85 protein-coding genes, 2 tRNA genes and 1 pseudogene are annotated in these 98,844 nt (G+C 37.1%); 37 read left to right on the forward strand and 51 right to left on the reverse strand.

The window, feature by feature from the left end:
• Positions 1-243: 243 nt before the first annotated feature.
• From CLW00_RS02350 to CLW00_RS02360, 3 genes are all read right to left on the reverse strand, one after another.
• A tRNA-Thr gene (locus CLW00_RS02350) sits at positions 244-316 on the reverse strand.
• Positions 317-442: 126 nt separating this feature from the next.
• On the reverse strand, positions 443-2,479 hold the full coding sequence (locus CLW00_RS02355) for a DUF349 domain-containing protein (RefSeq protein ID WP_106132012.1): 2,037 nt from the start codon (positions 2,477-2,479) through the stop codon (positions 443-445).
• Between the two features lie 53 nt (positions 2,480-2,532).
• Positions 2,533-3,102: a YqgE/AlgH family protein gene (locus tag CLW00_RS02360; RefSeq protein ID WP_106132013.1), complete on the reverse strand. Its 570-nt coding sequence runs from the start codon at positions 3,100-3,102 to the stop codon at positions 2,533-2,535.
• An 89-nt stretch (positions 3,103-3,191) separates the two neighbouring features.
• Between CLW00_RS02360 and pdxH the strand changes: the two genes are divergently transcribed.
• The gene (gene pdxH, locus CLW00_RS02365; protein WP_106132014.1) at positions 3,192-3,827 is read left to right on the forward strand and encodes a pyridoxamine 5'-phosphate oxidase; all 636 of its coding nucleotides are present in this window, start codon (positions 3,192-3,194) and stop codon (positions 3,825-3,827) included.
• An 11-nt stretch (positions 3,828-3,838) separates the two neighbouring features.
• On the opposite strand, the gene bshB1 is transcribed toward pdxH, so the two are convergent.
• From bshB1 to CLW00_RS02405, 8 genes are all read right to left on the reverse strand, one after another.
• Positions 3,839-4,555 carry a bacillithiol biosynthesis deacetylase BshB1 gene (gene bshB1 / locus CLW00_RS02370; protein ID WP_106132015.1) on the reverse strand — a complete coding sequence of 239 codons (717 nt, stop codon included), beginning with the start codon at positions 4,553-4,555 and terminating at the stop codon, positions 3,839-3,841.
• Positions 4,556-4,573: 18 nt separating this feature from the next.
• Entirely contained in the window at positions 4,574-5,614 is a 1,041-nt protein-coding gene (locus CLW00_RS02375) for a peptidoglycan DD-metalloendopeptidase family protein (protein WP_106132016.1), read from the reverse strand.
• Positions 5,615-5,629: 15 nt separating this feature from the next.
• A complete protein-coding gene (gene trxB, locus CLW00_RS02380) occupies positions 5,630-6,568 on the reverse strand; it encodes a thioredoxin-disulfide reductase (RefSeq protein WP_106132017.1) in 939 nt (312 codons plus the stop codon).
• Positions 6,569-6,772: 204 nt separating this feature from the next.
• The gene (locus CLW00_RS02385) at positions 6,773-7,636 is read right to left on the reverse strand and encodes a sigma-70 family RNA polymerase sigma factor (RefSeq protein ID WP_106132018.1); all 864 of its coding nucleotides are present in this window, start codon (positions 7,634-7,636) and stop codon (positions 6,773-6,775) included.
• 85 nt (positions 7,637-7,721) lie between these two features.
• Positions 7,722-9,863, reverse strand: a complete 2,142-nt coding sequence (pnp, locus tag CLW00_RS02390; RefSeq protein WP_106132019.1) for a polyribonucleotide nucleotidyltransferase — start codon at positions 9,861-9,863, stop codon at positions 7,722-7,724.
• A 107-nt stretch (positions 9,864-9,970) separates the two neighbouring features.
• On the reverse strand, positions 9,971-10,246 hold the full coding sequence (gene rpsO, locus CLW00_RS02395; protein ID WP_106132020.1) for a 30S ribosomal protein S15: 276 nt from the start codon (positions 10,244-10,246) through the stop codon (positions 9,971-9,973).
• A gap of 78 nt (positions 10,247-10,324) precedes the next feature.
• On the reverse strand, positions 10,325-12,148 hold the full coding sequence (locus tag CLW00_RS02400; protein ID WP_106132021.1) for an LptF/LptG family permease: 1,824 nt from the start codon (positions 12,146-12,148) through the stop codon (positions 10,325-10,327).
• Positions 12,149-12,223: 75 nt separating this feature from the next.
• A complete protein-coding gene (locus CLW00_RS02405) occupies positions 12,224-12,619 on the reverse strand; it encodes an START-like domain-containing protein (RefSeq protein WP_106132022.1) in 396 nt (131 codons plus the stop codon).
• 207 nt (positions 12,620-12,826) lie between these two features.
• Between CLW00_RS02405 and CLW00_RS02410 the strand changes: the two genes are divergently transcribed.
• A tRNA-Met gene (locus CLW00_RS02410) sits at positions 12,827-12,900 on the forward strand.
• A 355-nt stretch (positions 12,901-13,255) separates the two neighbouring features.
• Here the strand turns inward: CLW00_RS02410 and rplT are convergent.
• From rplT to CLW00_RS02435, 5 genes are all read right to left on the reverse strand, one after another.
• Entirely contained in the window at positions 13,256-13,600 is a 345-nt protein-coding gene (gene rplT, locus CLW00_RS02415) for a 50S ribosomal protein L20 (protein ID WP_106132023.1), read from the reverse strand.
• A 97-nt stretch (positions 13,601-13,697) separates the two neighbouring features.
• Positions 13,698-13,898, reverse strand: a complete 201-nt coding sequence (gene rpmI / locus CLW00_RS02420) for a 50S ribosomal protein L35 (RefSeq protein ID WP_106132024.1) — start codon at positions 13,896-13,898, stop codon at positions 13,698-13,700.
• A gap of 21 nt (positions 13,899-13,919) precedes the next feature.
• Positions 13,920-14,471, reverse strand: a complete 552-nt coding sequence (infC, locus tag CLW00_RS02425; RefSeq protein ID WP_106132025.1) for a translation initiation factor IF-3 — start codon at positions 14,469-14,471, stop codon at positions 13,920-13,922.
• Positions 14,472-14,555: 84 nt separating this feature from the next.
• Positions 14,556-16,508, reverse strand: a complete 1,953-nt coding sequence (gene thrS, locus CLW00_RS02430; protein WP_106132026.1) for a threonine--tRNA ligase — start codon at positions 16,506-16,508, stop codon at positions 14,556-14,558.
• A gap of 235 nt (positions 16,509-16,743) precedes the next feature.
• A complete protein-coding gene (locus CLW00_RS02435) occupies positions 16,744-17,943 on the reverse strand; it encodes a 6-bladed beta-propeller (RefSeq protein ID WP_106132027.1) in 1,200 nt (399 codons plus the stop codon).
• Between the two features lie 95 nt (positions 17,944-18,038).
• On the opposite strand from CLW00_RS02435, the gene lhgO (CLW00_RS02440) reads away from it, so the two are divergent.
• The gene (gene lhgO / locus CLW00_RS02440) at positions 18,039-19,238 is read left to right on the forward strand and encodes an L-2-hydroxyglutarate oxidase (protein ID WP_106132028.1); all 1,200 of its coding nucleotides are present in this window, start codon (positions 18,039-18,041) and stop codon (positions 19,236-19,238) included.
• A 236-nt stretch (positions 19,239-19,474) separates the two neighbouring features.
• Here lhgO (CLW00_RS02440) and CLW00_RS02450 read toward each other — a convergent pair whose 3' ends face one another.
• Together CLW00_RS02450 and CLW00_RS02455 are read right to left on the reverse strand one after the other, a co-directional pair.
• Complete coding sequence (locus tag CLW00_RS02450; RefSeq protein ID WP_106132030.1) at positions 19,475-20,038, reverse strand: hypothetical protein; 564 nt, start codon at positions 20,036-20,038, stop codon at positions 19,475-19,477.
• A gap of 44 nt (positions 20,039-20,082) precedes the next feature.
• Entirely contained in the window at positions 20,083-21,405 is a 1,323-nt protein-coding gene (locus CLW00_RS02455; RefSeq protein WP_106132031.1) for a T9SS type A sorting domain-containing protein, read from the reverse strand.
• Positions 21,406-21,594: 189 nt separating this feature from the next.
• On the opposite strand from CLW00_RS02455, the pseudogene lhgO (CLW00_RS02460) reads away from it, so the two are divergent.
• Positions 21,595-22,407, forward strand: a pseudogene (gene lhgO, locus CLW00_RS02460) (L-2-hydroxyglutarate oxidase); the annotation flags it as partial.
• Positions 22,408-22,573: 166 nt separating this feature from the next.
• On the opposite strand, the gene CLW00_RS02465 reads toward lhgO (CLW00_RS02460), so the two are convergent.
• Positions 22,574-23,536, reverse strand: a complete 963-nt coding sequence (locus CLW00_RS02465) for a YheT family hydrolase (RefSeq protein WP_106132032.1) — start codon at positions 23,534-23,536, stop codon at positions 22,574-22,576.
• A 94-nt stretch (positions 23,537-23,630) separates the two neighbouring features.
• On the opposite strand from CLW00_RS02465, the gene CLW00_RS02470 reads away from it, so the two are divergent.
• On the forward strand, positions 23,631-24,968 hold the full coding sequence (locus CLW00_RS02470; RefSeq protein WP_106132033.1) for an amidohydrolase: 1,338 nt from the start codon (positions 23,631-23,633) through the stop codon (positions 24,966-24,968).
• Positions 24,969-25,523: 555 nt separating this feature from the next.
• On the opposite strand, the gene CLW00_RS02475 is transcribed toward CLW00_RS02470, so the two are convergent.
• Positions 25,524-26,132, reverse strand: a complete 609-nt coding sequence (locus CLW00_RS02475) for a DUF6134 family protein (RefSeq protein ID WP_106132034.1) — start codon at positions 26,130-26,132, stop codon at positions 25,524-25,526.
• Between the two features lie 122 nt (positions 26,133-26,254).
• On the opposite strand from CLW00_RS02475, the gene CLW00_RS02480 reads away from it, so the two are divergent.
• A complete protein-coding gene (locus CLW00_RS02480; protein WP_106132035.1) occupies positions 26,255-27,652 on the forward strand; it encodes a glycoside hydrolase family 30 protein in 1,398 nt (465 codons plus the stop codon).
• Positions 27,653-27,686: 34 nt separating this feature from the next.
• Here the strand turns inward: CLW00_RS02480 and CLW00_RS02485 are convergent, their stop codons facing one another.
• Positions 27,687-29,051, reverse strand: a complete 1,365-nt coding sequence (locus tag CLW00_RS02485) for an exonuclease domain-containing protein (protein WP_106132036.1) — start codon at positions 29,049-29,051, stop codon at positions 27,687-27,689.
• Positions 29,052-29,237: 186 nt separating this feature from the next.
• Here CLW00_RS02485 and CLW00_RS02490 point away from each other — a divergent pair, with 186 nt between their 5' ends.
• Complete coding sequence (locus CLW00_RS02490; RefSeq protein ID WP_106132037.1) at positions 29,238-30,446, forward strand: Gfo/Idh/MocA family protein; 1,209 nt, start codon at positions 29,238-29,240, stop codon at positions 30,444-30,446.
• Between the two features lie 3 nt (positions 30,447-30,449).
• Here the strand turns inward: CLW00_RS02490 and CLW00_RS02495 are convergent, their stop codons facing one another.
• Together CLW00_RS02495 and CLW00_RS02500 are read right to left on the reverse strand one after the other, a co-directional pair.
• Positions 30,450-32,030: an NAD(P)/FAD-dependent oxidoreductase gene (locus CLW00_RS02495; protein WP_106132038.1), complete on the reverse strand. Its 1,581-nt coding sequence runs from the start codon at positions 32,028-32,030 to the stop codon at positions 30,450-30,452.
• Positions 32,031-32,831: 801 nt separating this feature from the next.
• Complete coding sequence (locus tag CLW00_RS02500; RefSeq protein WP_106132039.1) at positions 32,832-33,800, reverse strand: tryptophan 2,3-dioxygenase family protein; 969 nt, start codon at positions 33,798-33,800, stop codon at positions 32,832-32,834.
• A 119-nt stretch (positions 33,801-33,919) separates the two neighbouring features.
• Here CLW00_RS02500 and CLW00_RS02505 point away from each other — a divergent pair, with 119 nt between their 5' ends.
• Positions 33,920-35,128, forward strand: a complete 1,209-nt coding sequence (locus tag CLW00_RS02505; RefSeq protein ID WP_106132040.1) for an acyl-CoA dehydrogenase family protein — start codon at positions 33,920-33,922, stop codon at positions 35,126-35,128.
• Positions 35,129-35,253: 125 nt separating this feature from the next.
• On the opposite strand, the gene CLW00_RS02510 is transcribed toward CLW00_RS02505, so the two are convergent.
• The 10 genes from CLW00_RS02510 to CLW00_RS02550 form a co-directional block, all read right to left on the reverse strand.
• Positions 35,254-36,486 (reverse strand): Ig-like domain-containing protein, encoded by a 1,233-nt coding sequence (locus CLW00_RS02510; protein WP_106132041.1) that lies wholly within the window; start codon positions 36,484-36,486, stop codon positions 35,254-35,256.
• 468 nt (positions 36,487-36,954) lie between these two features.
• Positions 36,955-38,106: a S8 family serine peptidase gene (locus CLW00_RS02515; protein ID WP_245917144.1), complete on the reverse strand. Its 1,152-nt coding sequence runs from the start codon at positions 38,104-38,106 to the stop codon at positions 36,955-36,957.
• A 21-nt stretch (positions 38,107-38,127) separates the two neighbouring features.
• On the reverse strand, positions 38,128-38,616 hold the full coding sequence (locus CLW00_RS21585; protein ID WP_245917145.1) for a protease inhibitor I9 family protein: 489 nt from the start codon (positions 38,614-38,616) through the stop codon (positions 38,128-38,130).
• Between the two features lie 422 nt (positions 38,617-39,038).
• A complete protein-coding gene (locus CLW00_RS02520; protein WP_106132042.1) occupies positions 39,039-40,046 on the reverse strand; it encodes an FISUMP domain-containing protein in 1,008 nt (335 codons plus the stop codon).
• Between the two features lie 116 nt (positions 40,047-40,162).
• Positions 40,163-41,770 (reverse strand): S8 family serine peptidase, encoded by a 1,608-nt coding sequence (locus tag CLW00_RS02525; RefSeq protein WP_245917146.1) that lies wholly within the window; start codon positions 41,768-41,770, stop codon positions 40,163-40,165.
• A 262-nt stretch (positions 41,771-42,032) separates the two neighbouring features.
• The gene (locus CLW00_RS02530) at positions 42,033-42,686 is read right to left on the reverse strand and encodes a response regulator (protein WP_106132044.1); all 654 of its coding nucleotides are present in this window, start codon (positions 42,684-42,686) and stop codon (positions 42,033-42,035) included.
• Positions 42,687-43,150: 464 nt separating this feature from the next.
• Positions 43,151-43,999, reverse strand: coding sequence for a helix-turn-helix domain-containing protein (locus tag CLW00_RS02535; protein ID WP_106132045.1), 849 nt, complete (start codon positions 43,997-43,999; stop codon positions 43,151-43,153).
• A 41-nt stretch (positions 44,000-44,040) separates the two neighbouring features.
• The gene (locus CLW00_RS02540; RefSeq protein WP_106132046.1) at positions 44,041-44,571 is read right to left on the reverse strand and encodes a hypothetical protein; all 531 of its coding nucleotides are present in this window, start codon (positions 44,569-44,571) and stop codon (positions 44,041-44,043) included.
• Between the two features lie 599 nt (positions 44,572-45,170).
• Positions 45,171-45,428 carry a YtxH domain-containing protein gene (locus CLW00_RS02545; RefSeq protein ID WP_106132047.1) on the reverse strand — a complete coding sequence of 86 codons (258 nt, stop codon included), beginning with the start codon at positions 45,426-45,428 and terminating at the stop codon, positions 45,171-45,173.
• Between the two features lie 115 nt (positions 45,429-45,543).
• A complete protein-coding gene (locus CLW00_RS02550; RefSeq protein ID WP_106132048.1) occupies positions 45,544-46,635 on the reverse strand; it encodes a DUF1573 domain-containing protein in 1,092 nt (363 codons plus the stop codon).
• A 71-nt stretch (positions 46,636-46,706) separates the two neighbouring features.
• Here CLW00_RS02550 and trpS point away from each other — a divergent pair, with 71 nt between their 5' ends.
• Positions 46,707-47,678, forward strand: coding sequence for a tryptophan--tRNA ligase (gene trpS / locus CLW00_RS02555; protein WP_106132049.1), 972 nt, complete (start codon positions 46,707-46,709; stop codon positions 47,676-47,678).
• Between the two features lie 324 nt (positions 47,679-48,002).
• On the opposite strand, the gene CLW00_RS02560 is transcribed toward trpS, so the two are convergent.
• Together CLW00_RS02560 and CLW00_RS02565 are read right to left on the reverse strand one after the other, a co-directional pair.
• Positions 48,003-48,425: a hypothetical protein gene (locus CLW00_RS02560; protein ID WP_106132227.1), complete on the reverse strand. Its 423-nt coding sequence runs from the start codon at positions 48,423-48,425 to the stop codon at positions 48,003-48,005.
• Positions 48,426-48,487: 62 nt separating this feature from the next.
• Entirely contained in the window at positions 48,488-49,777 is a 1,290-nt protein-coding gene (locus CLW00_RS02565) for a polysaccharide deacetylase family protein (RefSeq protein WP_106132050.1), read from the reverse strand.
• Positions 49,778-49,887: 110 nt separating this feature from the next.
• On the opposite strand from CLW00_RS02565, the gene CLW00_RS02570 reads away from it, so the two are divergent.
• From CLW00_RS02570 to alr, 17 genes are all read left to right on the forward strand, one after another.
• Positions 49,888-50,322 carry a DUF6526 family protein gene (locus CLW00_RS02570; protein ID WP_106132051.1) on the forward strand — a complete coding sequence of 145 codons (435 nt, stop codon included), beginning with the start codon at positions 49,888-49,890 and terminating at the stop codon, positions 50,320-50,322.
• 16 nt (positions 50,323-50,338) lie between these two features.
• A complete protein-coding gene (locus CLW00_RS02575) occupies positions 50,339-50,728 on the forward strand; it encodes a nuclear transport factor 2 family protein (RefSeq protein WP_211300135.1) in 390 nt (129 codons plus the stop codon).
• Between the two features lie 134 nt (positions 50,729-50,862).
• Positions 50,863-51,414: a porin family protein gene (locus tag CLW00_RS02580; RefSeq protein ID WP_106132053.1), complete on the forward strand. Its 552-nt coding sequence runs from the start codon at positions 50,863-50,865 to the stop codon at positions 51,412-51,414.
• Between the two features lie 79 nt (positions 51,415-51,493).
• A complete protein-coding gene (locus CLW00_RS02585) occupies positions 51,494-51,943 on the forward strand; it encodes a thioredoxin family protein (protein WP_106132054.1) in 450 nt (149 codons plus the stop codon).
• A gap of 1 nt (position 51,944) precedes the next feature.
• Positions 51,945-53,327 carry a tRNA uridine-5-carboxymethylaminomethyl(34) synthesis GTPase MnmE gene (mnmE, locus tag CLW00_RS02590; RefSeq protein ID WP_106132055.1) on the forward strand — a complete coding sequence of 461 codons (1,383 nt, stop codon included), beginning with the start codon at positions 51,945-51,947 and terminating at the stop codon, positions 53,325-53,327.
• Between the two features lie 266 nt (positions 53,328-53,593).
• Positions 53,594-54,178 carry a helix-turn-helix domain-containing protein gene (locus CLW00_RS02595; RefSeq protein ID WP_106132056.1) on the forward strand — a complete coding sequence of 195 codons (585 nt, stop codon included), beginning with the start codon at positions 53,594-53,596 and terminating at the stop codon, positions 54,176-54,178.
• A gap of 61 nt (positions 54,179-54,239) precedes the next feature.
• Positions 54,240-55,376 (forward strand): tyrosine-type recombinase/integrase, encoded by a 1,137-nt coding sequence (locus CLW00_RS02600; protein ID WP_106132057.1) that lies wholly within the window; start codon positions 54,240-54,242, stop codon positions 55,374-55,376.
• Positions 55,377-55,398: 22 nt separating this feature from the next.
• Entirely contained in the window at positions 55,399-56,214 is an 816-nt protein-coding gene (locus tag CLW00_RS02605; protein ID WP_106132058.1) for a hypothetical protein, read from the forward strand.
• Positions 56,215-56,293: 79 nt separating this feature from the next.
• Positions 56,294-56,638: a helix-turn-helix domain-containing protein gene (locus CLW00_RS02610; protein WP_106132059.1), complete on the forward strand. Its 345-nt coding sequence runs from the start codon at positions 56,294-56,296 to the stop codon at positions 56,636-56,638.
• A complete protein-coding gene (locus tag CLW00_RS02615) occupies positions 56,628-56,945 on the forward strand; it encodes a hypothetical protein (RefSeq protein WP_106132060.1) in 318 nt (105 codons plus the stop codon). The genes CLW00_RS02610 and CLW00_RS02615 overlap by 11 nt, the downstream gene beginning before the upstream one ends.
• On the forward strand, positions 56,942-58,534 hold the full coding sequence (locus tag CLW00_RS02620; RefSeq protein ID WP_106132061.1) for a DNA primase family protein: 1,593 nt from the start codon (positions 56,942-56,944) through the stop codon (positions 58,532-58,534). Before CLW00_RS02615 ends, CLW00_RS02620 begins: the two co-directional genes overlap by 4 nt.
• Before the next feature lie 21 nt (positions 58,535-58,555).
• Positions 58,556-60,001 carry a DUF6965 family protein gene (locus CLW00_RS02625; protein WP_211300136.1) on the forward strand — a complete coding sequence of 482 codons (1,446 nt, stop codon included), beginning with the start codon at positions 58,556-58,558 and terminating at the stop codon, positions 59,999-60,001.
• A 7-nt stretch (positions 60,002-60,008) separates the two neighbouring features.
• On the forward strand, positions 60,009-60,605 hold the full coding sequence (locus tag CLW00_RS21590) for a hypothetical protein (protein WP_245917147.1): 597 nt from the start codon (positions 60,009-60,011) through the stop codon (positions 60,603-60,605).
• 54 nt (positions 60,606-60,659) lie between these two features.
• Positions 60,660-61,247, forward strand: a complete 588-nt coding sequence (locus tag CLW00_RS02635; protein ID WP_106132062.1) for a hypothetical protein — start codon at positions 60,660-60,662, stop codon at positions 61,245-61,247.
• Positions 61,248-61,721: 474 nt separating this feature from the next.
• Positions 61,722-62,942, forward strand: coding sequence for an ATP-grasp domain-containing protein (locus CLW00_RS02640; RefSeq protein ID WP_106132063.1), 1,221 nt, complete (start codon positions 61,722-61,724; stop codon positions 62,940-62,942).
• Between the two features lie 108 nt (positions 62,943-63,050).
• Positions 63,051-65,045 (forward strand): hypothetical protein, encoded by a 1,995-nt coding sequence (locus tag CLW00_RS02645; RefSeq protein WP_106132064.1) that lies wholly within the window; start codon positions 63,051-63,053, stop codon positions 65,043-65,045.
• Complete coding sequence (gene alr, locus CLW00_RS02650; protein ID WP_106132229.1) at positions 65,039-66,196, forward strand: alanine racemase; 1,158 nt, start codon at positions 65,039-65,041, stop codon at positions 66,194-66,196. Before CLW00_RS02645 ends, alr begins: the two co-directional genes overlap by 7 nt.
• Positions 66,197-66,461: 265 nt before the next feature.
• Here the strand turns inward: alr and CLW00_RS02655 are convergent, their stop codons facing one another.
• A complete protein-coding gene (locus tag CLW00_RS02655; protein ID WP_106132065.1) occupies positions 66,462-67,409 on the reverse strand; it encodes a LysR family transcriptional regulator in 948 nt (315 codons plus the stop codon).
• A 128-nt stretch (positions 67,410-67,537) separates the two neighbouring features.
• On the opposite strand from CLW00_RS02655, the gene CLW00_RS02660 reads away from it, so the two are divergent.
• From CLW00_RS02660 to CLW00_RS02675, 4 genes are all read left to right on the forward strand, one after another.
• Positions 67,538-67,834 carry a hypothetical protein gene (locus CLW00_RS02660; protein ID WP_106132066.1) on the forward strand — a complete coding sequence of 99 codons (297 nt, stop codon included), beginning with the start codon at positions 67,538-67,540 and terminating at the stop codon, positions 67,832-67,834.
• Positions 67,835-67,871: 37 nt separating this feature from the next.
• Complete coding sequence (locus tag CLW00_RS02665; protein WP_106132067.1) at positions 67,872-68,840, forward strand: sodium-dependent bicarbonate transport family permease; 969 nt, start codon at positions 67,872-67,874, stop codon at positions 68,838-68,840.
• 254 nt (positions 68,841-69,094) lie between these two features.
• Positions 69,095-69,700: a CAP domain-containing protein gene (locus tag CLW00_RS02670; RefSeq protein WP_170073160.1), complete on the forward strand. Its 606-nt coding sequence runs from the start codon at positions 69,095-69,097 to the stop codon at positions 69,698-69,700.
• Between the two features lie 148 nt (positions 69,701-69,848).
• On the forward strand, positions 69,849-70,493 hold the full coding sequence (locus tag CLW00_RS02675; RefSeq protein WP_106132069.1) for an ROK family protein: 645 nt from the start codon (positions 69,849-69,851) through the stop codon (positions 70,491-70,493).
• A gap of 64 nt (positions 70,494-70,557) precedes the next feature.
• Here the strand turns inward: CLW00_RS02675 and CLW00_RS02680 are convergent, their stop codons facing one another.
• Positions 70,558-71,247 carry a sugar transferase gene (locus tag CLW00_RS02680; RefSeq protein WP_106132070.1) on the reverse strand — a complete coding sequence of 230 codons (690 nt, stop codon included), beginning with the start codon at positions 71,245-71,247 and terminating at the stop codon, positions 70,558-70,560.
• Positions 71,248-71,845: 598 nt separating this feature from the next.
• Here CLW00_RS02680 and CLW00_RS02685 point away from each other — a divergent pair.
• The 6 genes from CLW00_RS02685 to rfbF all read left to right on the forward strand — a co-directional run bounded on the left by CLW00_RS02685 (position 71,846) and on the right by rfbF (position 78,977).
• Positions 71,846-72,859: a Gfo/Idh/MocA family protein gene (locus CLW00_RS02685; RefSeq protein WP_106132071.1), complete on the forward strand. Its 1,014-nt coding sequence runs from the start codon at positions 71,846-71,848 to the stop codon at positions 72,857-72,859.
• A gap of 11 nt (positions 72,860-72,870) precedes the next feature.
• On the forward strand, positions 72,871-73,752 hold the full coding sequence (locus tag CLW00_RS02690) for a hypothetical protein (RefSeq protein WP_106132230.1): 882 nt from the start codon (positions 72,871-72,873) through the stop codon (positions 73,750-73,752).
• A 204-nt stretch (positions 73,753-73,956) separates the two neighbouring features.
• Positions 73,957-74,748, forward strand: coding sequence for a polysaccharide biosynthesis/export family protein (locus CLW00_RS02695; protein WP_106132072.1), 792 nt, complete (start codon positions 73,957-73,959; stop codon positions 74,746-74,748).
• 12 nt (positions 74,749-74,760) lie between these two features.
• Positions 74,761-77,118, forward strand: a complete 2,358-nt coding sequence (locus tag CLW00_RS02700) for a GumC family protein (protein WP_106132073.1) — start codon at positions 74,761-74,763, stop codon at positions 77,116-77,118.
• 24 nt (positions 77,119-77,142) lie between these two features.
• Positions 77,143-78,159 (forward strand): DUF354 domain-containing protein, encoded by a 1,017-nt coding sequence (locus CLW00_RS02705; protein ID WP_106132074.1) that lies wholly within the window; start codon positions 77,143-77,145, stop codon positions 78,157-78,159.
• 35 nt (positions 78,160-78,194) lie between these two features.
• On the forward strand, positions 78,195-78,977 hold the full coding sequence (gene rfbF / locus CLW00_RS02710; RefSeq protein ID WP_106132075.1) for a glucose-1-phosphate cytidylyltransferase: 783 nt from the start codon (positions 78,195-78,197) through the stop codon (positions 78,975-78,977).
• A 9-nt stretch (positions 78,978-78,986) separates the two neighbouring features.
• On the opposite strand, the gene CLW00_RS02715 is transcribed toward rfbF, so the two are convergent.
• The 13 genes from CLW00_RS02715 to CLW00_RS02775 form a co-directional block, all read right to left on the reverse strand.
• The gene (locus CLW00_RS02715; RefSeq protein WP_106132076.1) at positions 78,987-79,919 is read right to left on the reverse strand and encodes a polysaccharide deacetylase family protein; all 933 of its coding nucleotides are present in this window, start codon (positions 79,917-79,919) and stop codon (positions 78,987-78,989) included.
• Between the two features lie 37 nt (positions 79,920-79,956).
• Complete coding sequence (locus tag CLW00_RS02720) at positions 79,957-81,237, reverse strand: NAD(P)H-dependent oxidoreductase (RefSeq protein ID WP_106132077.1); 1,281 nt, start codon at positions 81,235-81,237, stop codon at positions 79,957-79,959.
• A gap of 33 nt (positions 81,238-81,270) precedes the next feature.
• On the reverse strand, positions 81,271-81,807 hold the full coding sequence (gene rfbC, locus CLW00_RS02725; protein ID WP_106132078.1) for a dTDP-4-dehydrorhamnose 3,5-epimerase: 537 nt from the start codon (positions 81,805-81,807) through the stop codon (positions 81,271-81,273).
• Positions 81,807-83,063: a UDP-glucose dehydrogenase family protein gene (locus CLW00_RS02730; protein ID WP_106132079.1), complete on the reverse strand. Its 1,257-nt coding sequence runs from the start codon at positions 83,061-83,063 to the stop codon at positions 81,807-81,809. Before CLW00_RS02730 ends, rfbC begins: the two co-directional genes overlap by 1 nt.
• Complete coding sequence (locus tag CLW00_RS02735; RefSeq protein WP_106132080.1) at positions 83,060-84,163, reverse strand: NAD-dependent epimerase/dehydratase family protein; 1,104 nt, start codon at positions 84,161-84,163, stop codon at positions 83,060-83,062. Before CLW00_RS02735 ends, CLW00_RS02730 begins: the two co-directional genes overlap by 4 nt.
• 13 nt (positions 84,164-84,176) lie before the next feature.
• On the reverse strand, positions 84,177-86,030 hold the full coding sequence (gene asnB / locus CLW00_RS02740) for an asparagine synthase (glutamine-hydrolyzing) (protein WP_106132081.1): 1,854 nt from the start codon (positions 86,028-86,030) through the stop codon (positions 84,177-84,179).
• A gap of 21 nt (positions 86,031-86,051) precedes the next feature.
• Entirely contained in the window at positions 86,052-87,011 is a 960-nt protein-coding gene (locus tag CLW00_RS02745; RefSeq protein ID WP_106132082.1) for a glycosyltransferase family 4 protein, read from the reverse strand.
• Positions 87,012-87,024: 13 nt separating this feature from the next.
• Positions 87,025-88,092: a glycosyltransferase family 4 protein gene (locus tag CLW00_RS02750; RefSeq protein ID WP_106132083.1), complete on the reverse strand. Its 1,068-nt coding sequence runs from the start codon at positions 88,090-88,092 to the stop codon at positions 87,025-87,027.
• Entirely contained in the window at positions 88,092-89,114 is a 1,023-nt protein-coding gene (locus tag CLW00_RS02755; protein WP_211300137.1) for a glycosyltransferase family 2 protein, read from the reverse strand. The genes CLW00_RS02750 and CLW00_RS02755 overlap by 1 nt, the downstream gene beginning before the upstream one ends.
• Position 89,115: 1 nt before the next feature.
• Positions 89,116-89,646 (reverse strand): hypothetical protein, encoded by a 531-nt coding sequence (locus CLW00_RS21595; protein ID WP_245917148.1) that lies wholly within the window; start codon positions 89,644-89,646, stop codon positions 89,116-89,118.
• Positions 89,647-90,371: 725 nt separating this feature from the next.
• On the reverse strand, positions 90,372-91,778 hold the full coding sequence (locus tag CLW00_RS02765; protein WP_106132085.1) for an oligosaccharide flippase family protein: 1,407 nt from the start codon (positions 91,776-91,778) through the stop codon (positions 90,372-90,374).
• Positions 91,771-92,673: a beta-1,6-N-acetylglucosaminyltransferase gene (locus tag CLW00_RS02770; RefSeq protein ID WP_106132086.1), complete on the reverse strand. Its 903-nt coding sequence runs from the start codon at positions 92,671-92,673 to the stop codon at positions 91,771-91,773. The genes CLW00_RS02765 and CLW00_RS02770 overlap by 8 nt, the downstream gene beginning before the upstream one ends.
• 65 nt (positions 92,674-92,738) lie before the next feature.
• Entirely contained in the window at positions 92,739-93,899 is a 1,161-nt protein-coding gene (locus CLW00_RS02775; RefSeq protein ID WP_170073161.1) for an Ig-like domain-containing protein, read from the reverse strand.
• Positions 93,900-94,660: 761 nt separating this feature from the next.
• Between CLW00_RS02775 and CLW00_RS02780 the strand changes: the two genes are divergently transcribed.
• Positions 94,661-95,761: a hypothetical protein gene (locus CLW00_RS02780; protein WP_106132088.1), complete on the forward strand. Its 1,101-nt coding sequence runs from the start codon at positions 94,661-94,663 to the stop codon at positions 95,759-95,761.
• A 57-nt stretch (positions 95,762-95,818) separates the two neighbouring features.
• Here CLW00_RS02780 and CLW00_RS02785 read toward each other — a convergent pair.
• Positions 95,819-98,844: Ig-like domain-containing protein (locus CLW00_RS02785; RefSeq protein WP_106132089.1), on the reverse strand; the 3,026-nt coding region annotated here is incomplete at its 5' end.

Consider the following 98,844-nt stretch of genomic DNA (forward strand, 5'->3'; position numbering starts at 1 on the left):
TCTAACCAGCTGAACTACCACTCCTGATTATCTTTTTTTAATTTGATGATAAACAAATTTGCGGAATCGACGAGACTCAAGCCAGAGACCTTCCCGATTAATCGGGACATGCAGTCTAACCAGCTGAACTAACATTCCGTTTCCCCTATGATAAAATCAGTTGACATTTTCTTTTGAATCTGATCTAGCTCCTGCAAATTTTCAGGAAAACTACTGAATTATCATTTTTGAATTTCAAAAAAGAGCCCCCTGCCGGGATCGAACCAGCGACCTACTGATTACAAGTCAGTTGCTCTACCAGCTGAGCTAAGGAGGCTTTTTTGTTTTTCTATCAGCCCTTTGACTGAAATCGTGGTGCAAATATAGAGGTATAGATTAATGGTGCAAAGGTATTTTAAAAAAAAATAAGGGGACAAACCGCATCCCCTTATTTATGAGACAATTAAAATTCTCTAATGATGGAAAGTTTTTTCTTGAGCTTCTCAATTTCATTTTCTGCTTTGATGATTTTTTCATCAAATTGATCTTTTAACTTATCTGCAGTTTTAGAAGCAGCAAAAAACTCAAGGTTATTTTTCCATAAAGTGATGTTGTTTTCAAGATCCGAAATCTGCTTGCGGATGCCATGCTCTTTTTTATTCAACACACGGTTGGCATTTGGATCAGCCTGAAGCTTGTTTAAATTTAACCTAAACAAAAATTCTTCTTTGCTTCCACCTTCTACCCCTAACTTATTCACATACGCGTCCACGGCTTCGTTGAACTTTGAAGTAATTTCCTTCATATTTTTCCTTGGAACGAAACCTATCGCGTTGAAATCGGCTATAAACTTTTCCAAAGCTTCTTCAGTCAAGGCTTCTCCACTATCAGCAGCTTCACGAATTTTACCAATTAATACTTCTTTGGTTTTCAAGTTTTCCTCAAACTCCTTATTGACTTGTTTGTTTGCATTTCTTCTATTTTCAAAGAAGGTATCACAAGCATTTTTGAATTTGCGGTATAACTCATCCCTGACCTTTTCTGGTGTTGGTCCTATCTTCTTCCATTCCTGTTGAAGTCCAATCAACTTAGAGGAGGTTTCTTGCCAATCCGTACTCTCCATCAACCCCTCTGCCTGTCCAATCAACTCCTCGGCTCGTTTCTTATTGGTCAGCCTTATTTCATCTAACTCTTTGAAGAATTGATTTTTATTATGGAAAAACTGCTTGAAAAAGCCCCAAAACTTCCTGTTTACTTCTTTCCCAGCTTCTCTAGGCACAGGTCCTGTACTTTCCCACTCTTTTTGAATAGCTAATACTTCTTTGGTTTTCACATTCCAATCCTTAATCTTACTTGCTGTAAAATCTTTAAAGGCTGAAAGGTTTTCTATCAAACTTTCTTTTTTGACTAGGTTTTCCTTGAATACTTCTTTTTGGCTATCATAGTATTCCTTTCTTCTCTCATAAACTGCATCAGAGGCTGCTTTAAATCTTTGCCAAAGCTGTTCCTGCTCTTCCCTTGGCACAGGTCCTATATGCTTAAACTCCTCATGAAGATCATTTAGAGCTTTGATGGCATCTTTCAACTCCTCTACCTGGATTAAAGCTTCTGCTTTTTCACAAATCTCAAGTTTATGTTCAAGATTCTTCTTCCTATCTAATTCCTTCAGTTCAAAATAAATACTTCTATTGTCATAAAATCTGTCCATTAAGGCATTATAAGATGCCCAGAGACTCCTGTTTTGTGCACTAGGTACTGGACCTATTTTCTTCCATTCTTCTTGGATATTTTTTATAGTTGTAATACTATGGGTAGTTTCCTCACCATCTACAAGATCTCTTAGCTTGTCAAGAATTTCATTTTTAGACAGTAGATTTTGTTCTTTCTTTTTTTCCTGATCCTTTAGAAAATTAGTTTTCTTTTCTCTGAAATCATGATATGAAGCAAAAAATAATTTATCCTCATCATCTGATCTAAATTGAAAGTCATCTTCCAATCCTCCATTGTCTAAAAAATCTTTTAAGGCTGCTTCTTTTTCTTTGTTATAAATGGCATCAAAGTACCCTTTTATTTCATTGATGACAGGATCGATTTTTAGATATTTCTCTGTTGCAATCAAAGTCTTAATTGCAGCAAGAAGTTCAGACTTGGAGCTCTCAGAATAATCATTTTCTTCAATTTCTTCGTCATCATTATCATCTTCATCAGACTCTTCGTGAGGCTGATTTTCATTGATGCTTTGAGTATCATCAGTCTGCTTTTCAGAGCTTACTTGCTCTGTTTCATTCTCAGAAGTTATAACCTCCGAACTTTCAGCTTTTGGGGGAACTTCTGTTTCCTCAGTACTGATATTAGATTCCTCTACCTGTGAATCTTTAGTGTTCGATTGAGTCTCTTCAGCAGTTTTTGAAGTCTCTTGGTCTACTTTACCACCACCAACTGTATCTAAATTGGTTTTGGTCACCTTGTCATTTTCAGACATTTCCTTGTCATTATCCATAATGTAATCGGTACTTATTTGATATCCGTAAGAAGCAAAAGTAATAAAATGATTTAATTTAATCTTGGGTCTATAGGATAATTTGCCAACATCTGATATTCCCCACCCATATTTTTCAAAATTATTTTCCACAATTCTTCCGGAGAAGCGGTAAAAATATTTTCCGAATCAACAGTTTCACTGACGATCCATGTATTTTCATCTATTTCTGTATCTAGCTGACCTATAGACCAACCGGAATATCCTATAAAAAAACGGATAAGATCTGTTTTTAAAATCCCTAGGTTTATTTTGTTCAAAACATCTTCAAAATTACCGCCCCACCATAAATCTTTTGCAAGCTCTATGCTGTTTTCAGTCAGCTTCTCACCATAATAGATAAAGTGTAGCGTGTTTTGTTCAACTGGCCCTCCTACATAAACTTCACAGCCTGATAATGGGACATCGTCCATCAATTCATTCAGTTTTAATATAGAAAGCTTGTTTAAGACCAGTCCGAATGAACCATTTTCATTATGTTCACAAACCAACACAACAGACCTTACAAAATTTTCATCTTGTAAAAATGGTTCTGAAATCAAGAGACTTCCTGCCTTTGGTTCTATTTTCCTCTTCTCACTCATGAAGTATATAAAAGTTATTTCGGGTAATTTATGGTTTAATTTTTTAAATGCAATAAGTATGATAATTTTATAACCAAAAGATAATCATTATGGAAATCGCAGATATCCGAAAGGAATATTCTCTTAAAACACTGGAAATTTCAGAAGTAAACCCAAATCCAATAGAACAATTTAAAGCATGGTTTGAAGAAGCACTCAATTCAGAAGTACTTGAAGCCAATGCAATGAACCTCGCTACCATCAGCAAAGACGGTAGGCCAAATTCAAGGATTGTGCTTTTAAAAGGTGTAGATACAGGATTTGTTTTTTTCACAAACTACAAGAGTACCAAAGGAACCGAAATTGAATCCAATCCATATGTCTCTGTAACCTTTCACTGGGCAGAACTTGAAAGACAGGTAAGAATTATGGGTAAAGTGGAGAAGGTTTCAGCCGAAGAATCTGATGAGTATTTTTTCTCAAGACCCTTCGCAAGTCAGATAGGTGCTTGGGTATCTCCGCAAAGTTCGGAAATTGATAGTAGAGAATTCTTGGAGAGTAGGGAAAAGGACTTACATGCTAAATTCACCCCTGAAAGCATTAAAAGACCCGAACACTGGGGAGGGTATAGGATCGCACCAGAAGAAATCGAATTTTGGCAAGGAAGACCTAGCCGACTACATGATAGAATCACTTATAGGCAAGATCAAAAAAGTATCTGGAAAATTAGCAGGCTGGCACCTTAATATGCCAGCTTTTATTTTAAATTGAACAAATCGGATATTCCTATCATTCTCTCTACCGTAAACCCTTCTCCATAAATAGTGTTGATGCTGTGGCCAAACTCTTTGCCTCTGGCATCAATAAAATCCAAAAAGCCTGAAGAAGAAATAAAACTTTCCGGTTCTTTGCTATTTGGGTCATAAAATTGAGATTTAAAGGCTTTGATACTCTCCATTTTTTTATCCCAAAATTCAGTAACATCTACCACAAAGTCCGGCTGAATATAATTATTTTGGATATAGTGATAAATGTATTGTGGCCTCCAAACGTCTTGAGGCTGTCCATCCCATTCCGTTTCAATTTTGCGTAAACCACTCATAAAACAGGCTTTAGATGCCAAAACACCACCTTTACCGTGGTCTGGGTGTCTGTCTGTGACCGCATTTGCGAGTACTATTTCAGGTTTGTATTTCCTAAGGTATCTGACAATTTGTACTTGATGCTCAAAGTCATCTTTGAAAAACACATCCTTGAACTTAAGATTCTCACGCATCGATAGACCTAGTTTTTCGGCAGCCTCTTTGGATTCTTCCAGCCTAATTTCAGGCGTGCCACGAGTACCCATTTCACCTTGAGTAAGGTCCAAAACTCCAACTTTATATCCTTTATCAATATGCGATGCTATAGTGCCTGAGCAAGCCAGTTCAGAATCATCAGGATGTGCTGCAATTACAAGAATATCAAGTTTCATAAAATTATCATCGTTTTATCAACGTATCCTAAGTCGTTGACCTACCCTTAAAATACTATTGGTTGAAATATTGTTTAACCTCGTCAGAGTACTTACCCTTACACCATACCTACGCGCTATAGTACTTAGATTTTCTCCGCTCCTGACTCTGTGGTACACGGCTTCTTGTGTTTGTATCACATGATCAAAACTAGATGCTGTGATCATGTAAACATCAGACCTTAACCTCCCGAGATTAAAGTCAAACATTTCCGTTGGATTGATAGACAAGCCTTGATAGCGGACTTCAAAATGCAAATGTGGCCCTGTACTTCTGCCAGTACTCCCCCCCAATCCAAGGATATCTCCTGCCTTCACTTCCTGTCCTACTTCTGCAATCAATTTAGACATATGGCCGTAGAGTGTCTCTAGTCCATTCTTATGCCTTACGACTATATAGTAGCCATAACCATTTCTATCGAATGACCTTACCCTTACTATACCGTCAAAAACAGAATAAATGGGATCCCCAGTCCTCAACCTCAAATCTGTCCCATGATGCCATCTAAATCTTCTAAAGCCGAACTCAGATGTTATCTGTGTCGTCTCAAGTGGCATTTTATAGTCAGTTCCAAAAAAAGGATCATGTAGCTTTACGTAAACTGTATCTTTAAATTCTTTGGGGTTAAAATCATAAATGTTGATTTTTCTGCTATCCCAAGAAGAATAATATTCAAAAGCAGTAACCCAAATACTATCAATTAGAATTTTTTCAGAAACCTGTACTAGCTGATTGGTAGGTGCCCAAATTAGAGAAAGGGTATCCTCTGAAACAATACTCAGCCTTCTCTTTAAATTCACAAAATCTCTGAAAAGTAAAGAATCTGTTTCTTTGGTCAGGTTCTGAAGGTAAGTCTTTGAATCAAAAAGCCGAAGATCTCTCTGTACAGGGTTGAGAGGTGCTGGAGTTGTTTCAGACTTTGGCTTTTTAATAATCTTTGGAAAAGTTTGCGCATGGGCTCCTAATGAACCCATGCACAAAATTATTATTGAAACTAATAGTTGTTTTTTAATTGTCATTAGAAAGCATTCAAACTATTCTTGAGCAGCCAAATATCTTTCAGCGTCAAGTGCAGCCATACATCCTGTACCCGCTGCAGTTACCGCCTGACGATATACATGATCCTGCGCATCTCCGCAAGCAAATACTCCTTCAATATTTGTTTTGGTGCTGCCTGGCTTTGTTAAGATATATCCATTTTCATCCATTGTAATAGAATCTTTGAAAATGGAAGTATTGGGTTCATGCCCAATAGCAACAAAAAAGCCAGAAATTTTAATTTCTCGTTTTTCACCGGATTTATTATTAAAAACCCTTACACCTTCTACTTCATCCTGACCCAAAATCTCTTCTGTTTCAGTATTCCACATTACTTCAATCTTAGGATTTTTCAGCACCCTGTTTTGCATGATTTGAGAAGCTCTCATTTCATCTTTCCTTACCAGCATATAAACTTTGTTACAAATATTGGCAAGATAAGAGGCTTCTTCACAAGCTGTATCACCAGCTCCTACTATGGCTACATCCTGACCTCTAAAAAAGAACCCATCGCAAACGGCACAAGCTGAAACACCTTTACCATTAAGTCTCTCTTCACTTTCAATACCCAGCCATTTGGCTGAAGCTCCTGTCGAGATGATGATTGTATCAGCATGTATTTCTTTTTGATCATCTACAATAACCTTGTGCGGTTTAGATGAAAAATCAACTTTGGTCACCATACCATACTTCACTTGTGTCCCAAATCTTTCAGCTTGTTTTCTGAAATCTTCCATCATTTCAGGCCCCATGATTCCTTCTGGATATCCAGGGTAATTTTCTACATCAGTTGTGATGGTCAATTGACCCCCGGGCTGAGCACCGGTAAATAGTAATGGATTCAAACCAGCTCTTGAAGCATAAATCGCAGCAGTATATCCCGCCGGGCCAGATCCGATTATTAGAACTTTTACTTTTTCTATTTCAGAAGACATTATGTTTAATTTTTGGGTTAGCAAATTTTGATAAAATACCCTACACAACAAAGTTAATACCTGTTAAAATTCCCTGCACTTTGATGAATAGATGATCGTCAGAAAGTTAAAATTTAAAACTTAGCTTTTGTTAGTAAATTTGGATTTAGAGAAACAAAAAAAGGGGAAGCTCCCCTTTTTAATATAAATGCTAATATAGTCGATTTAGCCCAGATAAGGCTTAAGGGTTTTACTTCTTGAAGTATGTCTTAACCTTCTAATAGCTTTTTCTTTAATCTGTCTCACACGTTCTCTGGTAAGGTTAAACTTCTCACCAATCTCTTCCAGAGTCATCGCATGCTCTCCATTCAATCCAAAATAAAGTGTAATCACATCAGCTTCTCTTGAAGTCAGGGTAGAAAGAGCTCTTTGAACTTCTTTTCGAAGTGAATCAGTCATCAAACCATCATCTGGCTTTTCATCACCGTCATTTTCCAAAACGTCCAAAAGACTGTTTTCTTCGCCTTGTACAAATGGAGCATCCATAGACACATGTCTACCTGAGATTTTCATCGTATCTACAACTTCACCAGCTGTGACCTCCAAGACCTCCGCTAATTCCTCCGGAGATGGCTCTCTTTCAAATTTTTGCTCAAGTTCTGAAAAGGTTTTACTGATTTTATTGAGTGACCCTACCCTGTTGAGAGGTAACCTTACGATTCTGGATTGCTTTGCAAGTGCTTGAAGAATGGATTGTCTAATCCACCAAACTGCATAAGAAATGAATTTAAAACCTCTTGTTTCATCAAATCTCTGTGCTGCTTTGATAAGCCCTAGATTTCCTTCGTTTATAAGGTCTCCCAAAGAAAGCCCTTGGTTTTGGTATTGCTTGGCAACAGATACTACGAATCTTAGGTTTGCTTTGGTCAATTTTTCCAATGCTAGTTGATCCCCTTCTCTGATGCGTTTGGCTAGCACCACTTCTTCATCTGCCGTCAGTAGATCAACTTTACCAATCTCCTGAAGATATTTATCAAGTGATTGTGATTCTCTATTGGTAATCTGTTTGCTAATTTTTAGCTGCCTCATTCAAGAATATTTTTGCGGTTAAGAACAAATACTATAACAGAAATGCTTCCAAATAAAGTTCATTGTATATTATACACGATTGAACTTAATCTTTTTTCTCGGATTTTTCTGGTTTTGGTAACAATACTTTTCTAGATAGTTTGAACTTTCCTGTTTTTTTGTCAACATCAATAAGTTTAACAACTATCTCTTCTCCTGGTTCAAAGACACCTTCCATATTTTCAAGTCTTTCCCACTTGATTTCTGAAATATGCAATAAGCCATCTTTTCCAGGCATGAATTCAACAAACGCACCGAAAGGCATAATGTTCTTAACCTTGCCAGTATAAGTTTCTCCAATCTCAGGCTGTGCTACTATTCCTTTAATTCTAGAAACAGCTGCGTCCATTGACTCTTGGTTATTTGAGAAGATGTTGATTTTACCAGCGTTATCCTTTTCCTCAATGATAATTGTAGCTCCAGTGTCCTTTTGGATTTCCTGAATAACTTTACCGCCAGGCCCTATCACAGCACCGATCAATTCTTTAGGAATTGACATGATAAATGATCTTGGGGTATGTGGTTTCAAGTCAGCTTTAGGTGCTGCCAAGGTCTTCGTGATCTCATCTAAAATATGAAGTCTACCAGCTTTAGCTTGATAAAGTGCTTCTTTAAGAACACTGTAATCAAGACCTTCCACTTTCAAATCCATTTGACAAGCAGTGATTCCTTTGGCCGTCCCTGTCACTTTGAAATCCATGTCTCCAAGATGATCTTCATCACCTAAAATATCAGATAGGATAGAATACTTCCCTGTTTTTGCATCTGAAATCATTCCCATTGCAATACCGGTAACTGCAGATTTGATCGGGATACCAGCATCCATCAAGGCCAATGAACCTGCGCAAACAGTTGCCATTGATGAAGAACCATTTGATTCAAGAATATCAGAAACTATACGGATTGTATATGGATTCTCGTCGTCTTTTGGCAATACTTTCTTCAAAGCCCTCATGGCTAGGTTGCCATGTCCAACTTCTCTCCTACCCGGACCTCTGTTGATTTTTACCTCACCAGTAGAAAATCCAGGGAAATTGTAGTGTAAGAAGAATTTATTATAACCGGATATTACAGCTCCATCCACCATCTGCTCATCCATTTTGGTACCAAGGGTACATGTGGTGATAGATTGTGTTTCTCCCCTTGTAAATACAGCCGAACCATGTGCTGACGGAAGGTAGTCTACTACTGACCAAATAGGTCTCACTTCGTCAAGTTTCCTGCCATCAAGTCTCTTTTTCTCATTGAGCGTAAGATTTCTTGCAGCTTCTTTATGTATTTTAGAAAAGTATGGGCCAATCAAACTGGCTTCATATTCATGTTCTTCTCCTAAACTTTCGATAAACTCTTCTTTGATAGCTTTGATTAATTCTGATCTCTCAGATTTGTTGGCTATCAATTTACCTACTACATCATAGCACTTTTGGTAAAGTTCATTATGCATTTTTTCAAACAAAGCCGGATCAGATTTTTCGTGGTTGTACTCACGCTTAACCTCCTTACCTACAGCGATTGTTAATTCTTTTTGTATTTGGCAATGCCTTTTGATTTCTTCATGGGCAAGTTGCATGGCTTCTACCATTTCATCTTCCGAAATCTCATTGGCTTCACCTTCTACCATCAAAATGTACTCTTCAGAACCTGCTACAATAAATTCCAAGGAAGCTTGTTCCAATTGAGTTGGAGTAGGATTGATGATCAGCTGTCCATCTATTTTTGCAACGCGAACTTCGGAAATTGGCCCGTTGAAAGGGATATCCGAAACAGCTAGTGCAGCAGATGCGGCAAGGCCTGCTAAGCAATCCGGTAATACATCAGAATCAGATGACATCAAGGTGATTGCTATTTGGGTGTCTGCGTGATAATCATCTGGAAAAATAGGTCTGATTGCTCTGTCGACTATCCTGCTGATCAATATTTCATAATCAGAAAGTCGGCCTTCTCGTTTTAAAAATCCTCCGGGAATTTTTCCAGAGGCAGCAAATTTTTCTTGGTAATCTACGGACATCGGAAGAAAATCAACTCCTTCTCCTGCCTCTTTTTTGGACATGGCGGTTGCTAAAAGCATCGCATTGCCCATTTTTACTACAACAGCACCATCAGCCTGTTTGGCCAATGCTCCCGTTTCAATAATGATTTCTCTACCGTCCTCTAGGGTGATAGTTTTCGAAATTACGTTAGGTAACATACAATTTTGTTAAAATAATTAAGCTAAGATTTAAAAGTAAGGTTTAATATCGTGGGGAGTTAAAAAAGTAAGGTTCTCTACAGGAGAACCTTACAATCAATCTGGTATTATTTTCTTATTCCAAGTTCAGCAATAATTGCTCTATATCTCTCGATATCGTTTTTGATCAAATAGTTAAGTAAACTTCTTCTTTTACCTACTAATTTCAAAAGACTCAATCTTGAAGAGTGATCTTTTTTGTTGATTTTCAAATGTTCTGTCAGGTGCTGAATTCTGTAAGTGAACAACGCAATCTGAGATTCCGGTGATCCTGTGTCAGTTTCAGTCTTCAACCTGCCATGATTCTTGAAAAGCTCTGCTTTTTTCTCTGCGGATAAATACATGTCTAGTTAAATTATTTTTTTAGAATTTTAAACAGCGCAAAGGTAAAACTATTATTCCTAATTTAAAAATGCTCTCATTTATTTGGAGAACAATCTTTTAATAGGTTTGAAGGCCTTTTTGAAAAACTCTACATAGGCATCAGCTTCAAACAACCTAGCATCCTTCCTGGCCTGTTTTAAGAAGAACAGCCCAAAGGGCAAGAGTACAAGATTTGAAAACCAAGTACCGAAAATAGGATCCGTAATTGCTTCTTTAGCCCACTTTTCACCTGTAATGGTGAGCATATAGTAAACAATGAAAAAGATGATTGAAAGGAGCACAGGCATCCCCAAACCTCCTTTTTTGATGATGGCTCCTAAAGGTGCTCCTATCATAAACATCACTATACAGGCAAAAGCTGATGTGTACTTTTGATACCATGCTATCTGAAATCTCCTGTATTCTCTTTCAAGGTTATCAATTTGAGTGATTTTGGTATTGAAATTATTCTTGACCGTACGAGCATTATTCAAAGCTACTGTAGCGGCCCTGTTTCTGTAATTTCCTGCAGACACTATAGAATCAAACTTTACTTTTTGAGCTTCGGTAAATTCCTTAGGACTTTCCTTTATTTTTAATTCAACGGAATCTGGTTTTCGGTCTTCTTCTAATTTTTCTCGCCAATCTGAAGGCCTCTGAAACTCTCCTTTAGTCAATTTTTTTGAATTTTGACTTGAATCTACTGAACTCTCATTCTCTTTAGTATTCTCGATAGAGTTTGGTAAAGTGTCCAATTGATTGGGTAAATCCACTATTCCAAGAGAATCTTCCATCAGTTTCAACTCTTCACGCTCAAGTGAATCAATGGCTATCAAGCTTGAATCAATTTTGGAAGCTTCTACCCCTACACTGATTAAGCTATCTTCCTTTCTTTCCTTCCTAAATTGAAGCCTTGCTTCCCTTAGAGAGTCATAAATAGCCTTTCCTCTAACAACATCTTCAGGAGGTCTTATCTTTCTATTCCTTGTGAAATAGGAATAAGATGATTCAGTCGTTAGGTAATTATAATAAATGATCTGATTGATTTCACTAGCCATCGAATCCAATCCGTCTCTAAGTTGTGCGATATTCTTGATAGACCTGTTTGTAGACCAAAGATCTTCTGGAGTTCGGTTCATCTGAAAAGATTCAAGGTTGAATACCATTTGATTCTCGGAGAAATTAGTTCGACTAAAATCCACAGGCTTTTCTGTAATGCCTCTCTGGGCTCTTGATTCTTTATAGCTGACGCCATTGTACAGCGTCAATCTCATATACCTGTCATTATAGAAAGATTCCATCCTACCTGAATCTGCAAGAATCACATTGATATTACCTTGCCCCTGTGAATGGTCATAGATGATGACATCTTTTAACCTTACATCATCCATTTTTCTATTCACTTTTATGCTATAGTTGGGTATCCCTGCATAAAACACTCCTTCTTTGATATCCAAAGCAGGGGATTTCATCCTGATATCATAGAGCAAACTGAATGTCTTCAGATTGACTTTGGGAACCAAGTAATTATTGGATAAATATGCAAAAATGGTCAAGACTACCACAAAGACACCAATTGGTCTCAACGCTCTTAAAAGTGAGATACCGCTACTTTTGATAGCTGTCAATTCAAAATGCTCCCCAAGGTTCCCAAATGTCATCAAAGAAGACAAAAGAACTGCCAGAGGTAGAGCCATAGGGGAAATGCTGATCACAAAATAAGAAATCAGTTCCATGTAAATCATAAAATCCAAGCCTTTGCCAAAAATCTCATCAAAGTACTTGAGCATATTTACCGTGAGCAGAATAAAATCCACCACAATAAATGTCAAAAAGAACGGACCTATAAAGGATCCCAGAATAAGCTTATCAAGTTTTTTCATTAGGTAATTATCGCCACTTGCAAAAGTTCAACGGCAAAGTTGGCAATAATATTCAAAAATTTATGAAAATTGAATTTATCCTCCAATGATCTCCTTAAGGTTTGCTACCAAATTTTCCCAAATAGACTCAAGTTCATCATCTTCATACGAATCACTGTAGTCAATCACCTTAAGAAATAGTGTTTGGGTAAGTTCATTCTCTTCAAGTTTAAATTCTATATAGGCTTTGTCTTCTTCTTCCAAGTTATTTGGATCGAAGAATTCAAATTTTACATGGAAATTAGTCCTAAGGGCAACCACTTTTGCATAATGATCTTCTCCATCATATTCAAATTTAAACGTTTTGTCTTCATTGATAGACACGTCATCGGCATACCACTCGGACAAACCGCTAGCTGAACTTAAATAAGGAAATAATATTTTCCTTGAAGTATTGATTTGATAATCAGCGACAAATTTATTTTTTACCATTTTCTTTAAATTTAAGTTGACAAAAAAACAGTTTTTTTGCTTCGATAAGTTGGAATTAAAGGGTCAAGACCTCATATTTGCATTCCGATTTGGGAAGGTAGTTCATCCAGATAGTTATTTTGAAGTTGAACTTTTAGATTTATTACTTCCTATTTTAAATAAAAATCGAAAGTCAGGGATCCAACACCCGATTTAATTACAATACTTGGCGAGGTAGCTCAGTTGGTTAGAGCGCAGGATTCATAACCCTGAGGTCACGGGTTCAACTCCCGTCCTCGCTACACAAGCCCCACTTTAGGGGCTTTTTTTTATTCCATCATATGGGGAATTCTATATAAAAGGCATCAGCTCAGTGTTCATATTAGTCTATACACCTGATGTTGAAAGTCCTGCTAAACCATGGAGAAATATTTATCAATTTTACAAACATCAACTTGTAAATGACAATTAAGTCTTTTTAGCAAAAAACCAATCCCAGAATCATGCGAAAGCAATTGATTAGGTATTGGCTTGTCAAGATTTTGTACACTTGTAATATAGTGAATTTTAATTAAACAGCTTCTTAAACACAAAATATATAGCACAAAAAAAAGCCCCATAAAATGGGGCTTAATTATCAAGTAATTGAGTGCGCTCTTACTTAATTTTTTCAACAACAGCTTTGAATGCCTCTGGATGGTTCATTGCAAGGTCAGCTAGAACTTTTCTGTTCAATTCAACACCTGCTTTTTTCAACAATCCCATAAATTGTGAATAAGAAATGCCATATTCTCTTGCTCCAGCGTTGATACGCTGAATCCAAAGAGCACGGAATTCTCTTTTCTTAACTCTTCTATCCCTGTAAGCGTACTGTAGACCTTTCTCATATTTGTTCTTGGCTACAGTCCAAACGTTTTTACCTCTTCCGAAGTAACCTTTTGTTGCTTTGAGGACTTTTTTTCTTCTTGCTCTAGAAGCAACTGCATTTACTGATCTTGGCATAGTAATTTAATTTTTTGACCCTAGGTGCCTTTCGGACTTTTTTACCTCAGCGTCTGGTGAATAATATAACCTTTAATTTAATTTTGAAGATTGAGAATTATTTACCAATTCTCAACATTGCTTTTACTCTTCCTTCATCTGTCTCATGAACTTCTCCCATTTTGGTAAGATTTCTCTTCCTCTTGGTAGACTTCTTAGTCAGAATGTGGCTTTTGTAAGCATGTTTTCTTCTGATTTTCCCGGTTGCTGAAAGCTTGAACCGTTTTTTCGCACCTGATTTGGTCTTTACTTTAGGCATAACTGTATTTATTTGTTGAATTTATTTTTTATTTGTTTTTGGAGATAAGAAAAGAAACATCCTTTTTCCTTCGAGTTTTGGCAATTGCTCAACCTGTGCATACTCTTCGAGTTCTTGCGCAAATCTCAACAATAGCATTTCCCCTCTTTCTTTAAAGACGATCGATCTTCCTACAAAATGAACATAGGCCTTGACCTTAGCTCCTTCTTTCAGAAATCCGATGGCGTGCTTCAATTTAAAATTAAAATCATGATCGTCCGTATTAGGACCAAATCTGATTTCTTTCAAAACAGTCTTAGAAGCATTGGCTTTGATCTCCTTTTGCTTCTTTTTTTGTTCGTATTTAAACTTAGCGTAGTCGATCACCTTACAAACTGGTGGACTCGCATTAGGGGAGATTTCTACGAGATCGAGATCATTTTCCTGAGCAATCTTGATCGCTTGGGCTGTCTGTAATACGGCATTACCTCCTTCTACGAAATCGCCGACTACCCTCACTTCCCTGGCTCTAATTTTCTCATTAACCTTATAAGGTTCTTCTTGTCTCTGTCTGAACGGTGTTCTTCCTCTCAAAATTTTTTGGTTGTTTTAATGAAATTGCCTGCAAATATCTTAATTATTTCGAGATTTAAAAAATCTCTATCTTTTTTAGTACTATTATTTCTGCTTTAAAGATTCTTCTATTATGCCTTTGAAATATTGAGCAAACTCATGGACTGAAAAACTACCTATATCTCCTTCTCCATGTTTACGTACTGAAATTTTTTCTTCAGCTTGTTCTTTTTCGCCCACTATCAGCATAAAAGGAATCTTTTTCACTTCAGCATCTCTGATTTTTCGTCCGATTTTCTCATCCCTGTTATCAATAATCCCCACTATATCTTGTTCGTCAAGCATGGAGTTGATCTCCTGGGCATAATCTGTGTATTTTTCAGAAATTGGTAATATACAGATTTGTTCTGGTGACAGCCAAAGTGGGAAATTACCTGCACAATGCTCTATCAACACAGCTACAAATCGCTCAAGAGAACCAAATGGTGCTCTGTGAATCATCACTGGTCTGTGTTTTTGATTGTCAGAACCAATATACTCTAACTGGAATCTTTCCGGAAGGTTATAGTCTACCTGAATAGTACCAAGCTGCCACTTTCTTCCAAGTGCGTCTTTGACCATAAAGTCAAGTTTTGGACCATAAAATGCAGCTTCTCCCAACTCGGTTACGGTATCAAGGCCTTTTTCTGCAGCTGCTTCGATAATCGCAGACTCAGCTTTTTGCCAAGCATCATCAGATCCTATATATTTTTCTCTATTGTCAGGATCCCTGAGTGAAATTTGGGCGGTATATTCCTCAAATCCCAATGCCTGAAATACATAAAGAACCAAATCGATGACTTTTATAAATTCTTCTTTTACTTGATCTGGTCTACAAAATATATGGGCATCATCCTGTGTAAAACCTCTTACCCTTGTCAATCCATGTAACTCACCGCTTTGTTCATATCGATAAACCGTGCCAAATTCAGCATATCTTACTGGAAGGTCTTTGTAAGATCTTGGTTTATGTTTATAGATTTCACAGTGATGTGGGCAATTCATAGGTTTCAAAAGAAACTCCTCTCCTTCGTTTGGTGTGGCTATCGGTTGAAAAGAATCCTTTCCGTACTTTTCATAGTGACCAGAAGTCTCGTACAAAGCTTTATGGCCAATATGAGGCGTAACTACCTGCTGATAACCGGATTTATCCTGTGCCTTTTTCATAAAGTTGACCAATCGTTCCCTCAGAAGGGTGCCTTTTGGCAACCACAATGGTAGACCCATACCCACTTTTTCGGAGAAAGTGAATAATTCCAGTTCTCTTCCTAACTTCCTATGGTCTCTTTTCTTCGCTTCTTCCAGCATATGAAGGTATTCCTGCAATTCCTTGGCTTTAGGAAAAGTGATACCATATATCCTGGTGAGCATTTTATTCTTCTCATCCCCTCTCCAATACGCACCGGCAATATTCAAAAGCTTGGTGGCTTTGATAAATCCTGTGTTTGGAATATGGGGACCACGGCAAAGGTCTACAAAATTACCTTGCTCATAAAAAGTAATGGTACCGTCATCCAATCCTTCCAACAAGTCCAGCTTGTACTCATCACCTTTATCAGTAAAGTATGCTACGGCATCTTTTTTGGATATTTCTTTTCGGACATACTCATTTTTCTGACGGGCAAGATCGAGCATTTTAGCTTCAATCTTTTCAAGCTCTGCACCATCCAGTGATTTGTCTCCAAAATCTACGTCATAATAAAACCCATTCTCGATCGGCGGGCCTATGCCCAACTTCACTCCAGGATATAATGCTTCCAAAGCCTCAGCCATCAAGTGGGCAGAGGAGTGCCAAAAAGTATTTTTACCTTCCGCATCATTCCATGTCAACAATTGAACTTTGGAATCGGCATGGATAGGCCTTGTGGCATCCCATACTTCCCCGTTTACTTTTGCTGCAAGTACATTTCTGGCCAAACCCTCGCTGATACTAAGTGCAATCTGTAGCCCCGAAACTCCTTTTTCGTACTCCCTTACCGATCCATCCGGCAGGGTAATTTTGATATGTTGGTTAGACATTTATAAAATTTTAAATAATGAAACATGTCATCTACACAAACAGATGATTTTTAGACTTGCAAATATGGTCAAGTCCAAGCTATTCAAAAAATAAAGCGGCAGGGAATGTGAAAAAAGAATTTTTTGGGAGATGGTTGTGAAATGTTTCTTTTAAATGCATTTGCGAAAGCCATCAATGAAATAAAAGTACCGAACTGCCTTGATTTGGATCATGGACAGTAAGATCTTGATCCTATTAATTTTTTGTTTTGAGAATCATCAAGACATAATTCTCTGTTTCTTTTCCGTAAAAAGCAGCTTCGATAAAATCCTTCCCTTTTCCTTCTTGGTAAGTTTTCCAATCTTCCTCTGACATACTTTGCTTCTTTTCTACTGCTTTGTTGTAAAGAGAAACTCCACGATATGCAACAGCTACTTCGTTGTCTTCTAACTGATATATGGGTGGATAAAAATTGAATGATTCATCGATATCATTGATTAAGTCAAAATTAACCAAATCGTGGGTTTTATTCTGCTTATCAAAAATTGAAACTGCGCTTTTTTCACCTATTCTAATTCTGCTTAGAATATATTTTGTGTTCGAAAATCCATAAGGAGAATAAGAATTCCCTGAATTTTCTTTAAAGTATTTACGAAAAGCATCATCATCCATTTTCTTCTGCTTTTCTTTCAATTTACCATGATTCATTGCTTCATTTCCAAAATCAAAAATGATTTTAGGTTTAAAACCATCAGGAGTAAACCTGTATAAAGTATCTGCATAAGTTCTAGCAAAATAAAAACTGTTATCTTCTTGATAAAAATTTACCGGATCCCCCATATTTCCATAAAAGACATCTGGATGTGAAGAAAAATAACTTCTTATAACCTTTCCTGAGTGATCAAGAACTGTGACCAAATTTTCAGCTCGAGAACCACTATAGATAAAAAATAAAGAAGACTCAGTATCATAGAAAAATGTTCTACCCATTACCGAAATCTTTATTTCATTTATAAAATTTCCTTCAAGATCAAACTTGATGATTTTTTTAGGATGCGCTAATAAATACATTGTATCTTGAACTACCTGTACATCCGCCAGTTCGATGTACTTGCCTGGTCCATCACCAACATTTCTTATCCTCCTAATAAAATCACCCTGTCTATCAAAAATTTGAACACTCTTTCCAATCCACCAATCAAACACAAAAATCTTATCCTTGTATCCAATAAGCTTGGCAATTTCACCTATTTGTGAATCAGGATTTTCTTTTTCCTTTAACAACAAATATTCTATCTCGGGCTCAAAATAATCTGTCAAATGGCCGTCTTTGACTGACTCAAGGTCAACCTTGATCGTAATGGTGCCATCTTTTTCGGTAACAGTACCTGTTTGGGGCTGACTGGTACAAGCGACGACAAAAAGTAAGAAGATTCCAATAATTTTATTTCCCATGTTCAAAACTAATGATTTAAACCAAATCTAAATATTCTTTCAAACATGTTTTCATCAAACACCATTATATATATTTGTCCAAAGCTTAAAATTGTATGTTCTACGATATCATTATCATAGGAGGAGGCATAGTTGGTCTCGCCACTGGATTAAAATTAAAAGAGCAAAAACCTGATTTGAAGGTTGCGGTTCTTGAAAAAGAAAACGCAGTGGCCAAACACCAAACCGGCAATAACAGCGGTGTGATCCACTCAGGATTGTATTACAAACCCGGTTCTCTTAAAGCGCTCAACTGCATCAAGGGTTACCATGAATTGATAAAGTTTTGCGAAGAGGAAAGTGTTCCTTTTGAATTGACGGGAAAAGTGGTAGTGGCTACAAAAAAAGAGCAGATTCCGATTTTGAATGGGTTACGGGAAAGAGGGATCCAAAATGGGCTTGAAGGCACTCGTTCCATTACCCTGGATGAACTGAAGGAATATGAACCCTATTGTGCCGGTGTAGCGGCCATTCACGTGCCTCAAACCGGAATAGTAGATTATAAAGTAGTAGCGGAAAAGTACGCAGAAAAACTCCAGCAATTGGGTGGTGAGATTTTTTTAGGTCATACAGTAAAAGGTATCAAAAATATAAATGGAATTTCCACCATTGAAACTTCCCGTGGGGATTTTCAAACCAAACTGACTATCAATTGTGCAGGACTTTATTCAGACAAAGTGGCTCAGATGAACCAGAAAGAAAGTCTGGATGTCAAAATTATTCCTTTCAGGGGAGAATATTATAAAATCAAAAAGGAAAGAGAATACTTGGTCAAAAACCTGATTTATCCTGTTCCCGATCCGAATTTTCCGTTTTTAGGAGTACACTTTACACGAATGATGAAAGGAGGCGTGGAAGCAGGTCCCAATGCTGTTTTGGCATTCAAGAGAGAGGGGTACAAAAGGTCTCAAGTGAATATGGGCGAGTTGTCAGAAACACTGGCTTGGCCTGGATTTCAGAAAGTGGCAGCCAAGTACTGGAAAACCGGTTTCGGTGAACTCTACCGCTCTTTTTCCAAGACTGCTTTTACTAATGCACTGAAAGAATTGATTCCTGATATCCAGGAATCGGATTTGATAGATGGAGGAGCTGGAGTACGCGCCCAAGCATGTGACAAGACTGGCGGGCTTTTGGATGATTTTAGCATCAAGGAAAATGAATTTTCCATAAATGTGTTGAATGCCCCTTCTCCTGCTGCAACAAGTTCCCTGTCTATAGGAGGTACTGTAAGTGAATTGGCTTTGAGGAGGTTTTGAGGGAGAGGTTAGAATTAAGAACCAAGAGAAAAGGTTAACCTTTGAATGTGCCGCAGCGTACTCGAAGGTTTAGTACAGAGAACCGAGAAACAAGTACCAAGACGCTTTGACCGTCAGATGGCTCTAAGCCTTCAGACGGTTTTTTGTTGGATGCACCCTGAATTTCCCGAGGTTAAAGTTGATCGAGGTTTGCCTCTATTTGTTTTTTTCTTAAGGGCAAGCAAAATAAAATCCCTTTAAAAACTCTTTCCAAAACTTACACCTGCCCAATAAGGATAGAAAGACCAGCTTTTCCCTTCTCCAACTGGAACATTGAAAAATGGGGTATAGCCAATCCTAAAAAAGAAGCCACCTTCTGGTTTTTGGTATCTATAACCGATTCTTAAAGGAATTAGAGAATCAAATACCACTTTGTCATTAAATTCAAATGTTTCCGAATTAATTTCTAAAGTTCTGCTTAAATATGAAGTAAACCCTAAACCTAATTCCAGATGATGGTTTGACTTGCCATATAAGGCTGATACCTCTAAAGGAATAGCGGGAAGCCAAATCGTCTTGAAATCATTTAGTTGATTTCGCCACATAGAAAAACCTGCACTGGCATTTAGCTTTAGTTTATCTTTTTGATGAAATATCTTGCTATAGTTTACTGCGTATATTCCAGAACTTCCACCTACCTCAAGATAAACAGCTTTTTTTGCAGTAAAGATTTCGGCCTCGGATTGAGCACTTGCGCCAAAGGAAAATAATAAGGCAAAGAACAAAAACAGCAATAACGAATATTTAGGTTGAATATTCATAATTTTTCAATTTCGGTGTATAAAACTTGTTTAAAATTCTCTGGTCAATTTTCAATTATAATTTGTTTTCTGAACACATCTTTACCCGAATGAATATGAAGGTAATAAGTTCCAGGCTGTAATCTTTTCGTATCTAAATGAACCTTATTTTCCATGGATTCTCCAGTCCCTACCAGTTTCTCAGTTCGATCAAAAATATCAACCTTAAACGTAACAATAGATGGTTTACTATTCTGATTATGTGATTCCGCATCAAAGGATTTTCCTAATTGGTTGCTTTCAGTATCATATTCAACGAACAAATCACCATATGAGGGATTGGGATAAATCTTAAAATCACCTGAAGACATCATATAACTGCAAGGGGCGACAGTTATTCCGGTCAAAGGCGTAGCGCCACAGCCGTTGTTAACCGAAACGCGAACTGGACCATAAGAATTATTAGAAGTAGGAAGAAAAAATGTAATAGTGTTTGCAGATGTGTTTTGGACAGTCCATCCTGAAGGATAAGTCCAATTGTAAGTGTAACCATTCTGATGTCCTGTGGGAACATTGGCAGTAAAGGTATATGAATTGCCATTACATACCATCCCAGCACCTGCTACCGTTACTTGGGATAAACTAAATGCGCCGATTTGAACCACATAGTCTCTTTTAGTACTATACCAAAAATTACCCAGAGCTGGATTTGGTATTGAACCTTGGACTGAAATTGTATAAGTCCCTTCAGGAGTATTTACAGGGGCAGAAATATTTACTGTTTCATTCGTAAATGCAGTATTACCTCCTCCATTAATAGACCAACCAGAAGGAGCAGTCCATTGATAAGGAAAATGGTAGTAACAGTTCCCTGTTTCAGGGAATATACTGGCTAAGGTAGGACTTGTGGTATAAGTATAGGATTGTCCCGAAGAACACATCGCAGGGCCTGAAATTGGACTTGGAGTCGGCACTCTTGAAGTTGTCGAAATAATTTTTTCTCCTTTACCATGGATGGAGCATCTAACTGCTTTTACTTCAATTTCGTAAATTCCGACATCGGGAAAAGTAAAAGAGAAATCTGGCCCCGTTCCATTGTCTATTATTTCAATACCCTTATAAACAGTCCAAAAAATATCACAAGAATTAATTTCGTAACCGAAAGATTCGTTATATGTTTTTGCCGTGTAAGTAACGGAATTATTCGGACAGACAAAACTAGACGCTCCCTCTATAACGACTACTACTGCATTCGCCCTTTGAGAATTAAGCAAAGGAAACACGAAAATCAAAAATACAATGAGACTTTTTGCAAGTCCAAATTTTCCTGCAATCGTTTTGAATGAAAGAAATTTGTGTGTGTGTGTGTGCGGGGGTAAGATTTTCATAGTGGGTAAACAACTTTATATTTTTTAAACAATATGATTTAAAAATAAATTTTAGCTCTCAATTATGCAATTTTTCATTAATATAAATTCTTATTTTATATTTAAATCCTTATTTAATCGTGTAATAATTCTTATGTACCGCAAAAGGTCTCTTACCAGTTTGTCCAGGTTGGTGATGCTAGGGAATTATCCACTTACTGTGCCAGAGTGGCTGCCATCCATGTACCTCAAACCGGAATAGTTGATTATAAAGTTGTAGCGGAAAAGTACGCAGAAAAATTCCAGCAATTGGGTGGTGAGATTTTTTTAGGTCATACAGTAAAAGGTATCAAAAATATAAATGGAATTTCCACCATTGAAACTTCCCGTGGGGATTTTCAAACCAAACTGACTATCAATTGTGCAGGACTTTATTCAGACAAAGTGGCTCAGATGAACCAGAAAGAAAGTCTGGATGTCAAAATTATTCCTTTCAGGGGAGAATATTATAAAATCAAAAAGGAAAGAGAATACTTGGTCAAAAACCTGATTTATCCTGTTCCCGATCCGAATTTTCCGTTTTTAGGAGTACACTTTACCCGCATGATGAAAGGTGGTGTAGAGGCTGGTCCCAATGCTGTTTTGGCTTTCCAAAGAGAGGGCTACAAAAGATCCCAGGTGAATTTTGGTGAGTTGTCAGAAACATTGGCTTGGCCAGGATTTCAAAAGGTTGCCGCCAAATACTGGAAAACCGGTTTCGGTGAACTCTACCGCTCTTTTTCCAAAACTGCTTTTACCCATGCACTGAAAGAATTGATTCCTGATATCCAGGAATCGGATTTGGTAGATGGAGGAGCTGGAGTACGCGCCCAAGCATGTGACAAGACTGGCGGGCTTTTGGATGATTTTAGCATCAAGGAAAATGAATTTTCCATAAATGTGTTGAATGCCCCTTCTCCTGCTGCAACGAGCTCACTTTCTATTGGTGATACTGTCTCGGAATTAGCTTTAAAGAGGTTTTAAATGCGTCTATGGATAAAGTCATTATCTAATTTAAAAAAATGCATTTTTGATATGTACTTCACTATTTGTTGAAGTGATTGTTATCATGGTGTATTCACCACCCAAAATCTATATAATTATCAATTCTATGATTGGAAAAATCGTTTCTGTCAATCAATCTCTAAATTTACTCAACTAAAAAATCCAAAAACCTGTATTCTGCCCAAGTGAACTCCTGACCTCTGAGCATAAATCCCGTATGGCCTCCCCTACGAGGCATTTCCAAGTAAATTTCGGAATGCTGTTCAGCTAATTTTACAGGGTAACATCTGCCCATCAACAATGGATCATTCAAGGCATTGATAATCAAAGTAGGGACTTCGATGTTTTTCATCCAATTGTCCGCACTTACGGATTGGTAAAAATCATCAGCGTCCTTAAATCCATGCACTTTTGCGGTATAGTGGGTATCGAAAGTATCAAAATCTTCCACGCTTCTCAAAAATTCTAAATCTACCAAATCAGGATACTGAGCGCCTTTCAAAAACATTTTGGCTTTCAATTTATTTAAAAATCGCTTTTTGTAGAAAGCATTCCCCTTTACCCGAAGTGTTGCGGCTGAATCAGGCAAATTGCATGGAGTGGAATAAACTGCAGCTTTTTTGATTTTTGGGTTTAGATCTGCCCCCTTTTCTCCTAAATATTTCAATGTTTGTGCACCTCCCATAGAAATGCCCGAGAGGTAATAAGCATTATATTTTTGGTTTTTTTCTACATGTTTGATGACTTCATCCAAATCATAAGAAGCACCGTGGTGATACAGTAGAGGCCCCTTGTTCATTTCCCCACTGCAAGACCTGTTGTTCCAGGCCAATACATCAAAACCGTTTTGATTGAATAATTTGACAAGGGCTTTGGCATAATGCCTTTCAGAACTACCTTCCAGACCATGAGAAATGATCAAGAGCTTTTCAGCACCTATTTTTGACCAGTCCAAATCCAAAAAATCAGCATCCATAGTATCTATCCTTTCTCTCAAATAGGAAACACCTTTAATTTTTCTAAAAATACTTGGAATGATAGTTTCCAAATGCCCGTTGAACAGATACTTGGGCGGATTCAAATAAGTGGTTTTCTCTATAATAGGCATAAAAATAGATACTGATTTAGTAAGGATATTTATTTCATACCCCCAAAAGAGAGAAGAATTTGTTTTATTTGAAAAAGTTTAAGCAACGTAATTTATGAGAAAATCAAAAATCACCTTAATTCTATTGTTTTTATCCATAGGTATTCTTTTCAATGCTAATGCCCAATCCTTGGATTCTTATATAGACAAAATATATCCAGAATTGGATAGTCTGTATAAACACCTCCACCAAAACCCAGAGCTTTCCCTACAGGAAAAAGAAACGTCGGCAAGGATTGCTGAAGAACTCAGAGAAATAGGTTATGAAGTGTCTGAAGGAATCGGGGGTTATGGAGTAGTTGGTGTATTGAAAAACGGGCCAGGGCCTGTTTTGTTGATTCGGGCTGATATGGATGCTTTGCCGATGGAGGAAAAAACAGGCTTGCCGTATGCTTCTGTTAAAAAAGGAGTTTCCAACGACGGAAAAGAAACATTTATTGCGCATTCTTGCGGCCATGACATACACATGACAGTGTTTGTAGGGACTGCAAAGTTGATGCAACAGTATAAAGACTCATGGAGAGGAACGCTCCTTATGGTTGGGCAACCTTCTGAGGAAAACGGTATGGGTGCTTGGAATATGATGAATGATGGCTTGTATGAAAATTTCCCTCATCCGGACTTTGCCATTGCACTTCATGATGACCCCTTTTTACCGGCGGGAACAGTCGGTTATAAAGCCGGGGCGCTGATGGCGGGAGTAGATATGATGAATGTTACTGTCTATGGTGAAGGTGCCCATGGGGCAGCACCACACACAGGGATCGATCCAATTGTATTGAGTGCTCAGATGATCCAAGCTTACCAGACGATTGTTAGTCGTAGAATCGCACCTACTGATCCCGCTGTGGTGACCGTAGGATCCATTCATGGCGGATCAGTACACAATATCATTCCAGATGAAGTAACCATGCAACTGACATTGAGGTCTTATTCTCCTGAAGTGAGAGAAGAAATGATCAGCAGTGTCAAAAGAATCAGCGAAAACTATGCAAGGGCCGCTGGACTTTCGGAATCCAAAATGCCAACTTATTGGATAAGAGAGCCACACACCCCCGCATTGATCAATGATGAAGGACTGACTACAAGAATGGTCGAAGTTTTCAAAACCAACCTAGGTGAAGAAAATGTCCATGAAGTAAAGGAACAAATGATAGGTGAGGATTTTAGCCGTTTTGGTTTACAAGAAAGAAATATCCCCATCAGCATGTTCTATTTGGGTGCTACAGATCCAGAATTTCTTAAAAAAGCGAAGGCCGAAAACCTGGAAATCCCAGGACTTCACTCTCCACAGTTTGCCCCACTTCCGGAACCTACCATTAAGACAGGAATAAAAGCCATGAGTGTATTTGCCATGGATATCTTGAGAAATATGGAGATCATGAAAAGATGATATTTGATAGATATTATTTCTTTTGGATATTGGTGGATATGGGATGGAAATAAAGTTGAAATATGATGGATATAAATTGAAATACAGTGGAAATAAGGTTGAAATATTGTAAATAGGGAGTAAAAAGATGCTCAATACTTAAACTTATTTCGCCGAAGGCATATTTCTATTTATTTCACGAAGTATATATCAATTTATATCGCCAAAGGCATATTTCGCGAAGCATATTTCAACTGTATATCCTTCAATTTAAAGATTACTTTACAATGCCTTAACACCTTTTCTTTCCGTCTAACATACCTTTGTCAGAGTAAAAATTCTTCATAGGTATTGATGATATTTAAAAAGGTCGGTTTTGCCGGCCTTTTTACTTTAAACTTGTATTTTGTATTTGAATTCGTAGTGAGGGATAAAAATACTTGAAAATCAATCAATTGGAGGTTTCAACATAGAAGGGTTATGGTGATCCCGATAACTGGGAGAAAAGTGAAATAAAATGTCTGATTTTGAAGCATTGTCAGTCCGTAATAGAAAAGCTCAATGCATAATTCGGGCTTATTCCTTTCTGGTGATGACATAATTTTTAACTGGAAACTGCATGACGGCCTTTTCCAATTGTCCATTTTTATAATAAAAGCGGTTTCTGTTTCCATTTACATCCACTTCATAGTAATCCCCCTTCTTTTCGATCGGTGAAGGTAATCCATAAGCTTCCGCCATGAATTCTTTTACCTGCTTTGGTTCTTGGAAGTAAAAAACTGCTGCACTAAAATATAGCGGTCTATTTATAGTGGTATCCAATTCATACTTATAATTTGTAGTTTGGATTTTATAATGGTCTCCTTTCCAGTCAATATCAGATTTGAAATTACCGCGATTGGTAGTTGAAGTCAAATTTGCTGAGCGCAACATTTTCCCATTGTAAATGGTTTTGGTAAAATAATCCAAGTTGATTCTGCCAAAAAACCAGAAACTAACATTGCTACTCAATTCATAGACTGTTTCTTCTCCCCGGTCAAACTTTTTAGCTGTCATTTCACCTATGGAAATTCCCGCTATGGATACGTCGTATTTTTGGATAACCTGAGCCTTCAAATTCAAATGCCCTAAAATCAGGAAAGTGAACAGCAGGAAAAATAAGGGCTTGAAATTAGTTTTATACATGGTGCGAAGTTGTGAAGAATAGTCAAAAGGCTCAAATGAATTTTTGATTTTTTAAAAACAGTTCGCACGATTATCGGGAAAATTTTACTTAACTTCAAAATTACAAGCCTTAAAAACCCATTATGAAAAACCTCTTGACTTGCTGTCTGTCTATAGCTTTAATAGCTTTATTTTCCTGCGAAAAACCCTCAAAGGAAGGAGAAATATGGCTGACTGATCCTTCAAAGAACATTTTATTCCAACAACAAGCAAACCTATTGTTTGAACCTACTGGTGAATTGGCAGCTGATATTTTTATCGATGAGGAAATCCAATTTCAGGAAATTGAGGGCTTTGGGTTTACACTGAGTCAAGGTTCAGCCATCCACCTTTTGGGAATGGATGAGGAAAAAAGAAAGGACTTGTTGCAAGAGCTATTTGGTAAGGATGAGAGCGATATCGGTATTTCTTACCTGAGGTTGAGCATTGCTGCTTCCGACTTGAATGAGACAGTATTTTCCTACCATGACTTGGAAGAAGGAGAAACTGACCCAGATTTGGAAAAATTTGACCTTGGACCCGATAGAGATGATGTCATTCCCGTTTTGAAAGAAATCCTTAAAATCAACCCCAATATTACCCTAATGGGTTCTCCTTGGTCTCCCCCTGCTTACATGAAAGACAATATGGACACTAGGGGTGGAACTTTGCTCCCGGAGTTTTATGATGCATATGCACTTTACTTTGTCAAATACATTCAGCAAATGAAGGAAGAAGGGATTCATATAGATGCTGTTACGGTTCAAAATGAGCCACTTCATCCAGGCAATAATCCCAGTTTGCTGATGTTGGCCGAAGAACAAAGAGATTTTATAAAAAATCACTTGGGACCAAAATTCGAGGCGCATGGACTGGACACGAAAATCATTGTTTATGACCACAATGCAGATAGACCAGACTATCCCATTACTATCATGAATGACCCTGAAGCTAAGAAATATGTTCATGGTTCCGCTTTCCATTTGTACGGAGGAGAAATCGAGGCCCTTTCTGATGTCCATCAAGCACATCCAGATCGGCATATCTATTTCACCGAACAATGGATTGGTGCTCCTGGAAATCTTCCCGGGGACCTTGTATGGCATACCAAAAACCTGACCATAGGAGCGACTAGGAATTGGGCAAGGACGGTTTTGGAGTGGAACCTGACCTCTAACCCAGAGCTTACCCCATTCACAGAAAGGGGTGGATGCAGTAGGTGCCTAGGAGCTGTCACCATTGATGGTAATGAGGTAACTAAAAATCCAGCTTATTATATCATCGCACATGCCAGTAAGTTTATCACTCCAGGATCCATACGAATTGACAGCAATGTACCGGAGAATATTCCAAATGTGGCCTTTCTCAGGCCCGATGGAAAAATCGTCAACTTGTTGCTTAACGAATCAAAAGAAGAAAAAACGTTTTCTATCCAGACCAGGAATTATGTTACACAGGTGAGTCTGTCAGGTGGAGCAGTGGCTACGGTGATTGTAGATTAAAACCAAATGCATTAGCTTTTTGCGATATCTAATACTATAACACTTGTATTTGGGATGAATTCACCTTAGTAACAAAAGCCCTCAGGATATACCGAGTTTCTGGTTGGTGTTTTACTTTCTGTAGCGCACCCAGAATATGTTCAGCTTGTTGGCCTTCTGTATTTTCGTCAAAAAATCCATATCCTGCAAATACACCTTTTTCAAAATAAAGGGCAGAGTGCTCATTTGGGTGAATCCCTTTTTCCTTGATCAGTAATGCTTTTTGATCTGATTGAATAGAGGTCAAAAAACTGTTTGCCCTTCTATTATAAGAATCATGTGATTCTTCACCACAGCAGGCTCCTTTACATTTGTTGATTTTGAAATCATAACAAGCATTGGGAGCCTTTTGAATGCCGGATAGTTTGGTACATAAGTCAAACTCTTCGACTTTATGCATCAAAAATTTCCAAGCTTCTGAATGAGAGTCAAATTCAAAAACAGCCTGTTGTGGCCTTGTATTTTTGGCAACCTGTAACCTCATGTAACCTGCCCCATCCTCATATTGATAAAGTGCCCAGTTGCTTGATTGGTACTTTAAAGCCTTATTGTATTTGGGCCATAAATTCTTGATTTCTAATAACTCTATCAAATAAGCCAAGAATTCACTACCCGTTAATTGCCAACTTACATCATGGATCTCTGATTTGAGATTCAGTTTATCTTTTGAATTTCCTGAAAAATGACCTTTGAACCTTTCTCTGATATTAATCGCTTTTCCTACATAGATGACTTTGCCATTTTTATCATGGAAATAATAGACACCAGTACTCTCCGGAATACTAAGGAATTTTTCTTTGGAGATATAAGGTGGTAAAAAAGCCTCCCCTGCATTTCTTTTTAGGCTGGAATAAATAGTTTCAGGTGACTTTTCGTGAATCAAGCCAAACAGAATTGCGGTGGCTTCTGCATCTCCAAAAGCCCTATGGCGATTCGAAATACTGATTTGTAGGTGTTCGCAGATACGGCCTAGACTATAAGAGCGAAGACCTGGAAATACTTTTCTACTCAGTCTCACTGTGCAAAGTTTGGGAGCATCATATTGAAGACCGTGTCTTTTGAAAGCTTCTCTGATAAAAGTATAGTCAAAATTGACGTTATGGGCTACAAAAACTTTTCCTTTCAAAAATTCAAAAAGTTCTTCCGAAATTTCTGCAAATGTAGGTGCATCCTGAATCATTTCATGGTCAATTCCAGTAAGCCCTGTGATAAACCCGGGAATCATACGCTCAGGATTGATCAAAGTGTGGTATCTGTTTACCTCCTCCCCTTCTTCATAGACCAAGGCAGCTATCTCGGTGATCCCTCCATTTGTTGGATTCCCCCCCGTCGTTTCAATATCCACAATCACATACTGCATACCATCTATTTTTGCTTAAGCAAGTTTTCAAATTATTTCCCGTTTAAAAAAATCTAGAGACAGACAATGTCAAAGTTTGATTCAATTTCCATAAAACACATCCATCTACCACATGTTTAATTGTAAACTTTATTCTAAAAATTCTTTTTTTATATTGGAGTTCTAAAACCTAAAAGACCTAAAAAATTGAAAAGAAGAGATTTTGTAAAATTGAGTTCCTTATTGGCTGCAGGTTCAACAATTCCGTTAGCGGGATCCTCTGGACTATTTGACTATAAGAAAGAAGGGACATATAAAGTAGGTATCATTGGATACGGTGATAGGGGTTCTGGCATGCACAGTGTCATGACTTCTATGCCTGACAAGTTTGAGGTAATTGCTATATGTGACAATCTTCCATTCAGAATAGAAAATGCTAAGGGAAAATATCCCACAGGTATCCGTTTTTATGATAATCATCACCAACTCCTTGACAATAAAGAGCTGGATGTAGTATTGGTTTCTACACCGATTTACCTACATTTTGAACACGCCAAAGATGTTTTGGCGTCAGGTAAACACCTCTTTTTGGAAAAAACAATGGTGTTCAACATAGATCAGGTGCTACAACTTAATCAATTGAGCAAAGAACATCCAAACCAGATTATTCAAATTGGCCATCAATATCGCTATTCTCCGCTTTATTTTAAGGTGAAAGAAATGATACAAAATGGATGGTTGGGCAAAGTAACCCAAATAGATGCCCGATGGGACAGAAACCATAACTGGAGAAGACCAGTACCTTCCCCAGACTTGGAAAGACAGATCAATTGGAGGATGTACAAGGAATACTCAGGTGGTTTGGTGGCTGAACTGCTCTCCCATCAGATTGATTTTATCAACTGGGCATTTGACACAGTACCTTCGCAGATCCACGGAATGGGCGGCATAGACCGATTTGACGATGGAAGAGAGACCTTTGACAATGTGCAGGTCACGCTGCGCTATGAAAAAGAAGGTATGATCGGAAATTTTGGAGCCACCTGCAGCAATGAACATGAAGGTTATGCTTTCCGCATCAAAGGTTCGAAAGGAATGGTTTCCTTACTGATGAATGAAGGAGTCTTTTACCCCGAGCCGGAAACAAGGGCTAAACTGGAAGAGGTTGACGGTGTCTCAGGTGCTACCCAATTGGTATGGTCCAGTGATAAAAAAGGCGTGAAAATCCTTGACGAGCCTACCCGGGATGGCTCTTTTTATGCTTTAGAAGATTTTTATAAATGCCTGGTCAATAAGGAATTACCACACGCCAACATAAGCAATGCAGGAAGAACGGCTATAGTTGTGGCTTTGGCCAACCAATCTCTTTATGGGGGTCAGACACAATCTTGGAAACCTGAATATAACCTGACATAACAATCAGCTTTTCACATATTGGGCTATCAACTTCTCAGCGCACCTTTCCCCATCCATTGCAGCTGACACGATGCCGCCTGCATAGCCAGCACCTTCCCCACATGGATAGAGACCTTTGATCACAGGATGTTCAAAGGTTTCTTTATCTCTTGGTACCCTAACAGGTGAAGATGTCCGGCTTTCTACTCCTATGAGTTGGGCATCATTGGTCAAGTATCCCCTCATTTTTTTACCAAAATCCAAAAGTCCCTGCCTCAACCTTTCTGAAATAAACTGGGGCAAGACCTCGTGCATGTCTACCGCATTCAGTCCCGGTTGATAAGAAGTATCCAAGAGGGAAGAACTGACTTTCTTCTGGGTAAAATCAATCATACGCTGTGCAGGTGCTGTCTGGGTTTTACCTCCATGTTCCCATGCCTTTTGTTCTACTTCAGCTTGAAACATCATCGCTGCCAAAGGTCCATATTTTTGATATTGGGGAAGATCTTCCAGTTCTACCGCTACCACCATGCCTGAGTTGGCAAATTTGCTGTCTCTACGGCTTGGACTCATGCCATTGACAACCAATTCTCCGGGAGAAGTAGCTGCAGGAACAATAAATCCACCGGGACACATACAAAAAGAGAATACCCCTCTTTGCTTGCCCTGATACATAGACTGGCTGACCAAAGAATAGGAAGCGGCAGGCAAATATGGCCCTCTGTCTATCTCACAGTTATATTGAATTTTGTCAATCAGGTTTTGGCTATGCTCTATCCTGACACCCAAAGCGAATGGCTTCGCTTCGATCAGGATATTTTTTGCATGAAGCAGGTGAAAAATATCTCTTGCTGAATGACCCGTGGCCAAGATGACCCCTTTACCCATGATTTTTTCACCATTGTGCAAAGTCACCCCTTTGATTTCGTTCCCGTCCAACAAAAAATCAACTACCTTGGAATCAAACAATACCTCACCACCTGCCTGTAGAATGGATTCCCTTAATTCCGCCACCAGTTTGGGCAATTTGTTGGTTCCGATATGCGGATGGGCTTCTACTAGGATTTCTTCAGTCGCCCCATGCGCCACCAAGATTTCCATGATCCTTCTTATATCTCCACGCTTTTTGGAACGTGTGTATAATTTCCCATCTGAATAAGTACCTGCGCCACCTTCTCCAAAACAATAATTGGATTCAGGATTGACGATATGCTCTTTGTTGATGGCTGCTAAGTCTCGTCTTCTCCCTCTGACATCCTTACCTCGCTCAATGACTATTGGTTTCACTCCCAGCTCTATTGCTCTCAAAGCTGCAAAAAGTCCTGCCGGACCCGCACCAACGATAATGATCTGATCCTCATTTTTGACGTTGGGATAGTCATGGTGAAAATCCAACATAGGTTTGGGTGCCTCATTGACAAAAACTTCTGCTGCTACATTGACTTTTACCCTTCTTCCTCTGGCGTCGATGGATCTTCTTGTCTGTCTGACATAGACATTGGATTGGCTTCCCGAAACTCCGGCTTTTTGTAGCGCAATGGGAGTGAAAATTTCCTCCGAGTAAGCTTCCTCAGGTGAAAGTTGTAGGTTGATTTCTTTTCTCATGGTAAGGTATTTATCCTTAAACTGTTGTATTGATGGTTAATTGATGAAATGATGAATTGTCGAACTGATGAATTGATGAATTGTTGAACTGAATTCCTGAATGTTAAGAGTTCTGAATTTTCTATGTCCCATCCCTGTTTTTGGCGGAAGGCTTTTTCCTTTTTCGAACATTTTTCGGCCAAAAACCTATGGATTCAATATTATTTATTAACCCCGGGAGGCAACCCAGGGCTAATAGATATTTGACCCCTTCAGGGTCAATTTTATTCTATGAATCCGAGACTAAAGCCTTTAGAACCTGCCTTTCAATACTTGTTGTTCTGTCATCCCCCTAAATACTTGGGGTCAGGCCTTCATCCTTTTCTTATCGTATTTCTACCTTTTTCAAAATGAGCTAAAAGCTCAAAAATCAAGATCCGAAGGCACAGCCTTCAGATAACGCAGTCTTTCTCATATCAGCACATGTCATTTGCTTTTCTAAATTATCGCCTCTTCCTGCTCTCTTGACCCCTCGTAAATCGACGAACTGATGAATTTTGTAACTGATTAACTGTTAATTGATTAACTGAATCTTGAATGTTAAAGGTTAAGGGTTCAGAAAACGGACGATTAACCATTAACTTTTAATCTTTAACTTTCCGTTTTGAACTGATGAATCGATGAGCCTCGTAAATCGTCCTTCGTCAATCGTAAATCCGCTTGGATCATCCTTCATCTGTCAATCCCTGATTAGTGTTGACCGTTTTAAGATTGATTTTCGTTGTTAAATATACATACAATCCTTCCTCCCTCATCCTTTCTTTATCCTTCTTCCTCTTTACCAAAGATCTCCTTCACCACCCATCCTTTGCCCCATTCAGCTTTTTCCTGTTCGGTCCAAAGTTCTGGGTAGAAAATGACTTTTTGGAATCTTGGAGGCAGAAATTTCTGCCAATTGGTGCCACCGGTAGCAGCAATGTCAACCGGATCTTTTTGTAGGTATCTCACTGCCGATTTGTAATGCGCCAATGGCCAGAACACATTCGCTTTCAAATCTAATGTTTTCATCAACTCAGTCAGTTCCTCATCTTTTCCTTTACAGTCTCGGTACTTTTGCCAAATGTTATTGCCTTTATAATTGGTAATAAGTTCTTTTAACTCTTTACCGTACTTTTTTTCAAAACTTTTTAAAGTCAGTGTTTTTTCTCCCGTAGCGAGCTCCTTTGCACCATGTTGCCAATAGAGGTTGTCAAAAATAACATCCATGCTATTTTCTCTGTTCAATTCATCTCTCACATCTACATACAATAGGTTTTTGGCATCAGTGGAAAGAATTTCTATCACCCTGTATTGTGCGCTTTGAAAACCACTCGAAGGAAGTAATGACATCCGGAATTTCAGGAATTGTTCTTTTTCCATTCCTTTCCACATTACAGCAAAAGAAGATACTAAGTGATCAAAATACATGATGACCCTTTCCAACCTTTGCTTGAAAAAAGATGAATCAATCTCTTGTTTTTCAGCAATTTGTTCCAATTCCCAAATGATCAGCTTGAAGTAAAGTTCAGTGATTTGATGGTAGATGATGAAAATCTTTTCATCCTTGAAAGATGTACGTGGTTGTTGTAGGGATAGCAGGATATCCAAATTGATGTAATCCCAATAAGACATATAATCTGCATAGAGTAGGCCTTCCAGATAGGAAGAAAGGTCTTGACCAGAAGCCTTGAACTTCTCTTGGAGCAACTCTATTTTCTCTATAACGTCTTTTGGGTATTGGGCTGGGCTCATGTGTGAATATTTCGCTTGATTCAATAGTTTTTTCAATGCCTTCTTATTTATTTCAAGGCGTGGAAAAAGCTTTTCGGCTGTAAAAATCCATTTTAATTACCAATTAACCAAAATAACTTATGTCACAAACATCCACCAAAAACAAGTCAGCCAAACAGGATTTATTTGAAGGAGTTGATTTTTATCAGATTGATGACTTACTGACTGAAGAGCATAAACTGATACGTTCTTCAATTCGGAATTTTGTAAAAAAAGAAATCAGTCCATATATAGAGGATTGGGCTCAGAATGCTCATTTCCCATATGAAATTGTCAAAAAGTTCGGTGATGTGGGTGCCTTTGGCCCTCAAATACCCGCAGAATATGGCGGCGGTGGTCTGGATTATATTTCTTACGGCCTTATCATGCAGGAGATTGAAAGGGGTGATTCCGGAATGCGGTCCACAGCATCTGTTCAAGGTTCCTTGGTGATGTTCCCTATTTCCAAGTTTGGTTCTGAGGAACAGAAAAAGAAGTTTTTGCCCAAATTGGCCTCCGGGGAAATGTTGGGTTGCTTTGGTTTGACAGAACCTGACCATGGTTCAAACCCCTCTGGAATGAAGACCAATTTCAAAGATATGGGAGACCATTACTTACTTAATGGTGCCAAAATGTGGATTTCCAATTCACCCAAGGCAGATGTGGCGGTAGTATGGGCCAAAAATGAGGAGGGACGCATCCATGGTCTTCTGGTAGAGAGAGGAATGGCAGGGTTTTCAGCACCTGAGACCCACAACAAGTGGTCGCTTAGGGCTTCCTGCACAGGAGAATTGGTTTTTGACAATGTCAAGGTGCCAAAAGAAAACCTATTGCCAGGCAAAAGCGGTTTGGGAGCACCATTGATGTGTTTGGATTCTGCAAGATTTGGTATCGCCTGGGGAGCTGTAGGTGCTGCGATGGATTGTTACGATTCAGCCAGAAGGTATGCAATGGAAAGGATTCAGTTTGACAAACCTATTGCCTCCTTTCAATTGATCCAGAAAAAACTGTCAGAAATGCTCACTGAAATCACCAAGGCTCAGTTACTCAATTGGAAACTGGGAAAATTGATGAATGAAGGCAAAGCCACCACAGCCCATATCTCTTTGGCCAAACGCAATAATGTAGCCATGGCATTGGAAATTGCCCGTGAGGCGAGACAAATCCATGGAGGCATGGGCATAACCGGAGACTATCCAATCATGAGACATATGATGAATTTGGAATCAGTAGTGACATATGAGGGTACCCACGATATCCATTTGTTGATTTTGGGTCATGAGATAACAGGGATAGCGGCTTTTAAATAGAATTTCACTCAAAACTTATCCTGATCTTTTCAGGTAGTGATTTTTAGTTTTATTAATAATATCAAAAAGGTGCTGCATTTAACTTTAAATTGCAGCACCTTTTCCATATTTCCTGATTGATCCTTTTACTCTTCCACTTTTGAGAGCCTGACATCATTAGCTACAAGGGTAATCGCATCAAAAAATCTACCGCTAATTGAGAATTCATCAATAAATTTTCCGTTGGTAATTGTAGATGTTCTTTCACTTACTTGAATAAATTGAGACCAACCAATCGTTAACCTGCGGTTTGGAATAAACTCGTCTCCTCTAAGAGTAAGTTTGCTTCCGTCAGATAGTGTTATTTCTCCGCTATAATTCCTGGTATTTTCTGAGCTTTCTTCTAAAACCAATTCTAATTTTGCGAAATGGTTACCTGTCTCTTCGATGCACATATTCCAGGTTCCTTCAAAGGTTTCTGCTTCCAATACTTCAGATTTTAATACCGATATTGTTCCATAAGCTGAAATATCACCTACAGAAGCTGTAATTCTGGCATTTCCAGGTGTATATGCGGATGTAAGACCCAAGTCATCATTTGAGGCGATGCAGCCATTACTCGACCGCCAATCAAATATAACATCAGGCATTTCTTGATTATACTGATCAAAGGCTTTGGCTGAAAATTGAACTTGATCCCCTCTATTTGCAGAAATATTTTGTGGTGTAACCTCAATTCTGGAAACCACGAGGTCTTCTGAACTTACTGTTACCGGAATTTCTGTAAATTTATTGGAAACCTCAATATGGATTTTTGTGCTTCCAGGTCTTAGACCTTCTACCAACCCTGTTTCGTCAACAATACAAATTTGTTCATCATAAGATTTATATAAAATTTGTGGATTTTCAATCTCAATGCCTTCAATATCAAATACTGTCATCTCAATTTGTACCTTTTCCCCTTGTTCAATATTTATTTCAGCAGGTTCTACTTCAAAACTATGTGGCTCGGCTATTGATTCTATTACAATAAAATCCTGAGATGTTCTGACTCCAGATTGTGTTTTAACCTCAACTGTAGCTCTTCCTGGACTTTTTGCCTCAGCCACACCATCCACGTCTACGCTGAGCACTTCGGGATTTGAAGTCTCCCATATCAAGGGTTGATCATTCAAAAGATTTCCCAAATTGTCTTTGACTTTAGCTGATAGATTGATGGTTTGTCCGACTGTCAATTCCGATTTAGGAAACTCCATTTCAATTGTGGATGCCACCGGTAACTCCGGACCCTCATCCTCAGAAGAACAAATTCCTGAAGAAAGAGATACTAATGCAATTAAAAGAAAAAGCTTGGCTTGGGATCGAAAAGAATTTTTCATAACTATTTTTTTAAAGGTTTATAATTTTGCTCTACCACATGATCGATATCAATAATTTATTTATTCCCTTGCTTCAGTACCCAGTCTACCCATGCATCCATCTGCTTAACAGAGTTTGGTCGTAATACTATCCTGCGGTCAGCATCCAACAAATCCATCGTCGGCGTTGCGAAAACATAGTAATCATTGACGATGTCACTATCCCATTTTTTATAATCACTAATCGAAATAAAACGGAAGTCCTTTACAAATGCCTGAAACGGCTTTTCTCCTCACCCAGGGAAATAAATACCACTTCTACGCCCCATGCTTTCCATTTTGGAAAAAGCGTTGCTTTTTCTTGATCATGCATTGCTACTAGAGATCATTTGGTCAAAAGAATTGTTACCTGCTACTGCTAAAAACTTTTTATAGGTGGGAAAAAAAGAGTAAAAGCCATCAAATAACGGCCTTTACCATAGTTATATTTCAATTAAAAGTCACAATAACCTCATTAGAACAAAGAGTAGTACCGGGAACACAAAACTTATATCTTCTTGGAGGTAAGTCTTTTCCACTTACACTTAGCAAACGAGATCCCCCATTAGTTACGCTGCCGATTGCTTCTCCATCCTGATAGACATTTAACATTCCTGATGCACTTTCTACTTTACTCCAAAAGAAAAATATATTGTAACTATTTCCTCTGGCCTTTTGAGAACTTGCTTCCAAATCAAAGGCATAATTGGGTCGATAAGGGTCAATCTCTCCTGCTCCATCACTATTCAGTCCGGAAAACAACAGGTGATTGTTGATGGATTTGGAGAATCGGACAATGTCTTTGGTGGAAGTTTCAAAAAGGAAATCATAGACCTGCTGCGCACTGGCTGTCGGATTGGTTTCCAGGTAAAGTGCCGCAACCCCAGCCGCTAATGCCGCTGAATTCCCAGAAGAAATATCAAAAACTGAATGCCCTGATTCAGTAGTTTCTGATCCAGGAAATCCATTGACAAGAATGTCTGTTCCTGGGGCAAAAAGATTGATACAGTCTCCATATTGCCAACTATTGTACCCCAGTCTATCATCTTTGGTGATGGGGCCTACCGTAAAAACATTTGAAAAACCGGAAGGTGATGTTGTACAGGTTGGTATATTACTATCAGCATTGGTCACACCTGTAAAAATACTAATATTCGAATCATATAACTCGTTCATAGCCAGTTCTAGCATTGGTTCAATCACATAAGAAATTGGTCCTGTCAAAACAACTGAGGGTCCTTTGTCTTTGGCATCGGCTATGATCCAGTCTATTCCCACAATAAATGAACTCAAGTACTCCTCATAATCCACTCTTTCACCTTCTTCTAGGTCATATAATAGATTTACAGCAATTAAATTGGCATTTTTTGCTACCCCTAAAGTTTTTCCGGCAACGACAGCGCCGGTAATATTTCCTACATAAATTTTATCCGAATATCTGAGTGATCCTATACCAACACTATCATTGGAAGCCCTTTTGCCAAATTCTTCAAGATCTGGATCCAATGCCATGTCAAGCAAATAAACCGTAACTCCCTTGCCAGTCGTGGAGGTATTAAATTTATTATCAAGTGGTAATTTCCTTTGATCAATTCTATCCAAATACCATTTTGGATCAATAACCTAAGGCTCTGGGTCTGGATTAGGCTCTGGATCTGGAGTTGGATCAGGGTCTGATCCTCCTCCACCTCCTCCTCTATTTGGATTGTTATTTCGAAGGATTTGATTGCTTGAAGTAAATTTATCTGATGCAATAGATTTAACTCCACGATCCTTTTTTAAAGCATTGACTTCTTCATTGCTTAATTCGACAACAAAACCGGGAAGTACATAGCCAAAAACAGCATTTATTTTTTTATCGAAAATACCGCTTCTTAACAGGATCTCATTGGCTATGTTCCTCATTTTTTCCTGCACATCTTCGTACTTCTCAGATTTACTAATATTGATTTCATTGACGTTTAAAGAAACAATGTATCTTCCCGCAACTGCATTAGATAATGCTTGGTCTATATCGACCAAAGCCTCCGATTGTTGGTCTTCCAAATTAAGATCCTGGCAGGAAAAGACGATAAATACCATTAACATACCCCATAAGGGTATCGTGTTCATAAGTTTAAAATTTTTCATGACTGACATGTAGTTAAAGTTTAAAACTGAAAATGTATTGTATTTAGAGATCACTTAGTGTTAGAGTTTGTTACCGATTACAGCAAGAAATCTTTTAGTGATTTAAATCAGTAGGAACGGAAATAAATCCTTTCGAATAAAAGGCAGTCACATCTTACTGCAAGGAGATAAAATACACCACAATTTATTGACTATCAATCTTTTAAAAAACACTACCGAAGTACTAGTTTTATCTAAAAAGAATTTGATTCGTCGAAAACTTGATTCACAGCAAACTGGAAATTGGGCTCATTGAATGAAGAATCGAAATAAGATCCTAAGAAGCTGTTCCACTTCAATGGAAAAAAATACCCCGGAGGTCCCTCATCTACGGGGTAAATCGATGTATCATTATTCAACGACTTTCAAGGTTGGTCCTTGATACAACGTACAGCCCTCCCGAATCCTCGGACGGGAGAGCCCTGAGGATGGGCTTCAAATGCCATGTTATTATTGAAAGATAAAGACTGCGAACCGATCCAATAACTAACTGAACTGCTCCAATATCCGCCGTCCCTACCCACACCTGCGTGTGAACCGTCAGGGTTGCGGACTCCCGTTTTAGTAAGTTTAAGTGGTGAAGCAAATGCACCGTTAGCATCTTTACTACTCCAACTGGCAAGCTCGGCATTCAACTCGGCTGCGGTAGGAAGTCGGTACCCTTGAGGACAGGGGTTATTTATTCCATTTAAACCCTGCCAAAGGTTAGAGTTCTGAGGACTACGCCAATCGTAAATGTCTTCATTAGTATGAGCCTCGATAAAGTTGCCATGTCCTGGGCTGTCGCCGCTACTAAAAGCGCTTATTGTAGGAGAATCTCGTTTTTCATGTCCATCGCTACCGCGTCCCCATTGGTACAGGTCACCATAGGCTTCAGTGTCGGTACTGCTGTTGGCGGCACGGCTAGCACCAAGGTTACGGTCCATCCAAGTTCTCCCTGTGATCGGGTTGGTAACATCGACAATTAATGTTCCAAATGAGGATGTTGTAAAAGACATCACACTGCTGTAACCTGTACCTGCATTGTTGATGGCGTAAGCCCTCACATAGTACTTGGTATTGGGTTCTAGTCCGGAAATTTGACTCGTAAAACTACCCACTCCAATGCCGTCCTCGGTTTTGTTGTCGTCGATGGTTGGGTTTTGGTCAGTACTCCAGCATACGCCTCGTGCTATTACATTTGACCCCCCATCATCCGTTATAAAACCGCCTGTCATGGCAGTAATTTGAGTGATTTCTGTTACCTCTGCGGAAGATAATACTGGCCCATTTTGATTCTCAAAGTTGCTGTTAAGATTGCAACTGCAAAAAAGCAAAACCCCCGCCCAAAACAGCGGAAATGCATTGAAGAAAAATTTCTTTGTTGTTACCATGGTTATTAAGTTTACTGTTGAACTAAAATCTTTTGTTGTTTTTTTCTAACGCTTTGATTTTTGCATAAAAAGTAGTAAAAGCCGTTATTAAAAACGGCTTTTACTAAAATCTGAATTCAATTAAAGCTAACCACTACCTCATTAGAGCATAAATTGGTTTTTGGCACGCAGAACTTATATGTTCTGGGAGATAAGTCCCTGCCACTGACGTTGATCATGTAGGACCCCCCATTTGGTACGCTTCCGACTCCTTCACCATCCTGATAAACATTCAACATGCCGGACTCACTTTCTATTTTACCCCAATAAAATACGACTGTATAATTATTGTTTCTGTTTTTCAATGCACTGGCTTCCAAATCAAAGGCATAAGTATTTCTCTTGGGATCAATTTCGCCGGCACCAATTGTATCCAATCCTGAATAAAGCAGATGATTGTTGATGGAACTTGAAAAACGAACAACATCTTTGGTGGAAGTTTCAAACAAAAAATCATACACTTCCTGAGGATCTGCATTGGATTTATCTTCCAGATAAAGTGCCGCAACTCCTGCAGCAAGACTCGCTGGATTATCAAAATTTTTATCCAAATTTTCTAATATGGGATATTCAGGAAAACCTTCTTTAAAATAGTTAATACCTGGTGCAAATAAATCAATACAGGAACCAGAACTGCTCTGTACCATTCGATCATCAAAAGAACTGGCACCAACTGTGAATACAGAATTTAATTTACTTGGTAAAAGATCACATCGATGCTCACCTTGCCATCCATTCGCAAAAAATGAAAACCCATCATCAAACAGTTTACCAATAGTTTTTTCCAGTAAATCTTCTAGCTCTCCACCAGGTTTAAAGGCAATTCCCGGAAACAAAACTATTCCAGGTCTTTTTCCATTGGCCATTATCCACTCCAATGGTTTAAGGTAAAGATCGACTGAAATATCTACACCCTCATAAATAGTTTCAAGACCTACAATATTTACCCCTTTAGCTACTCCATACTTATTACCTCCTAAAACAGCTGCTTTTAAAATACCAACGCTTAAAAAGCCTTCTGGAACAGAATCTTTACCAACAGTCAAATCGACATTATTTGCTCTTTCGCCAAAAATTTCTTTTAATTCTTCAGAAACTGGAAGTCCAACCATATAAACCGTTACTCCAGCTCCTGTCGAATTAGATTCAAACTTTCCATTTAATGGCAATTGCCTTTGAGCTATCCTATCTAAGTACCATTCAGGTTTAATATCAGGCGCTGGTTCTGGATCCTGTTCTGGTGTAGGTTCGTCTCCACCTCCTCTTCGGGGATTATTATTTCTTAGGTTTAGCTGCTCACCGGTAGATTGATCTAAAATAATTTGTTTAACGCCTTTATCCTTATTTAAAAGCTCTATTTCAGAAGCATTTAAGTCTACAGAAAAACCATTAAAGGCATAGCCATATACGTTGATTGCTTCCTTATTTTTAATCCCATTTCGGAACAATACTTCGTTGGAAAGTTGCCGCATCCAAGACTGTACGTCTTCATATTTTCCATTCTTTTGAAAATTTATCTCATTGCTATGTAAAGTGACAATATATTTTCCTGCTACCGCACTTCTCAAATCGACCAAAGCCTCCGATTGTTGGTCTTCCAGATTAATGTCCTGACAAGAAAATACAATTAATATCATGAGCATTCCTAAAAAGGTTACCCTGATCTTAAGTTTAAAATGTTTCATGGCTGACAAGTGGTTAAAGTTTATAATTGAAAATGAATTGTAATTAGAGATCACCTAGTGTTAGAGTTTGTTACCGATTACAGCAAGAAATCTTTTAGTGATTTAAATCAGTAGGAATGGAAATAAATCCTTTCGAATAAAAGGCAGTTACATCTTATAGCAAGGAGATAAAATACACCCCAATTTATTGGCTATCAAACATTTAAAAAATACTACCGAAGTACTATTTTTATCCAAAAAATCTATGAATTCAATTCAAAAGCTATTTTTCGAAAAACCTAAACTCTAAATCATTGACGATACGGATTAAGCCAGCTAGATTTCTTACATCCATCTTTTTAAGTAGGTTTCTTCTATGGGTTTTTACAGTAAAAATGCTACAAGACAATTTTTCAGCTATTTCAGAGGTCACATATTCGTTGAGAATCAATTGAAGGATTTCAGATTCCCTTCCTGTAAGTCTGTATTTCTCTGATAGCATAGTATATAAGTCTGCATGGGAAGAAGTCTCGCGGTCTTCAGTCCCCTTAGAAAAATAATAGCTGCCTTTAAAAATCTCTGTCAGTCCTTCAAACAAAGTGGATCTGTAACAATCTTTCGAAACATAGCCCTCTGCCCCAAGATTTTGACACAGCTGAATGGTCCCCTGATCATTGGATGCACTTAGCATCAAAACCTTCGTTTTGGGAAATTCTCTCTTTACATTAGATAAAAGTTTGATCCCATCCATATCCGGCATATCAATATCAGAAATCAAAATATCTATTTCTTGCCCGGATCTTAAGTATGTCAAAACATCTTTAGCCTCAGAAAATTTCAGAAAATTATTCCTTCCAAGCTTTTTCTCTAAAAGGTAGGCTATTCCATAAAGAAACAGTTCATGATCATCAACTATGGCTAACTTGAGGTTTTTCACAATGACTCGGGGTAAAAAGATTAATCAGTATTTTATACCATATCCACAAAATTTCACTTTGTTACCTATTTAAAAATTCTCCTTTAAAAACACTTTTAAAATAGCTCATTTTTTAATGAGAAAAAAATTTTATTCTATATTTTTTAATTAATCAAAATTTTAAATAATTATAAACACAAATAACATATTAAATATCATGAAAATTTTAAAAATAAAGAAAATAAAAAAATAATAGATTTCAATTAATTGATTTTTTTAGGCAAAGAATAGTCTTTTTCAAAAAAATAAACAGGGCATAAAAAAAATCCGACACCTAAGTGCCGGATTTTTAATGTAAAAATGGTTGATTAATTTCCTCAAAAGTAATACCTGTTTATCACCCCGATTAGCAAGTATTGGAATTATGTCATGAAGGTAAGAAAGAGTTATAAATATAAATAGTAAAAATGCGAAATACATTTTTTTTATTTTGAAATACTTTTATTTAATATATAGTCTTGCCAACTCGGGGCATTGAAGTATTTCTTAGGGGACATTCCAGTGAAATCCTTGAAGTCTTTGATGAAGTGCGATTGATCCGTATACCCATATTTTTCAATCCATTCAAATGAATCAATTTTTGGCGTTTCATTTAATTGTCGGATTAGTGAATTGAATCTGACAATGCGGCTGTATGTTTTAGGTGTGAGTCCAATTGATTTTTTGAACTGCATTTCTAATGTTCTCGTAGTGACTCCCGCCCTATCTGCCAACTCCTGAATTGTCAATTTACCTTTGTTTTTTACAAGAAATTCGAGCGTTTCTTGAAGCTGGGAATTTTCAGTTACAGGTGGATCTGAAAGAAAACAGGCTTTCAAACTTTCATCCAAATCCAAAATATTACTTTCCAATGACCCTAATTCATCAAAATTGAAGTTGATTATTTTTTTTAAGTGGGATTTTTCAAGTGATTCCAATGGAATGATTTTATCAGTCACCAAAGAGGCATCATCTTTTAGAAAGATGTTTAATCCCAATGCAGTAAAAATCACAAAAATCAGTTTTACATTACCCTCTACTATCACTTTACCATAACTGGTCATTTGCCCATATAACACAGGAACTATTGGTTGGAATAAAGAAAGGCAATTACTTTTTAATTTTTGCCCCTTGACAGCACATCTAAAACTACGATCCAAAGGTAGGCCGAGGCTAGCTGTTCCTTTAACGGTAAACAAAATCTCTTTTTTAACAGATACTTCATCATCCCAATAAACATACCCTATGATATAAGGGCTTAATTTAATACTTGGATCAAAAAACCTAGATTCCATTCTTTTATTGTTAATTCAGAACCTGATCCAATTATTAAGTCTTAATCTAAACCTAAAAATGGATCCTTCACTTTGAATTCATCCTCATCAGGCATTTCTCTCAGTTTTAAGAAATACCTACAAAGTTCCTGTTCAATTACTTTAACACCTTCAGAGGTATCTTGACAAAATCTCAATTTCCTCTTCACAATAAGGTTAAATATCGGAACTCCCAATCTACTCAAAGGGAAAAAATCACTCGGAAAGCCAATTCTAGCTCCGTTTGAGAGGTATTCCAGCCCTGTTTGTGTCAGGAGAATGAATACCAAGCGAACTTTACCTTTTACAATAAAGGAGGTATTTTTCCCCGCATGATTGAAAACAAAAATCTTATCAAAGCATTCAAAATTAATATCTCCTGAATTTTCTTTTTCCAAATAAAACTCAAATGGCTTTCCAAGGGCAATTCCCAAAGAAGTCCCACTCTCAAAAATTTTTATTTCATCTCCGTTCTCATATTCGGTGTTTACCAAAAAGTAACCTGAAATATATTCACCTAAGGCTTCAGATGGTAATAGAACTTCAAAACCCATATTTCAATTTTTTGTAGTTTACTCCTTTAAATCTATTTGATTAAAACCGTAAATAATATACTACCAAAGTACTATATTTTACTTACATAAAAACTTTTATGCTGTTAAGATACACTTTATTTTATTTCATAACAATATTAACAAAGATCAATATGTATTTTCATCAAGAAACTAAAAGTTAATAAGCCAAAGCCTTTAATGGGGCACACTCTTTTTGCCCCATTCGTGTTTGACTCTATCGGCTGCCAAACATTATATCAATTAATATCGAAATGAATCAAAGAGAAATCTCTTCTTAAATTACTGGTTTCATTCCGCATCTAAATTAATTTTTATGTATATCCGCTTTCATACCAGTAGAATCTAATTAATAGAATTAACCTCTGATTTCGAACCAATAGAATAAATATCCAATATCTATTAGTATCCCTTTGCCAAAAAAGCCTCGTTTAATTGATTAGTGGCATGATTGCGGATAATCATATTAATTTTTATATCAAATCGATAGCTCAACAAAAAATCAAATTTTTCTATTCATCTAAATGGTGGAAACAAAAAAAGAGGGCAAAAGCCCTCTTTTTTTCATGATCCGAATGATCTTACTTCGTAAGTTTGTCAGTTTCAGACTTAGCTTTTTTAGCGAGCTTGTCTACTTCTTCACTCACATCAGACACTTTTTTTGACAATCCATCAAAAAAACTATTCATCTTTCCGGAAAGGTCATCTAGGTACTCATTACCTTTTTTACCAAGTTTTTTTCTTGTATTTTCTCCCTTGTCAGGAGCAACCAATATACCGATTTGTACACCTACTGCTGCACCTAATAAAGCGCCTAAAAGAAATTTTGTAGAACTCATAAAGATTGAATTTTAGTTATAAATAAAATTTGGTGTTGTATGACAATAACAGTCATGTTCGGTCAAAAAGGAACAACAACCATACCATAGTAACGATGATGCCATGCTGACAGTTTTACTTTATGGTGCTTTTTACAACAATAGTCCGGACGGGATTGATAGGGTCATTGCTGAAAATGGTGATATGCTTGTGGTCTATGCCCTTTCTGCCTTTGGGATCAAAAGTAAAGTTCAATTCAGCGCGCTGACTGGCAGAAATCTCACTTGAACTCAAGTCAACCTCCACACAGTCGCAGTTGGTAGCTATTTTTCTTATCACAAGGTTTTCTTCTCCCATATTGGTAATGACGATGTTTTTGGACACTTTTCTGGTTGAAGCAACTTCCCGGAGGTCAACATCTATTTCTGACAAGCCAATTCGAGGTACTATTTTTTCCATACTCTTGGGTACTGGCTGAAAAAACTCAAAAACTACTGCCATTAATTTCAAGTCAATCTCGGTATCATCTTGGAGTTTTAGGGAAATATTTTCCTCAAAGTATCCCAGATCATTCTTTTTTGCACCATCATAAGTAAGTAACAAAAGACCTCTTTGGCCAGGCGACAATATTTCAGGCTCCAGACTTGCAAACAAATACTCTTGTAGTCCTTCTTGTTCGCCATAAAGAGAAAGGGTGTCTGTCCCAAAATTAAACACCTCTACATATTTCAATTTTGGCTCATTTGAAATCACCTCTCCCATATTGATAGCAGATAACCTAAACCCTAAATCACCTTTTCGGTAGGGATAAGCTGTTTTCAAGTCTTCCGGAAAAGGAATATTCGTCCCTTCCAATATTAAGGTGTCTCCATAGATATCATGATTTGTCCTTACGATAATTTGCTTCGCAAAATCCCCTCCCCTATGGTCAGGGTTAAACTTTACCTTGATAGATGCTATTTTGTCTTGCAACAAAGTGTCTTTTGTAAAATCAACAGTGGTACAGCCGCACTCAGCAAAGACATCTGTGATCCATAGACTATCTTGATTGAGGTTGACACCGAAAAACTCAGTCTCTACTTCCCCCTTCTCTTCTAAGACAGCTCCAATATTGACACTTCGCTGTTCCCAAGTCAGCACTTTTCTTTCAATAGATTGTGCTTCAAGGCTTAAGGAAAGGAAAAACAAAATGGCGCATAGTGCACATGATATCTTAGTCTTTTTCATATGGGCAAATAACGTGAAAATTCAAGCGAATTGTACCTTGATTTATTTAATTTGCGCCAAATTATAAGAAAATGGCAAGAGTACTTACTGGTATACAAAGTTCAGGCATACCCCACTTGGGAAATATTTTGGGCGCTATTGTGCCCGCTATCGAACTGACCAAAAAGGATAACAACGAATCTTTCATCTTTATCGCGGACATGCACTCGCTGACCACCATCAAGGATGGTGACATGAGGAGGGAAAATACCAAGGCTGTTGCTGCTGCTTGGTTGGCTTTTGGTTTGGATATCGAAAAGACGGTATTTTACAGGCAATCTATGATTCCGGAAGTGGCAGAGTTGACATGGTATCTTAGTTGCTTTACACCTTTTCCCATGTTGGCCAATGCCCACAGCTTCAAAGACAAGTCTGACAGGTTAGCCGATGTCAATGCAGGACTGTTTACATACCCTGTATTGATGGCCGCAGACATCCTCCTTTATTCCGCTGATATTGTTCCTGTCGGAAAAGACCAATTGCAACATTTGGAGATCACCAGGGATATAGCTTCTACTTTTAACCGTAGAGTAGAAGAGGATATCCTGACCGTTCCTGAAGCTAGGATTTCTGAAAATGTCATGATCATACCTGGCACTGATGGCCAAAAGATGAGTAAATCTTATGGAAATTATATTGATATATTCCTACCTGAAAAACAACTCAAAAAGAACATCAACAGTATCATCACTGATAGCACACCTTTGGAAGAGCCCAAAGATCCTGATACCTGTAATGTATTCAAATTGTACTCACTTGTAGCCACACAAGAACAGACTACCGATTTAAAAAACAAGTACTTGGGAGGTAATTTTGGATATGGACATGCCAAAAAAGAATTTCTGGGATTGATCCTTGAAAAATATGCTGAAGAGAGAAGGCTCTATGATTACTTTATGAGTAACCCTGAAGAACTCGAAAAGAAGCTTTCTGAAGGTGAGTCCAAAGCCAGAGAAGTAGCCAAGGAGATTTTGGGGAAAGTAAGGGAGCGATTGGGTTTTTAAATTTTGATATTAAAATATATACCATTGGAATGGCCTTATTAAAACTATTCTCAATTCTTCATCAAACCGATATTTGTTTTAAAATAGATTCTTATTGGGATATTATTTAAAACCATGGCTAGGCGGCAGTTCGAATTCAAGCACTGCGTCTAAGCCATAGTTTTGCTTCACAAAGGGGAACTAGCAACAAATCCATTTTATTTTCCACTATATGGTATATAATTGACTACTGATAATCACTAATGCACACAGATAAATAAGCTTCGCTTTAAATCTCTCAACTATTATCTGGGCTTTATCTGTGCTATCTGTGGTTAAAAATAATCATCTCGCCACCCAAAGATCCTTCATGGACTTGCCGTTTATTCTCAATATAAAACGAGTAGGATTTGGCACTATAACCAATCTTACATCCATCTTATCAAACTGTTCTGACTCCAAGGGGACTCCTTCATTTCCTTTCACCTCATAAGTAACCTTTCCTGATGCATCTGGCATCATGGGATGGTACTCATTTGCCAAATAAGCTGAAGGCAAAAGCACTTCATTGTCTGATTTCAATTGATTGTATATCTTTTCCAATGCTGATTCCAGTTCATCACCATAGTCTTCATTGAAATCATCTTCCAAATCATGTAGCTCTTCTTCCAAATCATCGTATGCTTCATCAGCATATGACATCTTACTTAGGGCTATTCTTTTTTCTACAATCAACGATAAGTCGTCGTCAAGTTTTTTGAAATCCATTGTCATTTTTTGGTTAAAACACGAAGGTATTGAATCTAAAAAGGGATTCCAAAATTCACATTCTACTGCTTGTTCAAAGTGAATTCTGATATTCCTGCCGGAATATCATATTGTACAATATTATTTGTCCCAACCTTATGGACATTCATCACTTGTTTGGTGTTTCCATAGGAAAGGACAACCTTCTTCCAATTGTCAGGAACCACTGTATTAATACTTAAATTCGAATCATACCAAAATTTATCCAAGTCTGAATTTACCCTAATCCTTATTTCATCTGCATCTAACTCTGAAGAAATTTCTGTATGCATACGCTGTCTCATATATTTGGTCACTTCCGCAAAAGTGCCCACCCATATGTTTTCTTTTGCAGCGATGTATTCAAAGTATTCCTTGATAGTGCTTTCGGGTATGGCTTCCCATCCTATTCCCTCTATGCCGTGAAATACCAGCACAAGCCAGGAATCATCTCTTTTTAAAATATCATCCACCCAAGAGCGCATCAATTCAGGGGAGGTTTTTGACAAAGGACCCCTCTGCCATTGTATATACTCTTTTTGATAATTTTTCCCATAGTCAAACGTGCCTGATCTGTTAATTTCTTCCAAAAAAGGCTCGGGCATTCTATTTCGGGTAGCAGGAAACAGTTCGAGAGCATACTCCATTACCCTTTCGTCCTCTGTTCCAAAAGGGCATTCAGCGGAAAACAGAAATTCTTTACCCAAAGCTTCTTCTATTTCGTCTCTGCTTGCTTCCAATTCATACAGTAAATTAGCTTCATCCAAGACAGCCAATCGTGGATGTGAAATGGTATGTACACCGAACTCATGACCTCTTTCTGCGTATTTTTTGATTTCATTCCAATCAATCATAGGTCCATCTATGATTTGGGGGGCCGAAAGCTCTTTTGTACCCAATTTATTGGCTTGGTTCAACCCTTCGTCTATCAAGCCAAAAGCTGTCTCCAATCTTCCTTGCTCAAATGCTGCCCCTGCCCTATCGTGAAAAGAAACTGCACCGGGCATTTCCAAAAACCGGATCAGGGACGCCCTCTCAAATAGATTCTCTCTATTTGTAGGTATTGTTTTTGCCTCTTCCAAAATCAGTTGAGGATCTCTTCCAAGGAATTTAGCAGGGTACTTAGAAGATGGGATTTCTCCTGTATTAATATAAAAAGTACCTTTCATGCCAAGATCTTCCATTATAGGCAAAGCAACATGAAACTGATTGTACGTTCCATCATCATAGGTCAGGGAGACCGCAGCTTTTTTACCCTGAGGCCATTTAAGAATATTTGTTTCACCTACTTCTTGGGCAATGGCTACTGAAGTCCATGCAAAGAGAAAAATCATGCTTATATATCTCATACTACCAAATAACATCGTTTTTTACTTTTAATCATTAACTTTTTGATGATTGGCGAGTTTAATTTTAATTTTCAAATCTTAAAAATCACCCCGATATGCAAAATTACAAAAATCACACACGTTATTACCCCCTGCACCATTTTGTCATCACACCATTGACATTAGGCTATTTGATTTGGTCTCTTGTTAATCTTGTTGAGGCATGGGATCTAAAATTTCCCAAAGTAGAATTTCAAATCGTAATTGGCGCGGCTATTCTTTTCGTACTGCCAATATTGGTAAGAATTTATGCTTTGAAAAATCAAGATCGCATCATTCGTCTGGAAATGAGGCATAGATACTATGAATTGACAGGCGAGTCATTTTACCCAAAAGAAAAAAGACTTAGGATGTCACAAATTATTGCTTTGAGGTTTGCTTCCGATGGAGAATTGGTAAGTTTGGTGGATAAAGCGATAGCCGGAGGCATGCGCTCCAAAGAAATCAAACAAGAAATTTTAAATTGGCAGGAGGACCGAAAGCGTGTTTAAAACCATTTTATTGACATTGGCTGGACTACTATACTTTGTCCAGGCAGGTGCCCAATCCATAGATAAGCTTGCAGAAAGCCTGGCATCAGCCCAACTTGAAGCTTATAATAACCGTGATATCGAAGCATTTTTGATTCCATATGCTGAGGATGTTAAGGTGTTCAATTTCCCTGATACTTTGCAGTATCAGGGAATTGATGAAATGAGGAAAAGATATACTGGCATGTTTGAAAATACTCCAGATCTTCATTGCAAGCTCATCAATAGAATGGTTATGGGCAATACTGTAATTGATCAGGAGGAGGTAATAATCAGAAAAGGAGAAAAACCTATCTATGCCATTGCTATTTATAAGATCAAAGATGGCAAAATCGCTGAAGTGTACTTTATCAGCAAAAAAGAATAAAGCAATTATACTGTTAAAAATGCTTTTCTTCCCTTTGAATATTCTTTGTGCAACAAGTTCCTGATTTTGAAGGGAAATATATTTTTTACTTCAACTAATCCTTGTATTTTCATCGGTTTGGAGCTAAATATTTTATGAAAAAAATCAGTTTACTACTAGCTGTATTTCTATGGAGTTTGGGGCTGATGGCGCAAGGGACCAAGCTTTCACTTGGCGGGGGCTATGCTTTTGCCAAAGGACAACAGTCAAAAGAAAGGGGCACAGGATATAGAATCAATGGAGTATACGAAATTCACCCATATAGGTCTATGGTGTCTCATGGTTTTACCCTCTCCTACGCCACAACCCAATCTGACTTTCAACGAAACAACAACGATTTCGTCCAGGAAATTACGCATATCCCATTCACCTACACGCCCAAGTTGATGTTCAGTGAAGAAGACTCAAAAGCTTATCTCAAAGGTGCATTAGGCCTACAATATTCCATGTCGAATGTTACCGGGTCCTCTTCAGTTCGTAAAGAAAATGATTTTGGATTTTATGGAGGTTTGGCTGGGGGAATAGAATTGGCAATTTCTTATTTTGCCTTTATCAATATGGAATATGAAGTTGGGTATGTTTCAAATGGATTCTTAGACAATGGCCTTTTACATTCTGCGCAGTTAGGCATTGGAGTAAAATTTTGATGATAAATCAATAAACCTATTTTTAATGAACTGTAATCGAGCTTAAGTCGTTAAATTTGACGAATCATTATCCTATAGCATGAAAAAGTTTCTTTTTATAGCCATCATCACTATTTTAAACATCAATCTGACCCAAGCTCAGGATCAAATCAATTGGCTCACTTTTGATGAAGCAGCTGCACTTACCCAACAAAAACCCAAAATGATATTGGTAGATGTATACACAGACTGGTGTGGTTGGTGTAAAAAAATGGACAAGGAGACTTTTACCGATGCAAAAGTGATCGAGTATGTCAACAGTAATTTTTATCCGGTAAAAATGAATGCCGAAAACACCAAAAGAGCCTTTGAGTTCAAGGGTAAAGAATACACCGAAGCGACCATGGCAAAAGCAATGCGGGTCAACTCATTCCCAAACTTTGTCATCATGGATGCAAGTATGGAAAACATTACACAAATGCCAGGATATCGAGAAGCTGATCCATTTTTAAAAGGATTGAACAACCTGGTAGAAAAATTCAGTAAGTAAGATGGCTTTTTCTATTCACGAAAAAGAGGATACCATAGTCGCTTTGGCGACACCTCAAGGCGTTGGCGCAATTGCAGTAATCAGACTTTCCGGTAAAGAATCTATAAAGATCTGCAACAAAGTTTTCAAAGGTAAAAATCTGGAAAAACAGGAATCCCACACCATCCATTTCGGTACAATAAGAGATGGAGAGAGGGTGATAGATGAAGTACTAGTGTCCTTATTTGTAGCCCCCAAATCTTTTACAAAAGAGAATGCTGTAGAAATTTCCACACATGGGTCTTCTTACATTGTCAATCAGGTCATCAAACTCCTTGTCAGAAATGGTGCACGCCCTGCAAAACCTGGGGAATTCACCCAAAGGGCATTCTTGAATGGTCAATTTGATTTGGCACAAGCTGAAGCAGTGGCAGACTTGATCCATTCAGATTCAGAAGCTTCACATCAAGCCGCTTTGAATCAGATGAGGGGTGGTTTTAGTGGTGAGATTTCCAAACTGAGAGCCGAACTGATACACTTTGCTTCGATGATAGAACTCGAACTTGATTTTACAGAAGAGGACGTAGAGTTTGCGAGCAGAGATGATTTGCGGGTTTTGGTAGAAAAATTACTCCGGGTAGTAGAACAACTGATCAGCAGTTTTGATTTGGGAAATGTCATCAAAAACGGCGTTCCCACCGTCATTGCAGGAAAACCAAATGCAGGAAAGTCAACCCTACTCAATGCATTACTCAATGAAGACAAGGCCATTGTTTCTGATATCGCAGGAACCACAAGGGACTTTATTGAAGATGAAATCAATATTGGAGGAGTTATTTTTAGGTTTATTGACACTGCAGGCTTGAGAGAAACCACAGATACAATAGAAGCTATCGGTGTGAGCCGCACGCAAGAAAAAATGAAGACAGCTTCATTGATCCTTTACCTATTTGACTTGTCCGATACAGATATGGTAGAGATCAATAGAGACATAAATAAGCTTGAAAATCTTGGTGTTCCCTTTGTAAAAGTTGCCAATAAGACAGACAAGGCACAACCTACTTTTATTGAAGAATTAAAGGGGAAATATCCAGACACCATTTTTATTTCGGCTGGAAACAAAGAGAACTTAGACGCCTTGCGTGAGAGAGTGTTGGAATTGGTCAACCTGGATAAGTTTAAAACAGGAAATACAGTTGTAACCAATATCCGCCATTATGATTCACTGATCAAAACGAGGGAATCCCTTTTGGATGTGTTGGGAGGCATAGAAAATGAGATCACCAATGATTTTATGGCTATGGATATTCGCAGGGCCTTACACTACCTAGGTGAAATCACCGGCGAGATCACAACAGATGATTTGCTGGCAAATATTTTTAGCAAGTTTTGCATCGGGAAGTAACCACCACAAATAAAGCAAATATAAAACACTCAAAAAACAATGTTTAAGCCCTATTTAAGGGCTTTTTTTATGTATCTATATTACTGTTTATTTTGTCTTATTTTGTGTTGTTAGGTACAAATTTGTACCTTTATTGTACCGATTTGAAAAGAGTGTTTTTTTTTGACTGATTTTGTACCCCAATTGGTTTACAAAGTTTACAAATTGTAACACTTTTAAACAGATTAGTACACTTTTAACAAGGCGAGAAATTTAAAAAAGGTACAATGAGCAGTAACATACAGGTGCAGCGTATTTGTAAGCATTGCGGAACAGAATTTACAGCCCGTACAACGGTTACAAATTACTGTTCTGATAAATGCAGCAAAGCAGCATACAAAGCCCGAAAACGAGCCGAAAAGGTGCAAAAGTCAACCACCGAAACCAAGCAGATAAAAACACAACTTATTGAGGAACTGAAAGCAAAAGAGTTTTTGACTGTTACGGATGTTTCAAAATTAATAGGTTGTTCCCGGCAAAACATTTACAAGCTTATCCATACCGGAAAACTGAAAGCAACAAACATACTGGAAAAGAAAACCATTGTAAGACGTTGCGATCTTGACAAGCTTTTTAAAGAAGTACCTGAAATTGAAACCATACCCGAACAGCAAAAGCAGGTATTGAGCGAATGGAAGGAAGCAGGAGCGTTTGAAATTACCGACTGTTACACTATTAACGAAGTACTGGAAAAATATAGCATTTCAGAAACAGCCTTACATAATCTTATCAAACGTGAAAGCATACCTAAAATAAAAAAGGGTTGGTATGCTTATGTACCCAAACCTATAATTGACAAACTATTGATCTGAAAAAAATAAAGTTTGTTCAGACAGTACCAAAAGTAACTTTAGTAACTAAGCATAAAAGACAATGGCAATCAAAGTAACATTAAGACAAAAGAAAATTAGCAAGGGACGGCAAAGCCTGTATTTGGATTTTTACCCGGCAATACCCCACCCTGAAACAGGCGACCCCACACGAAGGGAGTTTTTAGGGCTTTATGTTTTTGAGAAACCGAAAACACCCATTGACAAACAGCACAATACCGACACCTTGAAAATAGGTGAAAGCATACGCCAAAAACGAGAAAACTTTCTGAATAAGCCTGAAATTTACAGCGAGTACGAAAAAGAGCAGCTACGCAAAAAAGAATTGGGCGAACATTGTTTTGTTGAGTATTTCAGAAAATTAGCCAATAAACGCAAAGCAAGTAACCACGATAATTGGGTTTCAGCACTCAATTATATTGAAGCGTTTACCAAAGGTACTTTGAAGTTTGCCGATCTTAATGAAAGTTTTTTTGAAGATTTTAAAGAATACCTACTTACAACAAAAGACAATAAAAGAAAAACTACAATTTCACAAAATTCAGCCGTTTCGTACTTCAATAAGGTAAAAGCTGCGTTGAAACAAGCCTATAAAGACGGCATATTACAAAGCGACCTGAACGCTAAAATTGAATGTATAGAACCTCAAGAAATAATTAAACAAACACTTACTATTGAAGAACTTAACACACTTGCAAAAGCTGAATGTAAATACCCATTACTTAAAAAATACGTTTTATTTTCAGCCCTTACAGGCATGCCGTTTAAAGAAATGCAAAACCTTAATTGGGGACAAGTTGAGGTTTCAGAAACATTCGGAGTAAGAATAAAAATGATAAGGCAGAAAACGGGTAAACCTTACCGTATCAATATTTCCGAACAGGCATACAGCATACTGGGTGAACGTAAAGAACCAACCGATAAAGTATTTGAAGGGTTAAACAATCGTGATAGGTATCATTTTTTCCCTTTGTGGCTTGCTGAAACTGGAATAAAAAAGGATATGACTTTTCACGATTTACGCCACACATACGGCTGTTTACAAATTGATGCAGGAACAGACATTTATACATTACAGGGAAATATGGGACACTCAACGCCCCGGCAAAGTATGATGTATGGAAAAATAAGCGATCAAAGAAAACGTGAAGCAGCCGACAAAATTAAATTAGACATGTAACCACCTAAAGCATAAAAGACAAATGAATTATTTAGAAATAGTATTACAGGGGTATTTCAACGACAATAACAGGGAGTTTTTAGAAAAATATTTTTGTAGGGAGTTTAAAAAAGCCGAAAAAGAACAGTTTTTTGAAGCATTTGAATTTTTTTCCGGTTGTTTCAAAGTTATTAAAAGTTGGGAGAAACATTTACAGGACAAAGTTTTTGAGCGGCAAAGAGAATTGCATTTAATGCTTAACCATGCAAAAAATGGTACACTTTCATACGATTTAAAGGAAGGTGAAACCATTGAGCAAAAAAGAAATGAAGCAATAGAATATTGCGAAAAGGAACTCAAAGACGTTCGCCCGGATGGAATAGGTAGCCTTTCATTTACTGTACATTTACATTCATTGACAAACGGACTTATTGCCTACAATATGCCATACAATGAATTGTTGGAAATTAAACTAGCGATTTTAAAAGCATTCAATAAAACCCAAACCGATATTGAACCGTTACCGCCTCAATCGATTGTTAAGCATAAACCTGAACTGAAAATTGACCAAATAGCCTTAAAATATGCTTATGAAGGTTTGCAAATAACAAGGGAAAACGGCAACGAAATAGCCAAAGAATACGGGCATAATTCAGGCGAAAAACTATTCCAAAGATTTACATACTTTTCAAGTTCAGCAAATAGGAAAGGGAAACCAAACCTTTGTACACCAAAGAAGCTTGGCAATAAAATAAGTCTGATTGAAAGCATTATTGAATTATTGCCCACAGATAAGCAGGAACGGGCAAAAGATGAAGTTTCAATATTAAAAAAGATATACGAAGCAGAATATCAATAAACTTTGTAACTGGTTGTAACTGGTTACCCACTTTGCAACCGTGAAACCTTTGTGCAAGTAATTTAAAAACTTGTACAAAATGAATAATCCATTTGAAGTAATTGAAGCAAGGTTAAGCAGTATTGAAAACTTAATTCTCGACCTTAAACACAAACCCCAAACGGTTGAGCCCACCGACCAAACGGAGCAGCTTTTAACTATTCAGGAAGCAGCCGAATTTTTGAGCCTTACAGTACCCACAATATACAGCAAGGTATCAAAAGGCGAATTGCCTGTAATGAAGCGAAGTAAACGCCTGTATTTTTCCCGTATTGAATTACTGCAATATCTCAAAGAAGGGCGAAAAAAGTCAAACGCTGAAATTGAGCAGGAAGCCAAAGCGTATTTGTTGAACAATAAGAAAGGGCTGAACAATGGAAAATAACCACCTGAACAGCCCTAAAGTAATTGTACATAAAAGACAGATTAAAGGTACTGTATTTCAGGTACAAATGAAAAGGGTATTTGCAGCCTTTTACAAGCAGCCCAAAACTATGTTAATGGTTTCTTTTGAAACAGGTATTTTGAGGGCTAATATTTGTCGTTACGTTGCTGAATGGGAAAAAGAAAACTGTATTAAGGTAGTACGGAAAGGCATTTGCCTAATTTCAAAACACCGTGCAGGGTTTTACACCACCAACCCCCAATTGTTCCCGGCTATTGTCAAACCTTCAAATACTGTTAAGCTATGAAACTGAACCCCGTATTTGATGACCTCACCAACCCGGCTACTATCTTAAACCACGTTGAGGAACTGAAAGAAAAAAGCGAAGCAGCAACCCCACATGCTAAAATATTACACCAACTTATTGAGCAAATTAAACCTTTGGATTTTGCAGCATTGGCATTTCCACAGGCTGAAAGCTTGCGTAAAGAATTGGCTGAATGTGAAAGAAAGTTTTGGGCAAAAGAAGGTAACGAGCAGCAACAAAAAGCCAACAAAGACAAATTGAACAGTATTCAAAAGCAATTGGATAACCTTAAATTGAATATAAAACACTTTTTAGTTTTATCAATTGAGAATACAATACAATTAGCTGAAAACAACCGTTGGGGCGTATGTAAAAACCATGATTTTATTTATCTGTATAACGGTACGTTTTGGGCTGAACTTGACAAAGAAACATTTCAAAAGTTTTTAGGCGAAGCAGCGGAAAAAATGGGCGTTGCTAAATTCAATGCAAGGTTTTACCATTTCAGGGAGCAGTTATTTAAACAATTTCTTGCAACGGCATATTTGCCCACACCTGAAAGCAAAAAAGATACGGTACTGATTAACCTACAAAACGGAACGTTTGAAATAACCCCACAGGGTACAAAATTAAGACCGTTTGACCGTTCAGACTTCATTACCTACCAATTACCGTTTGAATACAACCCACAGGCAAAAGCACCATTATTTGAATCGTATTTAAACAAGGTATTACCCGACCCCGAACGCCAAAGGGTATTAGCTGAATATTTAGGTTTTGTATTCATTAAGCACGGGAGCAACACTCTAAAAGAGGAAAAAGCTTTAATACTTTACGGTACTGGAGCAAACGGGAAAAGCGTATTTTTTGAAATAGTTACTGCAATGTTTGGAAGGGAAAATGTAAGCAACTATTCATTACAAAGCTTAACAGAGGAAAAAGGATTTTACCGGGCAAAGATTAGCAATAAGTTAGTAAACTATGCAAGTGAAATTAGCGGAAAACTGGAAGCAAGTTTGTTTAAAAATTTGGTTTCAGGCGAACCCGTTGAAGCCTGTTTGAAGTACGGGCAACCGTTTACAATGACTGATTACGCAAAATTTATATTCAATTGCAATGAGTTACCCAAAGACGTTGAACATACAAACGCTTATTTCAGACGGTTTTTAATCATTCCTTTTGATGTTACTATACCTGAACACGAACAGGACAAAAACCTACATGCCAAAATAATTGAAAAGGAACTTTCTGGCGTATTCAATTGGGTATTGGCAGGGCTTAACAGATTATTGGAAGAAAGACGGTTTTCAAATTGTGAAGCAGCACTAAAAGCCGTTGAGCAATACAAAATTGAAAGCAATAGCGTTCAGATGTTTTTGATTGAAAACGAATACAAAAGCAGCACAACAAAATATAAACTAATTACAGAACTGTACCCGGATTACAGGGCTTTTTGTGGTGATGATGGAATACCACCATTTAAAAAGACCAATTTTTTAAAGCAGTTACGGGCGTTGGGTTTTGTGGTTGATAGGGTTTCGCAAAACAAATTAGCGGTATTTATTGAAGCCCCGGAGCAAGTTTTCTAAAGTCTTTAAATTGGTTTATCAATGACAAATGTAGATGAGCAACACCGTTACAAATTAGAAAAAGGCAGTAAAAAACACGTTTGCCCGGCATGCAATAGAAAAACCTTTGTACTGTATATTGATACGGAAACGGGCGACTATTTGCCGGAACAGTACGGACGTTGCGACCGTGAAAGTAAATGTTCGTATAACCTCAACCCATATTTGGACGGGTACGCAAAAGCAATTTGGGAGCAGGAACAAAAAGTTACTGGAGTTACTAAAGTTACTGTTATAAAACAAAAATATTTTCGCACTCAACCCAAACCACAGCCCACACCTGAACCCGTACTTTTTGACTTTAACACCTTCAAACAAACATTAAAGCCTGAACGATATGAAAAGAACACGTTTATACAGAACCTGTTTTACAGGGTGCAATTTCCCTTTGAAGTTGATGAGGTTACAAAGGTTGTTCAGTTGTACCGATTGGGGACGGTTGCAAATGGTTACAGAGCAGGGGCAAATACTTTTCCTTTTATTGATATAAGGGGCAATGTAAGAGCAGTTCAGGTAAAACAATTTGACGAACAGAACCACACCACAGGCACGGACTTTTTACACTCAATAATTGAAAAACACCACACCCGAAACAATAAGCCGTTGCCTGAATGGTTGGAAGCATACACAAAGCAGGATAAACGAATTTCCTGTTTATTTGGCGAACACCTTTTAAGCAAATACCACAGCAACCCCGTTGCATTGGTTGAAGCCCCAAAAACAGCCGTTTACGGTACGTTGTACTTTGGTTTACCCCAAACGCCCAAAGATCTTATTTGGTTAGCAGTTTACAATAAAAGCAGTTTTTCGTTTGATAAGGTTAAAGTATTGAAGGGACGTTTTGTTTATGTATTTCCCGACCTATCAAAAGACGGTAACACCTTCAAAGAATGGGAAACAAAAGCAAAAGAATATGAAAGGCGTTTGCCCGGTACACGCTTTATATTTTCGGATTTACTGGAGCAATTAGCGCCTGAACGGGACAAAAACGAAGGCAACGACATTGCAGACTATTTGATAAAACAGGATTGGCGACTATTCAGAAAGCAGGATATACAGGAACAACCACCACAGCCCGAACCTGAAAAAGTTACTAAAGTTATTAAAGTTACCCCCCAAAAAAACTTTATTTATTCACACGCCACACCATTACCAAAAGTTGAGGGATTCAAAACTGAACGAATTGAACACCCTATAAAAGGAAAGCCCCAAAACTGGAGCAATGAAATTGCAGAACTTGAAAAGTACTTTGCAGCCATTGAACCACCAACCCAACCCGTAAAGCTGAACGGATGCGGCACAATATCAGATTTCCCACTATTCATTGAAACCCACTTTGCCACAGTAAAAGCGAACAACGGAAACAGAACCTATTTACCATACCTGAACCGATTACAGGAAATGAAACAAGTATTTACCATAAATTGAAATTGATATGAATACAAATGAAATTGAGACGCTTGAAAGTTATTTCAAAACAGAAAATGAACATTGGAACGGTTACGCTTTAAAAACCATTCGTAAAGCATTGGAAAAGCAGCTATTCAGCGACTTTAACAAGCTTATGCAGTTGTATGAATTTAGTATAAACATTGCAAGCGAAAGCCACAGAGAAAAGCCCTTTGAAGGTTTGCAAATGATTATTTCAGAGTATGACAAAAACGAATTAACCACCGAACAGAAAGTTTATTTACTGGAAGGTGTTTTTGAATATTTAGACCGTACAGATTTTGAAGGTTGGTACTCAAATGAAATTCAGGACTTAATGAAAAGTCAAATTACAGTTTACAACAATGAGTTGAAAAACAAAAAACCTGAATACAACAAACCATTGACCGGGAACATACGGGACACCTTGAAAGACTTAATGCAAAAGGAACTGGAGCAGCTACCTGAAACACTCAAAGGACTTGACCCTGTACAGCGTTTGAACATACTTTGTAAGCTTATGCCGTATGTACTACCAAAAACAGAAAGTGTAAAGCATACATTGGGCGAACCTGAACCACCCAAAAAGAATTGGTTGGATTAAACCGTTATTACCGAAAGTTCTTTAATTATTTAGGTTACGATCAAAAAAAATAAAATGCCAAAGCCCCATAAATTCCCAACCCTATACAATGAAGTATTGCAAATAAACATTTCAAAGTTGAAAGGTTGGGGCTACCTTGACCCGGAACAGATTAAAAGCGGTACATTAAACTGGAGCAGGAACGGAAACCCCACAGGCAGTATTTCAATAAGAGTAAACACCCACAGCGAACAACCATACATTGAACTGAAATACAATTTTAAAGACGAACCCCGAAACTATAAAGTATATTTGACCTCAACCCCTTCAAACCTGAACAGGGGTGAAATATGGTACTTCATTTGCCCACAAACAAAGAAGCGTTGCCGTAAACTGTATTCAATAGGCGGTTACTTTTTGCACCGTGAAGCGTTCAACGGCTGCATGTACGAAACACAAACCCAAAGCAAGAAATACAGGCGACTGGATAAAACATTGGGCGTTTACTTCAAATGTGAAAGCCTGTACAGCGAACTGTATAAAAAGCATTTCAAAAAAACGTATGCAGGAAAACCAACCAAAAAGTATTTGCGGTTAATTGAACAAATACAGAAAGCTGAAAGCATACCATACCACGAAGTTGAACGGGCAATATTAAGTTGATATATTAACCGGAAAGTTTCTTTTTTCCCGTCCGGGAACTACTCAATAAACCAACCCTGTTTTTGCCCAAAAAGCGGCTTTTTTGTGCATGCTTGTACCTTATTTGTACCTAATATTTATAACTAATTGAATATCAATGATAATTACTTTTTTCATCGGAAAGTAAACTAAATTGAGGAACTCCCTTACCATGATGTTTTTAGGCAGCAAAAAATTCAAAAATTAATTTTTAGCCACTTAGTAAATAGTTATTTACTCATAACCCTTCCTATTCTAATTTTTTTTATAGAAATGTAAAAACTGACAGTCTTTTACATTAATTATCAGACCATTGCTGAAATTTTGAACTATTGTACGATTTACTTTCAATATATAACTTAATTTCTAAATAATATGGCAAAAACTTGCTATTGGTCTCAGTTTTGATACATTACAGGTAAGTAAATTTTTGAAAAACTAAACCAATATACAATTATGGCAAAGTGTTTTGCACTGATGGGCTGGAGTTTACCCGTGATAGAAAGCATGCAAAAACTCAATAAACCTTATGTGGTAGTTTCATTCCCTGATTTTGAGGGATATGCAAAAGAGAATAATATTCCCTTTGTGAGTTATCAGTTTGACGAATGGAGTGACACATCAAACTCACTGGATTTATATGAAAAACTGAAACCATTTGAAGCTGATGTGGCCGTACCCCTATTTGAGGAAACAGTTGAATGGGCTGGAGCGCTCAACTCTATTTATAGAGGAGACCCTCGTGTCTTGAACCGCGCCTTTTTATTCCGGAACAAAGCTATGATGAAAAGAAAAGCTTTGATCGGCGGCCTGCGCGTAGGCTTATTTGAAGAAGTTTATAACAAAGAAGGTGTTAAAAATTTCATGAAAAGACTCAATCAGGCAAACCTTCAGATAGATGGTGAGCAGGATAGTTGGGTGCATATCAAACCATTTGCTTCGGCAGGTACGGTCGGGCATAGACTTTTGAGGTCAATGCAGGACATAGAAGAGAAATGCCAGGAAAGTGATTTTCCTTGTTTGGCCGAAAGCCACCTGCCGGGAACAGAGTTTTCTTGTGAGGCATTTATCCACGGTGGAAAAATCCGTTTCCTCAACATTACAGAATACGTGAAATTGGGGTATTCCAACTTTATACCCGAAGGTCATCACTTGCATTCCAAGCGTGATAAAATCATGAAAGAGATGCAAAAACTAGTTGACCTATTCGGTATAGAATATGGAATGATCCATCCGGAATGGTTCCTTACTGAAAATGATGAGTTGAGTTTTGGTGAGGTTGCTTGTAGGATTCCAGGAGGGCATATCTTGGAATTAGCGGCAAAAGCTTATGATTTTGATGCCTTAGGTGCCTTTGTACTTTGTCATGATCCAAGCTTGACAGAGGAAGAATTAAATGAAATCCTTCCTCCATTGGATGCAAGACCAAAACAATTCTATGGTAATGTGATGATCTATCCACACAAAGATGTCATCAATAAGCTCGAGATTCCGGATGAATTGAAAGAGGAGTCCTATTTCCTTGATCACAATCTGATTCCACCGTATACCAATCAAAAGATCAATAGCCGTGAAGGTTTTGGGAATCACTTTGGTACGGTCAATTTCAAAGGCGAAGATCCCGATAGAATGACAGAATTGCTTTTACATTACGAAAATGTAGATTTTTATCATTAAGAATTGATAGTGCAACCTTAAGAATACAACCTTTCATTTTGGAAGGTTGTATTTTACATTTCACCCCTTCAAAAAGACTACATTTAATTTTAATAATTTTGCTTTTTTATGCATAATCCAGTGCTTACAGACAACACATATCAGAAATTCGAAGAACAACACAAGGAGTTTAGACAGGCCACAGCACTCACCAGACCTGAAAAAGCACAGAAAATGATGGGGCAAATTGATTTGCTTATTGATAGCCCGGAAGGTCTTGATTTCATTTTCCAAAATATAGAAAGCCTGTCAAAAGCAGGGATTTTTGAAGGTTCACCTTGGGCTGATCCATCCAAACTAGTCGCTAGCCTGGTAAATGGAACGCTGAAAAGTGGCCATCCAAACTCCACCATAGAAATATTGAGTGAATTGCGCTTGTTGGCGATTGCCAAAGGCATGATGGAAATTAAGGGAACCAGTCCGACTGATGCTGAAAACTTTATTCAAGAGGTCATAGTGGCCAACCTTGAGTTTGTTTTCAATGAACCTTTGGAAGAAACCAGACTGGTCATGAGTGAACATGAACTGAAAAAAGTACATACTCTTTTCAAATTCATCTCAGAAAAAACCAAACTCGATAATGTCAAAGAAAAGCTTGTAGAAGAGCTGACTCTGATCTGCGAACAGAGACCTGTGGTCACTGAAAAACAGAGGAAAATAATAGCTCTTGTTAAAGAGAAGATAGACCTGGATCCTAAGAAGGACTTGGACGCTCGCCTATTAAAGTTTCAAAGGTGCATATACAGACCTACCATCAATTCAGTCAATAAAGATTACAAAAAATACAGGACATTGTTAAAAACTTTGACCTTTGATCAGTTGAGGGAGGAGTCTATTGAGATGAGTAGGGCTATGCTGAGCTTTGGCTTGGTGAGCCAATACCACCCCATTTTAGTGATACACCTTATTGAAAAAGAGCAGAAAGAACTGGTTCCATTGTGTTTGGGATTGACTGAGGCAGGCACCGCAAGATGGCGAGAACATGAAGCTTTTATCTGCGATTTGATACTCAAAACCATTCATCCTTACAATGCACAGTGCCTTTATGGACTTGCCAAAATGCTGGAATCGGGGATTTTCTCACGGGAAGCTGTCCGATCGGGTTTGGCAAATATGCTGACCATAAAAGTCCATCCAGAAGTAGAGGAGCGTATTTTGAAATCCACCAAAACTCCTCACGAGAAAATCAGTGCTCTTCAATACCTCATGGGCGCATTGTTCAGGGTTTTGGGTCAACCTCTGGGAGTCGGACAGGGAAATAACCCCACCTGCCAAAGTGCCCGTGGTATCAGCATGTGGAGTCAGCATGCGCCTGCCAAGCTTATCAATATGGTGCAAACAGCTGCCACTTACAACGACCTGACTTTCCGATTTGAGGCTAAAGAAATCAAATCATCAGAGGTTGGATTGGGTTTGGTTCAAAACCTAGACCACAACTTGGACGCAGTATCAGTGACACTAGTGCCCATGCTTGATAAAGTGTACAATGAAATGATGCTCAGGGCCTCAGGAAGAGGTGAAGACCCTCACAAATGGGTAAATCCAGCGCTTTATGGACAATGGATACAAATCGGTTTTGCCTCAGCTTATGATTATTTGTCAAATGCCATAGTAGATTATAACGGATTTATCAGCGTGTTATATGCCATGTGCCATCCCAAATACAATGGTGGACACAGGTTGATTTACCCAAACCCTGTGGGCATCTTCATCACAAGTGCCAAAGGAGACATGTTGGGATTTCACGCAGTGTCTTTACTTCGTGTGGATGTTGATTTCAAAGGAGTATACAGGGCATATTTTCTCAACCCTAATAATGAAGGGCGGCAAGACTGGGGACAAAAAATCAAGCCTTCTGTGTACGGAAATGGCGAAATATATGGAGAATCGTCCTTACCATTACATGAATTTGCCGCAAGGGTATATGCCTTTCATTACAACAACTTGGAAGCTGCAGATAAAATGGATAATGTTCCAGATTTAGAAATCCAGAAAATTAAAAAATTGGCCAAGGAAAGTTGGGGACGTTCTTACACTTGGTTAGAAACAAAAAAAATATGGTAAAACATTCCTCGAGGATTGAATTGAAGCAATCCGCATATAAGAATAATATAAATTTTATAAAAAAGAAGATTGGAGAACATGCCATCGTATCTTCAGTGGTGAAGGCCAATGCTTATGGTCATGGCATTCGCACATTTGTGCCTATGGCAGAAAAATGCGGCATCAATCATTTTTCTGTTGCTTCAAGTTTTGAAGCAGAAGAAGTACTGAGCGTATGTTCCCCGAATAGCCGTATCATGATCATGGGTATCATATACGAAGTGGATATTCCTTGGGCTATAGAACATGACATTGAGTTCTTTGTGTACAATTATGAGCGCTTACCCAAGACTTTGGAGGCTGCCAAAAAAATCGGCAAAGCTGCAAAAGTGCATATTGAAGTAGAGACCGGTGCAAATAGAACGGGACTTCCTCAAAAGGACTTTCTTAAAGTACTCAATTACTTGAAAAAACACAGTGAACATATCATCTTCGAAGGTCTTTGTACACATTTCGGAGGAGCTGAGTCTGTTTCCAATCAATTTAAAATTGACATGCAACACAAGCGGTACAAAGCTTTTCTCAAGCAATGCCGTGAAAAGAAAATAGAACCTGCCGTGCGCCACATAGCCTGTTCAGCCGCTGCCTTAGCGATGCAGGACACAGTATATGACATGGTAAGAATTGGGGTGGCTCAATATGGTTTTTGGCCTAGTCCTGATATCTATTATGCCCATCTGCACGAAACCAATAAAAAAGCAGACAACTCACTCAAAAGAATATTTTCTTGGAAAACTGACATCATGGATATCCGCGATGTAGAGCAAGGTGAGTTTATTGGATATGGCACTTCCTTTCAGGCTACACATAAAATGACCATTGCCGTCATGCCTTTAGGCTACTCCAACGGTTATCCCAGAGCTTTGTCTAATCGTGGTCAAGTGTTGATTCATGGTAAAAAAGCGCCAATTGTAGGCCTTATCAACATGAACCTGTTTATGGTAGACATCACCCACATCAAGGAAGCGGAACTGGGAGATGAGGTGGTACTGATAGGGCGCCAAAACAACAATGTCATCAATGTGGCGAGTTTTACCAATAGCACACAGCTACTGAACAACGAAATGCTAAGTAGATTGCCCGCTGCGATTCCTCGAACAGTAGTGAAATAAATCAACAACAAGCCATAGTTGGAAAAGCAGCTTAAATGCTTTATATACTTATAATTGTATTGAATTTAGCAAGGATCAGTGGTCCTGATTTTAATCGTTAATATATATTCATAGTTCATTTGCCACAGCCAATTCGATTGCTTACCCACAACTCATAGAAACAAGTACCAAGTGTCTAGAGAATATAATTCCAGTGAAGATTCTTTAAGAAATCAAAGGTTGAGTAAAGTCGAGAATGATAAACCGGAAATCCTGAAAAAGAAGATTACGCTTCCTTTTTCAGGATTTCTTTCTCCGCAGTTACTTCTCCAAAAAACCTGGAAGCAATTTTTTCTTTTTCTTTTTTCAGAAACTCCAAATAGGCCAATGGAAGTGGAAGGTGTTTTTTCCCCTTAAGCCAGACCAATCTCCATTTGGTAGTAATTGGCAAACCCTTGACAGAAATAATCCTGAGTTGCTCTGCCACAAGTTCATTTTTTATCCCAATAATTGGCATTATTGAATAACCCAGCCCAGCCAATACTGCCTGTTTTACGGCCTCATTGGAAGTCAGTTCCATCTTTTTGTGGATAGAAATCTTGCTGCCTTCAATAAAACGTTCCATCGTTTGACGGGTACCTGAGCCTTTTTCCCTAAAGATCAATGGCATTTCCTGAAAAATTTCTTCCGGATCCATTTTTTCATTCAAAGAAGATCGGGTATTGCCAATCAGATAAAGGTCATTATCCAGCAAATCAAGATACTCCAAATTGACCGCTTTAGGTAAGATGGAAACTAGTGCAAAATCCACTTCATTATTTTCCAAGCTTTTCATGACCATGCTTTTGTTGGTCACATCCATATGCAATTCAACACCTGAATGCTCATTTAGAAAATCCCCTAGAAAATATGGCATTACATATTTACCAGTTGACACAACAGCTATTTTCAATCGGCCAGTCAATTGACCTTTATAAGCCATTGTTTTGCTATCAATTGCCTGTACTTGATTGATGATATTTTCTGCTAAGACTGCTATTTCTTGCCCAAATTCAGTAATGTGGATTTTTCTACCGATCACTTCGGTCAAAGGGATATCAAATTGATCCTGAAAGTTTTTGAGCTGAATAGATACCGCGGGCTGCGTCAGATGCAAAGATTCGGCAGCCTTCGTAATCGAAACTGTCTCTACTACTTTTTGAAATACCAGCAATTGATGAAGCGTATAATTCATAAATTTTTTTTATGGTTTCGATTATAAACTTAAATAAAAATATATAAAATTTTGAATTCACTTTTGCTCCCTGAAAATAAAGAGCACATAAATTTTACTAATCCAAAGACTTTAGCATTATCTCTCAAATGGAAAAATCATTAGACTTAAAGCTTATTTCGGGCGAATTCAACCCTATAGACGCCAAGGAAATCTTGATAAATCTTGTTAACGACAAATTGAATTTCCATGTTAGGAAAAACTTCAGTTCAACAATAAGATTTGGAGCACCCGACGAAAATTCAGCCCAAAGAATTACTGAATTGAATGGTGAATTAAGAAACATAATGGAGTTTTTTGATCAAATGGACATGGCAAACGGAAGCTTTTCCATCAATGCTACAATCGAACTTCGCAGTATCGAAACCAAAGAGCAAAACATTTGATCCTAACTGTTTTTAAAACCAAAATCCTGAAACTGAAATGAATTTCAATCTCTTAGTTGAGAACCTCACCAACCCCGCCCTACTCTTTTTTGTTCTTGGATTGGTAGCTGTATTGTGCAAGAGCGACCTGGAAATCCCTCCAAACTCCTCTAAATTCATCTCACTTTACCTGTTGTTTTCAATAGGATTCAAAGGCGGGCAGGAATTAGCACATGAAACCTTTAGCATGGAGATTTTTTGGACCATACTCTTCGGTATAGGCATAGCGATTGTAATTCCTTTTTACACATTTTTCATATTAAAAAGAAAACTGAGCATTTATGATGCTGGTGCAGTAGCAGCCGCTTACGGATCCATCAGTGCCGTTACATTCGTTACAGCGGTGACCTATTTAGAAATCCAGAATATGGTGTTACACGGCCACATGGTTGCGATCATGGCTTTGATGGAAGCACCTGCCATTGTCGTAGGACTGCTTCTTATTTCTTCTTTTGATAAAATCGGTGGTACTGCTGATATAGTGAAAAAGCGAACTGTTGTAAAACATTCTTTTACTAATGGAAGTGTGATGCTGATACTTGGCAGCCTGCTGATAGGTTTTTTGGCATCAGATGCACAGGCAGAAGGAATCAAACCATTTACCAATGATATTTTCAAGGGCTTTTTGGCTATCTTCCTATTGGATATGGGAATAGTCAGTGGCAGAAAACTAGGTTCCTTTTTCTCTTATGGCTGGTTCCCGTTGGTTTTTGCTATTATCATCCCGCTTTTCAATGGTTCTGTAGTAGCAATCATGAGCTCAATGGTGACTGATGATATCTCCAACAGGTTTATGTTGGCCATTCTGTCAGCGAGTGCCTCCTATATTGCTGTACCGGCTGCCATGAAAATGACAGTTCCTCAGGCCAATCCTGGCTTGTTCTTACCAATGGCTTTAGCTGTTACATTTCCTGTAAACATCACTATCGGTATGCCATTGTATTACTTATTGGCTTCGGCTTTTTAATGTTTGACATTACAAAATTGAGTTGGTATTGATATTTTCAAAAAACAGTCCTGCCATGGATTGACCATTACAATTCTCTCCATGGCAGGACTTAGATTTTTATAATCACTGTATTTTTCATATTTTGAATGTCAGTACTCACCAAACTGACTGAAATTTTGAAAAACTTCATTTCAATCAATTCCTTGTTTTTATCTTTTTGTTTGTTTTTCGCTCTGCACTCCTGTAAAAGCACAGAAAGTCAAACACAGGGTTTGGAAATTACAAGCAGTGAACAAATAAGGGGTCAACAAGCAGGTAAAAAGCCAAGAGCAAATTCAAAATCCTCCGCTAGGGAACTCAACCCCACTCCTCCCCCAGTGGATCCAGGTTCAACTGGAAAGTCCGAATATTTGACAGAATTATTGTCCCCGATAAACTCAGAAAGGGCAAATGGCAGAAATTGTGGTAATGAGATTTTCGACCCGGCATCCAAGCTTGACTGGAACAATGACCTTGCCCTAGCAGCCCTTGAACACGCCGCCGACTTAAGTTATCATTCCGGTATGAGAGGTCATGTGGGTTCTGATAGCTCCAGAGTCATTGAACGTATCAGAAGACATACCACAGAATTCAATAATTTTGCCGAGAATGTTGTCATGGGTAGAATTCAAACAGAAAATACCGTAACAGTTTTTCTGAATAGCCCAGGACATTGTAGAAATATCATGAACCATGTTTATACCCACTTCGGTGCAGCTAGACATTATAATCCTGAGACAGGGCGTACAGCTACAGTTTACAAATTTGGTAGAAAAAGAGGGGCAGATACCGGTCCGAGGAGAGAAAGAAAATTCATAAAAGTGAAAGAAGAATATTGAATAATTGGACCCTCAAAAATCGGGAATACGTCTAACCTTATTTTTTCAAAAAGATTTAAATCAAAATTCCTCAATCTCTTTGGCACAATTGGACAAATTGTACTTTCTTTAACATTCAATTTACTTTCCAACCCTAAGCAAATACAGATTGAAGATCTTAACAATAGACATCGGCGGAACCAATATCAAAGCAAAAGTAGAAGGCCCAATAGAACGTAGAAAATTTCCATCAGGAACTGACATGATACCTGAAACAATGGTAGAAGGAGTCAAAGAGATGACCAAGGATTGGGATTACGATGTAATTTCCATAGGATTCCCAGGAATTATCAAAGGTGGAAAAATCATCACAGAACCCAAAAATCTCGGAGAAGGTTGGATCGGATTTGATTTTGAACAGGCTTTTGGAAAGCCTATCAAATTGATGAATGATGCCGCTATGCAGGCCTTAGGTTCTTACAAAGAAGGTGTTCTATTATTTCTAGGACTTGGCACCGGTCTTGGTTCAGCTATTGTAAACGATGGAAAGGTTCTCCCTATGGAACTTGCCCACCTCACTTACCGAAAGGGTACTTTTGAAGATTATGTAGGATTTCGGGGTTATGAGAAAAGAGGTCAAGAGAAGTGGCAAGAACATGTTTTTACTGTTGTAGAAAGGTTTCAAGCTGCATTTTTACCAGATGACATCGTACTCGGTGGAGGGAAATCCAAACTGTTAACGGAAGTCCCTGAGGGTTGTCGACTTGGTAATAACCAATTGGCTTATGAGGGAGGTTTTAGAATGTGGAAATAAAAAATCCAAGCAATCATTGAGTTGCTTGGATTATAAAAGGGTTATAAGTGGTTTGAGCTATTGTTTAATACGCATTGTCATTTTCAAAAAGAATTGAATAGATCGTTAGGAAGATAATTTTGAAATCAAAAGCCAAACTCCAGTTTTTGATATAAAACAGATCGTATCGTAATCTGGCATTCATATCGAAAGTATCTTTAATTTCACCTCTGAAACCTTTAGATTGAGCGAGACCGGTGATTCCCGGTTTTACCATATGTCTGTACATAAAGTTCTCAATTTTTTCCGAGAACTCTTTATTCATCACTACAGCATGTGGCCTAGGACCTACGATGGTCATTTCACCAAGTACTACATTTATCAATTGAGGTAGTTCATCAAGACTTGTCTTTCTTATAAACTTACCAACTTTTGTAATTCTTGGATCACCTTTGCTAGCCTGTTTGAAATGCCCAGCTGGATTGTACCTCATACTTCTGAATTTGAGGCAATAAAAAGGGACATTGTTCTGCCCATGCCTCAACTGCTTGTAAAACACAGGCCCTTTTGATTCCAGTTTGATCATCAAAGCAATGATCGGAAAAAGCCAGCTGCCTACAAGGATCAAGAATAAACTTGCCGATACAATATCGAATACCCTTTTGGTAAGTGTCATAGACGAATCCAAAAGATTGACCGAATACCTATTTAAAATAAATTCCGAATCAATAGCAAAAGAGCTGATGTTGTGGAGTTTTGAAATTGTACTAGCCATATTATAATTATTTAAAACAATTCTGTGTGATATAGATCAGAGTGTAAATATTTCTTCCTGATCATGGCATAAATTTAAAATTAAAAATTGGAAATAATAAACAAATGGCATTTTTTTTTATTTGAAATACGTTTTAATAGGGTGAAGATGTTAATTGATTTGGTTTAAAGCATTTTAACTCTTTAACAATCAACTATTTATATTTTCCTTAACAAAAAAATAAAAATATTTTTCTTTCAATATTAATTTTTGTTCTACTATAATATATATGTAAAAAGCTTTTATTTGTATATAACATAATATATAGAAACTCTTATTGCCATCATAACTACACTTTGAAGTTTAATGAAAGATGAATTCTTTAATGGAGAATCTAAGGTAGAAAAATTTATTTTTTGAATTACATTTTACATTACTTATAATTCATAATTTTAGATACATAATTAAATGTAACTGTTAAAATGAAAAAATTATTATTCATTTTACATACATAAAGTTGCTTTTTAAATAAAAAATAAAGTACTTTGATTCGAATTAAGGGATTAACTTATGTTTAGTCAAAAATTCAAAAACGCAACATTTTAATTATTCGAGAATAATGATAAAAGTAGCCTTAATTGGAGCAGGAAAAATGGGGATTTCTCATTTGGCAATTTTAGGAGCTCATCCTAGTGTTGAGATTGTAGGGGTCTGTGACACTTCCAAAATGGTAGTGGATGTCTTAAAAAATTATAGCGGATATGATTGCTATTCAGATTATTTAAAAATGGTAGACGAAGCTAAACCGGATGCAGTGATTGTGGCTGTTCCTACTAAGTTTCACTACAAAATGGTCAAAGACCTTCTGAATAAAAACATACATGTTTTCGCCGAAAAACCTTTTTGCCTGAACCCTACCGAAAGCTTAGAATTAAGTTCATTAGCTAAAGAGAAAGGTGTAGTAAACCAAGTAGGATACCACAACAAGTTTGTAGGCACATTTAAAGAGGTCAAAAAACTGGTGAATGGTGGTTACATAGGAGAAATCAACCACTTCCTAGGTGAAGCCTACGGACCGGTAGTGACAAAGAAAAAAAGTGACACTTGGAGATCTGATCCAAACGAGGGTGGTGGCTGTCTAATGGACTATGCCTCTCATGTGATAGATCTTATTAATGATATCGTCGCTCCCATCAACTCCTGCAAAGGTTCAATTCTCAAATCCATCTACTCCAAAAGCGTAGACGACTCTGTATATGCATTGGTAAATATAGAAACTGGTGTATCAGGAGTGATATCGGTCAACTGGAGTGATGAGACCTATAGGAAGATGTCCACTTCTGTTACTATAAATGGTACCAAGGGAAAAATCATCTCAGATGCCAACGAATTGAAAGTTTACTTCAAATCATCATCAGTGCCTGAAGGCTATTCAAAAGGCTGGAATGTGAAATATGTGACTGACTTGGCAGAAGAAGTAGATTTTTACTTAAGGGGTGAAGAATACTCCTCCCAATTAGACCATTTCATCAAATCTGTCCAAGGCATAGTTCAAAATGACATCAACACATTTGAAAGTGCTTGGAAAACAGACCATTCAATATTTCTTATCAAAGAACAATCATTAGCTTAACTTCAACAACCATGGAAAGAATCATTTTCGGAGACAATCAGTTTTTTGCAGTCAACCATATTTCGGACGAAAAATCTCGGGCTCAATCGATCAAATTCAAGGACGATGCTGCAATTATCAAGACTTTAGACATTGCCAGAGAAGGTGGCATCAATACTTTCATGTGTACCACACACGACCGTATTGCTAATATTTGTAAAATCATCAGAGATAATCCTGAATACAGCGACTTCAAGATTTATCCTTGCATGCCATATGCCCACAAGTACGCAAATGCTGTTACAGATCTAGGGATTGCAGGCACGCTTAAACAATATGTTCCGGGTAATTTTATCGGTTCAATGTTCAAAGGAGGTGTAGCTTTCTTATCAAAAGACTATACCTCAATCATGGAACTTTTGATCGATGCTGAAATGAAAATGTTCAGGGGAATAGATACTCCTGTAATTTTCCTTCAAAATGTAATCACTGATTTACTTCTGGGTTTGGGAATGACAGACTTCCTGGTTGCTTTTGCCAAATATGTGGAGAAAAAGTACAATGCCGAGGCAGGATTCATTACTATGAATTTACCAAAACTACTCAATACTCTTGAAGCTGCAGGTTTGAAAAACCCAATCATCTGTGCCTCTGTCAATAAGGCAAACTTTAGAATGTCAGGAGGAAAAGATCTCTATGAAAAAACCATAAGCGAAGGTAGATGCAGGTTGATAGCAATGCAGGTTTTGGGAGGTGGAGCAATTCCAGCATCCGAAGCTTTGGAATACGTAAGTAATTTACCCAACGTGGAGTCAATTCTATTTGGCGCTTCATCAAGGCAGAATATCGAAAACACTGTTCAGACAATCAGATACCACGATTATAAGAAAACTGAACAATTGGTAAGTGCTTAATGAAAATTCAATTTAATGGTTATCCTACTTGATTAGAACAAATCAGTATGGGTAACCATTCTTTTCGGAAATTCAGACTAGAATTCCGCCATATTTCAGAAAATTGATTGTTTTTTTTCCATATTGCTATATAATATATTCCCGACATGCCGGATAGGTATTGGAAATATACAAGATTCAATTACCCACACTTAACCTTTCTCTATGAGTAACCTAGGAAAAAATATCCTATTAGTAGTTGCAATAGTATTTTGTTTTTCTTGCACTAAAAGAAATCTAGTTTACTTCAGCGACCTAGACCCTGTCAAAGGTGATTCTTTTACCATCACCTCTAAATCTGAACCCAGAATCCAGGCTGATGACCTGTTAAGCATCACAGTAACTAGCTTAAATGCTGAATCAAATATGCTTTTCAATGCTGGGGTATTAATTCCGGCGGAAGGTTCAAACACCACTATCTCCGCCCCTATCAACGAAAGCTACTTGGTAGATAAAGATGGATTTATTAATTATCCAGTGATCGGTCAGATTAAGCTCGAAGGATTTACAAAGCAAGAAGCCATTACAAGAATGTCCGAATTACTGGTAGAATATGTAAAAGACCCGATTATCAATATCAGATTCATGAATTTTAAGGTGACAGTCATTGGTGAAGTACAACAGCCCAATTCTTTTGTAATTCCCACCGAAAAAATAACTGTGCTTGAGGCTTTAGGCTTAGCTGGTGACATGACTGCTTATGGCAAAAGGGAAAACGTATTGATTATAAGAGAGAAAGATGGGATCAGAACAGCAAACAGATTAAATTTAAATAATAAAGAAGTATTAAATTCTGATTTTTTCTACTTGCAGCAAAATGATATAGTGTATGTCGAACCTTACAAAACAAAAGCAATTCAGGCAGATAATAACCCCAGGACATTCGCAATTATAAGCAGTGCTTTAACATTGGCAGTGATCATGTTCTTGAATTTTAGAGATGCGTTTACAAGTTAACTTTAAATAAAAATGAAGATCAGCGATATAATTAAAGAGATTGAAGAGGAAGAGGAAGTAAAAGAAAAAGATTCGTTGAGTTATAAAATGGTGTTTAATAAATACCGCCAAAAATGGTATTGGTTTTTATTAAGCGTATTGGTCTTTGGTCTTTCTGCGGTAACTTTTGCTTATTTATCCACTTCATTATATAAAGTTCAGAGTACTTTACTCTTGAGAGATGAAAACAAAGGTACTGATTTCAACACAAATGCCCTTCTACCGGAAATGATGGGATTCAGTAGCACTTCATCGGTAGAAAATGAGGCTGAGGTATTCAGGTCTGAATTCTTAATTTCAAAAGCTATAAATGAGCTTAATTTTTATGTCTCCTATTATCAAAACAATGGCCCGCTTCGTTGGAAAGAAATTTACAAAAATGAGGTACCAATTACCGTAACTTTTATCGATAAAAATGAGCAGTTCAATCAAAGAGAAATGGGGCTGGAAATATCATTGCTAAATGATAGAGAATTTGAATTGCAGGAAGGGAAAAAAGACAAGAGAAAGTATCAATTCGGACAAGAAATAAAAAACCTTTACGGGGGATTTAAAATTGAGCTAAATCCTGATTTCTATTATGAAATTAGCGAATTCAAGGATACTCCTTTAAAGGTTGTTTTCCATGGTGATAAACTGGGAAGAGACATTGCTGATGATTTTGAAGTCCAAATTGTCAATAAACTGGCTAGTGTTATCTCCCTATCGATATATAATGAGCATCCACAAAAAGGAAAGGATTTGCTCAATAAAATCATCGAAATATATAATAGAGAAGCTGAAAATGAGAAAAATGTAATTGCCAATAATACTATCAGCTTTATAGATGAGCAATTGGTCGGCCTCACTGAAGAGCTTCTTAAAATCGAAAATGAGGCTGAGCAGTATAAATTGCGAAACGCCATAACAGATGTTGGTGCAGAAGCTCAGCTATTTCTTAACAGTACTACTGCAAACCGTCAACAATTGGCTGATTTAGCTATTCAAATAGACGTATTGGAATCTATTGAGTCTTATATGAATCAATCCGGGAATGAATTTGAAACGATTCCCGGTACACTTACAGTAGTTGAGCCAAACTTAAATGAATTGATTTCCAGCTACAACAAACTACAACAAGAAAGGGAAAGGATGTTGCGTACAACCCAGCCTACCAACCCGATTGTTATAAACATCAGTGAACAACTGGCAAGCTTAAGAAGAAGTATCATTGAAAGTATCAAACAGATCAAAAATGGGTTACAGATTTCAAAAAGAAGTCTGGAAACCAGCTCTAGTCAATTCCAAAGCCGTGCATCAAGAGTACCAACGATTGAGAGAGAACTGCTTGATATCAATAGAAAACAAGGTATAAAACAAGAACATTATCTCTTACTTGTCCAAAAAAGAGAAGAAGCAGCTCTCACACTTGCTGCTGCCTCTACAGGAAACTCGAGAATAATTGACCCGCCTTCATCATCTGAATACCCTGTCAAACCTAACAAGAAAATAATTTTTGGATTGAGTATTATTTTCGGTTTTGGACTTCCATTTGGATTGATATTTATCAAGGATAAATGGGATGAAAAGATCCAATACAAATCTGAAGTTCAAAAATTGACTTCTGTTAAAATTCTGGGGGAACTTTCCAGAAACCCGAATAAGGAACCTATCGCTATCGCAAAGTCAAAGCGGACTATGATAGCTGAACAAATAAGGTTTATCAGAACTGGATTGGCTTTTGAAATTGGTAACAAAAAAAACCAAGTCATATTGGTTACTTCAGGAATAAGTGGTGAAGGAAAGACTTTCTTCAGCTTAAACCTAGCCATCAGTTTGGGTTTGGCAGGAAAGAAAGCTGTTATCTTGGAATTTGATTTAAGAAAACCTGCCCTACTAAAATCCCTGAATTTGACTTCGAACAAAGGATTATCAGATTTTTTGGATAGTGACAAAAACACATCATTAGAAGAAGTATTGACCAATCTAGATGGACAGGAAAATGTGTCTCTGATTGGGTGTGGTGAAATACCTGAAAACCCATCAGAATTGATGCTAAATTCTAGAATGGAAGAATTGATCAAAAAGTTAAAAGAAAAATTTGATTATGTAATCATTGATTCAGCACCGGTAGGATTAGTATCTGATTCGTTCACCCTATCAACATTTGCAGATGTTTCAATTTTTATGGTGAGGTATAATTTTACAACCAAAGATCAGTTAAAAACCATTGAAGATATCCGGAAAAATAAAAAGTTCAAGAATCCAATGATTGTACTTAATGATGCTAAACTTGAAATGACTTATGGATATGGTGAAGCGTACGGAAAGAGCTATTACCAGAAGAATTAAATGTAATCGGAGAATAATTCTAACATGAAAATTTGGATAGACTTTATCAATACACCACAGGTAAATTTTTTTGAGCCTTTAATTGAAGACCTTAGCCAAGAGGGCCATTCTTTTATATTGACCTGTAGAGATTCCTCAAATACTGTCTCCATGCTCAAAAGTAAAGGCTGGGATTATACGATCATAGGAGAAAAGGTTTATACCAATTTACTGTCAAAACTGTTGGGTTTTCCCAGACGTGTCTTAAAGTTAAGGAGTTTTTTAAAAGACAAAAATGTAGATGTAGCTATAGGACAAAGCTCCTTTTACCTTCCCATAACAGCTAAATCACTTGGTATAAAATCAATTTATACCAATGACAATGAACATGCCATGGGAAATATCCCCAGTTTCATTTTTGCAGACAAGATATTACTGCCCGAAAATTTGTCCCTAGAAAAAGCTAGAAAACAAGGAGCAAGAAAAAGCAAGATAATTCAATATCCTGGGATAAAGGAGGGAATATACTTGTGGAAAAAAGGGCTGAAGATTATAGAAAAAAGAAAGCAGAATGTTCCAGATACCATTTATATAAGACCTGAACCTAATACAGCCCAGTATTACACTGGGAATTCAAATTTTTTGGACACCTTAATTCTAGACCTCAAAAAAGACTACCATATAATCATATTAGTTAGAGACAAAAATCAATTTGAACATTACTCAGACAAGAGGTTTTTGGGAGTTGAGGTTCCAAAAAACACCATAAGTTTTGATAAAATTGCCGAAAAATGCCTACTGTTTATCGGTGCAGGTGGCTCAATGACTAGAGAGATGGCTATGATAGGGGTGCCGACTATTTCTGTATATCAAGGCGGACTATTAGATGTTGATCAATACTTAATTGACAATGATTTGATGGTATTCGACCCCGAACTCACTATCAATAAAGTTGGTGAATTTTTAACCACTTTAAATACCAAATCCTCAGAGGGATCCAACCTTCTAGACAAGGGAGAAAAAGCATTTTTTTTATTAAGAAATACTTTATTTTGTATTTAAAAATACTTATTTTTAATTGAAATAATATTAAAAATATGAAAGCAGTAATTCTAGCAGGAGGTTTTGGAACCAGAATAAGTGAAGAAAGTGGTATTAGGCCTAAACCTATGGTTGAAATTGGCGGAAAACCCATTCTTTGGCACATCATGAAAATATACTCTAGGCATGGAATCAATGATTTCATTATTTGCTGTGGATACAAAGGTCATCTGATAAAAGAGTATTTTTCAAATTATTTTCTCTACATGTCTGACATTACTTTTGATTTAGAAAAAAATCAAATGCATGTACATTGCAAAAAATCAGAGCCCTGGAAGGTAACCTTAGTAGATACAGGGGAAAATGTGATGACAGGAGGTAGACTCAAAAAGGTAGCCCAATACCTTGACAACGAGGCATTTTGTTTGACTTATGGAGATGGTGTGTCTGATGTAGATATCTCCAAATTAATTGAATTCCATAAAAGCAATAATTCCCTTACAACACTCACAGCTGTTCAACAACCTGGGAGATTTGGAGCATTTACCTTGGCAGATGGAGATACCAGTATCAACCAATTTAGAGAAAAACCAGTTGGTGATGGAAATAGTAATGCTTGGATCAATGGTGGATTTTTTGTGGTCGAACCAGAAGTTCTGAATTTAATCGATGGAGATCAAACTATATGGGAAAGAGAACCTTTGGAAAAACTCTCGACGATGGGAAAGTTGTCTGCATACAAACATTTTGGCTTTTGGCAACCAATGGATACCTTAAGAGATAAAAATCACTTAGAAGAATTATGGAGCAAAGGTTTGGCAACATGGAAAGTCTGGTGAATTAAAAAATTACTGTTCATACAGTTCTTTGATTTTTCTAAAAACTTTCCAATTGATCAGTTGGATATTATTTTCAAAAATGTATTTGTAAGTCTTTGAAGAAGTAAAAAACTTAAGGTCTTCTTCCCTCCATTGAGATCCCCAATGCTTTGTATCAGAGGTGATTTTTTTCATTTCTAAGTCATCATAGGAAGTGTGAATCAATAAAACATTGAACCCGGGCTTTACCTCATTCAAGATGTCAATATAAAGTTGTTCCATCCCTTTTTTATCATACTCTTGTTCATCTGCAATGTACAATTGATCAATTATTCCTATGTATTTTAAATCAAGTTGGTCTAAATATCCAGCTGATTTGATTTGTTCAAAACTTGTTTTGGGAAGCATTGCAAGTATTTCATAATCCTGAGCTACTTTAAGATATGTAAATAGGAGTTCAGCAGAACCTCTAAATAGACAGGTCATATGCGCATCTAAATGGGTTGGAACTAAGCCTTTTTCCAGAACATATTCGATTTGAGCCCTGAGTTCTATTTCTATTTCGTCCAATTCAGCATTTTCAAGGAAAATTTTGCAATTAGGATACATATAACCTTCATCATCCAGCAAACTTGAAATTAGGTTTGGGTCTGCCACACCTCCCCATCTGTAGTTTTCCCATTCATTGGTAACTGTAAGGTGAATTCCAATATCCAAGTCATCATTTTCTCGCCATAATTCAATTGCTTCGTCTCTTTTTGGACAAGGCACCATCAAACTTGCGGAAGTAACCAAACCTTCTCTCATAGCCAAAATGGTAGCCGAATTGTGAGAGCTTGATAAACCAAGGTCGTCAGAGTGGATAATAAGAAACTTTTCTGTCGTAAAGAATTTGCTGATAGAAAACACTAATATGAGTGCCACTACTGACACTCCTATGATTGTAAGTTTATTTGTCTTCATTAATTTTTGGGGTGAATTAATTTCGGAAGATTTGTTACTATAGTTTTATTTGTTCTTTCATCAATCGGTCTATCATTCTGTTCTGTGGCAAAATCACATCATTATAGGTGATAACACTATCTTTTTTTATGGGGTTTTTTAGCTCACAATCTTGAGATAGTCCCATGGGTAGTAGATCTGAAGATACTGTAATATAATGATTTTCACATAAACCATATGCGTTAAATCCACCTATACCATCAAGCTTTTCGCCTGGCATTAAATCTTTTTTTGCAACAGTGATTACATCTACATAGGGTTTGTCTTTAGGGACTATTACGGGGTCATCCAAATCAATAAGTCTGACTATAGCACTCGCAATATCAAAAAAGAGCAAATGAAAAGGAACATAAAAACTATATAATGGCCCCTTTCCCAATTTTCCGTAGTCTAAATATTTTTTTGAAAATGGATCATCAGTAGTGGCGTATACAAATACACCAGGAGAAGGCTTGGCACCAATGATAAACTCTACAATCCCACCTTTTTCTCTTAATTCCGATACATCATATAAATGAGTGAGATTGTCTACGTGCTCCTTGGATTCATATGCATACATTCCTCTTTTTGCAACTGACATACCTGTAGCATTGGCAATACAGGACTGTTCGAACGCTACCTTGGTACCATCTGCAAAGTTGGTGGCCATCTCTGGTGCCATGCCCCAAGATTCCGCAAACCCCTTCTGGGTTGCAGGAGTCCTATAATAATCGAGCATCCCTTTTATATTACCGCATACCAAAGGTTCGAAACCCATCGCCTTGACATACCTGTAAAGGTTCATGGTGACTCCCGGCTGATCTCCATCACCTAATGAATATTTGACTCCAGCTGTTTTTGCCTTATTCAAAAGAATTGGACCTAATGTTGAATCTAACTCTGCATTAAAAGACAAAACATGTTTACCATGCTCAAATGCTTTCAAAATAGCTTCAGCTCCAAAGGAAATTGCACCTGTAGCCTCTACCACGATCTCTATTTTCCCTATATTGAAAAATACTTCAAGATCATTGGTGATCACTGTTTTGCCTCTTTCTACTGCTTCATCGGCTTCGGAAATTTTATTCGTATGTAAAAAATCCGGTATATTGAGTTCATTGAATACTTTCAAAGCCCTTTCTGGAGTCCTGTTGTATACCGCACCAATGACCATTCCTTTGGTATATTTACACACTTGATTGATCATTCCTTTAGCCATTTCACCTGCCCCTATAATACCTACTACTATGGGTCGGTTTTCCAAATGTCTTTTTGAGAGCAAACTATCTGTAACTATCATATTTCTTTGGGATTGAGGTTCTTTTTATTGTTTTCAAAACGGTGAATTGAAATTTTCAAAATCAGGCATTTCCTGATCTTTATGGGATATTATTAAATCAAGATCAGGCCAAACTATGCCACATGAATCCCAATGGATGCCGCGGTCACATTCTGGTGAGTACACAGTGGTGGATCTATTTAAAAAAATTGAATCATCTTCAAGACTTACAAATCCATGTGCCAAGCCCTCCGGTACGTACAATAAACTGGGCGTCTTACCATCAAGTTCGGTACAAAAGTGCTTACCAAAAGTTGGAGAATTTTTTCTTAAATCCACTACAACATCAAAAATCTTCCCGGAAACACAGGTAACGCATTTTGCATGTTGCATAGGCGGAATTTGAAAATGAAGTCCTCTTAGTACTCCTTTTGAAGAAACTGAAAAATACTCCTCACGAAATTGGACATCCAGCCCCATTTCCTGAAACATCAATTCATGGTAAATTTTGGTGAGACTTCCCCTATTATCTGTAAAAGACCTAGGTGTGATTAAATAGCACCCTTTGATTATCGTTTCTTCAATTTTCATTATAGATAGTATCTAAAATCATAAAGCTTCTTTTCTTTAATTCTATCTTTCTCTTCTTTAAATTCTTTCCACCCAGTCAATAGCACCAATACGTCAACCTCGTCTATCAATTTTTCCAAAGAATCTGAATACTTAATAGGTAATTGAGGATAAAACCTTTGAAACTCTGGCATTGCAATAGGGTCATATGCGGATATATTGTGTATTCCTTCACTTATTAATCCATCAATTATGTCTTTGGAAGGTGTGATTCTTACGTCATCTGATTCAGGTTTAAACGAAAGACCTAAAACTCCTATTTTTACACCTAATGGCTGTTCTTCCACTATTTTGTTTACCAAAAAGCTTTTTACTTTTTGGTTGATTTGAATGTTAGCTTTTAAAATAGGAGGCGAAAAACCATTTTTTTCCGAAATACTTACTAAAGCTGCTGTATCTTTTGGCAAACAATATCCTCCGTAACCACAGCCTGGGTAAACGTAACCTTTCATACTTGCAGGTTGGCCATACCATCTCTTATCCTCATGCAGCACTTTAAATGCTTTCTGAATGTCGATTTCTCCAATAGCTTCAGCTATCATCGACATTTCATTGGAATAACTGATCATTGTCGACAAAAGGGTATTTGAAAGATATTTGATATACTCAGCTGTATTGTAACTGACAAAATGAATCGGAGCCTCAAATGGTTGGTAGATCTGATTGAGGATCTCTTTTGAGGCTTCATTTTCAACACCTATCACTATTCTGTCAGGAGTTATAAAATCTTCCCAACAGTACCCCTCTCTTAGAAATTCGGGATTTGACGCAAAACCCACTTTCCGTCCTTCTTTTTCTGCAATAAAACTATTTACAAAAGGTATCACCTCCGTAGTAACTGTAGATGGCGGAACCGTGGATTTGGTGATGATTACCTGAAATTTACCAGTATTAATTGATAAAACCTGCTCTATTGCACTGAACAAAAACCCTAAATCAGCACTCCCATCTTCCTTTTCGGGGGTTCCTACACATAAAAAAACAGCATCACTTTCTTGAATCGCCAATTCAAAATCAGCTTCCAAAAAAAAGGTCTTGTGATTGGTTTCCTCTAAAATTTCTTTCAAATAAGGTTCGTGAAATGGGATTTTATGGTTTTTGAGGTCTTCCATTCTTTTTTGATTGACATCAAAACCATATGTTTTAAATCCCTTTTTTGCGAAACCAAGGCCCGTAGTCAGTCCAACAAAACCAAGCCCTAATACAGAAATAATCATAGTTTACCTTTATTGATTTTAAGAAACATTAAAAATCTATTTACACCTTCCTTTACAGAAATTTCAGGACGGTAATCCAGTATTTCTTTTGCCTTATCTATCTTTGGGCATCTTCGGTTTGGATTATCTGTCAAGTACTCATTATCATGAGAAGTCTGAAAAACCGCCTTGCCTTCGTAGCCATATATTTTCTTGGCGGCATCTGTAAAGAGATATGCAAAATCCTTTACCGAAATTTCGGGAGTATCTATTCCTATATTAAAAACATCGAACCTATCATGGCACAATACCTTCAAATATCCCGTAATGGCATCGCTTATGTAGCAAAATGTCCTAGTAGGCTTACCATCAGAGAACATAACTAAATCCCTTCCTTCATGTACACATTTAGCAAAATCAGCAGGTAGTCTCTTATCATTTATATTCATCCCCGGGCCATAATTGTTAAATGGCCTAGCAATGCTTATTGGCATTTTATATTTCTCATTGAAGGTATAGCAAAGGGTTTCTCCAAAGCGCTTTGCTTCATCATAGCAAGCTCTGGGACCCATTGTGGCTACATTTCCACGATAGCTTTCTGGTGTTGGGATAAATTCAGCAAAAGGATCACCATAGATTTCACTGCTTGAAAAAAACAAAAACCCCTTAATCTTTTTTTGGCAATAAAAGTCCAAGAGCCTTCTCAGCCCTGTAATATTGGCATCTATTGTCTCGAGTGGATATAATCTATAAAATGTAGGAGAAGCAATGGAAGCGCCATGAATTATAAAATCGGCCTCTTCAATTCCTGATATTTGCTTGGGATCATCATGGATGACATCAAAAGTGTGAAGAGAGATTTTAGGATTTTGACTAGCAAGACGGTCAAGCCAGTCTTTGGTACCCGTAAGAAAATTATCTAAGCCTATTATTCTTTTTATCTTCAATTCATCTGCATATTTATTGAAAAACTGCATGAAGTAATACCCCAAAAAACCGCCACAACCGGTAATCAAAACAGTGCTTTCTCTAAATTTTGATTTTTCGAGAGCATTCAATTTGTCGAAAATATACTTTAAATCTTCCTTAAGAATTAAGTTTTGCTCAAAGTGTTGTTCCATAATAAAATCTATTTTATTGGTTATGAGAATGGTGGATTTCAAGGAAATAGTAAATCCCTAACAGTAGAAAAATCTGCTTTTCTTTTGGGAAATCATGTTGATGGAGGTTGATCAGTTTATTGACTTCGTTTAAATCGAAATATTCTGCAAAACAAGATTCTGGGTTCAACAAAATGCTTTTGATCAGGTCTGGGTTGTCTCTAAACCAAATATTAGTAGGAGACCTGAAATCCCTTTTCTTCCTGTTGATGATTTTTTCAGGTAGAATTTTATGTGCATATGCTTTATGAATGATTTTTGTTTTGCCAAGGCTGAGCCGTTTGCTATAATCCAGAGATTCAATAAATTCCACAAGTTCTAAATCCAAAATCGGCACCCTACACTCCAATGCGAAATTCATCGTAATCTTATCCGTGTAGTTCAAAAGATCATCCGAAAGGTTCATTCTAGTATCCAAAGCCATCATACGTTCTACAGGATGTCTTTTTGACTCGCATTCAAGAGCCTTGTATAAGTAAGAAAATGGAGTGGCGAAATTGATATTTTTAACGCCGATGAGTCTTTCAATTTCCTTGTCGTTAAATACTTGGTAATTGGTCAAAAATCTCTGGATTTCATTTTCCATACCCATTGTCGCAATTCCTCTACTGAGTTTATCACTTTTAAAATTGAATGATCCTAGTATCGATTTGCCTAGACGCTGAAAAGGTTTTGGGATTATGTCCAAGATCAATTCTGATTGATATCTCGGATATCCACCAAGAGGCTCATCCGCACCTTGACCTGTCAGGACTACCTTGACATGCTCAGAAGCCAACTCAGAGAGAAAATACATGGGTATCATTGAACTAGTGGCCAAAGGCTCTTCTACAATCTCAATGCACTTTTTGAAGATCTGAAGGAAATCGGCAAAAGTAATTTTTCGGTAAAAATGCTCCAAACCTAAAATCTGAGCAGTTTCAGCTGCATCTCCTATTTCATCCTCACTATGATCTCCATCAAAACCAATGGTGAAAGCCTTCAAGGGTTCTTTAGAATGCTGTTGGGCAATAGCTGCTACCATCGCTGAATCAATCCCACCACTCAACAATATCCCCACCGGAACATCCGATAGCAATTGCCTTTGAACAGCATTTTCGAACTTGATTTGATATTCCTTTATACTTGCATCTAAGGACAATGCATTTGTTTTGGGTAATGTTTTGGCAAAATATCTCTCCTCAACAGACAAAGCCTCTTTGGAAAGATCAAACTCTAAAAGATGACCAGGTTTTAATTTTTTGATGTTTTTGAACAAGGTATCAGGTGAAGGATTATACCTCAATTTCAACAACTGAGCCAATGCGTCGGAATCTATTTGTACTTCGCTAAGCTTGGATTTAATGGGTCTGATTTCAGATGAAAAAATAATAGAATTCTTTTCTTTGTTAAGATGATAATACAGCGGTTTGATGCCCAACGGATCCCTGTAAAGGGATAATTTGCTTTTTTTCAAATCCAAAAAGGCTACAGCAAAAATCCCATTTAAATCCTTGATCGCCATAAATCCATTTTCAATCAAATGATAAAGGATAGTTTCAGTATCTGAATGCCCTCTAAAGTTGTATTTGCCAAGGTTTTCCTTTAGCTCCAAATGATTGTAAATCTCTCCATTGAAAATGATCATGTAATTTCCGCATTGAGATTTCATCGGCTGATGCCCAGCGGGTGAAAGATCCTGAATGGAAAGTCTTCTTTGAGCTAAAATTACCTGATGCTGAGCGACCTCAATTTTTTCTAAACCAAAATCATCAGGACCCCTGTGACTGATCAGATCAAGTTCCTCTAAACCAAATTCAAGGTTTATACTTCCTAAAATTCCACACATAAGTATATAATTATTGGAGGATTAAAAATTATAATTTCCCCAAATCCTATTTGCAATGTAACGATTACTAAATATATTTTTAGCCATAAACTTTTCTCTTACAGCCCCTCTATGTTCTTTTTCACTCTCAATAGACTTTACAAGCAAGCCGGCAAGCTCAAAGGCATCATGATTTTTTGACAAAAAACAAGATGGAATCCCTTCAATCATTTCGCCAACATTACCCACATCAACTGAAACGACAGGTAAACCACAGGATAAAGCCTCTTTAACCACTTGAGGAGAGCCTTCTGATATAGATGTCATCAGCAGGCAATCCGCTTGGGAAAGCATTGTTCTGACTTCTTCTCTAGTCATATTGTGAACTGAAGATTTTTCAACTTTATAACCATGATTTTCCTCCAAAACTTTAATTGTATCATTATACAACCCGTAGTTTTTCTCCGACCTACTTGGATCACTAGGAAACACAATTTTCACTTTTTCGCTTTCCTGATATTCATTGATTAAATCTGGCTTGAAAAAATCGGTATCTACACCACAGGTCAGGATTTCAATGTTATTATTGATTTGCTTACCTACTTCAAGCATTTGTGAGTTTTGGACATAAATTTTGTCTACCCTCCTTGCCACAGCTTTACTCAACCATACCTGCAACCTATTGTCACCATGATCCAAAAAATCACATCCGTGTAGGGTCAGATACACAGGTACTGTTGGTTTATAAAAAAGAAGAAATAAACCTGAAATACCATAATGTACGTGAATTACATCCGGTTTAAAAGACCTGATCAACTTAGGGACTTGAAGTATGCTCTTTATATATTCAAACTTTGACTTATGAAGGCCATTGATAAGGTGAACTTTATAATCAAATTCATATCCTTTCTTAAGTTCTAGTATTTGTTCCTTAATGAATATACCGAAATATGGTTTTTTATCAATCGGGTACATATTGGTGATAAAAAGAATTTTCTTCATCGGTATGGTGTATTTAAATTGAATTCAGGTATTCTTTCAAATTATGATTGACTATTTGATCCCAAGAATATATTTGACTTTCAGTTTTGATTTTCTCGCTGTCATACTTGCTATAACTCTCATATAAATTCAAAAATCCAACACCCGCCTCTTCGGCACTGTCTTGAATTAGAATACCATTTTTTTCATTTACCAATTCCCTATTGGCATTGGTATTTGTAGCCAAAACCGGTAAGCCTGAAATCAAATATTCAATTGTTTTTGTAGGAGGTTGGTCAGTGTAATATGGAGTGATTGGGACATAAGAGACTCCTGCTTTGCTTTGTTGAAAATACTTATGTAATTGATCATAAGGCACATAACCATGAGCAATTATTTGTTCACTTAATCCTTCGGCTTTTGCAAATTCTTGAATTTCTTCCTTTTCATTACCATAGCCTACTCCTACAAGAACTAGCCTTACTAAATCATAATGAGTTGATTTCGAAATGGATGATAAGAAAAGTTTAAACCCAATCACCATTTCCATTATGTTTCTGTTTGACAAAGTGCCTACATACAAAAAATCAAAAAAACCATTTTCAACTTTTTTCTCAACAAAAGATTCACTTCCTAAGGGCAAAACGTGAAAGTTTCGAATACCGAGTTTTTTACCGGTCATTTCATTCAAAACACTCACGTTTTTAAATAACTTTGATTCCACGCTTAATAGAGAATCATAAAGCCTGTTTTTTTTGGTTTCGGAAAGTACAGATACCGTTTTTATGTCAAGATTGATTTTTCGAAAGGGATTTAGGATTCTTATCAAAGAACAACCGAAAAAATAAACCAAGAATACAAAATCAAAATCACCTGTCCTGATTGTGCCACTTATTCTAGAGATTAAGGTAAAAAACCTTAATACTTTAGGCCCTTTTTTTTGCAAGTAGATAACCTCGACAGACTTGTGCCCTGCCTTCTCCCTCCCTTCATCCCAGCATATGTAAGTCACTTCAAATTCACCGCTCAAATAAGTCGCATACTTATATGGACTGATATGATAACCAAACTGGTCTTTGTCTACGATAAGTATTTTTTTCATTAAAATTTATCGTATTTGATAAAACATCTCAAAAACAATTTCAATAGAGATCCACCAAATGACTTTTCAAATTCCCCTCTGTTTTTTAAATAAAAAGCAAAAGTCTTTAATCCTATTTGAGAGGATTTTTTACACAAAAAATAAAACATATTTCCCAGTACTTTATCTAGGGCTTTATCATCGAGTATTTTATAAATAATATTTTGGTTTTTGATATAAACTAACCAATTAAAGGCTTCAGCTACATCCTCAATATTGTCGTAGAGGTTTTCAGAACTAAGATAATCATGCTTTCTAAAATTCTCTTCAGATAGAGGTAAATGAAGCTTTTCAAACCATTTGGTATATACTTTTTTGTGAAATTGAAACTTCATCTCTTTTAAATCATCAAACCGCTTCATTATGCTTGTTTCAGAAGCTCTATAGAAATAAAGCTTCTTTGGAATATTTGCTATTGGAAAATGAAAACAAGCATCAACATAAAAATTATAATCTTCAGAGATGGCCAATTCAGTATCAAAGCTTAACCCGGCCTTTGTAATCATATCCATTCTAAACATAGAGGTAGCATTCAGAACAGATGGCTTAAAAATCAAACCTGATTTAACCATTTCCGGGTCCAGAAAAGTTGTCGATAATCTGGGTTTTCCTTCATTGAAGCGCTCTAGCCATGTCCCACAAATTCCAATCTTGGGATTATTTTTAAGAAAATTGATCTGAATTCTGAACCGGTCTTTATCTATCAAATCATCACAATCCATCCAAGCCAAAAAATCTCCTTTAGCTAACTTTAGTCCTAAGTTTCGAGTGTAAGCAATTCCCCTGTTTTGTTTGTTATCGATTAACTGGATTCTATCATCATTTATCTGATTGATTACTTCCACAGATGAATCAGTAGAACCGTCATTAATTATCAACAACTCAAAGTTTTTAAAAGATTGATTCAAAACACTTAAAATAGCCTCTCTTAAATACTTTTCCCCATTGTAAACGGGCATAACTACTGATAAATCTATTTTCATTTCAAGTTGTGGGGTCAAATTGTTTTTTGTCCTTACTCTTAATTTTTATTAATATTTTCTTCACTAGTTCAACTCTTTTTTGATCATCAATGCCTTTTTGATAAAGGTAAAGTGCCAAGATGGTTGCTATTATGTAATGATAATGATATACAGAATACCAGGTGACACTGGTGAAGAGTATATACCAAATGTAGTATTTGGCATATGCAAAAGACTTGGGAATTCTAATGGTAAAACTCTTGATCCAAATAATCACAAACCCCACAACGGCGATTATTCCGAACATAGCGTAAACTGCAATTATCCCGACATCCGATAGATAATAGCCCCTTTCATCAGCTAACCTTTCATTGAACTTACCTACAGCTGATATACCCCAGTATGGGGCTCCGCTTCCAAAGACTTTGCTAAGGTCATTTGGAGCATAATCTTTCAAGAAATATTCAGCTGCCAAGACACGGATATATTCTTTTCCTAACTCTGCATCTCTTTCACCTGCCTCAATCAAACCTTTAACACTGTTAATTTCCATCTTTATAATTATGGTACCGGAGATGAGAAATATTGCGAGTAACAAAACTTTGTAAATAGGTTTAACATTTATGACCAAATGATATAAGTATACCAGTGAAATACCAACAATAAACTGCCTAGTGACCTGCATTACAGGTATGACTAGGCCTAAGCATAAAATAAGGAGCCATAACCACCGCAAAGTCTTGGTAGTCGTAATTTTAGTCAAAGCAATAAAAACCGCTAAAATAAAGATCCCGGCACCAGGAAAAATTATTCTTATTACTCCACGATCTTCGGTCCATTCATCACCATATAAGGGACGGCCAAATAAAACCACCCCCTGATTAAAATACTGAAAAAAGTAGAGAGCTGCATACAACAACCCAAAACCTATGACTATTTTTTCAATTGTCTTTACTTTAAAGTTATGGCCAATCAAGAAAAAATAAAAAGGCCACATCAGATACTGTGTAGTTTCCATTATACTATGAAAAAAACTTTGATTCCATGCAAAATAGGCCATTAGGATAGAAAAAAGAATTGAAAAAAACACCATATAAATGGGTATATCAAATGTTGTTCTTCTATTGGAAAACCAAAATGGAACTGAAAGAAACACGGTTATCCAAATGGATAAAATAAAGACATAATTTGATAGCGATGGACTTATAAAGGTCGCATCAAAAAACTTCAAGCTGATTAATATGAAAGCGATTATGTAAATTAAATAAAGGTTCTTTTTCATTTAATCATTTTGAGAATGTGTTTTTTACCAACAGTCATAAAAACCACGAAAACAACAATAGGTATGGAAATTAAAATCTTCAATGCTAAACCAAATCCTGATACCACAAAATAAGATACCACAAATAAAGAAATAGCCAATGCCCACATCAACAACTTCTTTTCAATGACCACATTCACTGCTTTCCTGAAAACATACCAAATGTAAAATTGATAGAGACCAAAGGTTATCAAGTACGCTACAGAAAGACCAAGAGCACCATAATAGCTCCCATAAAAAATGATAGGTGTTGAGACTATAGAGTTGATTAACCCTAGCTGAAATATCTTTTTCTCATTGTTGGTGGCTCCCAAGATTGTTCCGATCATACTATCAATAGAGCTTAACAAAAGAAACCAAATCTGTATCTGACAGACAATCACTGCTGGCAAATATGACGGTGAGAACAAGAAGGATAAAATCTCATGGGCAAACATCGTAAAAAGAAATGCCATCAAAATCCCTAATAGCATGTAGTATTTGAAACCTACGTTTATGACTTTGAAGAACTTACTTTTTTCAGAAACCCACATTGCAGAAAGATTGGGAAAAATAGCAATCAACCCAATGTCAAGTACCATAGAAATAGGTCCTGTAAATTTTTCGGAAAGATTATAAAACCCAACTTCATCAATACTTGAATTTATATCTAAAAAATTGTTCGCAAATTTTCTATATGGCAGCATCACCAAAGTCAAGGCAAAATAAGGCCAACTCTCCTGCAACAAGTTATATGATGATGTAAAAAAGTTATCAACCTTGCCCGTGAGCATTTTGTAGTGTTTCAGACTGAAATAATATGTAGCATTTTTTAAAAGATTGACAGCAAGGAAAAAAATCATCAATGTAGGAACAGTCATAAAACTCTCCGGCATAATAAAAACTACCACAAACCATAGCACACCATATACCAGATTGATGACTGAAGTGGGAAGCATTCTTTGGTATCCAATAAAAACAATTTCGTACAGTTTACCCAAACAAGTAATAAGAGCAAAAGCAAACACATAAAACAATTCTACTTGAGTAAGCTCTCCAAGCATAAAGTTGTACAAAACATAAATACCGCTTACTACAACCAAGGCCAAGCCCCTAATATAGATACCATTGATTACCAAGTCATTGGTTTTGTCGGGATCTCTTGAAATAGCGCGTACAACTATAGTTTGGATACCTAAATCAGCTATGGTAACCAAAAGTGCCCCTTGAGCTATTATAAAAGTGTATAATCCATAATCATCCGGATGAAGAACTCTCGTGATTTTTAATACTGTGATTAAACTTAAAATTTGAGAAATTGCAGTCCCTAAGGTCAAATAGGAAAAATTCTTAAATACTTTGCTGCTGATTATTTTTTTAATCATTTGCGAATTTTCTATCACGTAAACTAGCTAAAATTTCCACCCTTAGTTGATCTGAAATTCCAGGGATTATTTTTCTAGCGCTTAATTTTTCCGAATCCAACAAGATGGGTAAATCTGAAAGATCCAAATTGGCGGGACTGTTACCATTTCGAAACTCCCAATCGATATAATTGAGATGATCATTGATCACCTGATCTTTAAATGGGGAGTTTAATATTACGGTTTGAAATAATGCCTCTTCAGGACAATGTGAGTATTTAAAACATTTTAAAAATTCAGGATGTGTATCAAGATAATTTAAGCAATAACTTACACAATCATGCGTCAAAGAAAACCAACATGATCCTCCAAAAAGGTTAGGTATTCTTTTTTTAATATCTCTATTTATACCAATCAGTTTTTGCGCAGTTTTTATTTTATTAATAGTGAAATTACCAATTTTGGTCTTCGCATTAAATGTATCATAGAGGTTATATAAGTTAAACCTATTTAGACCTCCCAAGTACCATTTATCAGTTTCCAGTGGAAAATGTTCGATGAATTGATAGCCTCTATTCTTTTCAAAAAAATCGACAAACTCATTTTTGGTTTTAATTGGCAAATTAGATTCACTCGTTGAATGGATATAATCAAAGCCGCCATAATCAACTGCCTTTTTACATAGAAGTAAAATGGCCTTTAAAAAATTAAAACCTCCCCAGTTAACTTTGTATTCAGAGCCAATAAACACAATGTTTGAATTGGATTTTTTAACCATTTCAATTCTCTCATTGCTTATTTTACTTTTACTGTCAATGTGAATAAAAAAGTAAAATCTGTGATCATAGATTTCGAAGAAGTCATTTACCCTTTCCAAATTGTTGTGCACCAAAATTAAAATAGCATGTTTTCCCATTATCTAAATAATTTGCTTTTATGTATAAAAAAAGGGCTGCTAAAAAAATAAAGCAGCCCTGATAATTATTTCACAATTAGATTGACAAACTCCGAAAATTTACTGTCTCCATTTTCAAAAATTCCTTTTACTCTTATTCTATATTGGCCATTGCCAGGAGGAGACCAATTAAGTTCAAAAGGAGCTTGTGTTTTTGTTCCAATTAAATTAGTCCCATAATAATATTCAACTTTCGAAATTGGAGAATTAGCATTACTCAAGTTTGCCTTAATATTTATAGTTGAATTTTCTTCAAAAACAGCATCATTCACCGGTTCCGTGATACTGACATTACTTTCATTTTTCTGAGTGGAGATTCTTACAGAGCCACCTACATTCGGGTTCGATTCTATAAAGACTTTATTAGAAGAAGAACTATTATTGCCAGGTAAATTGATACTTACATCATCTAGATAGAAAGAACTATTATTAGGAATTGTCTTGTCAGCATAGGCATTAATACTAAAATGATTGGCATCAACTTCAGGCCTTAAAGTATTTCTCAAACCTGTATCAATCACCAATTGATCATCCTGCCAAAGAATTATCCTACCAGACTCATCTCTCCTTTGCATGATCAATAATTGAACTTTCACCCATCTTCCGGTTGGTAGATCCATACCAGGTTTAGCAGCCCAGGAAACGTTTGTGCTCCCTCCCCAGAACCTCTGAAGATCACCTAAAGTCAAAAAGTTGGCTCCGCCTTTTCCTGCACCCCCTCTTACTCCGAGACCTACTACATAGTGTGGATTATTAATTTGATCTGGACCTGTACCAGGTCCACCTGCAGCATACTTCACACCTTTTGTTTGGACAAGATTGAACCAAGCATTATTGGGATCCAAATCTATTCTGTGAGGCAAATACAAATGAAAAGTATAAATGAGGTCATCATTATTACCTATTTCTTTCCAGCGGTAAATCCTGGTACCATGTGAATCTCCCGATGTAGTATTTATAGACAGTTTGAGAGAATGATTCCCTGTTTTGGCTTGTTCTGTTGATACTACAGTCCTTCCTGTACCAGTATTATAAATACCACCTCCACCATCACTCGTCCATTCATTACTACTGCCATTAAGGTGATTTGCTGACCATAATAATTGACCTAATTGATTGGTAGGAACACCTTGGGCGAGTACACCAAGACTATTGAAAAACGTAAATCCTATAATAATAAAAAACACAACTGAACTTCTTAGATCAAAATTTTCAAATTTTGACCTAAGTTTTAAATTATTTATTGGTTTTAATCTCATACAATAGTTTATAAATATGTTATGAAACCAAAAATACCACATTATTAAACTTATTCATAGTCAATATATTAGCTCAACTGATGCTTTTACCGCTTCTATATTTTTAGAGAATATAAAGTGTATTTGACTAAAAAAATTAAGTATTACACACTATTTTTTCTTTCAAATTATTTTCAAAAAAAAACAGCTTCGCCACTTCAGTCACAGGTTATTAATGACTTCAAGTGGAAATTGCCTATAGAAAATAGATAATTAGATTGTAAGGTGTCGCAAACATAATAAATTTATAATACATTTTTATTTATTTGAAATGTTTTTTATTGTATTTATAAGTTAAATTAAAATATCAATTTATCACAACTAAAATTTGCCTGATAGACTGTTTTTCAACGATAATTAAATTTTACGTCGGTATTGAACAGTAAAAGAAAAATATTTGGGTTTGCAACTAACTTATATTTAAACTTAGCTAATTCATCCTCAGATTATATTATGTATACTGATTATTCTTTTTATTATAAATTAAATAGGTAAAATATAATAAAAATATCCACGAGATTATATTTTCAAATAGTTTTTAATGCTTTTTAAATATACTTATTTGCATTATAAATAATTTTGATTCATATTTATGTAAACAAACAACCAAAAAACCAGCTCCGCTTGTGAAAAGTAAAAATTAGAGAATTATGTTTAAGTCAATCGTCAACCCACTACTCTTAATTGCTGTTTATTCAATACTTTTTTTTGCTTGCATTGCAAGTGAAGAAGATGATCCCAATAAGCCCATATCAAAAGATATTAAAGCCTGGGAGAATTTAGAAAATTTTAAGTTTGAAATCTTCAATGCCAAAGAAACCTCAAACGGATGGGTGGTAATTGGAAGAAATGGTTTTTACACAACCAAAGATTTTATTGATGTCAGCAACCTTAATCAATTTGGCAATTATCAGACAAGAGAAGGCAGATATAGAATACCAATTTTCGAAAGTTTCTTTATTACTAGGTCTGAATCTGAATTATTTATTCATTCTCATTCAAATAATAACAGTATTGAACCTACTAAAATTGAACCCAGTATGTATGATCCTAATTTTGTCAATTTTGAGGATATACCCTTTTGGCAAGGTGATATGTTAGGGATCAATGACAACGGGACTATGATGTTCTCATACAGAACCTCTCAAAATAATATTGCTGATAATAATCCTAGATTTTTACTTTTAAACACTTCTATAACAGGGGGTAAAGTGGAAGTAAAAGAAAGCAAAATTATAGACCATGAATTCTTATCCTGGTTTGAAAACAATTACTCAATTGAAAGTTTTCAGGATTTTTTCCATGTTCAAATCAGCTCGCTAACTTTCAGAATAAAAAACAATGGAGAAGTTAAGAAGTACCTTGACCTTCCCTCAAAATCAGTAATTAAGGACAATCAGATTTTAACTTTTGCTACTAGCATGAGGACAGGTGAATTGGTTGTGTATGCTTCTAGCATTGGTGCTGATACACCCACAAAAATCGGTCAAAAGGAAGTATCTATAAAGTATTTAAATGCTGAGTACACTGTTGTTGGTGATAGAATTTTTGGTTTTAAAAATGATGAAATTTTTGAAATCAAATTGAATTCTGGCTTTGAAATCGTAACACTTGATAATACTAATCTACGAGGCAATACCGTCACTTCTCTTAAAGCCACTGACGATGATAAAATTCTAATCACCACTTTATGTGATAGAACAAAAACTCATTGCGGGATTTTCGTGACCGACTTGGATAATATCAAATAAATAAAAAGAGTCAAGCCAAAATTTGGCTTGACTCTTTTCTATTAAACCCTCTTTTATTTATCGCCTCTTAATGAATCTTTTGTTGGCAATTTTTCTATTCTTATGAAAGAGGTTCAACATGTAAGCTCCGTTTTTCAAATGATTGACATCTAGTGTACTTACTTTACCATTTTGAACAAATGTATACACGTCGTGTACCACCCCATTCATCGCAACGATCTGAACAGTAAATTCATAACTTTCATCACTGTCAAGGTTTTCAAATATCAAGTTTAAGAAATCACTCGTTGGGTTTGGCCCTACTTTTATCTCAAGTAAAATATCTGGAATATCAATATTGTACTCCGATCTAGGCAACACCCTCACATTTATTTCTTCTGAATAGTACACTTGACTTTTTGCATTTTTTGATTTCCCTCTAGCAACAAATTTATGTTCTCCTACAGGTAGTTCATCCAGTTTCAACATATATGGTTCTTCATCCAGCTGCCCTATCAGTTCGTCATTCATGTATATGTCAACAAGGTCGACATGCTTGGATACATCATTGGTTTCAACATTCAATTCCAAAGAAGCACCTTCAACAATTTCTGATTTTGAAGCTTTTATTCTTATACTTCCATTATTTCGCGGAATTACTGAAATCCTTACTGGGATAGATAGTTCAGAAGTACCGTCTTTGAATACCAATCGTGCAACAAGGCTATATTGTCCTTGACTTACATTCGCCCATACAAAACTATATGGGTCTTGAGTGGTTTCTCCAATCTTTTGATTTCCTCTGAAGTATTCTACTTTTTCGACCTCATTTGAAATCATAGGAAGCGATACTCTAATCAAGATATCTGATCCAGCTATAAAAACTGCATCTCGAATAGGATCAACAATCCTAAAGTTTGTTTGAGGCTGAACAATTTTAATCATTTGAGCTTCAGAAATGCTCCTTTTCTCATTGTCAAAACCATAGGCAACGGCTACCAATTCGATTTCACCCGTCATGGAAGCAATCCAATTAAAGTTGAATGGATCCTGATTTGATACCCCAATTAACTGTCCGTTCGCAAAGTATTCTACTTTTTCTACCAGCGAAGCATCGCCATCCAACATGATTATTAAAGGAATTTCAGTTCCACTTTCAAATTCTTGTCCAAAGCCAGGAGAAATTATGATTACTTCCGGTATCTCTGACTCACCATCCTCTGAATCAGGTTCTTCTTCATTGTTTATTATGACTACGGAAACAGGTGCTGAAGTACTACTCGCTCCTCTATCATCAAATGCCTTTGCTGTAAAACTGTAAGGTCCCCTTATTGCTTCAGTCCAGATAATTGAATATGGCTCTTCATTGGATACACCAATCAACTTATCGTTTGCGTAAAATTCAACATAATCTATCGAACCATCTGAATCAAATGCTTCTGCTGAAATTTCAATAGGTGTACCAAGTATAATTTCTTCTCCTTCATTTGGGGAAAGAATCCGGACTTCTGGAGCAACATTATTCTCTACTCTAATCCTTAAAACTTCACTACTGGCGATTTGACCTTCGATATCAGTAACGGTCGCTCTGATATTGAGATTACCCATATTCATCGCTCTCCATGAAAGACTGAAGTTACCCTCTTCACTAGCCCCAATTAAAATATTGTTTCTAAAGTACTCTACCTTTTCAATCTCTGAATCACTTTCAATTTCAACTTCAAAGTTAACCATTGCATTTCTTGCAAACACTTCATTTTGTGAAGGAGATGTTATCTTGATGGATAAAGGCTTAACTAATTGATTTTCAACAACTGTTACAATCACAGCAGCAGAAGTAGTTTCACCTCCTCTATCATCTGTGGCAACAGCTGTCAATTCAAAGTTTCCAGCTTCTGTAGCATTCCAGTTTGCGGTGAAAGGAGCATCTGACGAAGTTCCGATCAGGCTTCCGTTCACATAGAAGTCAACTTTAGTGATAGATCCGTCAGCGTCTGTGGCATCTGCGGTGATTGTTACTGATTCACCGATAGCGTATTCAGAACCGTTTGCAGGTGAAGTGATGGAAACTTCAGGAAGGATATTGTCAGCGATAACTGTTACAGTCACTGCAGCAGAAGTAGTTTTTCCGTTTCTGTCATCTGTGGCAACAGCCGTCAATTCAAAGTTTCCAGCTTCTATAGCATTCCAGTTTATAGTATAAGGTGCGGTATTGTCTGAACCGATCAAGCTTCCGTTGACATAGAAGTCAACTTTAGTGATAGCTCCGTCAGCGTCTGTAGCATCTGCGGTGATAGTCACAGCTTCTCCAATGGCGTATTCTGTACCTGCCGCTGGTGAAGTAATAGAAACTTCAGGAAGAACATTGTCAGCAATTACTGTTACAGTCACTGCAGCTGAAGTAGTTTCTCCGTTTCTGTCATCTGTGGCAACAGCTGTCAATTCAAAGTTTCCAGATCCTGTAGCATTCCAGTTTGCGGTGAAAGGGGCTGTATTGTCAGATCCGATCAGGCTACCGTTGACATAGAAGTCAACTTTAGTGATAGCTCCGTCAGCGTCTGTGGCATCTGCGGTGATTGTTACTGATTCACCGATAGCGTATTCTGTACCATTTGCAGGTGAAGTGATGGAAACTTCAGGAAGTATGTTGTCAGCGATCACTGTTACAGTCACAGCAGCAGAAGTAGTTTTTCCGTTTCTGTCATCTGTGGCAACAGCTGTCAATTCAAAGTTTCCTGCTTCTGTAGCATTCCAGTTTGCGGTGAAAGGTGCGGTATTGTCAGATCTGATCAGGCCTCCATTGACATAGAAGTCAACTTTAGTGATAGTTCCGTCAGCGTCTGTGGCATCTGCGATGATAGTCACAGCTTCTCCGATGGCGTATTCTGTACCTGCCGCTGGTGAAGTAATAGAAACTTCAGGAAGAACATTGTCAGCAATTACTGTTACAGTCACTGCAGCTGAAGTAGTTTTTCCGTTTCTGTCATCTGTGGCAACAGCTGTAAACTCAAAGCTTCCAGCTTCAGCAGCATTCCAGTTTGCCGTGAAAGGTGCTGAATTGTCAGATCCGATCAGGCTACCGTTGACATAGAAGTCAACTTTAG

The organism is Mongoliibacter ruber (assembly GCF_003003005.1).
GTDB lineage: Bacteria > Bacteroidota > Bacteroidia > Cytophagales > Cyclobacteriaceae > Mongoliibacter > Mongoliibacter ruber.

Bases quoted from the DNA above. Each gene is read 5' to 3' on its own strand.
- CLW00_RS02355 (WP_106132012.1), bottom strand. From the start codon at position 2,479: ATGGATAATGACAAGGAAATGTCTGAAAATGACAAGGTGACCAAAACC.
- CLW00_RS02360 (WP_106132013.1), bottom strand. From the start codon at position 3,102: ATGAGTGAGAAGAGGAAAATAGAACCAAAGGCAGGAAGTCTCTTGATT.
- pdxH (WP_106132014.1), top strand. From the start codon at position 3,192: ATGGAAATCGCAGATATCCGAAAGGAATATTCTCTTAAAACACTGGAA.
- bshB1 (WP_106132015.1), bottom strand. From the start codon at position 4,555: ATGAAACTTGATATTCTTGTAATTGCAGCACATCCTGATGATTCTGAA.
- CLW00_RS02375 (WP_106132016.1), bottom strand. From the start codon at position 5,614: ATGACAATTAAAAAACAACTATTAGTTTCAATAATAATTTTGTGCATG.
- trxB (WP_106132017.1), bottom strand. From the start codon at position 6,568: ATGTCTTCTGAAATAGAAAAAGTAAAAGTTCTAATAATCGGATCTGGC.
- CLW00_RS02385 (WP_106132018.1), bottom strand. From the start codon at position 7,636: ATGAGGCAGCTAAAAATTAGCAAACAGATTACCAATAGAGAATCACAA.
- pnp (WP_106132019.1), bottom strand. From the start codon at position 9,863: ATGTTACCTAACGTAATTTCGAAAACTATCACCCTAGAGGACGGTAGA.
- rpsO (WP_106132020.1), bottom strand. From the start codon at position 10,246: ATGTATTTATCCGCAGAGAAAAAAGCAGAGCTTTTCAAGAATCATGGC.
- CLW00_RS02400 (WP_106132021.1), bottom strand. From the start codon at position 12,148: ATGAAAAAACTTGATAAGCTTATTCTGGGATCCTTTATAGGTCCGTTC.
- CLW00_RS02405 (WP_106132022.1), bottom strand. From the start codon at position 12,619: ATGGTAAAAAATAAATTTGTCGCTGATTATCAAATCAATACTTCAAGG.
- rplT (WP_106132023.1), bottom strand. From the start codon at position 13,600: ATGCCAAGATCAGTAAATGCAGTTGCTTCTAGAGCAAGAAGAAAAAAA.
- rpmI (WP_106132024.1), bottom strand. From the start codon at position 13,898: ATGCCTAAAGTAAAGACCAAATCAGGTGCGAAAAAACGGTTCAAGCTT.
- thrS (WP_106132026.1), bottom strand. From the start codon at position 16,508: ATGTCTAACCAACATATCAAAATTACCCTGCCGGATGGATCGGTAAGG.
- CLW00_RS02435 (WP_106132027.1), bottom strand. From the start codon at position 17,943: ATGGGAAATAAAATTATTGGAATCTTCTTACTTTTTGTCGTCGCTTGT.
- lhgO (WP_106132028.1), top strand. From the start codon at position 18,039: ATGTTCTACGATATCATTATCATAGGAGGAGGCATAGTTGGTCTCGCC.
- CLW00_RS02450 (WP_106132030.1), bottom strand. From the start codon at position 20,038: ATGAATATTCAACCTAAATATTCGTTATTGCTGTTTTTGTTCTTTGCC.
- CLW00_RS02455 (WP_106132031.1), bottom strand. From the start codon at position 21,405: ATGAAAATCTTACCCCCGCACACACACACACACAAATTTCTTTCATTC.
- CLW00_RS02465 (WP_106132032.1), bottom strand. From the start codon at position 23,536: ATGCCTATTATAGAGAAAACCACTTATTTGAATCCGCCCAAGTATCTG.
- CLW00_RS02470 (WP_106132033.1), top strand. From the start codon at position 23,631: ATGAGAAAATCAAAAATCACCTTAATTCTATTGTTTTTATCCATAGGT.
- CLW00_RS02475 (WP_106132034.1), bottom strand. From the start codon at position 26,132: ATGTATAAAACTAATTTCAAGCCCTTATTTTTCCTGCTGTTCACTTTC.
- CLW00_RS02480 (WP_106132035.1), top strand. From the start codon at position 26,255: ATGAAAAACCTCTTGACTTGCTGTCTGTCTATAGCTTTAATAGCTTTA.
- CLW00_RS02485 (WP_106132036.1), bottom strand. From the start codon at position 29,051: ATGCAGTATGTGATTGTGGATATTGAAACGACGGGGGGGAATCCAACA.
- CLW00_RS02495 (WP_106132038.1), bottom strand. From the start codon at position 32,030: ATGAGAAAAGAAATCAACCTACAACTTTCACCTGAGGAAGCTTACTCG.
- CLW00_RS02500 (WP_106132039.1), bottom strand. From the start codon at position 33,800: ATGAGCCCAGCCCAATACCCAAAAGACGTTATAGAGAAAATAGAGTTG.
- CLW00_RS02505 (WP_106132040.1), top strand. From the start codon at position 33,920: ATGTCACAAACATCCACCAAAAACAAGTCAGCCAAACAGGATTTATTT.
- CLW00_RS02510 (WP_106132041.1), bottom strand. From the start codon at position 36,486: ATGAAAAATTCTTTTCGATCCCAAGCCAAGCTTTTTCTTTTAATTGCA.
- CLW00_RS21585 (WP_245917145.1), bottom strand. From the start codon at position 38,616: ATGAACACGATACCCTTATGGGGTATGTTAATGGTATTTATCGTCTTT.
- CLW00_RS02520 (WP_106132042.1), bottom strand. From the start codon at position 40,046: ATGGTAACAACAAAGAAATTTTTCTTCAATGCATTTCCGCTGTTTTGG.
- CLW00_RS02525 (WP_245917146.1), bottom strand. From the start codon at position 41,770: ATGAAACATTTTAAACTTAAGATCAGGGTAACCTTTTTAGGAATGCTC.
- CLW00_RS02535 (WP_106132045.1), bottom strand. From the start codon at position 43,999: ATGGAATCTAGGTTTTTTGATCCAAGTATTAAATTAAGCCCTTATATC.
- CLW00_RS02540 (WP_106132046.1), bottom strand. From the start codon at position 44,571: ATGGGTTTTGAAGTTCTATTACCATCTGAAGCCTTAGGTGAATATATT.
- CLW00_RS02545 (WP_106132047.1), bottom strand. From the start codon at position 45,428: ATGAGTTCTACAAAATTTCTTTTAGGCGCTTTATTAGGTGCAGCAGTA.
- CLW00_RS02550 (WP_106132048.1), bottom strand. From the start codon at position 46,635: ATGAAAAAGACTAAGATATCATGTGCACTATGCGCCATTTTGTTTTTC.
- trpS (WP_106132049.1), top strand. From the start codon at position 46,707: ATGGCAAGAGTACTTACTGGTATACAAAGTTCAGGCATACCCCACTTG.
- CLW00_RS02560 (WP_106132227.1), bottom strand. From the start codon at position 48,425: ATGGATTTCAAAAAACTTGACGACGACTTATCGTTGATTGTAGAAAAA.
- CLW00_RS02565 (WP_106132050.1), bottom strand. From the start codon at position 49,777: ATGATTTTTCTCTTTGCATGGACTTCAGTAGCCATTGCCCAAGAAGTA.
- CLW00_RS02570 (WP_106132051.1), top strand. From the start codon at position 49,888: ATGCAAAATTACAAAAATCACACACGTTATTACCCCCTGCACCATTTT.
- CLW00_RS02580 (WP_106132053.1), top strand. From the start codon at position 50,863: ATGAAAAAAATCAGTTTACTACTAGCTGTATTTCTATGGAGTTTGGGG.
- CLW00_RS02585 (WP_106132054.1), top strand. From the start codon at position 51,494: ATGAAAAAGTTTCTTTTTATAGCCATCATCACTATTTTAAACATCAAT.
- mnmE (WP_106132055.1), top strand. From the start codon at position 51,945: ATGGCTTTTTCTATTCACGAAAAAGAGGATACCATAGTCGCTTTGGCG.
- CLW00_RS02595 (WP_106132056.1), top strand. From the start codon at position 53,594: ATGAGCAGTAACATACAGGTGCAGCGTATTTGTAAGCATTGCGGAACA.
- CLW00_RS02600 (WP_106132057.1), top strand. From the start codon at position 54,240: ATGGCAATCAAAGTAACATTAAGACAAAAGAAAATTAGCAAGGGACGG.
- CLW00_RS02605 (WP_106132058.1), top strand. From the start codon at position 55,399: ATGAATTATTTAGAAATAGTATTACAGGGGTATTTCAACGACAATAAC.
- CLW00_RS02610 (WP_106132059.1), top strand. From the start codon at position 56,294: ATGAATAATCCATTTGAAGTAATTGAAGCAAGGTTAAGCAGTATTGAA.
- CLW00_RS02615 (WP_106132060.1), top strand. From the start codon at position 56,628: ATGGAAAATAACCACCTGAACAGCCCTAAAGTAATTGTACATAAAAGA.
- CLW00_RS02620 (WP_106132061.1), top strand. From the start codon at position 56,942: ATGAAACTGAACCCCGTATTTGATGACCTCACCAACCCGGCTACTATC.
- CLW00_RS02625 (WP_211300136.1), top strand. From the start codon at position 58,556: ATGACAAATGTAGATGAGCAACACCGTTACAAATTAGAAAAAGGCAGT.
- CLW00_RS21590 (WP_245917147.1), top strand. From the start codon at position 60,009: ATGAATACAAATGAAATTGAGACGCTTGAAAGTTATTTCAAAACAGAA.
- CLW00_RS02635 (WP_106132062.1), top strand. From the start codon at position 60,660: ATGCCAAAGCCCCATAAATTCCCAACCCTATACAATGAAGTATTGCAA.
- CLW00_RS02640 (WP_106132063.1), top strand. From the start codon at position 61,722: ATGGCAAAGTGTTTTGCACTGATGGGCTGGAGTTTACCCGTGATAGAA.
- CLW00_RS02645 (WP_106132064.1), top strand. From the start codon at position 63,051: ATGCATAATCCAGTGCTTACAGACAACACATATCAGAAATTCGAAGAA.
- alr (WP_106132229.1), top strand. From the start codon at position 65,039: ATGGTAAAACATTCCTCGAGGATTGAATTGAAGCAATCCGCATATAAG.
- CLW00_RS02655 (WP_106132065.1), bottom strand. From the start codon at position 67,409: ATGAATTATACGCTTCATCAATTGCTGGTATTTCAAAAAGTAGTAGAG.
- CLW00_RS02660 (WP_106132066.1), top strand. From the start codon at position 67,538: ATGGAAAAATCATTAGACTTAAAGCTTATTTCGGGCGAATTCAACCCT.
- CLW00_RS02665 (WP_106132067.1), top strand. From the start codon at position 67,872: ATGAATTTCAATCTCTTAGTTGAGAACCTCACCAACCCCGCCCTACTC.
- CLW00_RS02680 (WP_106132070.1), bottom strand. From the start codon at position 71,247: ATGGCTAGTACAATTTCAAAACTCCACAACATCAGCTCTTTTGCTATT.
- CLW00_RS02685 (WP_106132071.1), top strand. From the start codon at position 71,846: ATGATAAAAGTAGCCTTAATTGGAGCAGGAAAAATGGGGATTTCTCAT.
- CLW00_RS02690 (WP_106132230.1), top strand. From the start codon at position 72,871: ATGGAAAGAATCATTTTCGGAGACAATCAGTTTTTTGCAGTCAACCAT.
- CLW00_RS02695 (WP_106132072.1), top strand. From the start codon at position 73,957: ATGAGTAACCTAGGAAAAAATATCCTATTAGTAGTTGCAATAGTATTT.
- CLW00_RS02700 (WP_106132073.1), top strand. From the start codon at position 74,761: ATGAAGATCAGCGATATAATTAAAGAGATTGAAGAGGAAGAGGAAGTA.
- CLW00_RS02705 (WP_106132074.1), top strand. From the start codon at position 77,143: ATGAAAATTTGGATAGACTTTATCAATACACCACAGGTAAATTTTTTT.
- rfbF (WP_106132075.1), top strand. From the start codon at position 78,195: ATGAAAGCAGTAATTCTAGCAGGAGGTTTTGGAACCAGAATAAGTGAA.
- CLW00_RS02715 (WP_106132076.1), bottom strand. From the start codon at position 79,919: ATGAAGACAAATAAACTTACAATCATAGGAGTGTCAGTAGTGGCACTC.
- CLW00_RS02720 (WP_106132077.1), bottom strand. From the start codon at position 81,237: ATGATAGTTACAGATAGTTTGCTCTCAAAAAGACATTTGGAAAACCGA.
- rfbC (WP_106132078.1), bottom strand. From the start codon at position 81,807: ATGAAAATTGAAGAAACGATAATCAAAGGGTGCTATTTAATCACACCT.
- CLW00_RS02730 (WP_106132079.1), bottom strand. From the start codon at position 83,063: ATGATTATTTCTGTATTAGGGCTTGGTTTTGTTGGACTGACTACGGGC.
- CLW00_RS02735 (WP_106132080.1), bottom strand. From the start codon at position 84,163: ATGGAACAACACTTTGAGCAAAACTTAATTCTTAAGGAAGATTTAAAG.
- asnB (WP_106132081.1), bottom strand. From the start codon at position 86,030: ATGTGTGGAATTTTAGGAAGTATAAACCTTGAATTTGGTTTAGAGGAA.
- CLW00_RS02745 (WP_106132082.1), bottom strand. From the start codon at position 87,011: ATGAAGAAAATTCTTTTTATCACCAATATGTACCCGATTGATAAAAAA.
- CLW00_RS02750 (WP_106132083.1), bottom strand. From the start codon at position 88,092: ATGAAAAAAATACTTATCGTAGACAAAGACCAGTTTGGTTATCATATC.
- CLW00_RS02755 (WP_211300137.1), bottom strand. From the start codon at position 89,114: ATGAAAATAGATTTATCAGTAGTTATGCCCGTTTACAATGGGGAAAAG.
- CLW00_RS21595 (WP_245917148.1), bottom strand. From the start codon at position 89,646: ATGGAAATTAACAGTGTTAAAGGTTTGATTGAGGCAGGTGAAAGAGAT.
- CLW00_RS02765 (WP_106132085.1), bottom strand. From the start codon at position 91,778: ATGATTAAAAAAATAATCAGCAGCAAAGTATTTAAGAATTTTTCCTAT.
- CLW00_RS02770 (WP_106132086.1), bottom strand. From the start codon at position 92,673: ATGGGAAAACATGCTATTTTAATTTTGGTGCACAACAATTTGGAAAGG.
- CLW00_RS02780 (WP_106132088.1), top strand. From the start codon at position 94,661: ATGTTTAAGTCAATCGTCAACCCACTACTCTTAATTGCTGTTTATTCA.